The 115,343-nt window shown below is 70.6% G+C and carries 100 protein-coding genes and 4 pseudogenes (2 of these 104 cut by a window edge); 45 read left to right on the top strand and 59 right to left on the bottom strand.

What is annotated here, in order from left to right; genetic code table 11:
• The 4 genes in view from I6J71_RS39710 to I6J71_RS39725 are tightly spaced (at most 47 nt apart) and all read left to right on the top strand, a layout consistent with a single transcriptional unit that may run on beyond the window.
• Positions 1 to 730 carry the 3' portion of a cytochrome P450 gene (locus I6J71_RS39710; protein WP_204091557.1) on the top strand. 482 nt of this gene lie to the left of the window's left edge, so the window shows 730 of its 1,212 coding nt (coding positions 483–1,212); the start codon falls outside the window, past its left edge; its stop codon occupies positions 728 to 730.
• 10 nt (positions 731 to 740) lie between these two features.
• Positions 741 to 1,937 carry a cytochrome P450 gene (locus tag I6J71_RS39715; RefSeq protein ID WP_204091558.1) on the top strand — a complete coding sequence of 399 codons (1,197 nt, stop codon included), beginning with the start codon at positions 741 to 743 and terminating at the stop codon, positions 1,935 to 1,937.
• Positions 1,938 to 1,947: 10 nt separating this feature from the next.
• Positions 1,948 to 3,153: a cytochrome P450 gene (locus I6J71_RS39720; RefSeq protein ID WP_204091559.1), complete on the top strand. Its 1,206-nt coding sequence runs from the start codon at positions 1,948 to 1,950 to the stop codon at positions 3,151 to 3,153.
• 47 nt (positions 3,154 to 3,200) lie between these two features.
• On the top strand, positions 3,201 to 3,395 hold the full coding sequence (locus I6J71_RS39725; RefSeq protein WP_204091560.1) for a ferredoxin: 195 nt from the start codon (positions 3,201 to 3,203) through the stop codon (positions 3,393 to 3,395).
• 1 nt (position 3,396) lies between these two features.
• Here the strand turns inward: I6J71_RS39725 and I6J71_RS39730 are convergent, their stop codons facing one another.
• Positions 3,397 to 4,167 carry a bifunctional 2-polyprenyl-6-hydroxyphenol methylase/3-demethylubiquinol 3-O-methyltransferase UbiG gene (locus tag I6J71_RS39730; protein WP_204091561.1) on the bottom strand — a complete coding sequence of 257 codons (771 nt, stop codon included), beginning with the start codon at positions 4,165 to 4,167 and terminating at the stop codon, positions 3,397 to 3,399.
• Positions 4,168 to 4,213: 46 nt separating this feature from the next.
• Here I6J71_RS39730 and I6J71_RS39735 point away from each other — a divergent pair, with 46 nt between their 5' ends.
• Positions 4,214 to 4,795 carry a TetR/AcrR family transcriptional regulator gene (locus I6J71_RS39735; RefSeq protein WP_204091562.1) on the top strand — a complete coding sequence of 194 codons (582 nt, stop codon included), beginning with the start codon at positions 4,214 to 4,216 and terminating at the stop codon, positions 4,793 to 4,795.
• 34 nt (positions 4,796 to 4,829) lie between these two features.
• Here I6J71_RS39735 and I6J71_RS39740 read toward each other — a convergent pair whose 3' ends face one another.
• The 5 genes from I6J71_RS39740 to I6J71_RS39760 form a co-directional block, all read right to left on the bottom strand.
• Positions 4,830 to 5,909 (bottom strand): ABC transporter ATP-binding protein, encoded by a 1,080-nt coding sequence (locus tag I6J71_RS39740; protein WP_204091563.1) that lies wholly within the window; start codon positions 5,907 to 5,909, stop codon positions 4,830 to 4,832.
• Between the two features lie 3 nt (positions 5,910 to 5,912).
• Positions 5,913 to 6,680, bottom strand: coding sequence for a carbohydrate ABC transporter permease (locus I6J71_RS39745; RefSeq protein WP_239155554.1), 768 nt, complete (start codon positions 6,678 to 6,680; stop codon positions 5,913 to 5,915).
• A 104-nt stretch (positions 6,681 to 6,784) separates the two neighbouring features.
• A complete protein-coding gene (locus I6J71_RS39750; RefSeq protein ID WP_204091565.1) occupies positions 6,785 to 7,720 on the bottom strand; it encodes a carbohydrate ABC transporter permease in 936 nt (311 codons plus the stop codon).
• The gene (locus I6J71_RS39755; protein WP_370542038.1) at positions 7,717 to 9,057 is read right to left on the bottom strand and encodes a sugar ABC transporter substrate-binding protein; all 1,341 of its coding nucleotides are present in this window, start codon (positions 9,055 to 9,057) and stop codon (positions 7,717 to 7,719) included. The genes I6J71_RS39750 and I6J71_RS39755 overlap by 4 nt, the downstream gene beginning before the upstream one ends.
• On the bottom strand, positions 9,050 to 10,054 hold the full coding sequence (locus tag I6J71_RS39760) for a zinc-dependent alcohol dehydrogenase family protein (protein WP_204091567.1): 1,005 nt from the start codon (positions 10,052 to 10,054) through the stop codon (positions 9,050 to 9,052). Before I6J71_RS39760 ends, I6J71_RS39755 begins: the two co-directional genes overlap by 8 nt.
• Before the next feature lie 131 nt (positions 10,055 to 10,185).
• Between I6J71_RS39760 and I6J71_RS39765 the strand changes: the two genes are divergently transcribed.
• Complete coding sequence (locus tag I6J71_RS39765) at positions 10,186 to 11,169, top strand: sugar-binding transcriptional regulator (RefSeq protein ID WP_204091568.1); 984 nt, start codon at positions 10,186 to 10,188, stop codon at positions 11,167 to 11,169.
• Here I6J71_RS39765 and I6J71_RS39770 read toward each other — a convergent pair.
• A complete protein-coding gene (locus tag I6J71_RS39770) occupies positions 11,161 to 11,775 on the bottom strand; it encodes a LysE family translocator (protein ID WP_204091569.1) in 615 nt (204 codons plus the stop codon). The two genes, I6J71_RS39765 and I6J71_RS39770, sit on opposite strands and share 9 nt — an antisense overlap.
• Before the next feature lie 526 nt (positions 11,776 to 12,301).
• On the opposite strand from I6J71_RS39770, the gene I6J71_RS50055 reads away from it, so the two are divergent.
• The gene (locus tag I6J71_RS50055) at positions 12,302 to 12,424 is read left to right on the top strand and encodes a hypothetical protein (protein WP_255570637.1); all 123 of its coding nucleotides are present in this window, start codon (positions 12,302 to 12,304) and stop codon (positions 12,422 to 12,424) included.
• A gap of 18 nt (positions 12,425 to 12,442) precedes the next feature.
• Here I6J71_RS50055 and I6J71_RS50060 read toward each other — a convergent pair whose 3' ends face one another.
• Positions 12,443 to 12,574 (bottom strand): hypothetical protein, encoded by a 132-nt coding sequence (locus I6J71_RS50060; protein WP_255570638.1) that lies wholly within the window; start codon positions 12,572 to 12,574, stop codon positions 12,443 to 12,445.
• 361 nt (positions 12,575 to 12,935) lie between these two features.
• A complete protein-coding gene (locus tag I6J71_RS39775; RefSeq protein ID WP_204091570.1) occupies positions 12,936 to 15,440 on the bottom strand; it encodes an RNA helicase in 2,505 nt (834 codons plus the stop codon).
• Positions 15,441 to 15,595: 155 nt separating this feature from the next.
• Between I6J71_RS39775 and I6J71_RS39780 the strand changes: the two genes are divergently transcribed.
• Positions 15,596 to 16,840, top strand: a complete 1,245-nt coding sequence (locus I6J71_RS39780) for a primosomal protein (protein ID WP_204091571.1) — start codon at positions 15,596 to 15,598, stop codon at positions 16,838 to 16,840.
• 457 nt (positions 16,841 to 17,297) lie between these two features.
• On the opposite strand, the gene I6J71_RS39785 is transcribed toward I6J71_RS39780, so the two are convergent.
• Together I6J71_RS39785 and I6J71_RS39790 are read right to left on the bottom strand one after the other, a co-directional pair.
• Entirely contained in the window at positions 17,298 to 18,524 is a 1,227-nt protein-coding gene (locus I6J71_RS39785) for an MFS transporter (protein WP_370542039.1), read from the bottom strand.
• A 101-nt stretch (positions 18,525 to 18,625) separates the two neighbouring features.
• Complete coding sequence (locus I6J71_RS39790; protein ID WP_204091572.1) at positions 18,626 to 19,717, bottom strand: adenosine deaminase; 1,092 nt, start codon at positions 19,715 to 19,717, stop codon at positions 18,626 to 18,628.
• 211 nt (positions 19,718 to 19,928) lie between these two features.
• Here I6J71_RS39790 and I6J71_RS39795 point away from each other — a divergent pair, with 211 nt between their 5' ends.
• Positions 19,929 to 21,023, top strand: a complete 1,095-nt coding sequence (locus I6J71_RS39795) for a PA containing protein (protein WP_204091573.1) — start codon at positions 19,929 to 19,931, stop codon at positions 21,021 to 21,023.
• Positions 21,024 to 22,233: 1,210 nt separating this feature from the next.
• Here the strand turns inward: I6J71_RS39795 and I6J71_RS39800 are convergent.
• The 7 genes from I6J71_RS39800 to I6J71_RS39830 all read right to left on the bottom strand — a co-directional run bounded on the left by I6J71_RS39800 (position 22,234) and on the right by I6J71_RS39830 (position 29,508).
• Positions 22,234 to 23,511 (bottom strand): thymidine phosphorylase, encoded by a 1,278-nt coding sequence (locus I6J71_RS39800; RefSeq protein WP_204091574.1) that lies wholly within the window; start codon positions 23,509 to 23,511, stop codon positions 22,234 to 22,236.
• Positions 23,508 to 23,897, bottom strand: coding sequence for a cytidine deaminase (locus I6J71_RS39805; RefSeq protein ID WP_204091575.1), 390 nt, complete (start codon positions 23,895 to 23,897; stop codon positions 23,508 to 23,510). Before I6J71_RS39805 ends, I6J71_RS39800 begins: the two co-directional genes overlap by 4 nt.
• Positions 23,897 to 25,135, bottom strand: coding sequence for an ABC transporter permease (locus tag I6J71_RS39810; RefSeq protein WP_204097469.1), 1,239 nt, complete (start codon positions 25,133 to 25,135; stop codon positions 23,897 to 23,899). The genes I6J71_RS39805 and I6J71_RS39810 overlap by 1 nt, the downstream gene beginning before the upstream one ends.
• 41 nt (positions 25,136 to 25,176) lie before the next feature.
• Entirely contained in the window at positions 25,177 to 26,274 is a 1,098-nt protein-coding gene (locus I6J71_RS39815) for an ABC transporter permease (protein WP_204091576.1), read from the bottom strand.
• Positions 26,271 to 27,836, bottom strand: coding sequence for an ABC transporter ATP-binding protein (locus I6J71_RS39820; RefSeq protein WP_204091577.1), 1,566 nt, complete (start codon positions 27,834 to 27,836; stop codon positions 26,271 to 26,273). Before I6J71_RS39820 ends, I6J71_RS39815 begins: the two co-directional genes overlap by 4 nt.
• Positions 27,837 to 27,914: 78 nt before the next feature.
• A complete protein-coding gene (locus I6J71_RS39825; protein WP_204091578.1) occupies positions 27,915 to 29,057 on the bottom strand; it encodes a BMP family protein in 1,143 nt (380 codons plus the stop codon).
• Positions 29,058 to 29,280: 223 nt separating this feature from the next.
• A complete protein-coding gene (locus I6J71_RS39830; protein ID WP_204091579.1) occupies positions 29,281 to 29,508 on the bottom strand; it encodes a hypothetical protein in 228 nt (75 codons plus the stop codon).
• Positions 29,509 to 30,693: 1,185 nt separating this feature from the next.
• Here I6J71_RS39830 and sdhC point away from each other — a divergent pair.
• From sdhC to I6J71_RS39855, 5 genes are all read left to right on the top strand, one after another.
• Positions 30,694 to 31,137, top strand: coding sequence for a succinate dehydrogenase, cytochrome b556 subunit (sdhC, locus tag I6J71_RS39835; RefSeq protein WP_204091580.1), 444 nt, complete (start codon positions 30,694 to 30,696; stop codon positions 31,135 to 31,137).
• Between the two features lie 2 nt (positions 31,138 to 31,139).
• Entirely contained in the window at positions 31,140 to 31,556 is a 417-nt protein-coding gene (locus I6J71_RS39840; RefSeq protein ID WP_204091581.1) for a succinate dehydrogenase hydrophobic membrane anchor subunit, read from the top strand.
• Between the two features lie 36 nt (positions 31,557 to 31,592).
• A complete protein-coding gene (gene sdhA, locus I6J71_RS39845) occupies positions 31,593 to 33,347 on the top strand; it encodes a succinate dehydrogenase flavoprotein subunit (protein WP_204091582.1) in 1,755 nt (584 codons plus the stop codon).
• Positions 33,347 to 34,117: a succinate dehydrogenase iron-sulfur subunit gene (locus I6J71_RS39850; RefSeq protein WP_204091583.1), complete on the top strand. Its 771-nt coding sequence runs from the start codon at positions 33,347 to 33,349 to the stop codon at positions 34,115 to 34,117. The genes sdhA and I6J71_RS39850 overlap by 1 nt, the downstream gene beginning before the upstream one ends.
• A 174-nt stretch (positions 34,118 to 34,291) precedes the next feature.
• Positions 34,292 to 35,215, top strand: coding sequence for a hypothetical protein (locus I6J71_RS39855; RefSeq protein WP_204091584.1), 924 nt, complete (start codon positions 34,292 to 34,294; stop codon positions 35,213 to 35,215).
• Between the two features lie 511 nt (positions 35,216 to 35,726).
• Here the strand turns inward: I6J71_RS39855 and I6J71_RS39860 are convergent.
• The gene (locus I6J71_RS39860) at positions 35,727 to 35,990 is read right to left on the bottom strand and encodes an SCO4848 family membrane protein (protein WP_204091585.1); all 264 of its coding nucleotides are present in this window, start codon (positions 35,988 to 35,990) and stop codon (positions 35,727 to 35,729) included.
• A gap of 43 nt (positions 35,991 to 36,033) precedes the next feature.
• Here I6J71_RS39860 and I6J71_RS39865 point away from each other — a divergent pair, with 43 nt between their 5' ends.
• Together I6J71_RS39865 and I6J71_RS39870 are read left to right on the top strand one after the other, a co-directional pair.
• Positions 36,034 to 37,278 carry a D-alanyl-D-alanine carboxypeptidase family protein gene (locus I6J71_RS39865; RefSeq protein WP_239154177.1) on the top strand — a complete coding sequence of 415 codons (1,245 nt, stop codon included), beginning with the start codon at positions 36,034 to 36,036 and terminating at the stop codon, positions 37,276 to 37,278.
• A 60-nt stretch (positions 37,279 to 37,338) separates the two neighbouring features.
• A pseudogene (locus I6J71_RS39870) lies at positions 37,339 to 37,781 on the top strand (leucine zipper domain-containing protein); the annotation flags it as partial.
• Between the two features lie 80 nt (positions 37,782 to 37,861).
• On the opposite strand, the gene I6J71_RS39875 reads toward I6J71_RS39870, so the two are convergent.
• The 6 genes from I6J71_RS39875 to I6J71_RS39900 form a co-directional block, all read right to left on the bottom strand.
• On the bottom strand, positions 37,862 to 38,875 hold the full coding sequence (locus tag I6J71_RS39875; protein ID WP_204091586.1) for a YhjD/YihY/BrkB family envelope integrity protein: 1,014 nt from the start codon (positions 38,873 to 38,875) through the stop codon (positions 37,862 to 37,864).
• Positions 38,800 to 39,441 carry an AAA family ATPase gene (locus I6J71_RS39880; RefSeq protein WP_370542040.1) on the bottom strand — a complete coding sequence of 214 codons (642 nt, stop codon included), beginning with the start codon at positions 39,439 to 39,441 and terminating at the stop codon, positions 38,800 to 38,802. Before I6J71_RS39880 ends, I6J71_RS39875 begins: the two co-directional genes overlap by 76 nt.
• Positions 39,442 to 40,494 (bottom strand): hypothetical protein, encoded by a 1,053-nt coding sequence (locus I6J71_RS39885; protein WP_204091587.1) that lies wholly within the window; start codon positions 40,492 to 40,494, stop codon positions 39,442 to 39,444.
• Between the two features lie 15 nt (positions 40,495 to 40,509).
• On the bottom strand, positions 40,510 to 40,701 hold the full coding sequence (locus I6J71_RS39890; protein WP_204091588.1) for a hypothetical protein: 192 nt from the start codon (positions 40,699 to 40,701) through the stop codon (positions 40,510 to 40,512).
• Between the two features lie 24 nt (positions 40,702 to 40,725).
• Positions 40,726 to 41,748, bottom strand: a complete 1,023-nt coding sequence (gene trpS, locus I6J71_RS39895; RefSeq protein WP_204091589.1) for a tryptophan--tRNA ligase — start codon at positions 41,746 to 41,748, stop codon at positions 40,726 to 40,728.
• Positions 41,749 to 41,885: 137 nt separating this feature from the next.
• Positions 41,886 to 42,230, bottom strand: a complete 345-nt coding sequence (locus I6J71_RS39900; protein ID WP_370542041.1) for a hypothetical protein — start codon at positions 42,228 to 42,230, stop codon at positions 41,886 to 41,888.
• Between the two features lie 562 nt (positions 42,231 to 42,792).
• On the opposite strand from I6J71_RS39900, the pseudogene I6J71_RS39905 reads away from it, so the two are divergent.
• Positions 42,793 to 43,412 (top strand): annotated as a pseudogene (locus I6J71_RS39905) (chitinase); the annotation flags it as partial.
• Positions 43,413 to 43,472: 60 nt separating this feature from the next.
• On the opposite strand, the gene I6J71_RS39910 reads toward I6J71_RS39905, so the two are convergent.
• The gene (locus I6J71_RS39910; protein WP_204091590.1) at positions 43,473 to 44,288 is read right to left on the bottom strand and encodes an exodeoxyribonuclease III; all 816 of its coding nucleotides are present in this window, start codon (positions 44,286 to 44,288) and stop codon (positions 43,473 to 43,475) included.
• A 41-nt stretch (positions 44,289 to 44,329) separates the two neighbouring features.
• Between I6J71_RS39910 and I6J71_RS39915 the strand changes: the two are divergent.
• The 3 genes and pseudogenes from I6J71_RS39915 (at position 44,330) to I6J71_RS39925 (ending at position 46,363) form a co-directional block, all read left to right on the top strand.
• A pseudogene (locus I6J71_RS39915) lies at positions 44,330 to 45,062 on the top strand (MBL fold metallo-hydrolase).
• 70 nt (positions 45,063 to 45,132) lie between these two features.
• On the top strand, positions 45,133 to 45,708 hold the full coding sequence (locus I6J71_RS39920; protein WP_204091591.1) for a TetR/AcrR family transcriptional regulator: 576 nt from the start codon (positions 45,133 to 45,135) through the stop codon (positions 45,706 to 45,708).
• A gap of 97 nt (positions 45,709 to 45,805) precedes the next feature.
• Positions 45,806 to 46,363, top strand: a complete 558-nt coding sequence (locus tag I6J71_RS39925) for a permease (protein WP_204091592.1) — start codon at positions 45,806 to 45,808, stop codon at positions 46,361 to 46,363.
• A 4-nt stretch (positions 46,364 to 46,367) separates the two neighbouring features.
• Here the strand turns inward: I6J71_RS39925 and I6J71_RS39930 are convergent, their stop codons facing one another.
• Together I6J71_RS39930 and I6J71_RS39935 are read right to left on the bottom strand one after the other, a co-directional pair.
• Positions 46,368 to 46,682, bottom strand: coding sequence for an SH3 domain-containing protein (locus I6J71_RS39930; RefSeq protein WP_239154178.1), 315 nt, complete (start codon positions 46,680 to 46,682; stop codon positions 46,368 to 46,370).
• A gap of 210 nt (positions 46,683 to 46,892) precedes the next feature.
• Positions 46,893 to 48,116, bottom strand: a complete 1,224-nt coding sequence (locus tag I6J71_RS39935; RefSeq protein WP_204091593.1) for an NADP-dependent isocitrate dehydrogenase — start codon at positions 48,114 to 48,116, stop codon at positions 46,893 to 46,895.
• 738 nt (positions 48,117 to 48,854) lie between these two features.
• Between I6J71_RS39935 and I6J71_RS39940 the strand changes: the two genes are divergently transcribed.
• The gene (locus tag I6J71_RS39940; RefSeq protein WP_204091594.1) at positions 48,855 to 49,217 is read left to right on the top strand and encodes a DUF2203 domain-containing protein; all 363 of its coding nucleotides are present in this window, start codon (positions 48,855 to 48,857) and stop codon (positions 49,215 to 49,217) included.
• Positions 49,218 to 49,250: 33 nt separating this feature from the next.
• Positions 49,251 to 49,859, top strand: a complete 609-nt coding sequence (locus I6J71_RS39945) for a class I SAM-dependent methyltransferase (protein WP_204091595.1) — start codon at positions 49,251 to 49,253, stop codon at positions 49,857 to 49,859.
• A 420-nt stretch (positions 49,860 to 50,279) separates the two neighbouring features.
• Here I6J71_RS39945 and I6J71_RS39950 read toward each other — a convergent pair whose 3' ends face one another.
• Complete coding sequence (locus I6J71_RS39950; RefSeq protein ID WP_204091596.1) at positions 50,280 to 50,867, bottom strand: HhH-GPD-type base excision DNA repair protein; 588 nt, start codon at positions 50,865 to 50,867, stop codon at positions 50,280 to 50,282.
• 239 nt (positions 50,868 to 51,106) lie between these two features.
• Positions 51,107 to 51,751: a spermidine synthase gene (locus I6J71_RS39955; RefSeq protein ID WP_204091597.1), complete on the bottom strand. Its 645-nt coding sequence runs from the start codon at positions 51,749 to 51,751 to the stop codon at positions 51,107 to 51,109.
• A 75-nt stretch (positions 51,752 to 51,826) separates the two neighbouring features.
• Between I6J71_RS39955 and I6J71_RS39960 the strand changes: the two genes are divergently transcribed.
• Positions 51,827 to 52,009 carry a DUF1918 domain-containing protein gene (locus I6J71_RS39960; RefSeq protein WP_204091598.1) on the top strand — a complete coding sequence of 61 codons (183 nt, stop codon included), beginning with the start codon at positions 51,827 to 51,829 and terminating at the stop codon, positions 52,007 to 52,009.
• Here the strand turns inward: I6J71_RS39960 and I6J71_RS39965 are convergent.
• Positions 52,006 to 53,196, bottom strand: coding sequence for an MFS transporter (locus I6J71_RS39965; RefSeq protein WP_204091599.1), 1,191 nt, complete (start codon positions 53,194 to 53,196; stop codon positions 52,006 to 52,008). The two genes, I6J71_RS39960 and I6J71_RS39965, sit on opposite strands and share 4 nt — an antisense overlap.
• Positions 53,197 to 53,304: 108 nt before the next feature.
• Between I6J71_RS39965 and I6J71_RS39970 the strand changes: the two genes are divergently transcribed.
• Both I6J71_RS39970 and I6J71_RS39975 read left to right on the top strand, forming a co-directional pair.
• Positions 53,305 to 53,628, top strand: a complete 324-nt coding sequence (locus I6J71_RS39970; RefSeq protein WP_204091600.1) for a helix-turn-helix transcriptional regulator — start codon at positions 53,305 to 53,307, stop codon at positions 53,626 to 53,628.
• A gap of 183 nt (positions 53,629 to 53,811) precedes the next feature.
• A complete protein-coding gene (locus I6J71_RS39975; protein WP_204091601.1) occupies positions 53,812 to 54,996 on the top strand; it encodes an MFS transporter in 1,185 nt (394 codons plus the stop codon).
• A gap of 1,088 nt (positions 54,997 to 56,084) precedes the next feature.
• Here I6J71_RS39975 and I6J71_RS39980 read toward each other — a convergent pair.
• Together I6J71_RS39980 and I6J71_RS39985 are read right to left on the bottom strand one after the other, a co-directional pair.
• Positions 56,085 to 56,423 (bottom strand): DUF3017 domain-containing protein, encoded by a 339-nt coding sequence (locus I6J71_RS39980; RefSeq protein WP_370542042.1) that lies wholly within the window; start codon positions 56,421 to 56,423, stop codon positions 56,085 to 56,087.
• Complete coding sequence (locus I6J71_RS39985) at positions 56,423 to 57,277, bottom strand: bifunctional methylenetetrahydrofolate dehydrogenase/methenyltetrahydrofolate cyclohydrolase (RefSeq protein ID WP_239154179.1); 855 nt, start codon at positions 57,275 to 57,277, stop codon at positions 56,423 to 56,425. The genes I6J71_RS39980 and I6J71_RS39985 overlap by 1 nt, the downstream gene beginning before the upstream one ends.
• Before the next feature lie 266 nt (positions 57,278 to 57,543).
• On the opposite strand from I6J71_RS39985, the gene I6J71_RS39990 reads away from it, so the two are divergent.
• A complete protein-coding gene (locus tag I6J71_RS39990) occupies positions 57,544 to 60,597 on the top strand; it encodes a TNT domain-containing protein (RefSeq protein ID WP_239154180.1) in 3,054 nt (1,017 codons plus the stop codon).
• Between the two features lie 43 nt (positions 60,598 to 60,640).
• Here the strand turns inward: I6J71_RS39990 and I6J71_RS39995 are convergent, their stop codons facing one another.
• Complete coding sequence (locus I6J71_RS39995; protein ID WP_239154181.1) at positions 60,641 to 62,068, bottom strand: phenylacetate--CoA ligase family protein; 1,428 nt, start codon at positions 62,066 to 62,068, stop codon at positions 60,641 to 60,643.
• A gap of 259 nt (positions 62,069 to 62,327) precedes the next feature.
• On the opposite strand from I6J71_RS39995, the gene I6J71_RS40000 reads away from it, so the two are divergent.
• Entirely contained in the window at positions 62,328 to 62,660 is a 333-nt protein-coding gene (locus I6J71_RS40000) for a hypothetical protein (RefSeq protein WP_204091605.1), read from the top strand.
• A 60-nt stretch (positions 62,661 to 62,720) separates the two neighbouring features.
• Here I6J71_RS40000 and I6J71_RS40005 read toward each other — a convergent pair whose 3' ends face one another.
• The 5 genes from I6J71_RS40005 to I6J71_RS40025 all read right to left on the bottom strand — a co-directional run bounded on the left by I6J71_RS40005 (position 62,721) and on the right by I6J71_RS40025 (position 69,624).
• On the bottom strand, positions 62,721 to 62,990 hold the full coding sequence (locus tag I6J71_RS40005; protein WP_204091606.1) for a hypothetical protein: 270 nt from the start codon (positions 62,988 to 62,990) through the stop codon (positions 62,721 to 62,723).
• A complete protein-coding gene (locus tag I6J71_RS40010; protein ID WP_204091607.1) occupies positions 62,987 to 63,592 on the bottom strand; it encodes a pentapeptide repeat-containing protein in 606 nt (201 codons plus the stop codon). The genes I6J71_RS40005 and I6J71_RS40010 overlap by 4 nt, the downstream gene beginning before the upstream one ends.
• Before the next feature lie 47 nt (positions 63,593 to 63,639).
• Positions 63,640 to 66,972 carry an error-prone DNA polymerase gene (locus I6J71_RS40015; protein ID WP_204091608.1) on the bottom strand — a complete coding sequence of 1,111 codons (3,333 nt, stop codon included), beginning with the start codon at positions 66,970 to 66,972 and terminating at the stop codon, positions 63,640 to 63,642.
• A gap of 92 nt (positions 66,973 to 67,064) precedes the next feature.
• Positions 67,065 to 68,636, bottom strand: a complete 1,572-nt coding sequence (locus I6J71_RS40020) for a DNA polymerase Y family protein (protein ID WP_204097474.1) — start codon at positions 68,634 to 68,636, stop codon at positions 67,065 to 67,067.
• Positions 68,637 to 68,880: 244 nt separating this feature from the next.
• A complete protein-coding gene (locus I6J71_RS40025) occupies positions 68,881 to 69,624 on the bottom strand; it encodes a hypothetical protein (protein WP_239154182.1) in 744 nt (247 codons plus the stop codon).
• 249 nt (positions 69,625 to 69,873) lie between these two features.
• Here I6J71_RS40025 and I6J71_RS40030 point away from each other — a divergent pair, with 249 nt between their 5' ends.
• Both I6J71_RS40030 and I6J71_RS40035 read left to right on the top strand, forming a co-directional pair.
• Entirely contained in the window at positions 69,874 to 71,022 is a 1,149-nt protein-coding gene (locus I6J71_RS40030; protein ID WP_204091609.1) for an epoxide hydrolase family protein, read from the top strand.
• Between the two features lie 167 nt (positions 71,023 to 71,189).
• Positions 71,190 to 71,702, top strand: a complete 513-nt coding sequence (locus tag I6J71_RS40035; RefSeq protein ID WP_239154183.1) for a GNAT family N-acetyltransferase — start codon at positions 71,190 to 71,192, stop codon at positions 71,700 to 71,702.
• 40 nt (positions 71,703 to 71,742) lie between these two features.
• On the opposite strand, the gene purH is transcribed toward I6J71_RS40035, so the two are convergent.
• The 7 genes from purH to I6J71_RS40070 all read right to left on the bottom strand — a co-directional run bounded on the left by purH (position 71,743) and on the right by I6J71_RS40070 (position 80,998).
• Positions 71,743 to 73,314 carry a bifunctional phosphoribosylaminoimidazolecarboxamide formyltransferase/IMP cyclohydrolase gene (purH, locus tag I6J71_RS40040; RefSeq protein WP_204091610.1) on the bottom strand — a complete coding sequence of 524 codons (1,572 nt, stop codon included), beginning with the start codon at positions 73,312 to 73,314 and terminating at the stop codon, positions 71,743 to 71,745.
• On the bottom strand, positions 73,311 to 73,928 hold the full coding sequence (gene purN / locus I6J71_RS40045) for a phosphoribosylglycinamide formyltransferase (RefSeq protein ID WP_204091611.1): 618 nt from the start codon (positions 73,926 to 73,928) through the stop codon (positions 73,311 to 73,313). Before purN ends, purH begins: the two co-directional genes overlap by 4 nt.
• A 74-nt stretch (positions 73,929 to 74,002) precedes the next feature.
• Complete coding sequence (locus I6J71_RS40050; RefSeq protein ID WP_204091612.1) at positions 74,003 to 75,628, bottom strand: DUF6350 family protein; 1,626 nt, start codon at positions 75,626 to 75,628, stop codon at positions 74,003 to 74,005.
• 154 nt (positions 75,629 to 75,782) lie between these two features.
• Positions 75,783 to 76,532 carry a DUF5336 domain-containing protein gene (locus I6J71_RS40055; protein ID WP_204091613.1) on the bottom strand — a complete coding sequence of 250 codons (750 nt, stop codon included), beginning with the start codon at positions 76,530 to 76,532 and terminating at the stop codon, positions 75,783 to 75,785.
• 213 nt (positions 76,533 to 76,745) lie between these two features.
• Positions 76,746 to 77,633, bottom strand: coding sequence for a succinate--CoA ligase subunit alpha (gene sucD, locus I6J71_RS40060; RefSeq protein WP_204091614.1), 888 nt, complete (start codon positions 77,631 to 77,633; stop codon positions 76,746 to 76,748).
• Between the two features lies 1 nt (position 77,634).
• Complete coding sequence (gene sucC / locus I6J71_RS40065; protein ID WP_204091615.1) at positions 77,635 to 78,804, bottom strand: ADP-forming succinate--CoA ligase subunit beta; 1,170 nt, start codon at positions 78,802 to 78,804, stop codon at positions 77,635 to 77,637.
• 145 nt (positions 78,805 to 78,949) lie between these two features.
• A complete protein-coding gene (locus I6J71_RS40070; protein ID WP_204091616.1) occupies positions 78,950 to 80,998 on the bottom strand; it encodes a hypothetical protein in 2,049 nt (682 codons plus the stop codon).
• Positions 80,999 to 82,508: 1,510 nt separating this feature from the next.
• Between I6J71_RS40070 and I6J71_RS40075 the strand changes: the two genes are divergently transcribed.
• Positions 82,509 to 83,192, top strand: a complete 684-nt coding sequence (locus tag I6J71_RS40075) for a M23 family metallopeptidase (protein ID WP_204097476.1) — start codon at positions 82,509 to 82,511, stop codon at positions 83,190 to 83,192.
• Positions 83,193 to 83,998: 806 nt separating this feature from the next.
• On the opposite strand, the gene pcrA is transcribed toward I6J71_RS40075, so the two are convergent.
• Entirely contained in the window at positions 83,999 to 86,410 is a 2,412-nt protein-coding gene (gene pcrA / locus I6J71_RS40080; RefSeq protein WP_204091617.1) for a DNA helicase PcrA, read from the bottom strand.
• A gap of 160 nt (positions 86,411 to 86,570) precedes the next feature.
• On the opposite strand from pcrA, the gene I6J71_RS40085 reads away from it, so the two are divergent.
• The 7 genes from I6J71_RS40085 (at position 86,571) to I6J71_RS40115 (ending at position 94,222) form a co-directional block, all read left to right on the top strand.
• Positions 86,571 to 87,005 carry a DUF1707 domain-containing protein gene (locus I6J71_RS40085; RefSeq protein WP_204091618.1) on the top strand — a complete coding sequence of 145 codons (435 nt, stop codon included), beginning with the start codon at positions 86,571 to 86,573 and terminating at the stop codon, positions 87,003 to 87,005.
• 165 nt (positions 87,006 to 87,170) lie between these two features.
• Positions 87,171 to 87,467 (top strand): chorismate mutase, encoded by a 297-nt coding sequence (locus I6J71_RS40090; protein ID WP_204091619.1) that lies wholly within the window; start codon positions 87,171 to 87,173, stop codon positions 87,465 to 87,467.
• 63 nt (positions 87,468 to 87,530) lie between these two features.
• Positions 87,531 to 87,836, top strand: a complete 306-nt coding sequence (locus tag I6J71_RS40095; protein WP_204091620.1) for a hypothetical protein — start codon at positions 87,531 to 87,533, stop codon at positions 87,834 to 87,836.
• Positions 87,837 to 88,170: 334 nt separating this feature from the next.
• On the top strand, positions 88,171 to 90,039 hold the full coding sequence (locus I6J71_RS40100) for a hypothetical protein (RefSeq protein ID WP_239154184.1): 1,869 nt from the start codon (positions 88,171 to 88,173) through the stop codon (positions 90,037 to 90,039).
• A gap of 289 nt (positions 90,040 to 90,328) precedes the next feature.
• A complete protein-coding gene (locus I6J71_RS40105) occupies positions 90,329 to 91,222 on the top strand; it encodes a hypothetical protein (protein WP_204091621.1) in 894 nt (297 codons plus the stop codon).
• Positions 91,223 to 91,434: 212 nt separating this feature from the next.
• A complete protein-coding gene (locus I6J71_RS40110; RefSeq protein ID WP_204091622.1) occupies positions 91,435 to 93,051 on the top strand; it encodes a serine/threonine-protein kinase in 1,617 nt (538 codons plus the stop codon).
• A gap of 13 nt (positions 93,052 to 93,064) precedes the next feature.
• Positions 93,065 to 94,222, top strand: a complete 1,158-nt coding sequence (locus tag I6J71_RS40115; protein WP_204091623.1) for a serine/threonine-protein kinase — start codon at positions 93,065 to 93,067, stop codon at positions 94,220 to 94,222.
• A 10-nt stretch (positions 94,223 to 94,232) separates the two neighbouring features.
• Here the strand turns inward: I6J71_RS40115 and I6J71_RS40120 are convergent.
• Positions 94,233 to 95,124 (bottom strand): annotated as a pseudogene (locus tag I6J71_RS40120) (LysR family transcriptional regulator).
• Between the two features lie 104 nt (positions 95,125 to 95,228).
• Between I6J71_RS40120 and I6J71_RS40125 the strand changes: the two are divergent.
• Positions 95,229 to 96,149: a DMT family transporter gene (locus I6J71_RS40125; RefSeq protein ID WP_204091624.1), complete on the top strand. Its 921-nt coding sequence runs from the start codon at positions 95,229 to 95,231 to the stop codon at positions 96,147 to 96,149.
• On the opposite strand, the gene I6J71_RS40130 is transcribed toward I6J71_RS40125, so the two are convergent.
• Positions 96,146 to 96,814 carry a response regulator transcription factor gene (locus I6J71_RS40130; protein ID WP_204091625.1) on the bottom strand — a complete coding sequence of 223 codons (669 nt, stop codon included), beginning with the start codon at positions 96,812 to 96,814 and terminating at the stop codon, positions 96,146 to 96,148. The two genes, I6J71_RS40125 and I6J71_RS40130, sit on opposite strands and share 4 nt — an antisense overlap.
• Positions 96,815 to 96,867: 53 nt before the next feature.
• Complete coding sequence (locus I6J71_RS40135; RefSeq protein ID WP_204091626.1) at positions 96,868 to 98,220, bottom strand: PspC domain-containing protein; 1,353 nt, start codon at positions 98,218 to 98,220, stop codon at positions 96,868 to 96,870.
• A 131-nt stretch (positions 98,221 to 98,351) separates the two neighbouring features.
• Between I6J71_RS40135 and I6J71_RS40140 the strand changes: the two genes are divergently transcribed.
• The gene (locus I6J71_RS40140) at positions 98,352 to 99,659 is read left to right on the top strand and encodes a PspC domain-containing protein (RefSeq protein WP_204091627.1); all 1,308 of its coding nucleotides are present in this window, start codon (positions 98,352 to 98,354) and stop codon (positions 99,657 to 99,659) included.
• Positions 99,652 to 99,885, top strand: a complete 234-nt coding sequence (locus tag I6J71_RS40145; RefSeq protein WP_204091628.1) for a hypothetical protein — start codon at positions 99,652 to 99,654, stop codon at positions 99,883 to 99,885. Before I6J71_RS40140 ends, I6J71_RS40145 begins: the two co-directional genes overlap by 8 nt.
• A gap of 65 nt (positions 99,886 to 99,950) precedes the next feature.
• On the opposite strand, the gene guaA is transcribed toward I6J71_RS40145, so the two are convergent.
• The gene (guaA, locus tag I6J71_RS40150; protein WP_204091629.1) at positions 99,951 to 101,507 is read right to left on the bottom strand and encodes a glutamine-hydrolyzing GMP synthase; all 1,557 of its coding nucleotides are present in this window, start codon (positions 101,505 to 101,507) and stop codon (positions 99,951 to 99,953) included.
• 130 nt (positions 101,508 to 101,637) lie between these two features.
• Between guaA and I6J71_RS40155 the strand changes: the two genes are divergently transcribed.
• A complete protein-coding gene (locus I6J71_RS40155; RefSeq protein ID WP_204091630.1) occupies positions 101,638 to 102,186 on the top strand; it encodes a DinB family protein in 549 nt (182 codons plus the stop codon).
• A 64-nt stretch (positions 102,187 to 102,250) separates the two neighbouring features.
• On the opposite strand, the gene I6J71_RS40160 is transcribed toward I6J71_RS40155, so the two are convergent.
• Entirely contained in the window at positions 102,251 to 102,787 is a 537-nt protein-coding gene (locus tag I6J71_RS40160) for a rhomboid family intramembrane serine protease (protein WP_239154185.1), read from the bottom strand.
• A gap of 218 nt (positions 102,788 to 103,005) precedes the next feature.
• Here I6J71_RS40160 and I6J71_RS40165 point away from each other — a divergent pair, with 218 nt between their 5' ends.
• Together I6J71_RS40165 and I6J71_RS40170 are read left to right on the top strand one after the other, a co-directional pair.
• Complete coding sequence (locus tag I6J71_RS40165; RefSeq protein WP_204091632.1) at positions 103,006 to 104,040, top strand: zinc-dependent alcohol dehydrogenase family protein; 1,035 nt, start codon at positions 103,006 to 103,008, stop codon at positions 104,038 to 104,040.
• A 73-nt stretch (positions 104,041 to 104,113) separates the two neighbouring features.
• A complete protein-coding gene (locus I6J71_RS40170) occupies positions 104,114 to 105,559 on the top strand; it encodes an aldehyde dehydrogenase family protein (protein WP_204091633.1) in 1,446 nt (481 codons plus the stop codon).
• A 5-nt stretch (positions 105,560 to 105,564) separates the two neighbouring features.
• On the opposite strand, the gene I6J71_RS40175 is transcribed toward I6J71_RS40170, so the two are convergent.
• The 5 genes from I6J71_RS40175 to I6J71_RS40195 form a co-directional block, all read right to left on the bottom strand.
• The gene (locus I6J71_RS40175) at positions 105,565 to 107,019 is read right to left on the bottom strand and encodes an FAD-binding oxidoreductase (RefSeq protein WP_204091634.1); all 1,455 of its coding nucleotides are present in this window, start codon (positions 107,017 to 107,019) and stop codon (positions 105,565 to 105,567) included.
• Between the two features lie 154 nt (positions 107,020 to 107,173).
• Positions 107,174 to 107,722, bottom strand: a complete 549-nt coding sequence (locus I6J71_RS40180; RefSeq protein ID WP_204091635.1) for a hypothetical protein — start codon at positions 107,720 to 107,722, stop codon at positions 107,174 to 107,176.
• A 55-nt stretch (positions 107,723 to 107,777) separates the two neighbouring features.
• On the bottom strand, positions 107,778 to 108,473 hold the full coding sequence (locus I6J71_RS40185) for a maleylpyruvate isomerase family mycothiol-dependent enzyme (RefSeq protein WP_239154186.1): 696 nt from the start codon (positions 108,471 to 108,473) through the stop codon (positions 107,778 to 107,780).
• A gap of 33 nt (positions 108,474 to 108,506) precedes the next feature.
• Complete coding sequence (locus I6J71_RS40190; RefSeq protein ID WP_204091636.1) at positions 108,507 to 110,213, bottom strand: GMC family oxidoreductase; 1,707 nt, start codon at positions 110,211 to 110,213, stop codon at positions 108,507 to 108,509.
• A 126-nt stretch (positions 110,214 to 110,339) separates the two neighbouring features.
• Complete coding sequence (locus tag I6J71_RS40195) at positions 110,340 to 111,479, bottom strand: GuaB3 family IMP dehydrogenase-related protein (RefSeq protein WP_204091637.1); 1,140 nt, start codon at positions 111,477 to 111,479, stop codon at positions 110,340 to 110,342.
• A gap of 183 nt (positions 111,480 to 111,662) precedes the next feature.
• Here I6J71_RS40195 and I6J71_RS40200 point away from each other — a divergent pair, with 183 nt between their 5' ends.
• Entirely contained in the window at positions 111,663 to 112,940 is a 1,278-nt protein-coding gene (locus I6J71_RS40200) for an MFS transporter (protein ID WP_239154187.1), read from the top strand.
• Here the strand turns inward: I6J71_RS40200 and I6J71_RS40205 are convergent.
• On the bottom strand, positions 112,843 to 113,331 hold the full coding sequence (locus tag I6J71_RS40205; protein WP_204091638.1) for a hypothetical protein: 489 nt from the start codon (positions 113,329 to 113,331) through the stop codon (positions 112,843 to 112,845). The two genes, I6J71_RS40200 and I6J71_RS40205, sit on opposite strands and share 98 nt — an antisense overlap.
• Positions 113,332 to 113,457: 126 nt before the next feature.
• Positions 113,458 to 114,969, bottom strand: coding sequence for an IMP dehydrogenase (gene guaB / locus I6J71_RS40210; protein ID WP_204091639.1), 1,512 nt, complete (start codon positions 114,967 to 114,969; stop codon positions 113,458 to 113,460).
• A gap of 128 nt (positions 114,970 to 115,097) precedes the next feature.
• Between guaB and I6J71_RS40215 the strand changes: the two genes are divergently transcribed.
• Positions 115,098 to 115,343: the 5' portion of a DUF5319 domain-containing protein gene (locus I6J71_RS40215; RefSeq protein ID WP_204091640.1), read on the top strand. The gene runs 150 nt beyond the window's last position; 246 of the gene's 396 nt are visible here — the first part of the coding sequence; it begins with the start codon at positions 115,098 to 115,100; its stop codon lies beyond the right edge, outside the window.

Here is a 115,343-nt window from a genome sequence, read left to right on the forward strand (position 1 = left end):
GCCCTACGCCGACCACGAGTTCTTCCAGAAGCACAGCTCACGCATCCTCAGCCGCGAAATCAGCTCCGACGAGCGGCTCGAATCCGTGCTCGCGCTCGAGGACTACCTCGACGAGCTGGTCACGGCCAAGGAAGCGAACCCGACCGACGACCTGCTCGGCCGCCAGATCACCAAGAGGCGCGAAGAGGGCGAGTACGACCACAAGGACCTCGTGTCGCTCGCGTTCCTGCTGCTCATCGCCGGCCACGAGACCACGGCGAACATGATCTCGCTGGGCACGGTCGCGCTGCTGGAGAACCCGGACCAGCTCGCCGCGATCAAGGCCGACCCCGGCAAGACCCTTGACGCCGTCGAGGAACTGCTGCGCTACTTCACCATCGCCGAGTTCGCGACCACCCGCGTCGCGACCGAGGACGTGGAGATCGCGGGCGTCACGGTCCGCGCCGGCCAGGGCGTGCTCGGCCTCAGCTACGCCGCGAACTTCGACGCGGAAGCCTTCCCCGAGCCCGCAAAGCTCGACATCACGCGTGGCGGCCGCAAGCACGTGGCGTTCGGCTTCGGCGCCCACCAGTGCCTCGGCCAGAACCTCGCGCGCATGGAGCTGCAGATCGTGTTCGACACGCTGTTCCGCCGCATCCCCACGCTCAAGCTGGCCGTCCCGGTCGAGCAGCTGCCGTTCAAGCACGACTCCGCGATCTTCGGTCTCCACTGTCTGCCCGTCACCTGGTGAAGGAGGAGCGATGACCACGATGGAGGAGCTCCCGGTCGCCCGGAAGTGCCCCTTCGCGCCGCCCGAGGAGTACACGGCCACGCGCGAAGAGGCGCCGATCCACCGGGTGAAGATCCCGGACGGCAAACAAGCCTGGGTGGTCTCGCGGCACGAGGATGTGCGGGCCGTGCTCAACGACCCGCGCTTCTCCGCCGACCGGTTCAACCCGGACTTCCCGACGCTCGTGCCCGGGGGGAACGTCACCCGCCGCACCGAGGCCGAGCGCACGATGCTGGCGATGGACGCGCCGCAGCACGGTCCGGAGCGCAAGGCGGTGCTCGGGGAGTTCACCGTCAAGCGCGTCGGCGAGCTGAAGCCGCGGATCCAGGAGATCGTCGACGGGCTGATCGACGACATCCTCGCTTCCGACCAGCCGGTCGACCTCGTCGAGACGCTGTCGCTGCCGGTGCCGTCGCTCGTGATCTGCGAACTGCTCGGCGTGCCCTACGAGGACCACGAGTTCTTCCAGGAGAACACCAAGCAGCTGATCAAGCGCGCCACCACCGCCGAAGCACGGCGGGCCGCGTTCGAGCGCGTGCAGTCCTACCTCGCAGACCTGATCGCCACGAAGGAAACCGATCCCGGCGACGACCTCCTCGGACGGCAGATCGTCAAGCGGCGCGAGGAAGGCACGTACGATCGGGCGAAGCTGGTGAGCCTCGCGTTCCTGCTGCTCGCGGCGGGGCACGAGACCACGGCGAACATGATCTCGCTCGGCACCGTCGCGTTCCTGCACAACCCCGACCAGCTGGCGCTGATCAAGGCCGACCCGGCCAAGACGCTGCCCGCCGTCGAGGAACTGCTGCGCTACTTCTCGATCGTGGACAACACCGCGCGCCTGGCGAAGGAGGACGTCGAAGTCGGCGGCGTCACGATCAAGGCCGGCGAAGGCGTGGTGCTCATGGCGTACGCGGCGAACTGGGATCCGGACGTGTTCGCTGACTCGGCGGCGTTCGACATCGAGCGCGGCGCGCGCCACCACGTCGCGTTCGGGTTCGGGCCGCACCAGTGCTTGGGCCAGAACCTCGCGCGCACCGAACTGCAGATCGTGTTCGACACCCTGTTCCGCCGCATCCCGACGCTGAAGCTCGCCAAGGAAGTCGAGGACCTACCGTTCAAGGACGACGCCCTCATCTACGGCCTCTACGAGCTGCCCGTCACCTGGTGAAGGAGGAGCGATGACCACAGCCGGCGAGCTCGAGCTGCCGGTGGCGCGCAAGTGCCCGTTCGCACCGCCCGAGGAGTACACGCAGATCCGCGAGGAACAGCCGATCACGCGCGTGCGGATCCCCGACGGCAAACAGGCCTGGGTCGTTTCGCGGCACGAGGACGTGCGGACGGTGCTCAACGACCGCCGCTTCTCCTCTGACCGCTTCAACGAGAACTTCCCCGTGCTCGTCAAGGGCGGCAACGTGTTCCGGCGGTCCGACGCCGAGCGCACGATGATCACGATGGACGCGCCCGAACACGGTCCGGCGCGCAAGGCCGTGCTGGGCGAGTTCACCGTCAAGCGCGTCACGGCGATGCGGCCGCGGATCCAGGAGATCGTCGACGGGCTGATCGACGACATCCTGGCCGCCGAACAGCCGGTCGACCTCGTCGAGATGCTGTCGCTGCCGGTGCCCTCGCTCGTGATCTGCGAACTGCTGGGCGTGCCGTACGAGGACCACGGCTTCTTCCAGGAGAACACGGCGAAGCTGCTCAAGCGCACGGTCGGGTTCGAGGACCGGCAGGCGGCGTTCGAGCGCGTGCGCGGTTACCTCGACCGGCTCGTCACGGCCAAGGAAGCCGAACCGGGTGACGACCTGCTCGGCCGCCAGATCGTGAAGCTGCGCGAAGAGGGGACGTATGACCACCGCGCCGTGGTGGGGCTGGCGTTCCTGCTGCTCGTCGCCGGCCACGAGACCACGGCGAACATGATCTCGCTGGGCACGGTCGGCCTGCTGGAGAACCCCGACCAGCTCGCAGCGATCAAGGCCGACCCCGGCAAGACGCTCGACGCCGTCGAGGAACTGCTGCGCTACTTCACGATCGTCGACACGGCCACCGCGCGCGTCGCGGTGGCGGACGTCGAGATCGGCGGCGTCACCATCCGGGCAGGAGACGGCGTGCTCGCGCTCGGTTACACCGCCAACTGGGACCCCGCGGTGTTCGACGAACCGGAGAAGCTGGACCTCACGCGCAGGGCGCGCCACCACGTGGCGTTCGGGTTCGGGCCGCACCAGTGCTTGGGCCAGAACCTCGCGCGCACCGAACTGCAGATCGTGTTCGACACGCTGTTCCGCCGCATCCCCACGCTCAAGCTCGCCGTGGACGTCGACGACCTGCCCTTCAAGGAAGACGCGTCGATCTACGGCCTGTACCGGCTGCCGGTGAGCTGGTGAGCTGGTAGACAACAGACGCTCCCACCACGAGCCAGGAAGAGGAAACCATGAAGATCATCGCGGACACCGGCAAGTGCGTCGGCGCCGGCCAGTGCGTGCTCACCGAACCCGCCCTGTTCGACCAGAGCGAGGACGACGGCACGGTCATCGTCCTGAACGAGACGCCCGAAGGTGAACTGGTGGACAAGGCGCGCGAGGCCGTGAACGTCTGCCCCAGCCAGGCGCTTTCGCTGCAGGAGTGAGTCACCGCTTCCCGGCGGTGAACAGCACCGTCGTGTAGTCGCAGGTGAACTGACCGCCGCGGGCGTCGATCGCGGCGCCCACGGCGGTCAGGACCGCGGCTCGCTGTTCGTCCGAGACGCGGGTGAGGCCGCCCTGGGTGGGGAGCAGGTCGAGGTACTCGTCGCGGGTGTAGTGGTGCTGCCACTCGTAGAAATGCTCTTCGAGCCCATCGAAATCGCTTCCGGCCAGCGAGTTTTCGACCACCGGCCGGTAGGCGTCGCGAGTGGGCGCGCGGTCTGCCTTGATCGGCGAGTCCGGCACGGCCCTGCGGAACGCTTCGCCGAACACCGCCGCGATGTCCTCGGGCGGCACGAACAGGTGCCAGAAGAGCCCCAGCAAGCCCCCGGGCTTGAGCACTTCCGCCGCTTTCCGGGCGCCTTGAGCCGGATCGACCCAGTGCCACGCCTGACCGGCGACGACGGCGTCGAACGTGCGGCCCTTCGCGTCCCACTGTTCGAACGTGGCTACCTCGACGTCGATGCCCTGGATTCGCGCGAACTCGGCCATGCGCTCGTCGGGTTCGACACCGAGCACCGCGCAGCCCCGTTCCCGCAGCTGACGGGCGGCGATGCCCGTGCCGCAGCCGACGTCGACGATTTCCCGCCCGGCGTCCGCGAGGCGGTCGATCAACTCCGCCGGATACCCGGGTCGCGCGCGGTCGTAACGCTGCACGTCGACGCCGAACGACTGGGCGGTCTGCTTCAACTGACGCGGATCCGGTAAAGTGGGCATGTGCCCACTCTAGTGGGCGTGCGCCCACTCACGCCAGGAGTTTTACTTGCCGACCGGGGTCCACCTGCGCGACGTGCGCACTCAGCTGTTCGACGCCGCCGAGCGCGTGCTGCTGCGCGGCGGCCCGAGCGCCCTCACGAGCCGTGCCGTGACCGACGAGGCCGGCTGCGCGAAAGGCGTGCTGCACAAGCACTTCACCGACTTCGACGGATTCCTCGCCGAGCTCGTGCTCGACCGCATCGCCCAGGTCCAGGCACGCTCGGAGACCCTCGTCGCGCAGGCCGGTACCGGGTCGGTGGTCGACACCGTGGCCGACGTGCTCACGGAGGTCTTCTCGTCCGTGGCCGTCTCCGTCGTCGCGCTCATCACCTTCCGCGACGGGCTGCGCGCCCGCTTGCGCGCAGCCCGGCCCGGCCCCGGGGTGCCGCTGGCGACGGACGCCGCGCGGATGCTGGCCCGCTACCTGACCGCGGAACGCGACCTCGGCCGGTTGTCCGCGGACGCCGACGTCGACACCCTCGCCCCCACGCTGGTCGGCGCGGGTCACCTGCTCTTCGCGGACCGATCCGGCGACGAAGCAGCGCTGCGGCCCATGGTCGCGTCGGTGCTGTCACCCGTGCTCGAGTGAGGGTGGCCGCCGGAGAGGGCAGCCACCCCGCACCTCAGAGGCGTTCTGACGTCGACGGGTCGAACGAGTGCGTCTCGCCTTCCCCGCGCAAGCCGACCCGCACGTTGTCGCCGATCCGCGGCGGCGTGCGCCCGTCCACGCGGACCACGAACCGGTCGTCGCCCACCTTGCCGTGGAGGCAGGCATCCGCACCGAGTTCCTCGACCAGCTCCACCACGAGCTGGAAGCCGTCCTCGGCCTCCCCGACCAGCCGCAACGACTCGGGCCGGATCCCGAAGATCACCTCGGACAACCCGCGGGAGCGCGCCGACGACACCACGTCCGCCGGCACCGGCACCACGACGTCCGCGAGCTGGACCCCACCCGGCACCAGCGGCAGCGTCGCGAGGTTCATCGCCGGTGAGCCGATGAAGCCGGCCACGAACGCGTTGGCCGGTGTGTCGTAGAGGGCCCGCGGCGTGTCGCACTGCTGCAGCACGCCGTCCTTGAGCACGGCCACCCGGTCGCCCATCGTCATGGCCTCGACCTGGTCGTGGGTGACGTAGATGGTCGTCGTGCCGAGCCGGCGCTGCAGGGCCGCGATGTTGGCGCGCGTCTCCACGCGCAGTTTCGCGTCCAAATTGGACAGAGGTTCGTCCATCAGGAACACGCTCGGCTCGCGCACGATGGCCCGGCCCATCGCCACGCGCTGGCGCTGACCGCCGGACAACGCGCGCGGTTTGCGTTCCAGGTACTTCGTGAGGTCCAGCAGGCGAGCGGCCTCCGCCACGCGCGACGTGATCTCCGCCGACGACATCCCGCGCAGCTTCAACGCGAAGCCCATGTTGCCGGCCACCGTCATGTGCGGGTAGAGCGCGTAGGACTGGAACACCATCGCGATGTCGCGGTCCTTCGGCGGCAGCTCGGTGACGTCGCGGTCGCCGATGCGGATCGCGCCCTCGTCGATGTCCTCCTGCCCGGCGAGCATGCGCAGCGCCGTGGACTTGCCGGACCCCGACGGGCCGACGAGCACCAGGAACTCACCGTCGGGCACCTCCAGGTCGAGCTTGTCGACGGCGCGCACCCCACCCGGGTAGATACGCGAAGCCTGTTCGTAGCGAACTCCAGCGGACATGGCTTACTTCACCGCTCCCATGGACAGGCCGCGCACCAGGTGGTTCTGCGCGAACCACCCGACGATCATCACCGGCAGCGAAGCCAGCAGCGCGGCGGCGGAAAGCTGGGCCCAGTAGAGGCCTTCACTCGTGATGAAGCCGACCAGGAACACCGGCACGGTGCCGGCGCGGGCGGCCGTGAGGTTGACCGCGTAGAAGAACTCCGTCCAGGAGAAGATCACGCAGATCAGCGCGGTCGCGGCGATGCCGGGCGCGACCACCGGCATGATGATCTTGCGCAGCAGCGTCGGCAGGGTGGCGCCGTCGATGTGCGCGGCCTCGATCATCTCGCCGGGCACCTCGAGGAAGAACGAGCGCATCATCCAGATCGCGAGCGGCAGATTCATCGACGTGTACAGGATGATCAGCGCCCACACCGTGTCGAGCAGGTCGGTGTTCTGCGAGATCACGTACAGCGGGATGATCGCCGCGACGATCGGCAGCATCTTCGTGGACAGGAAGAAGCTGAGCGCGTTCTTCGTCTTCTTCACCGGCGCCAGCGACAGCGCGTACGCGGCCGGGATGCCGAGCAGCAGCACCAGCAGCGTCGAGATGATCGTGACGAACGCCGAATTCGCCAGGTACGGCACGAAGCCGCCCTTGAGCACACCGGAGATCTGGTCGAACGTCGGGCTGAAGAAGAGCTTCGGCGGGTCGGTGTAGGCATCGGACTCCTGCTTGAACGCCGTGAGAATCATCCACAGCAGCGGGACGACGAACAGGATCGCCAGGACCCACGTGACGACGGTGAGCGTGCCCGGCCCGTAGCGGCGCTTGCGCGGACGCCGCGGCGCGCCGGCCGAAGCGGTGCTGGGTGCGGTGGCGGTTGCGGTGGTCACTTCGTGCCTCCGTCCACGGAGAACGCGCGGAACATCAGGCGCAGGGCGAAGGTCGCGACGATCATCGTGATGATCACGACGACCACGCCCATCGCCGACGACTGGCCGATGTCGAAGCCCTCGAACGCGCGCTGGTAGATGTAGAACGGCAGGTTGGTGCTGGCCGTGCCCGGTCCGCCCTGTGTCATCAGGAAGATCGCGTCGAAGCTGTTCACGATGTAGATCGCGCCCAGCAGCGTTGCCAACTGCAGGAACCGCGACAGGTGCGGCAGCGTGATGGAGTAGAACGTGCGCCAGCGGCTCGCGCCGTCGACGGAAGCCGCCTCCAGCACCTCCTTCGACTGGCTCTGCAGCCCGGCCAGCGTCAGCAGCATCATGAACGGCGTCCACTGCCAGATGATCTGCGCCATCACCGCGGCGAGCGGGAACTGCGAGAGCCAGTCGACGTCGGTGCCGAACACGAAGTGCAGCAGGCCGTACGTCGGGTCGAACATCGTGGTCTTCCACAGCAGCGCGCCCGCCGCGGGGAGGATCAGGAACGGCGTGATCAGCAGCGTGCGCACGAAACCGCGGCCGGCGAACTTGCGGTCCAGCAGGATCGCGAGCCCGAGCCCGAGCAGCAGCGACACGAACACGCACACCACGGTGAGCACCACGGTGTTGAGCAGCGCGCCGAGGAACGTCGAATCGGTGAAGACGTCGGCGTAGTTGCGGAGCCCGACGAAGTGCCGGGAGACAGGGCGCACCAGGTTCCACGACTGGAACGAGTAGTAGATGGTGAGCAGGAACGGGATCTGCGTCACCGCGATCACGAAGATCAGCGCGGGCAGCAGCGGCAGCCGCCGCTTCCCGGCAGTGCCGGTGGCCTTCTTGGCGGTGCTCGTGCGGGTGGTGACCGGCGCGGCGCCGGCGGGGACCGAGATCGTACTCATCCCTGCACCTCCTGGTAGGACTTGCCAACCGTTGCGGCGTACTTCTGGGATTGCGCCAAGGCGTCCGCCACGGAGGTCTGGCCCGCGATCGCCGCGGACAACTGCTGGCTGACGCGGGTGCCGAGGTCCTGGAACTCAGGGATCCCCACGAACTGGATGCCCGGGTAGGGCACCGGGTTCACCATCGCCTTCTGCTGGTTGGCGTCGGCGATCCCGTCGAGCGTCGGCTGGGCGTACGCCTTCGCCGCGTCGCGGTACTGCGGGATCTCGTACGTCGACTGGCGGGTGCCCGGCGGCACGCGGTTCCAGCCGTAGGCCTCGCCGACCTTCTTCCCGTACGCCTTGTCGGTCATCCAGGCCATGAACTTCCAGGCGGCGCCGGAGTCCTTGGCGACCTTCGGGATCCCCAGCGCCCACGTGTAGAGCCAGCCGCTGGCCTGCGTCTTCTCGACGGGAGCCGGCGCGTAGCCGTTCTTGCCGACGACCTTGCTGCTGGAGGGGTCCTCGGTGGTGCCGGTCATCGACGTGGCGTCGTACCACATCGCGGCCTGGCCCTGGGCGTAGCGCGTGCCGCACTCGGAGAACCCGGCGCTGGAGGCGCCGACCTCGCCGTGCTCGCGCACGAGGTTCACGTAGAAGTTCGCCGCCTGCGTGAACTCGGGGCTGGTGAGCTTCGCGTTCCAGTCCTTGTCGAACCACTGCGCGCCGAAGGTGTTGGCGACCGTGGTGAACGGCGCGAGGCTCTCGCCCCAGCCGGGCTTGCCGCGCAGGCAGATGCCGGACACGCCGGCCGCCTTGTCGTCGAGTTTCGCCGCGTAGTCGGCGATCTGCTGCCACGTGGGGTGCGCCGGCATGGTGATCCCGGCCTTCTGGAACAGGTCCTTGCGGTAGACGACGAAGGACGACTCGCCGTAGAAGGGCACCGCGTACATCTGGTTCTGGTACGACAGCGACTGGCGGATGCTGGGGATGAAGTCGTTCTCGTCGTAGCCCGGGGTGGCCTTCATGTGCGGTTCGAGGTTGTCGAGCCAGCCGTTGGCCGCCCACTGCGGGGCTTCGTAGTTGCTGATCATCACCACGTCGAACTCGCCGCCCTGGGTGGCGGTGGACGCGGTGATCTTCGCGCGCGCCTCGTTCTCCGGGAGGGAGACGAACTTGAGGTGCACGCCCGGGTTCGCCTTCTCGAACTCACCGGAGAGCGAGATGGCGTCCTTCATCTGGGGGTTCGAGACGATCGCGATGACGAGCGTCCGCCCACCGTTGCCGAACGATCCGGCTCCGGCGCATCCCGTGACGAACAACGCTGTTGCGGCAAGGAGGCACAGGAGCTTACGCACGGCCACCTCCGGGGAGCACCTGGATCTTGAGGCCCGAGCCGCTGCGCATCTTGGCCAGCGCCTCGGGGTACTGCTCGAGCGGCAGCGTGTCGGTGATCAGCGCGCCGGTGTCGATGAACCCGTTCGCCACGAGGTCGAGGGCCTTGCCGTAGCTGTTGAGCACGGCCATCGAGCCGACGATGGTGATCTCGTCGTTGTAGATGCGGAAGGGCGAGAGCGCCACGCGGGCCTCGGCGGGGGCGACGCCGAACACGAGCAGGCGGCCGCCGCGGCGCAGGGCGTCGAAGGCCGACTCGATGGCGGGCGCGGCGCCCGTGCAGTCGACGGCGGCGTCGTAGAGCTCACCGTCCAAAGCGGACACGTCCTCGGCGACGGCGGCGGCGCCGAGCTCGGTGGCGCGCGGCAGGCGGCTCGCGTTGCGGTCGACGACCGTCACGTGGGCGCCCGCGCGCTGCAGCAGCTGCTGCATGATCAGGCCCATGGTGCCGGCGCCGACCACGAGGAAGCGTTCGCCGGCCTCGACGCCGATGCGGCGCACGCCGTGCACGGCGCACGAGACGGGTTCCACGAGCGCGCCCTGCTCCCACGTGAGCGAGTCGGGCATCTTGTGGCAGGTGTCCGCGGGTACGGCGACGTACTCGGCGAAAGCGCCGTTGACGGTGTCGCCGGTCGCGTTCCAGTTGGCGCAGAGGTTGCCGTGGCCCGAGCGGCACGGCGTGCAGTACCCGCAGTAGATCGACGGGTCGACGGCCACGCGGTCGCCGACCTTCCACTCGGCCGGCACGTCGGCGCCGAGCTCGACGATCTCGCCGGCGAACTCGTGGCCGGGGACGATCGGGTACGGGGTTGGCGGGAAGTGCCCGTCGGCGATGTGCAGGTCAGTCCCGCAGATGCCGCAGGCGCCGACCTTCACGACCACCTGGCGCTCTCCTGGCTTCGGATCGGGCACGTCGCCGACCCGGATCTCACCGGGCCGGTCCACGATCGCGGCACGCATGCCTCATCCCCTTCCTAGGCGCTCATCTGAGCAGACTTCACCAGTGGTGCGGCTAATAGGTGGAAGCATTACAGGTGTTTTCTCGGCATTTCGTCAACCTTTCGAGGCACATTGCGCGCTATAGTGCTCATATGAGCAGAACGAAGAGGCGTCCCCGGCTCACGGAGAGCCTGGAGCTGGCCACCATGGCGCGCCGCTTCTACGTGCAGGGACGCTCGAAGCTCGAGATCGCCGGCGAGTTCGGGATCAGCCGGTTCAAAGTCGCGCGCTTGCTCGACACCGCGCTGGAAACGGGCCTCGTGCGGGTCGAGTTCGACCTGCCCGCGCCCATCGACGTCGAGCTGTCCGACGAGGTCCGGCGCGCCTATCGGCTGGATCGCGCGCTCGTGCTCGAACGAGCGGCTGTGAAGGAGCCGAGGGAGGTCGTGCGGAAGAAGGTGGGGGCGCTCGCCGCTCACCTCCTCGAGGAGATCGCGGGCCCGGCGGACGTGATCGGGCTGTCGTGGGCCCGGTCGGTCAATGCCATGACCGAGGCCATCAGGTCACTGCCGCGCTGCCCGATCGTCCAGCTCTGCGGGGTGCAGGCCGGCATGGACATGCGCGGGCGCTCCGTCGAAACCGTGAGCCGCGTGACCTCGGTGTCCGGCGGCGACGCCTATCCGATCTTCGGCCCGCTGGTGCTGCCGGACCGGCGGACGACGGAGATCCTGCGCCACCAGCCCGGCATCGCGGAGACTTTCGGGCAGTTCGGCAAGCTGACCAAGGCCGTCGTGAGCATCGGCGCGTGGCAGCCGGGCGAGTCGACGGTGTACGACGCGCTGGACGAAGCGGAGCGCGCCGCCATCGCCGCTCGTGGGGCGACGGCGGAGGTCGCGGCGCGGCTGTTCGACGCTTCCGGCAACGCGCTGTCGACGGGGCTGGCGCACCACGTGCTGGCGATCAGCACCGACGAGTTGCTCGCCGTGCCGGAAGTGATCGCGATCGGCTACAGCCGGCCCAAGGCGGAGGCCGTGGACGCGGTGCTGCGCTCGGGCATGGTGTCGACGCTGGTCACCGACACGGCCGCCGCGGAGCCGCTGCTGGAACTGGCGGCCGCGCGGCCGTTGTCAGAGTGACGCGTCCGCTGCGAGGATGCCGGCGAGCAGCAGGAAGCAGACCCCGGAGCCGGCGTCGACCTTGCGCTGGGTCTTCGCGCGGATGCCCGTGGCCCCGATGGCCCGGCCGACCAGCAGGTACCCGAGCCCGACGACGAGCTCGACCGCCAGGTACGCCGCACCCAGCTCGGCCAGCGCGGCGGGACTGCCGACGGTCGTGAACTGCGGTAGCAGAGCCGCGAACAGCAGCAGCGCCTTGGGGTTGGTGATCGCCACGACGAACTCATTGACGGCCAGCGCCGCCACGCTCTTGCGCGGCGCTTCTCGCGTGGTTTGCGCGATCTCCCTACGGGCGCGCAGGATGCTGCTGAGCCCCAGCCACACCAGGTAGCAGACGCCGATCCACTTCAGGATCGTCAGCGCTTCCGCCGACGCGGCCAGCAGGGTGCCGAGCCCGGCCGCCACCAGCCCCACCAGCACCACGAACGCAACCAGCCGCCCCACGACGCCCGTCAGCGCCGCGCCGACGCCGTACCGTGCGGCGTTGCGCAGCCCGAGCACCTGGTTGGCCCCGGGGATCAGCGACACCACCACCGCCGCGGGGAAGAATCCGGCCCAATCGACCACCTGCCGCCTCCTTCACGTCCGGCGGAAGGTAACCCGCGCTCGTCCGGCAGCGGGGGGTTTGTGATGGACTCTTCAGGTTTTCTCTGGGATCTGTCCGTGATCTCCGCGTGTGGTGGCCCGTTGGCCGGATGCTTCGATCGGGCCGAGGAGGGTTTCGCCTGACTTCCGTCTCGGGCCCGGCCGCTCTGCGCCCGCCACAACCACCCGAAGCGCGTCCTTCGTCGCCCCGACGACCCCGCCGGCGAGCGCCTCGCGGCAATCACTGGTTGCTGAGGCACCCCTGCCCCGGGCGGACAAACCCTCGCCCTCCCAAGGGGCGCGTGGTGCGCGGGGATCTTCGTGCTCTCCCCCGCGCTGGAATCCGCCGCCTCGACGGGCACCACCTCGTGGCGCCTGGCCGCCGGCGCTGGCCTCATGGCGGGCGGTTTGGCGTTCCAGGCCCGGGTTTCGGTCGCGAAACCGTGGTCCCGCACGCCATGGTCCGCCGCCGGGAAACCCCGCCCCGACGTGGGTTTTCGTGGCGGCCGTGGCAGCGCCGGTACTCGACACCGCGGTGGGATCGGTGCTGGGTTGTCCCCTGCCCGCGCTGTCGCTCGTCATGCTGGTCGTCCTGCTCGGCTCCCGCCGGCGGCGCCTGGCCGTCACGTGACCCCGCCGGCGGTTCGCGCTACTCGACGTCGCCGCCGCTGTCCGGCTTCGCCTCGCCGTCGCCGCCACTCGCCGGCTTGGCCTCCACGTCGCCGCCACTGGCCGGCTTCGCCTCGACGTCCCCGCCGCTGTTCGCCTTGTCCTCCGCCACGGTCCCCTCCTCTCGCTCGGGCCAGCCGACGATAGGCGGCCGACGAGGTCGCCCGCGGAGAGTCCCGACGAACGTCACTCCAACGGACCCGCCATCCCCGGCGGATCGGCAACCGAAACGCCGAACGCACACCGCCGAAGCGCGTAAAGGCAGGTGCTCGTGCGCGCGAGCCGAGGGAGCTGACTACGACGGCGGCCCGGAGGCCGGCGTGCGCTTCATCAACGTGCGCGCTGGCGGCAACCGCATCCCGATCGTCGTCTACAACGCCAGCGCTAAGGGCCAAGCCTCGGCCGAAGCGCGCCGGGCCACAACGGTCTTCGACCTACCCCACGAGACTCTGCAAACCCTCTCGACAACGCCGTCAGAGCTGATTCACGTCCACGACCCGCACCACTGCCGACCCCGCCTCGTCGGACGCGCGCAGGTCGACCTCCGCGGTGATGCCCCAGTCGTGGTCGCCGGCGGGGTCGTCGAAGATCTGGCGGACGCGCCAGACGTCGGGTTCCTGCGTGATGAGCAGCAGGGCCGGGCCGCGGGCGTCCGGGCCGGTGCCCAGTGACGGGTACTCGTCGAAGTACTCCGCCAGCGCGTCTTCCCACGCGTCGGCGTCCCAGCCGGCGCCACCGTCCAGTTCGCCCAGGGAGTAGTAGTCCCGGCGGGCGGCCAGTTCGACGCGCCGGAACAGCTCGTTGCGCACGAGCACGCGGAAAGCGCGCTCGTTGCGCGTCACGGCGGGCGGCTCGGCCGGCGGGCGCGTCGAGACCGGACCCTCCTCCTCGGGGTGGCGTAGCGCTTCCCACTCGTCCAGCAGGCTGGAGTCGACCTGGCGGACGAGCTCGCCGAGCCACTCGATGAGGTCGTGCAGCGCCTCGGTCTTCGCCTCGTCCGGGACGGTGTGGCGCAGCGCGTCGTAGGTGTCCGCCAGGTACCGCAGCACCAAGCCCTCCGAGCGCGCGAGCTGGTAGAAGCCCACGTACTCCACGAAGTTCATCGCCCGCTCGTACATGTCGCGCACGACGGACTTGGGCGAGAGCTCGTAGTCCGCCACCCACGGGTGGCCCTGGCGGTAGCTGGCGTACGCGGCCGACAGCAGCTCTTCCAACGGCTTCGGGTACGTGACGTCTTCGAGCAGCGTCATGCGCTCCTCGTACTCGATGCCTTCGGCCTTCATCGCCTGAACGGCCTCGCCCCTGGCCTTGAACTGCTGCTGCGACAGCACGGGCCGCGGGTCGTCCACAGTGGATTCCACGATGGACACCACGTCCAGCGCGTAGGAAGGCGACTCCAGGTCCAGCAGTTCCACCGCCGCCAGGGCGAACGGCGACAGCGGCTGGTTCAGCGCGAAGTCGAACTGCAGGTCGACCGTCAACCGCACGATCCGGCCGTCAGCGTCCGGTGTGGACAGTCGTTCGACGACGCCCGCGGCGAGCAGCGCGCGGTAGATCGCGATGGCGCGCAGGATGAGCTTGCGCTGCGCCGGCCGGTCGGAGTGGTTGTCCTCCAGCAGGTGGCGCATGTGGTCGAACGCGTTGCCCGGCCGGGAGATCACGTTCAGCAGCATCGAGTGGCTGACCTGGAAGCTGGAGGTCAACGGCTCGGGCTCGGCCGCGATCAGCCGGTCGAACGTGCTCTCCGTCCAGTTGACGAACCCCTCGGGTGCCTTCTTCCGGACGATCTTCTTCTTTTTCTTCGGATCGTCCCCGGCCTTCTCGAGCGCCTTCGCGTTCTCGACGACGTGGTCAGGAGCCTGCACGACCACGTACCCGTCGGTGTCGTACCCGGCCCGGCCCGCGCGGCCGGCGATCTGGTGGAACTCGCGGGCCTTGAGGTGGCGCTGGCGCACCCCGTCGTACTTGGTCAGCGCGGAGAACACGACCGTCCGGATCGGCACGTTGATGCCGACGCCGAGCGTGTCCGTCCCGCAGATCACCTTGAGCAGGCCCGACTGCGCGAGCGTCTCGACGAGCCGCCGGTACTTGGGCAGCATACCGGCGTGGTGCACGCCGATGCCGTGGCGCACGAGCCGCGACAGCGTCTTGCCGAAGCCCGCGGAGAAGCGGAAGTCGCCGATCAGGTCGGCGATGGCCTCCTTCTCGGCCTTGGTCGTGACGTTGATGCTCATCAGCGTCTGCGCCCGGTCGATGGCCGCGGCCTGCGAGAAGTGCACGACGTACACGGGCGCCTGGCCGCCGTTGAGCAGCTCGGACATCGTCTCGTGCACTGGCGTGAGCGCGTAGCGGAAGGTCAGCGGCACCGGGCGCTGCGCCGACGTGACGACGGCCGTCGACCGGCCGGTACGGCGGGTGAGGTCCTTCTCGAAGAACGAGACGTCGCCGAGCGTTGCCGACATGAGCACGAACTGGGCGTTCGGCAGCTCGATGAGCGGGACCTGCCACGCCCAGCCGCGGTCGGGCTCGGAGTAGAAGTGGAACTCGTCGGCCACGACCTGACCGACGGGCGCGTCGGCACCGAACCGCAACGCGATGTTCGCCAAGATTTCCGCGGTGCAGCAGATGATCGGCGCGTCCGCGTTGACGCTGGAGTCGCCGGTCATCATGCCGACCTTGTCGGCGCCGAAGATGTCGATGAGCTGGAAGAACTTCTCCGAGACGAGCGCCTTGATGGGTGCTGTGTAGTAGCTGCGGCGGCCGTGTGCGAGCGCGGTGAAGTGCGCGCCGACGGCCACGAGGCTCTTCCCGGACCCGGTCGGGGTCGACAGGATGACGTTCGCCCCCGAGACGACCTCGATCAGCGCCTCCTCCTGCGCCGGGTACAGCTGGATGCCCCGTTCGGCCGTCCACGTGGAGAAGGCTTCGAACAGGGCGTCGGGGTCGGGATTCGCTGGCAGGAGGTCTGTGAGTGTCATCGCGCTGCCCATCGTGCCATCCCGCGGCGGCCAGTTCTCCAGGGGCGATCGCGGCTGCTTGCCCGAACCCGTAGGCTTCGCGGTACCGCGCACCGACCGGGGGATGCTTCCGGGCAGGCGCGCGTCCACGGGCGGTACTCCGGAGGGTTCGAAGAATGGCACAGGACATCATCCCGATCGAGCTCGGGCTGCCGCAGGGCGACGTGGTCACCCTGTGGGCTCCGCGGTGGCGGGAAGACGGCGAGGAGTGGGAAGCGTTCCTCGGCGACGAGGACGACCTGTACGCCTTCCCGGACGCCGCTCACCTGGCTGCCTTCGTGCGCACGTCCGACCAGCACGACCTGCTGGACCACCCCGCGTGGGACGCGGTGCCGGCCCTGAACGTGCCCGAGCTGATCCCGGACGACGACCACTCCTACGACCTCGTCGGCGTGCCCGAGCTGGTGGCCGAGGAGCCCGATTCGTGGACGATCGGGGAGCTCGCGGAGATCGTCGGCATCGTCCGGTCGCTCGCCGACGTGTGCGAGCTGGACGAGGTGCACGAGGTCCTGGACGCGTATGAGGGCTTCTCGCTGCTCGAGCAGGGCCGGCTGCCCTTCACGGGCCGCGACGGCGAGGCGCTGTGGAACGACCTGTCCAAGGCGGTGTCCGAGAAGTGGGACATCGTGCTCGACGCGATCGACGGCATCGTGACCGTGCCCGACGTCGACGCCGCGGTGCTGGAGCAGACGGCCGAGGAACTGGCCGCGTTCCACGAAGAGTCCGCCGAGGCCGAGGCCGCCGAGCCGGAGGACCTGGAGGCCGTGGACTCCGCTTCCGACGACGAGGCCGACGACGAGCCCGTCGGCTTCTGGGGTGAGGTCGGCATCGACCCGATCAAGATCGTCACGGCGGGCGCCGAGTACTACACGCTGCGCTGCTACCTCGACGACAAGCCGATCTTCCTCGGCAGCGACGGTGAGATCGACGTGTTCCCGTCGGAGAAGAAGCTGCTCGCGGCCATCAAGGACGGCAAGGACCTCTCCGACACCGACATCGCCGACGTGTCCACTTGGGACGAGGTCGTGGCCAAGGCGACCGCGGGCGAGCTCGAGGTCGAGGTCGACGCGGAGAACACCTACGTCCTCACCGGCATCGACGACGACATCGCCGAGGGCCCGGAGTCCATGGACCCCAACCAGCTCGAGCTGGCCGTCGAGCTCATCACCGACGCGGCCGACTGGGCGGGCGACGACACCGTCGAGGTCGCCCTCTCGCAGAACGAAAGCCTCGGCTGGCTGGTCTCCTTCGTCCTGCGCCCCGACCCGACGCGACTCGAGCCGAGCGCGCCGTTCGACACCGAGCAGAGCGCCTGGCGCAAGTTGGTGGAGGACTTCGAAAACCGCCTTACGGTGGTCTGAACCACTGCCATTCGCTGAGGGCCACCCGTGGGGTTTCCCCGTGGGTGGCCTTCTTCGTCCGCGCGGGCACACCCCCGCCCTCCCAGGGGGGCGTCCCCGAGTCCATCGTATCCGCCACCACCGACAAAAACCGTGATCAAAGCCGCGGAGGGGCCGAGCTGTCCACAACTCGGTCGCAGTGTGGGCAACTGAAGGAAGCGTCCGCACCGCCGGCCCTTCTGGTCGGTGATGTTCGATATCCTGATCGCCGCGGAGGAACCGGAGTTGCCGCCGGCCCTTCCCGCTCAGCAGTGCTCGACAGCCTGCTCACCGAAGGAAGCAAGCTCACCACCAACCCGTCCCGATCGGCAGTGCTCGACAGCCTGCTCACCGAAGGGAAGCAGCCCCACCGCCAACCCCGCCCCGATCGGCAGCACTCACCCCCGCTCACCAAAGGAAACAGCCCCACCTGTTCCGTTCAGTGGTGCTCGAGTTCCCGCTCCGCCCGCACCGGCACCGCCGCGATGGCCAGCGCCGGGAAGACCGCGACGACGCAGAACGCCAGCGCGTACCGCGTGTCCCCGATGAGCAGGCCGAGCAGCGGGGGCGTCAGCGCTCCCGCGATGTTCTGCGCGGTGTTCTGGGTGCCCATCGCGCGCCCCGACCACGCGACGCCCGCCAGTTCGGCCGACGCCGTGAAGCCGAGGCCGTTGTCGGCGACCGTGATGACCGCGGCGAGGACCAGGGCGGCCAGCACGAGCCACAGCCAGGTCGCGTCGCCGACCGCGACGAGGAGCATGACCACGCAGCTGGCGACCGCGAGGTGCCGCATGGGGCGCAGGCGGCTGCCGACGCGGTCGGACCACCAGCCCGACCCCAGGCGGCCCAGCGCGCCGAGCACCTGGGCGACCGCGAGGAACACGCCGGCCTGCGACGGGCTCCACTGCTGCTGGGACACGAGGTACACGGGCGCGAACGCCGACACGGTGAACTGCGGCACCACCAGCAGCGCGCTCGCTCCGTGCACCCGCCACAGCCACGGCTTGCGGTACGGCGACGGCGGCTTCTCCGCGCCGGCCGCCGGGCGCGGCGGCCGCGGCGGGTCCTGCACGAACACCGCCACCAGCAGCGCCACGACGATCGCCAGCGCGGCCGGCAGCAGCATCGCCGCCTGGAAACCCCAGCGCGCGGCCAGTGGCGGCAGGCCCACGGCGGCCACGCCGACACCCAGTGGCTGCGCCGTCTGCCGGATGCCCATGGCGATGCCGCGTTCGGACTTCGAGAACCAGCCCATCACCACGCGGCCGCTCGCCGCGTTGACGGAGGCCGTGCACGCTCCGGCTACGAAAAACACGCCAAAGAGCAATCCGATCGGGTGGTTCCACAGTGCGGCGTACACCAGGAGTAACCCCGACGCACCCAGGCCGAGCGCCATGATCAACCGCTCTCCGTAACGGTCCGCAGCCGCGCCCCACGCGATGAGGGTGAGCAGCAGCCCGATGCTCGGAGCAGCGACGACGGTGCCCGCTTCGGCCAGCGTCAGGCCGTCGGCGGCCCGCATCGCGGGGACGAGGAACGGCAGGCCGTAGAGGAAGGCGCAACTTGCCGTCTGCGCGGCGAGGCCGAGGGCGAGGATGAGCCACCGTCGGGAACTCGCCTTCTCCTGCACTCTCGACCCGGTCTCGACCTGCGCCAACCCGCTCACCGTCTCACAGTTTGAGAATTGTCTCCTACATTGTGGACTTTAGTTGAGGCGCGCTAAGGAACGCAACCGCCTTCCGGGCGGTCGCGTTCGGCGGCGCGGGGTCAGGCCAGGGCGGCGTACCCGGGCTTGATGACCTTGTCGATCAACGCGAGCCGGGAGTCGAAATCGAGGAACGCGGATTTCATGGCATTGATCGTGAACCAGCGAAGATCATCGAGACCGAACCCGAACGTGGTCGCCAGGGCGGTGAATTCACTGGTCATCGTGCACCCGCTCATCAGCCGGTTGTCGGTGTTGACCGTGACCCGGAAGTGCAGCCGGGCGAGCTGCGCGATCGGGTGCTCGGCGAACGAGACGACCGTGCCCGTCTGGACGTTGGACGTCGGGCAGATCTCCAACGGTATGCGGCGGTCCCGGACGTAGCTCGCCAGCCGTCCAAGGTGGACGGTTCCGTCCGAATCGGTCTTGATGTCCTCGACGATCCGCACACCGTGGCCGAGCCGTTCGGCGCCGCAATACTGGATGGCCTCCCAAATCGACGGCAACCCGAATGCCTCGCCCGCGTGAATGGTGAAATGCGCGTTGTTCTGCCGCAAATAGTCGAATGCGTCGAGATTCCGGGTGGGCGGAAAACCGTCCTCGGGGCCGGCGATGTCGAAGCCCGCGACGCCCGAGTCGCGGTACCGCACCGCCAGTTCGGCGATCTCGAGCGCCCGGGCGTGCTGGCGCATCGCGCACAGCAACGTGCGGACCTGGATCGCGCCACCCGCAGCGGCCACGCGGCGTGTTCCCTCGACGAAACCGGTCTGGACCGCTTCGACCACCGCATCGAGTGACAGTCCGCGTTCGACGAACAGCTCCGGTGCGTAGCGCACCTCGGCGTAGACGACGCCGTCGGCCGCGAGGTCCTCCACGGCTTCGGCCGCGACCCTGACCAGCGCTTCCTCGGTCTGCATGACTCCGCAGGTGTGGGCGAAGGTTTCGAGGTAGGACACGAGGGAGCCGGAGTCGGCGGCGTCGCGGAACCAGCGGCCGAGCGCCTCGACGTCGGTGGTGGGCAGGGCGGCGTAGCCGGTCGCGTCGGCGAGCTCGACGACGGTGGCCGGGCGGAGGCCGCCGTCCAGGTGGTCGTGCAGCAGCACCTTGGGGGCGCGGCGCAGGGTCTCTGCGCTCAGCGGGGTTACGTCTGACATGCACCAACGGTAGTCTCGTTGTCATTCCCCTACATGGCGGTAACGCTCGGCGTCGAGGCAACCCTCAGCTTTGACGATCAAGGAAGGAATCGGCCATCCGGGTAACGGGCTTGTTATCCCGTCTTGGCGGGGGCCACACGCACAGCAATTTTTCAGTCGATAAGCTTCGGGCCACGTCCCTTCCATTTCCCCGCCGACGAAGGACACAGCAGTGACCACTGACAACCACATTGCCGCTCCGTCCTTCGACCGGATGCGCAACATGCTGGTGCGCGCGGCCGAGGTGCGCGAGAGCGAACAGCAGCAGATCTTCGACGCGCTGGACGACATCTACGCCCGGCTCGCGCCGGTCGACTCGCTGGGCGCGGTGCGCAAGCGGCTGTCCGAGATGCCCGACCGCACCGAGGTCGGCGTGATCGCGGAGCGCCTCGACGAGGCCATGACGCGCCTGGAGGCCCAGGACAACGCGATCGCGGCCCTCACGCACGCCGTCGAGAGCATCGTGGACAAGCTGGCCAAGCCCTTCGCGCAGCTCGACGGCCGGCTCGACGGCGTCGCGGCGCGCTTCGAGGGTGTCGCGGGCCGGATGGACGGGCTCGAGGACAAGCTGCAGAACATCCACCGCCGACTCGACGAGCTGGGTGGGCACTTGGACAAGCAGGACGGCAAGCTCGACACCATCCCGCAGACCACGCAGGGCCCGGTGCGCGAGCGCATCGAGCTGGCGGAGGCGAACCTGCGCGAGCGCATCGAGACGGTGGACCACGAGCTGCGCTCGCGCGTCGACGAGCTCGACCGCGCGACCAAGGAGCGCATCGGCAGCACCACCGACGCCCTGCGCACCGCGATCACCGAGACCGGCGAGATGGTGGACGCCTCCGAGCGCCTCGAGAACCTCGTCACCCGTCTCGACACGGTCACCCAGCGCCTCGACGACCTGGGCAACCGCCTCGACAAGGTCGAAGACGGCTTCGCCTCCCAGCTCGGCGACCTCGACGGCTCGATCAAGACCGGCCTCTCCAAGGTCGAGGGCACCCTCTCCAAGCAGCCCGACACCGACTCGGTCGACTCCCTGGTCCGCCGCTCGAACGACGAGTCGGTCCGCCGCATCGGCGGCCAGCTCGACGAAGCCATGGCGACGTTCGCAGAGCTCATGCTCGGTGGCGGGCCCGCGGTGCAGCAGATCGCCCCGCCGCCGCCGGCCCCGCGCCAGCCGCGCCGCAGCTCGCGCAACGGCCGCTCCCCGAAGGCCGCGGACCCGAAGGCGAAGAACGGCTCCGAAGCCGACGACACGGCTGGTGAGTGACGTCTGAGCGCTTGAACAGGTGCCCCCCGCCGGCCGGCGGGGGGCACTTTTGTGTCTGGGATTGGTTCGGTGGGTGTGGGCTACCGAGACCGCCGGCTGCTGGCTACCCGTTTCGGTCGGCGAACGTCTGGACAACGACGACCCCACGACCTGGCCTGAACCACCGCACGGACGCCTCGGCCCGCCTCTGCTACGGACCACACCGAGCCCATCCCGCATCGGTCCGACACTCGCCATAGACCCCACACCTACCTGCCGCGAGGGAGAACCCAAGGCCGCCACCACATCGGTTCAAACCACCCCGACCCGCCACGGCGGGGCTCTCGAGACTTCAGTACATCGGTTCAAACCAGACCGACCCGCCACGACACGCCCCCCAGACCACACCACACCGGGTTCAAACCACACCAACCCGCCACGACACACCCCCAGACCGCACCACACCGGGTTCAAACCATGCCGACCGGCCGCGACGCGGAACGTCAAGGCCACACCACATCCGCTCGAACCACGCCGAGCACATCGACGGAAGACCAGAGGCCGCGACATCGGCGGCAACCGGGCGCGTGAGAGCTGCCGGCTGCCAATCCCCCGAGTCGGAGACAAGCCCCCGCCCTCCCGAGGGGGCGTCCCCGAGTCCATTCTACCGGCCACCACCGACAAAACCCCTGGCCAAGCACGGAACGGGCCAAGCTGTCCACAACTCGGCGGTGGTGTGGACGAGTCGCCAAGACAGTCCAGCCGGCGTCACACACGCGGGTATAAGACCCGACCATGGAGGCCACAGCACCAGTGGAGCCCGGCGGTTGCGCACGAAGCCCAGGCGGCGGTTCTGGCACAACACACCACACCCCAGGCGAGGCCCAGCAAACAGCCGAACCTGGCCAGACCAAGAACATCGCCGAACGGGCCCATCGGAGGACTTCAGCCGAACCCGAACATCACCCAGACAGGCGGAACTGGCCGAACCAGGTGCATCGCCGAACCGCCGCCGAAGGACGTTGGCCGAACCCCGAACATCACCGAGACAGCCGGACCTGGCCGAACCAGCTGCATCACCGAACGGACCCACCCCAGAACCTCAGCCGAACCCCGACCATCACCCAGACAGCCGAACCCCACCGAACCAAGAACACCACCCAACGTCCCCACCGCTGAACCCCAGCCAACCCCGAACATCGCCAAGCAGGCCGGTCCTCACCGAACCACCTCAGGCCCGGATCGTCTCCAGGACGATCGGCCCGGGGGCCGGCGCGGTGTCCGCGACGGTGAACGCCCCGGTGAGCGCCTCCAGGGCCCCCGGCACCGCGGCGGGAGTGTCCGTGTGCAGCTCCAGCAACGGCTCCCCCGCCACTACCCGGTCGCCCGGTTTGGCGAGGCACAGGACGCCCGCGGCGGCCTGCACCGGGTCCTCCTTGCGCGCCCGCCCGGCGCCCAGGCGCCAGGCAGCGACACCGACGGCGTAAGCGTCGAGCGAAGCCACCACCCCCGAAGCCGGCGCCGGGACCACGTGGACGTGACCGGGCGCCGGCAGCGGGGCCGAAGGGTCACCGCCCTGGGCGGTGATCATCCGGCACCACACCTCGTACGCCTCACCCGAAGCGAGCACCGCGGCCGGATCCACTGAGGACAGCCCCGCGAGCGCAAGCATCTCCCGGGCCAGCGCCACCGTCAGCGCGACCACGTCGGCCGGACCGCCGCCCTGCAGAACGGACACCGACTCGGCGACCTCGACGGCGTTGCCGACGGCCCGGCCCAGAGGCACGTTCATGTCCGTGATCAACGCCGTCGTCGCGACACCGTGGGCCGAACCGATCGAGACCAAAGTGGAGGCCAGAACACGAGCGTCCTCGACGGTTTTCATGAAGGCACCCGAACCCGCCTTCACGTCCAGCACCAAGCCGGAAGCGCCCTCCGCGATCTTCTTCGACATGATCGACGACGCGATCAACGGCACCGACTCCACCGTCGACGTCACGTCCCGGAGGGCGTAGAGCTTCTTGTCCGCCGGAGCCAGGCCGTCGGTGGGCGCGCAGACGACCGCGCCCACCGAGGACAGCTGCGCGGAAATCTCCGACAACGACAACGCCGCGCGCCAGCCCGGGATCGACTCCAGTTTGTCGAGAGTCCCACCGGTGTGGCCGAGGCCGCGCCCCGACAGCTGGGGCACGGCGGCGCCGCAAGCAGCGACCAGCGGCGCCAGGGGCAACGTGATCTTGTCCCCGACGCCACCTGTCGAATGCTTGTCGACCGTCGGGCGCGACGCGGGCAAGGACAGCCGTGAGCCCGACTCGATCATCGCCAGCGTCCAGCGGGCGATCTCCTCGGCCGACATCCCTCGCAGGAAGATCGCCATGGCCAGCGCGGCCATCTGCTCTTCGGCCACCACGCCGCGTGTGTAGGCGTCCACGACCCAGTCGATCTGCGCGTCGGACAGCCGGCCGCCGTCGCGTTTGGTGCGGATGACGTCCACGGCCGTGAGGGTCACGGCAAGTCCTCCGGACCGAACGCGTCCGGCAGCACGTCCGACATCGGCAGCACGCCGCGCGGGGTGTCCACCAGGCACGCGGACCCGCCGAGTTCGAACAGGATCTGCCGGCAGCGCCCGCACGGCATGAGCAGTTCACCCTCGCCGCTGCGGCACGCGACGGCGACCAGTCGGCCGCCGCCGGAGAGCCGCAGCTGGCCGGCCATCGTGCATTCCGCACAGAGCCCCAGGCCGTACGAGGCGTTCTCGACGTTGCAGCCCGTCACGACGCGGCCGTCGTCCACGATGCCGGCAACGCCGACGTGCAGGCCCGAGTACGGCGCGTACGCCAGCGCAGCAGCCGAAACCGCCGAAGCGCGCAGCGCTTCCCAATCCACGTCAGCCATCAGTCGCCTTCACCTCGCCGGTACGGTGCGCCGTCGGCCTTCGGGGGCCGTAGCCGTTGCGACGCGACGGCCAGCACGATCAGCGTCACGAAGTGCGCCGTGTACGGGATCAGGTCGCTCGGCAGGGTGTCGTTCGTCCAGTAGATCGCGTACAGCACGCCCGCGCCGACCACGCCCAGGGCCGCCGCCAGCCACTGACGCCGGATCAGCTGCACCACCACGATGATGGCCAGCAGGATGACCGCGCCGTACAGCAGCGCGAGCACCGCCTCACCACCGCCGGCGAGCTGGAGACCGTCGGCGTACCCGAACAGCGCGGCGCCGCCGAGGAGGCCGCCCGGCCGCCAGTTGCCGAAGATCATCGCGGCGAGACCGATGTACCCGCGGCCGTTGGTCTGGTTCTCGAGGTAGTCCGCGCCGCCCTTGAGCAGCACCAGCGAAGCGCCACCCATGCCGGCGAAGCCGCCCGAGATCAGCACGCCCACGTACTTGTACCGGTAGACGTTGACGCCCAGCGATTCCGCGGCCACCGGGTTCTCGCCACAGGAGCGCAGCCGCAGGCCGAACCGCGTGCGCCACAGGATCCAGTAGCTCACCGGGACGAGGATGATCGCGAGCATCGTCAGCGGTGCGACCCCGGTGACGAGCCCGCGCAGGATGCCGGCGACGTCCGAGATGCCCACGCGCTGCTCGTTCTCGAGCGTGCCCAGCCAGTCGGACAGGCCCGACGCCGAGTACGTGTCGAACTTCGGCAACGGCGGCGACTGTCGCGGGTTGCCCGAGATCGGCTCGAAGATCAGGTTCGCGAGGTACTTCGCGACGCCGAGCCCCAGCAGGTTGATCGCCACACCGGAAACAATGTGGTTGACGTTGAACGTCACTGTCGCCACCGCGTGCAGCAGTCCGCCGAGCGCGCCGAACGCGATGGCCGCCAGCAAGCCGATCCACACACCGCCGTAGTACGCGCCCCAGGCCGCGCCCCACGTGCCGAGGATCATCATGCCCTCGAGGCCGATGTTGACCACACCCGCGCGCTCGGCCCACAGACCGCCCAGCGCGCACAGCAGGATCGGCAGGGCGAGCCGCACCGCGGTCGACGCCGTGTTGCTCGACGTCAGCGCCGAAACGCCGGTGGCGTAGGACGCCGTGGACATCACCGCGATCGAGACCACGGCCCAGATCACGCCGCGCAGCCAGCCCGGAACGCGGCGGCGCCGGCGCTCGACCGGCATCGGCATCCCGGCGTCGGGCTCCGGGCGGGAGAACTCCGTCACCTGGCTCACACCGCACCTCCTTCCGCGACCGACGCGGTCTTGCGCCCGTTGCGGCCGAGTGCCCGGCCCACCCTGCGTTGCTCGGCCGCCAGGTCGGCGCGGCGCACGATCTCGTACGCGACCACGACCGACAGCACGATGACACCCTGCATGATCGTCGCGATCTCCTTGGACACGTTGATCTGCTCCAGCGATACCGCGGAGGTGTCGAGGAACGCCCACAGCAGCGCGCCGAACGCGATGCCGCCGGGGTGGTTGCGGCCCAGCAGCGCGACGGCGATGCCGGTGAAGCCGTACATCTGTGTTGCCGTGATGCCGTAGCTGTAGTCGCGGCCGAGCAGCTCGGGCATGGCGACCAGGCCGGCCACCGCGCCCGAGAGGATCATCGCGATCAGCGTCATGCGCGTGGCGCTGACGCCGCCGGCCGTCGCGGCGGTCGACGACTCACCGCTGGCCTTGAGCTCGAAGCCGAACCGTGTGCGGTTGAGCATGAACCAGTACGCGATGCCGAGCGCGATCGCGATGAACACGAACCCGAACAGCACACCCGAGCCGATCGGGATGCCCGGGATCCGGCCCGACGGCGCGATCGTGCGCGTGCCGATGTTGTTGCCGGTCTGCACGCCGAACTGGTCGGCGTTGACGAGGAACGCGATGATGCCGGCGACGATCGAGTTCAGCATGATCGTCGAGATGACCTCGCTGACGCCGCGGGTCACCTTCAGCACCGCGGGGATCGTCGCGTACAGCGCGCCGGCGAGGACCGCGACGATCAAGATCACGATCGTGTGGATGACCGGCGGCAGCTGCAGCGCGCCGCCGATGATGGCCGCGACCACCGCCGCGAACCGGTACTGGCCCTCGACACCGATGTTGAACAGGTTCATCTGGAAGCCGATGGCCACCGCGAGCCCGGACAGGTAGTACACCGTCGCGAGGTTCACCGTGTCGACGGCGGTGGAGCCCTTGAACAGCTGCCCCACCATGGTCCCGTACGCCTGCAACGGGTCGGCGCCGGAGATGACGAGCGCGATCGCCGAGAGCACCACGGCGAACACGATCGCGAGCAGAGGCGGCAGCAGCCGCGTGCGCCACGAACTCATTGGTCCTCTTCACCTTCTTCGGCACCGGTCATGGCGGAACCGAGTTCCTGCGGGGTCACCGTCGCGGGGTTCGCCTCGCTCACGAGCCGCCCGCGCAGCATCACGCGGATCGTGTCGGACAGGCCGATCAGCTCGTCGAGGTCGGCGGAGATCAGCAGCACCGCCAGGCCCGCGGCGCGCGCCAGCCGGATCTGCTCCCAGATCAGGGCCTGCGCGCCGACGTCGACGCCGCGCGTCGGGTGCGACGCGATGAGCAGCACCGGGTTCCCGGACAGCTCGCGCCCGACGATCAGCTTCTGCTGGTTGCCGCCGGAGAGCGCGGCGGCCGGCACGTCGATGCCCGGCGTGCGCACGTCGTACTCGCGCACGATGCGCTCGGTGTCCCGGCGCGCACCGCCGATGTCGAGCAACCGTCCACTGGAGACCGGTTTCCGGGTCTGGTAGCCGAGGATCCGGTTGGCCCACAACGGCTGCGTGAGCAGGAGGCCGTGGCGCGTGCGGTCTTCGGCGATGTAGCCGATGCCCGCCTCGCGCCGGGCGAGCGTGCCCAGCTTCACCAGGTCGTGGGTGCCGCCGGCCTCGACGAGCTCGATGTGCCCGCCGCTGGTCTTGCGCATGCCCATGATCGCTTCGACGAGCTCGGTCTGGCCGTTGCCCTCGACGCCCGCGATGCCGAGCACCTCACCCGCGTGCACGGTGAAGTCGATGTCGTCGAGGATGCGCCGCTCGGAGTTCGGCGCCGTCATCTGCAGGCCGGTCACGCGCAGCACGGCCCGGTCGGTCACGGTCGACTCGCGGGTCTCCGGGCTCGGCAGCTCCGAGCCGACCATCATCTCCGCCAGCTCGCGGCTCGTGATGGTCTTCGGGTCGGTCGTGCCGACGGTGGTGCCGCGCCGGATCACCGTGACGGTGTCGGCGATCGCGCGCACCTCGTCGAGCTTGTGGGAGATGAAGAGGAACGTGTAACCGTCGGCCTGCATCTCGCGGACCGTGGCGAACAGCCCGTCCACTTCCTGCGGCACGAGCACGGCGGTCGGCTCGTCGAGGATGATGATCTTTGCGCCGCGGTAGAGCACCTTCACGATCTCGACGCGCTGGCGCTCGGCCACGCCGAGTTCCTCCAGCAGCTGATCAGGCTTGGCGTGCAACCCGGTCTGCTGCGAGAGCTTCGCGAGCCGGGCACGCGCGGCGCGCCCGATGCCGTGCAGCGCTTCGGCGCCGAGGAACACGTTCTCGGCCACGGTGAGGTTGTCGGCGAGCATGAAGTGCTGGTGCACCATGCCGATCCCGGCCCGGATGGCGTCCTGCGGGTTGCGCAGCTTCACCTCGGTGCCGTTGATCGCGATCGTGCCTTCGTCGGGCTGCTGCATCCCGTAGAGGATCTTCATCAGGGTCGACTTGCCAGCGCCGTTCTCGCCGCACAGGGCGTGGACCTCGCCCGCGGCCACGGTGAGGTTGACGTCGGAGTTGGCGACCACACCCGGGAAGCGTTTGGTGATCCCGGTCAGCTGGACGGCCGGGGTGCCCCGATCGGGGACGGCTTCGGCCTCGGCAGTGCTCATCGGTTGGGCATCCAGTTCTGGTCGAAACGCGTGAGGGCCCGGAAGGAAGATCCTTCCGAGCCCCGGCGCGTGCATGTACTACTTGGTCGGCTTGTCCGAAACCTGGATGGCGCCCGAGATGATCTGGGCCTTGTAACCTTCCAGCACGTCCTTGATGTCGTCGACCTTGCCACCCGAGGTGGCGTAGCCGACGCCGTCGACCTTCAGGTCGAAGCGCTTCGGCAGCACGCTGAGGTCGCCCTTCGCGTCGGCCTGCAGGAAGTCGAACACGGCGACGTCCACGCGCTTCATCATCGAGGTGAGGATGATGTCCTTGTCGGCGGCGACGGTGGCCTGGTTGTACTGGTCGGAGTCGACCCCGATGGCCAGCGCCTTGCCCGACGTCTTGGCGGCGTCGAACACGCCCTTACCGGAGGCACCCGCGGCGTGGTAGATCACGTCCGCGCCCTTGGCGATCTCGGCCGCGGCCTTGGCGTTGCCCTTCGGCGGGTCCTGGAAGCCGGAGAAGTCACCGGCCGGGGTCAGGTACTCGTCCTCGATCTTGACCTTGTTCGACACGGCCTTCGCGCCCTGCAGGTAGCCGGCCTCGAACTTCTGGATCAGCGGCGTGTTCACGCCACCGACGAAACCGATGTGGCAGGTCTTGCTCTTGTAGACGGCGGCGACGCCGGCCAGGAACGAGCCCTGCTCCTCCGCGAACACCAGCGGCGTCACGTTGGGGAGCTTGATGGTGTCGTCGTCGACGATCGCGAACTTGGTGTTCGGATGCTTCGGCGCGACGGCGGCGACCGAAGGCGCGTACGCGAAGCCGACGGCGATGATCGGGTTCATGCCCTGGTTCGCCATCTGCTCGAGCCGCTGCTGCTTGGCGGCTTCGCTCTCGCTCGGGCTCGCGGTGCTCTCACTCACGGTCGTGACGCCGAGCTCCGACTTCGCCTTGTCGACGCCGGCCGCGGCCGCGTCGTTGAACGAGGCGTCACCCCGGCCACCGATGTCGAAGGCCAGGCCGACCTTGAGCTTGCTGCCGTCGACCTTCTCGCCGGACGAGCTGCTCGTGGTGGCGGCGGCCGGAGCTGCCGGCGGCTTCGGAGCGGTGACGCAGCTCGTGTCCGAGCCGCCGCCCGAAGCGGTGTTGTTGCTGCTCCCACCGGTGTCCTTCGCGCACCCCGCCAAGGTCAGGACCCCAGCCATGGTCGCGGCGGCCAGCGCGGTTCCACGCATGCGACGCAACGTGTGTCTCCCTCCCCGCTGATCCAGCGGACGAATCGAGATCGACCCGGCCACAGTGCCGAGTTCAACCGCCAGACCGTACCCAACCGCCAGACGGGCGCCATAGGAAAGGCACGCTACGTAACACAAACGTTTACTCAGGGGTCCGATTCGCGACCGATCGTGTACTTACCGTGATCAACTGAATCCGGCATGCGGTCACCCGGAGTCACAGTCAGCCGCCGAGGTAACCGAGGTCGTGGGGTATCACCCGCTGGTGGAGCCGGCGTCGAAGGTGAAGAAGTGGCCGCACGCGGGCCGTCCGGCTCCGGCGCACCGGATCGCGCTGACCTCGAAGGGGTGACCGGGCGGTGCGACGGTCGCGCTTCCGGTCGCCGGCCTGGTAGTCGACGTCGAGCGAAAAAGCGACGTCGTCGCGCGTGGACAGGGACCGGAAGGTCATCACGACGTCCTCCTTGTCCTCGAGGTCGATCGACTTCGACGAGAAGTACGTGCCTTCGTACTTCGCGGCCCCGTGGTCGATCTCGAGCTGCCGGACGAGCAGTTGCGGGTCGTCGAAGTCGACCCCCCATCGGCTGGTGGTCGCTCGCGCCCTGCGGCGGGAACCGGAAAACGGTGCCGCCAGGCGGTGGTGCGCGGTGGACGCCGTCAGGCGTGATCCCGAGCAGCCGCACGTGCCGGGTCCGGTTTCCGCGCAGCACGATCTGCCAGGTCGCCTCCTGCAGCGGGACCGATCCGGCCGCCATCCTCCGCTGAGCGGCCGGAGAACCCGGGTTGCCGTAATCGCGCAGCACCGCCTGGTCGGCCGCGGAGGGGACGGAGGAGTCCGGCCGGACGAAGTCCTCGCCCTCGTCGCCAACGCGGGTTGGTGCGACGCGGACTCCCGGATGTCGGACTCGCCGGCGAGCTGGCACGCCTGGTCGGTGATCTCGTGCTGGTCGAAGACCTCGTGGAGCAGGGCTCCTGCGGAAGACGACGAGGATCGCGACCACGAGAGCCCCCGCGCCACCCGCGACCGGTTTCCAGAAGCGCCGCCAGAAGCTCCGCCGCGGCGCGGGCCTCGCTCACGTCGACGGCGGCCCGCCACGATCCGGTGATGTCGCGTGCCACCCATCGCCCGACCCGTTCGCACACCGAACCCGGCCATTCTCCGCAGCCGGGGAGGAAGGGGTCCGGAACGGCGGCTCCGGAACCCCGCCCGGACGATCTTCGCCCCGCCTGCGGCCGGCCCTCTCGCGAGCCCGCTCGGACCGGGCGTTGCGGACATCACGGAAGTGCGTTCACAACTGCCCTTTTTTCACTCACCGAAAGCCTCGGAACCGCCGTGCTGAATCGAACCGACCGGGCCGGAAACCCGCAGGTCGGATTGTCTGCCCACGGAGTCCGGTACGTGGTCGGCGCCACACGTCCGAGTGGTCCGCGACGCTCCCGGTGTCTGGTCCATCACAGAGACGAACCCGGAGGTGAGCCGGGTCGGGAAGGCGGGTCTAGCATCCACTCATCCACGCTCGATGGCCCTAGATCTCGGCACCGCTGCCGGAGTTGTCCCCAGTGGACCGACCCGGAAGCGAGTGCGGACCTCACCGGTCACCCGGGCACAACAGATGACGTTGGAGGCCGTTCACCGATGTCCACCACGGCGAGCACTGCCACCGAGGCAGGAGCGAGCGATCGGGCGGGTGCCTCACGCCGGCAGGGAACCTTTTACCGGGGCGACCCGGGCATGTGGTCCTGGGTGCTGCACCGCATCACCGGCGTGCTGACATTCTTCTTCCTGTTCGTGCACGTGCTCGACACCGCGCTCGTCCGCGTGTCGCCGAACACCTACGACCAGGTGATCGAGACGTACAAGACCCCGATCGTGAACCTGCTCGAGGTCGGTCTCGTCGGCGCGGTCCTCTTCCACGCTCTCAACGGCATCCGCGTCATGCTGGTCGACTTCTGGGCCAAGGGCCCGAAGTACCAGAAGACGATGCTGTGGGTGATCGGCGTCGTGTGGGTCGTCGTGATGATTCCGGGTGCGTTCTTCATGCTGAAGCGCACCGTCGAGACGCTCTTCGGGGGTGCCTGATCATGGCCGACCAACTCGTCATCGAATCGCCGCGCCAGCCGCGGCGACCGGCGGCCCGCCGCAGCAACAAAGAGCTGTACAGCTGGCTGTTCATGCGCATCTCGGGCCTCGCGCTGATCATCCTGGTGCTCGGCCACCTGCTGATCATGAACATCCTCGACGGCGGCGTGCACCGCATCAACTGGGGCTTCGTCGCCGGCCGCTGGGCCTCGCCGTTCTGGCAGTTCTGGGACCTCGCGATGTTGTGGCTCGCCGAAATCCACGGCGGCAACGGCCTGCGCACGATCATCGACGACTACGCGCGCAAGGACAACACGCGGTTCTGGCTGAAGATCCTGCTGTACGTCTCGATGGTCCTGATCCTGGCCGTCGGCACGCTGGTGATCTTCACGTTCGACCCCGAGATGCCCGCCAGCTAAGCGCACCCACCACCACACGTAGCGGAGTTCTTCCCCATGCAGGTCCACAAGTACGACGTGGTGATCGTCGGCGCCGGCGGCGCCGGCATGCGCGCGGCCATCGAAGCCGGCCAGCGCGCCCGCACCGCGGTCCTCACGAAGCTGTACCCGACGCGGTCCCACACCGGCGCGGCCCAGGGCGGCATGTGCGCCGCGCTGGCGAACGTCGAAGAGGACAACTGGGAGTGGCACACCTTCGACACCGTCAAGGGCGGTGACTACCTGGTCGACCAGGACGCGGCGGAGATCATGGCCAAGGAGGCCATCGACGCGGTCCTCGACCTGGAGAAGATGGGCCTGCCCTTCAACCGCACGCCCGAGGGCAAGATCGACCAGCGCCGGTTCGGCGGGCACACCCGTGACCACGGCAAGGCGGCCGTCCGCCGCGCCTGCTACGCCGCGGACCGCACCGGCCACATGATCCTCCAGACGCTGTACCAGAACTGCGTCAAGTACGGCACCGAGTTCTACAACGAGTTCTACGTGCTGGACCTCGTGCTGTCCGAGGACGACAACGGCAACCCGGTCGCCTCCGGCGTGGTCGCCTACGAGCTGGCCACCGGCGAGCTGCACGTCTTCCAGGCCAAGTCGATCGTGTTCGCCACCGGCGGTGCGGGCAAGATCTTCAAGACGACGTCGAACGCCCACACCCTCACCGGTGACGGCCTCGGCATCATCTTCCGCAAGGGCCTTCCGCTGGAGGACATGGAATTCTTCCAGTTCCACCCGACCGGTCTCGCGGGCCTGGGCATCCTGATCTCCGAAGCCGTCCGCGGCGAGGGCGGGATCCTGCGCAACGCCGACGGCGAGCGATTCATGGAGCGCTACGCCCCCACCATCAAGGACCTCGCGCCGCGCGACATCGTCGCCCGCTCGATGGTCCAGGAGGTGCTGCAGGGCCGCGGCATGGGCCCGAACAAGGACTACGTGGTCCTCGACGTCACGCACCTGCCGGTGGAGGTCCTCGAGACCAAGCTGCCGGACATCACCGAGTTCTCGCGCACCTACCTGGGTGTCGACCCGGTGAAGGAGCCGGTGCCGGTGTTCCCGACGTGCCACTACGTGATGGGCGGGATCCCGACCAACGTGCACGGCGAAGCCCTGCGCGACAACGAAAACGTGATCCCGGGCCTGTACGCGGCCGGCGAGGTCGCGTGCGTGTCGGTGCACGGTTCCAACCGCCTCGGCACCAACTCGCTGCTGGACATCAACGTGTTCGGCCGCCGCGCCGGCATCGCCGCCGCGGAGTACGCGCTCGCGCACGAGCACGTGGAACTGCCCGAGCTGCCGACCAAGCTGGTCGAGGACCAGCTGGCGGGGCTGCTTTCCGAGCACGGTGACGAGCGCGTCGCCGACATCCGCAAGGAAATGCAGCAGACGATGGACTCGCACGCTTCGGTGTACCGCACCGAAGACACGCTCAAGCAGGCGCTGACCGACATCCAGGCGCTCAAGGAGCGCTACGGCCGGATCACCGTGGCGGACAAGGGCAAGCGGTACAACACCGACCTGCTCGAGGCCGTCGAGCTGGGCTTCCTGCTCGAGCTGGCGGAGGTCCTCATCGTGGGTGCGCTGGCGCGCAAGGAGTCGCGCGGCGGCCACGCCCGCGAGGACTACCCGAACCGCGACGACACGAACTTCATGCGGCACACGATGGCGTACAAGCAGGGCGAGGGGCTGTCGGCCGACATCCGCCTCGACTACAAGCCGGTGACCTTCACGCGTTACGAACCGATGGAGCGGAAGTACTGATGACTGCGGCAACCACCGAAGAAGCTCCGGCGGCGGCGCAGGAGCACCAGCCGATCACGGTCACGCTGAAGATCCTCCGCTTCAACCCGGAGGTCGACAACGAGCCGCACTGGGAGTCCTACGACGTCCCGGCGCAGCCGACCGACCGTGTGCTGAACCTGCTGTTCTACGTCAAGGACTACATCGACGGGACGTTCTCGTTCCGCCGTTCGTGCGCCCACGGCGTGTGCGGTTCGGACGCCATGCAGATCAACGGGATCAACCGTTTGGCCTGCAAGGTGCTCATGAAGGACCTGCTCGAGTCCGGCGGCAAGAAGACCGTCATCTCCATCGCGCCGATCAAGGGTCTGACGACGCTGAAGGACCTGTACGTCGACATGGACCCGTTCTTCGAGGCGTACCGGGCCGTGAAGCCGTACCTGATCAACTACGGTCACGAGCCGTCCCGCGAGCGCATCCAGTCCCAGGCCGACCGCGACCGCTTCGACGACACCACCAAGTGCATCCTCTGCGCCTGCTGCACGTCGTCCTGCCCGGTCTACTGGAACGACGGCTCGTACTTCGGCCCGGCCGCCATCGTCAACGCGCACCGCTTCATCTTCGACTCGCGCGATGACGCGGCCGAGGAGCGCCTCGACATCCTCAACGACTCAGAGGGTGTCTGGCGGTGCCGAACGACGTTCAACTGCACGGACGCCTGCCCACGGGGGATTCAGGTGACGAAGGCCATTCAGGAAGTGAAGCGCGCACTGCTGTTCAAGCGCGTCTGAGAAATTCGTGGTCCAGAGGCCCTCACCCGGCTCCCGGGTGGGGGCCTTTCGGCGTATTGGGCGCCGTAAATTCAGACATAACTCGCCTGTTCGGCGCTTACACGACCGTGCGTTACTGGGCTATTCTTACGCGTTACCGATGTCTCGGACGGTCGTGCGACGGGGAACGAACAGATGAGCGCAGGTGCAGAACTGCGGAAGGTGCTTTCACAGCACTTGGCGCCGTTTATCGCCGATCTCGAAGAACTGGTGTTCCGGTATGGCTACTTGCGGGTGTTCGCCGCGACGGTGGCGGCGCTCGGCAGCGTGGGCCTGCTCGGCGAAGTGCTCGGCATGGAGTGGTTGCGCACGACGTTCGCCAGCATCGCGGGCGGGTTGTTCGTCATCGCCAGCGCGATTTCCTTCGCCGGAACCCACAAACTCCGTACGCGAGTGCAACACAGCGAGGAACTTCTTCACAACTACGCCGACGCGCTCGCCGTGCGGACGCGCAAGCCCATCGCCGTCCAGGAGTGGAAGCAGGAGGTGACCATCGAAGACAACGGCGACGCGTTCTGCCGGCGAGTGCTCGTACTCCACGAGGCGAACGACAACGTTCCGCGGTACCTCTCGGTGAACCTTGTTTACTACGGCTCCACGCCGTTGTCGGAACGCAGCCGGAGACTGGTCGAGTGCAAGGCTTTCCACGCCGGCCCTGAAGATCTCGATCAGCGCACCCGCGCCAATGCGACGTCCATCTGGTCCTCTTCCTCGAACGGGAAACCGAAACTCGACCTGTACATCCACCTCGGCACCGCGGTGCAGGAGGGCGATGTGGTCACCGTCGAATGGACGTGGCCGAAGTACTCGGTGGATTTGATGACGGGAGCGGAACCCGAGGCGTTCGACGTGCTGTTCACCAAGGAGGTCAGCAAGTTCGAACACCGCGTGATCTTCCGCAACGTCAAACACGACAGCATGTTCGTGGTCCGGAACCAAGGGGCGCAGGGACTGCGGCGGATCCGCCAGGGCAAGGACGTGATCGTGGAGTTCTCCGCCGCGAACCCGAAGATGGCTCACCGGATGGGGTTCATCGCAGATTACTCACGGCAAGGCTGAGCACAGAAAAGGGCCCGGAGCCGAGGCTCCGGGCCCTTTTCGGGTGTGCGATCGGGTGGACCGATCAGTTCCCACCCGTTTCGGAGCCGCCGCCGTGCATACGAAGTCCATTCACATTACCGAGCCGCCTCTTCACGGCCCTCCGGGAGCGCTGACACTACCCGGTCGCCGGTCGGTCGGCATGACGGGCCACCCGTCGGGAAATCCGGTTACCGAGGGGCGTCGGGTGCATTCACCAAGCCATGACCGGAGAACGTGTTGTGCTTCGCCGAAGCGCACCGGACGAGCCCGGCTCCGGCGTGGACACGGCAGGTGCCCGGCGCTGCGCGGATCGGCTCGAGCGAACGCGCGAAGCGGGTGCGCTGCCCGCCCGAGTACGCCCGTCACGGCCGCAGCCTACGTCAGGCACGACAGAAGCCGGGCGCGCCACGCCGAAAGTGGCGACGAGAGCGGCAGGCGGCAACCCGACGCGACGTACCGCCGAACAGCACGTACCGCGAACGCAATGAGCTCAGGCGCCGGGAGAAGTCTGTTCCTTCGATCGGGCGGCGCGCGAAGCCCGCAGCGCCCGCCAGCCGATGACGCCGATGATCGTGCCGAGCACGAAGGAAACGACCGTCAGCACGGCGTGCACGATGAAGTACCCGGTGGCCGAGCCGTCCGCCGCCCAGGACTGGTCGCTCGCCCAGAGGTTCTTGGCGAAGGTGATCCAGATGATCCAGGACCACACCCCGAAGGCGAGAAAGAAGATCGCTGTACCTCGCGAAATACGCATGTCCTTGAGTATGCAACCGGCACCGCGACGCTAGATTGCGTGGGTGCACAGCGCATTCCCCACGTCACTTCGGGTTCTCGCCGCGACGCTCACCGCCGGCCTCCTGGCCGTCGCCGCGCCCGCCGCCGCGACGGCGGCCACGCCCGCGCCCGCGCAGGCCCAGCCGTGCGCGGACCAGTCCGCGCCGCCGCCCCCGGTGGACACGTCGGAGAGGCCTGCACCGGGCAAGCCGGCACCGGCGCCGCTGCCCGTGCCGAACGAACCCGTCGGCGGGATCCTGATGGGCGGCTGCGGGCTGGTCCTGCCCGGGGGCGCACCGAACCCGCCGGACGGTGACACGGCCGCTTCCTGGCTCGTGCAAGACCTCGACACCGGCGACGTCATCGCGGCGAAGGACCCGCACGCGCGCGAGCGGCCGGCGTCGCTCATCAAAACGCTGCTCGCGCTCGTGGTCACCACGGAGCTCAAGCCCGACCGGATCGTGGTGCCGACGAAGGAGGACGCCGAGCAGGAGTGCACCTGCGTCGGCATCGTCGCGGGCGGGCGCTACACCGTCGACCAGCTGCTGCACGGTTTGCTGATGCACTCGGGCAACGACGTCGCCCACGCGTTCGCCACGGCGCTCGGCGGCGTCGACGCGACCACCACGAAGATGAACCTGCTGGCCAAGCGCATCGGCGCGACCGACACGCGCGCGGCCACGCCATCAGGCCTCGACGGGCCGGGCATGTCGACGTCGGCCTACGACCTGAGCCTGATCTTCCACTACGCGATGAAGCAGCAGGAGTTCGCGCAGGCCGTCGCCACGAAGGCGTACACGATTCCGGCGATCGGCGGGAAACCCGCCATTCCGGTCTACAACGACAACAAGCTCCTCGGCGTCTACCCCGGCTTCCTCGGCGGCAAGACGGGCTTCACCGACGACGCCCGCCACACCTACGTCGGCGCCGCGCAGCGCGACGGCCACCGGCTCGCCGTCGTGATGATGCGCGCCGAGCAGCGGCCCACGCGGGTCGTCGACCAGGCGGCGAAGCTGCTCGACTATGGCTTCGCGCTGCACGAGAACCACGCGGCGCCGGTCGGGCGCATCGCGTACGAAGCACTTGTCGCGACGGCACCGCCCGCTCCCCCGGCCAACGTCGCCGCCGCGGGCGCGGGGTCGACCGCCGCACCGGCGAAGAACGACTCGTTCGGCACCACGGGCTGGATCCTCACGCTGGTGGTGTTCGTCGTCATCGTCGCCGGGTTCGTGATCGGGTACCAGCGCAAGAAGCAGGCGCGGGGCTAACCAGTGGTGTCCGGGGACGTTGTCCTTGGGTGAGGTCGGCCTGTCGTCGCGTCCGGGCAGATCGTCGAGCACGGCTGGCGCGCCACCACCGCGGCGCGGATCTTCCTGGTCGCCCCACGCACGGCCCGCAAGTGGGTGATCCGCTATCGCGACGAAGGAGCGGCCGGCATGGTCGGCCGCAGCTCCCGACGACAGCACAGCCCCACCCGACACCTGGAGTACTCGTGCGCCGGATCGCGGCCCTGCGGGAGCACCAGCGGCTCGGACCGGCACAGATCGGTGGCCGGCTCGCCTCCACCGCGCGCGGTACTGACCCGCTGCCGGATCAACCCCCGCATCGACCGGGTCACCGGCGAACCGTTGCGTCGCTGCGAACACGACCACCCCGGCTCACTCATCCACGTCGACGTCACCAAGTTCGGCAACATCCCGACGGCGGCGGCTGGCGCTACGTCGGCAAATCGCGGGCAAACGCCGCACACAGACCGCGCACCGCACCGGGCAACGCGACCGACGCCGTAGCGCCATCGGCGGCCACCCACCCATCACCCGACCAACTACCCTGCCTGGACATACATCACAGCTAACCCCGCCTGCGCCCGAACCAGCCGAGCAGGGCGCCCACGCCGAACACGCCCGCGGCGGCGCCCATGCCGAACCCGCGCTGGACGGTCACGCGCGGCTCCAGCAGCACCGGCGCCGGCGGGCGCACGACCTTGCGCTGGTTCTCGCGCGCCGTCGCCGTCCACGCGGTCACGAGGAGCAGGAAGCGCGACACGAGGTTCGCGAACACCAGCAGACCGATGATCGGGCCGAAGATGGCGGCGGCCGGCGACTGCGTCACGCTCTTGAGGTAGATCGTGGCGACCTGCTGCAGGATCACGAACCCGATCGCGGCGACGATCGCGCCCGTCACCGCGCTGCGCATCGCCACGTGCTCACGCGGCAGGCGCGCGATGACCCACAGGAACACGAGCGCGTTGGCGGCCAGGCCGAGGATGATCGTGGCCACCCGCAGCACCCAGACCGCCCACGTCTGGTCCTGAAGGCCGACCAGCTCCAGCAGGTACTGACCGACGCCGCTGCCCGCGGCCGTCACGGCGAACGACACGATGAGCGCGATGCCCAAGCCGACGAGGGACAGCAGGTCCTTGATCGTCGTCTTCACGAACGGCTGCTGCTTCTTCTCCTGGCCCCACTGCGCTGTGAGGGCATCGCGGAGGTTCGACATCCAGCCTATTCCCGAGTAGAGGGCCAGCAGGAGACCGAAGATCCCGATGCCGCTGCCCGAAGAGATGGCCGCGTTCACGATGGTCATGACGAGGTCCTGCAGGCCTTCCGGCACCGAGTTCTTGATTCCGTCGGTGATCTTGCCGATCACGGCCTGGTTGCCGCCCACGACCTTGCCGATGACGGTGAACGCCACCATGAAGATGGGGAACACCGAGAGCACGCTGAAGTACGTGATGGCGGCGGCGTAGTGGTTGCCGTAGTGCTCGCCGAAGGATTCGTTGGCTCGGATCAGGTGATCCAGCCACGGGTACTTCCGCCGCAGCCGAGGCAGCAGCTTCTCCTGGTCACCGTTTTTGTTCGCCACCGTAAAACGCTAACCACGGTGGGTGAGGGCCGCAACGCGAGCGGGCCCGCGCGGGTCAGGCGATGCTGGTCAGAAAGGCGCGGTACGCGTCGTCCACCCGGCCGGAGGACGTTCCGACGACCCGCGCCCGCGGCCGCTTCGAGGAACGCTTCGAGCCGGTCATACAGCGCGGCGACCTCGGCGGTACCGGTTTCGTGGTGCTCGGGCCGAAGTGGGCGCTCGGCGAAGCGGCGCAGCACGTTGTCGCGGGTGTCCCAGAGGACGACCTCGAAGAACTCCGCTCCGACGTCGTGCGCGAGTTCTTCAAGCCGCACCAGGAACTCCGAGCGGGCCAGCAGTTGCGGGACGACCACGTCGTGGCCTGCCGTCAGGTGCGCGCGGGCGGCAGCGAGTGCCAGTTCACGCGCGGCGAGGCCCGACTCGCGCGGCTGCTCGCGCCAGCCGCCGACGAGGGAGCGCACGCGGTCGACGTCGAGGTTCAGCGTCGGCGGGCACGACTCGGCGAACCGCTCCGCGACGGTCGACTTGCCGATCGCGGGCGGTCCGTTGAGGACGATCAGGCGCACCTAGACCCCGCGGAAGCTCTGCGCGATCTGCTGCCCGGCGGGCAGCAGCGCGCTGGTGGCCTCCCCGAGCGCGAGCCCGTTGGGATGTCCGTCGTGATCGGCCAGCTGCAGCTCGAACGCGAAGCGGCCCTTGCGGAAGATCAGCACGCCACGGGTCTTCACCGACAGGGTGTCGGTCATGATCTTCGACTCGTCGCCGACCTGGGCCGCCGGAGCCTGCCCGCCGTGCGCGCCCGCGATGTTCTCGACGTACTTCTTCGCCCCGTCCTCGGAGAGGAAGCTCGTGACCCGCAGTGCGAGCGCCTTGCGGGAGAGCTCGTCGTCCTGACCGGTGCCGCGTTCGCACTCGAGAGCCACGTAGTTGTACGGCTGCGTCTCGTGCGGGAAGACGACATCGCCGACCGAGGTGCCCGGCAGCTCGGAGACGAGCGGCGAGGCGTCCGCGCCGATCGGAGGGGTGACGACGTCGGGCGTGAGCAGCGGGCACGGCTGCGCGACCGGCTGCGGGAACACCGGGCTCGAGTAGTCGATCGTGCTCGGGCCGGCGGGGTGGCGGGTCTGCGCCTGGAGGTTCTGCATGACCCGCTTGGCGATGGCCTGCAGCTGGCCCGCGTTGCCGGGACCCTTGAGGTCGAAGTCGAAACTGGCCACGGTGTCACCGAGGACCACGGCCGCCTCGCCCGACGCGTCCGGCTCCGGGACGTCGCGGCGCTTCGAGAACAGCCTGACCGAGCCGAGCGTGATGCTCGGGTGCACGCCGTCGTAGGCAGCGGCCGCCCCGGCGGCCGACGGCACGTACGCCGGCTGCGAGACGGCGACGGCCAGGGTTTCCTGCAGCGTGCCGTCCGCGGAGCGGAGGCTGTAGTTGAACTTGTCGAGCGCCAGGCCGCCGGCCTGCGAGTACGTGATGGCCGAGGTCTTGAGCGGACCCGGACCGTCACCGACGAGGTAGCTGCGCTGGAAGGTGACGACGTTCGGGTCCGGCCGCGGGTCGACCTTCACCCCGAGCGAAGTGAGGTCGGTCCACGACAGCAGGTTGCACGCCTCGATCACCGGCTTGCCGCCGAGCTACCCGGGCTGCGCGTTCGCCTTTTCCTTCACGAGCGCGGGATCCGGGTCGGTGGCGCCCTCGTACCCTGGCCGTGTCGTCGTCTGGCCGTCGCCCACCGGCGACGCCGATTGCTTGTCCGCAGTGGACGTTCCGCAGCCGGCAGCCAGCACGGAGGCAGCGAGGAGCCACGCGCCTGTTTTCAGTTTCACCTTTGTCCCCCGACAAACGGCTGATCAGCGCGCGGCGGGAAGGAACCCGATGCGCTCGTAGACGGTGGCCAGCGTCTCCGCCGCGACCTCGCGGGCGCGCTGGGCGCCGCGGGCGAGCACCTTGTCGAGTTCGGTGACGTCGTCCACATAGGTCTGGACGCGCTCCTGCAGCGGCGTGACCCACTCGACGAGCACCTCGGCCAGGTCCTTCTTCAGGTCGCCGTAGCCCTTGCCCTCGTAGGCCGCCTCGAGGTCGGCGATCGAGCGTTCGGTGAGCGCCGAGTAGATGGTCAGCAGGTTGGAGACGCCGGCCTTGTTCTCCGCGTCGAACTTGATCTCGCGGCCGGTGTCGGTCACAGCGGAGCGGATCTTCTTCGCCGAGCGCTTCGGGTCTTCGAGCAGCTCGACGAGACCGTTGGCGGCCGACGCCGACTTGCTCATCTTCGCCGTCGGGTCCTGCAGGTCGTAGATCTTCGCCGTGTCCTTGACGATGTAGGGCTCGGGGACCACGAACGTCTTGCCCAGCCGGTTGTTGAAGCGCTGCGCGAGGTTGCGCGTGAGCTCAAGGTGCTGGCGCTGGTCCTCGCCGACGGGCACCGCGTTCGCCTGGTACAGCAGGATGTCCGCGGCCTGCAGGATCGGGTACGTGAAGAGCCCGACACTGGCGCGGTCGGCGCCCTGTTTGGCCGACTTGTCCTTGAACTGCGTCATCCGGCTGGCCTCGCCGAAGCCGGTTTGGCACTCGAGCACCCAGCTCAGCTGTGCGTGCTCGGGCACGTGGCTCTGGACGAACAGGGCGCTGCGGTCGGGGTCGACGCCGATGGCGAGCAGCTGCGCGGCCGAGCGGCGCGTGCGCTCCAGCAGCACCTTCGGGTCCTGCTCGACCGTGATGGCGTGCAGGTCGACGACGCAGTAGAAAGTCTCGTGCGTGTCCTGCAGCTGCACCCACTGGCGCAGGGCGCCGAGGTAGTTGCCGAGGTGGAACGAGTCGGCCGTCGGCTGGATCCCGGAAAGCACCCGCAGGCGCCCGTTCTGTTCGTCGGACACGAGGCGATTCTTCCAGGCTCGGCCGGGGCGGGTCACAGGGAGGTCTCCCCGGAGACGGGTCGGGGGGTGGCGGCCTCGAGCCGGGGCGAGCGGCCGGGTCCGGCAGCGGCGGGCTCAGCGGCCCTGAGCGCGACCGATCAGGGGTGCCGCACCGGCGCGAGCGGCCGGGTGGGGTCCTCGGCGTCGGCGACGGCGGCCTCCGGCGCCACGACAGCGGCGGCGGTGGCGACGGCGGCACGGGCCTTGCGGCGCTGCCGCAGCACGCCGAGGGCCATACCGACGATGCCCAGCGCCACGGCCACCAGGCCGACCGGCCCGAGCATGCCGAAACCAGCCCAGCTGGTCTCTTCGCGGGCAACGTTGTCGTCGGCCAGAGCCGTGCCGCTGCCGGCGAGCAGCAGAACAGCCGGCAGGGCGACGAGGGTCGCCGACCGAGCCGAGCGCAGAGTGGACCGCAACAGGAGATGACCTGGGTTGCGCACCGGAGTGCCTCCCGCGAAATGACGTTCCTGGCGAGATCTCTCACCCGTAAGGATGAGCGTTGTCGTGAAAAAACTACCGAGTGTGTCAAGACCTGTCGGTTCTGATCAACTCGGGCGCCGAGACTAGCGCCCGTCCGGGGAGCCCTGGCGCCCGCCCCTGCGCTACCGGCATCACCGGTGGTCAGCGCTCTGCAGCGAGTTGATCAGTCCCCGCCGTGACCGGAATCGGTCGCTCCGACGGCGGTCGCGGAACCGGCGACGCCCGCTCCCGGTCGCTCGGCGCGCGCGAAACATGAGACACATTCACTCATCCGGCGGCACCGGGCTGCGAACAGAAAGTTATTCACCAACGTTCTTGCTCTGTTCGCGGCTTCTCGATCTTCAAGCGGTTCCGACCGCTTGAACGGTGGTCTATATCTCATTGGCGTCGACCATTTCCCATTTTCAGGACGTACAAAGGAGTGAGCCCATGTCTCTCCGCAGGATCCTCACCGCCGTCGGGATGGTCACCACCGTGGTCGTCGCCATGCTCGTCCCCACCACTGCGACCGCGGCTCCGGCCGCTGGCTTCGTGGTGAGCGAGGCGCAGTTAAACCAGATGTTCCCGAGCCGGAACTCCTTCTACACCTACAGTGGACTGACCGGCGCGCTCGGCGCGTACCCCGGCTTCGCGAACTCCGGCAGCGACACCGTGAAGAAGCAGGAAGCCGCGGCGTTCCTCGCGAACGTGAGCCACGAAACCGGCGGCCTGGTGTACACAGTGGAGCAGAACACCGCGAACTACCCGCACCACTGCGACACCAGCCAGTCCCACGGCTGCCCAGCCGGCACCGCCGCGTACTACGGCCGCGGACCGATCCAGCTCAGCTGGAACTTCGACTACAAGGCCGCGGGTGACGCGCTCGGCATCGATCTGCTGAACCACCCGAACCTCGTGCAGAACGACGCGGCCGTGTCGTGGAAAACCGGCCTCTGGTACTGGAACACCCAGTCCGGCCCCGGCACCGTCACCCCGCACGACGCCATGGTCGACGGCAGCGGCTTCGGCGAGACGATCCGCAGCATCAACGGCTCCATCGAGTGCAACGGCGGCAACCCCGCCCAGGTCCAGAGCCGCGTCGACGCGTACCGGAGTTCACCGGCATCCTGGGAGCCGACCCGGGTGGCAACCTCAGCTGCTGAGGTCCCCAGAGGGCCCCTCGGTGGCGGCCGAGTGGCCCTTCTCCTTGCCCCGTCGAGGAATCAGCGCGGGAACGGCACGTCGTACGTCGCGGTCACCGGAGCGTGGTCCGACCAGCGCTCGGCGTACGTGTCGGCGCGTTCGACGACCACGGACCGCACCGCGGCGGCCAGCCCGGGCGTCGCGAGCTGGCAGTCGATGCGCCAGCCGGAGTCGTTGTCGAAGGCCTTGCCGCGGTAGGACCACCACGTGTAGGGGCCGGGGCCGTCGTGGAGGCGGCGCTGGACGTCGACGTAGCCGGCCTCTTCGTAGACCCGGCCGAGCCACTCGCGCTCCTCGGGCAGGAACCCGGAGTTCTTCTGGTTGCCCTTCCAGTTCTTCAGGTCGACGGTGTCGTAGGCGATGTTCCAGTCGCCCACCACCACGACCTCGCGGCCGGCCGCGGCGGCCTTCGCGCGCAGCTCCACCAGGTGCGGCAGAAACGCCGCCATGAAGCGCTCCTTTTCGTCCTGCCGCTCGGTGCCGACGTCGCCGCTCGGCAGGTACAGGCTCGCGACGACGACGCCCGGCAGGTGCATCTCGAGGTAACGCCCGCTGTCCTCGAACTCGGGCTCACCGAAGCCGACGCGCACTTCCTCCGGCTCGACGCGGCTGTAGAGCGAGACGCCGTTGCGCCCCTTGACCGCCGACGCGGCGTGCGCGGCATACCAGCCTTCCGGCTCGACGACGTGGCCGGGCAGCTGCGCGGACTCCGCCCGCACCTCCTGGCAGGCGACGACATCGGCGTTCGTGGTGGTGAGCCACTCGACGAAGCCCTTCTTCACGGCGGCCCGGAGGCCGTTGACGTTCACGGTGGAGACGGTCAGCACCCCGCGCACGCTACCCGTCGACCCCGACAACTCCGTGCCAGACTGCGGTCATGGCCCGACTCACCGTGCTCGGCAGCTGCGGCGGCTTCCCCGAGCCCGGCCACGCGTGCGCCGCGTTCCTGCTGTCGCACAGCGTCCGGAACAACGACCACCACACCGTCCTCGACCTCGGTTACGGCGCGGCCGCCCGCCTGTTCACGCACGTGGAAGCGAAAGACCTCGGTGCCGTCGTCGTGACGCACGAGCACCCCGACCACATCGCGGACCTCACCGCGCTCAGCCGCGCGTGGCGCTACACGGTCGAGACCACTCGTCTGCCGCTGCACTGCACCCCCGGCGCGCTGCGCCGGCTCGAAGCGGCCGAACCGCGCCCGCACCCGACGACGATCTTCGACGTCCGCACCTTCGCCGGGCCCGAAACCGTCGGCCCGTGGCAGCTGACCTCGGCGCCGCACGCCGCACTTCGTGCCGAACCACGGCGTGCGGCTGAGTTCCGCGACCGCCACCGTCGCGTACTCCGGTGACACCGGCCCGTCGCCACTGCTCGTGGAGCTGGCGCGCGACGCGGACGTGCTGATCTGCGAGGCGACCGTCCAGGAACCCGAAGAGCACCTCATGACGGCCGCCGAAGCCGGCCGCACGGCGGCGACAGCCGGTGCGAAAACCTTGCTGCTCACGCACTTCTGGCCCGGCACCGACCGTGCCGAATCGGTCGCGCAGGCGAGCGCGGAGTTCAGCGGTGAGGTGCTGGCCGCAGAAGAGGGAATGAGGCTCGAGCTGTAGCCCGGCGGCACCTCTTGACGGCAGATGGCTAATTCCATTAGCTTTTTAGCTATGCCCATTAGCCACCGTGATGTCCCCTAGAGCCGGCCTCACGCCGGACGCCGTCGTCACCCTCGCGCTCGAGGTGGTGGACGCCGACGGCGCCGGCGCACTCACCCTCGCCAAGGTCGCGGAGCGCGCCGGCGTCGCCACGCCCTCGCTGTACAAGCACGTCGGCGGTCTCGCCGCCCTCCGGCGGCTCATCGACCTCGAGGTGGTCACCGAGATGACCGAGGCGTTGCGAGGCGCCGCGACCGGCCGGTCCGGCGAAGAGGCCATCGAGGCCCTCGCGGATGCGTATCGCGCATACCTGCGAAGACATCCACATCGGGTCGCCGCGCTGGAAACGGCGCCCGACGAGGCCGATGAGGAGCTCGCCAAGGCCACCCACGGTGTCGCCGAAGTCGCCTTCGCGGTGCTTCGCCCGTACGGCTTCGACCACGCCCGCAGCGTGCACGCGACGCGTTGCCTGCGCGCCGCCGTACACGGCTTCGCCAGCCTCGAAGCTTCCGGCGGATTCGGCCGCCCCGAAGACGTCGACGCCAGCTTCACGCTCCTGAAAACGATGCTCGTGCGAGGCATCGCCGGCTACGCCGAAACAAGCTGAGGAGAACCATGTCCTTCGTCATCGCCGTGCTGCTCTTCACCGTCGCGCTCGGGATCGCCGACGCGCGCTTTCCCTGGCAGGCCAACGGGATTCGCCGATGATCGCCGGACACTTCGGCCTCGCGGCCGGTGTCAATGCCGGCCGGCCTTCGATTCCGGTGTGGACGCTGATGCTCGCCACCGCGTGGCTCGACATCGTGTTCACCCCGCTGTACCTCACCGGCGTCGAAACCATCGACCAGCCGGGCGGAACCGGCTACGGCGAGGGCGTGATCCACGCCGACTACACGCATTCACTGGTGGGCGCGGTCGTCCTCTCGGCCTTGTTCGGCCTGGTCGCAGCGCGCTGGGTCGGTCGCGGCGCGGGTGTCACGCTCGGCGCGGTCGCGTTCTCCCACTGGCTGCTCGACCTCGTGGTGCACCGCGCCGACCTGCCGATCCTGCCCGGCAACGCGGGCGGCCTGCCGACGTTCGGCTTCGGCCTGTGGCGGCTCCCGGCGGTCTCGATGACCGTCGAAATCCTCCTGCTGGTGGCCGGTATCGGCCTCTACTGGCGGGCCGCCGCCAAACGCGACCCGCGCAAGGCGCGCGGCCTGGGCGTCATCGCCGCGGTGTCGGGTGCGGCCACCGTGGCGCTGGAGCTGATCGGCGGCTAGACCGTCAGCATTTCGCCCCTTCGACTGGCTTCACGAAGCTGCTCGCCACCCACTTGCCCTGGGCGACCTCGCGGAACCCGTTCTGCTGCACCGGCATGGCGTCGAACTCCGCGCCGTTGAGGTACTTCCCGACGATCTTGCCGTTGCCGTCGGGTGTCTCGCGGGCGTTGAGGACGTCGGCGGTCACGGTGACCTTGCACCCGGTCGGGGAGCCCTGCGCGTCGGCCTGGCCCTTCTGGTTGATCACGTAGAGGATCACCACTGCGGCGATGACGCCGATGATGATCAGCGTCTTCTTCGGCAACAACCCCAGGATCACGGCTGGCTCCTCCGACGAATCCCGAAAACCCGGCCCGACCAGGGTAGACACGGAGTGGGTCGGCCCGACAGGGCCGCCGGCCCAGACCACCCGGAGGCGCCAACAGCGTCACCTCCCGGTGACAATGGGTGATCGCGACGAAGGGGCACCTCGGAAGACTCCTCCGAGGTGCCCCTTCGCGGTGGTGGGAAAGGCAGTTCTGCCGGTGGCTCAGCCCTGGGCGATCTTCTTGGCCAGGTTCTCGTCGAGGGTCGCGAGGAACTCCTCGGTGGTCTGCCACTGCTGGTCGCCGCCGACGAGCAGCGCCAGGTCCTTCGTCATCTTGCCGCTCTCGACGGTGTCGATGACCACGCGCTCCAGCGTGTTCGCGAAGCCGATGAGCTCCGGGTTGGCGTCGAGCTTGCCGCGGTGCTCGAGGCCCCGGGTCCACGCGTAGATCGAGGCGATCGGGTTCGTGGAGGTCGGCTTGCCCTGCTGGTGCTGGCGGTAGTGGCGCGTCACGGTGCCGTGTGCGGCCTCGGCCTCGACGGTCTTGCCGTCCGGCGTGCGCAGCACCGACGTCATCAGGCCGAGCGAGCCGAAGCCCTGGGCCACGGTGTCGGACTGGACGTCACCGTCGTAGTTCTTGGTGGCCCAGACGTAGCCGCCCTCCCACTTGAGCGCCGCGGCGACCATGTCGTCGATGAGCCGGTGCTCGTAGGTGAGGCCCTTGGCGTCGAAGTCGGCCTTGTACTCGGCCTCGAAGATCTCCTGGAACACGTCCTTGAACATGCCGTCGTAGGACTTGAGGATCGTGTTCTTGGTCGACAGGTAGACCGGCATGGCGCGGTCGAGACCGTACTGCAGCGATGCGCGCGCGAAGTCCTCGATCGACTTGCGGTAGTTGTACATACCCAGGGCGACGCCGCCGCCCTCCGGGTACTTCGCGACCTCGAACTCCATCGGCGCGGAGCCGTCTTCGGGGGTGTAGGTCAGCGTCAGGGTGCCCGGGCCGGGCACCTTGAAGTCGGTGGCCTTGTACTGGTCACCGTGGGCGTGACGGCCGATGATGATGGGCTTGGTCCAGCCCGGTACCAGGCGCGGCACGTTCTGCATGATGATCGGCTCGCGGAAGACCACGCCGCCGAGAATGTTGCGGATGGTGCCGTTGGGGCTCCGCCACATCTTCTTGAGGCCGAACTCCTCCACGCGCGCCTCGTCGGGCGTGATCGTGGCGCACTTGACACCGACGCCGTGCTTCTTGATGGCGTTGGCGGCGTCGACCGTGATCTGGTCGTCGGTGCGGTCCCGCTCCTCGATGCCCAGGTCGTAGTAGTCCAGGTTGACGTCCAGGTACGGGTGGATCAGCTTGTCCTTGATGAACTGCCAGATGATGCGGGTCATCTCATCGCCGTCGAGCTCGACGACGGTGCCCTGGACCTTGATCTTGGCCATGAGCAGCGGTGCTCCTTCCGCGGATCTTCGCGATGCTTCTTCGACTCGTCGGTAGCGGTACAAGCGTACTGCTTACCGGGCCGGGGTGGTTCCAGAAGTGGTCGGCGTCAAGTCTCCACCCGGCGCTCGCGGCCCCGACGAGCGGGCACAGCACGCCTTCGTCGACCGCGGAACCGGGTGAGCTCGGCCACCATCCCGTCGGGGAACCAGCCACCCGGGAGGTCACGCTATGTCGTATTCCGGCTCGTACACCACTTTTCAGCCGCCGGAATTCGATAAGCCGGGCCGTCACGCGCGTGTTCAGCGGGCTGCTCGGGCTCGTGCTCACCCCGTCGCGCTGGGCCTGCTCGCGGCCGGTGGCTACCGCCGGCAGGCGCTCGTCGTGGAGGCGTTCGGCGCCCGCCGCGACGCGCTCGGCATCGCGAGGGGCGATGGCGGGCGCGATCCTGTTGCTGCTGGTCACGGCGCTGGGCGCGTGGTCTTCATCGGGTCCGTTTGCTCGGCGGGTTCGTGTGGGGGTGCTGCCGGGCGTCGTCGCACTGGCGATGCCGGAGTGGGGGGCCACCTGCTCGACGTGCTGCCGCGCGGCGGGCTGTCGTCCGGTGTGCCGTCGTCGCTGTTCTCGGGCGCGCTGCTCGCTGGCGGGTCCGGCTGGTCGGCGCGGGTCTGGCGGCCTGATCGCGCGGTGGCGGCCCGCTCGGTGACCAGTGCCTTCGCGCGCGGTGAGAACATCGTCACATGGGTCTGTTCACCGTGCCGGAGGCGCGCGCCGAGCTCGCCAGGTTGCTCCCGGTCCTCGCCGAGCTCGTCCGGGTGCGCGCCGACGCCGCCGAGCTCGCCGCTTCGCTGCGACCGGGCGGGCGTGACACCGACCTCGGCGGGTTGCCGGAGTGGAAGGCCGCGCAGGCCCGGCTCGACGAGTTGATGACGACTGTCCAGCGCACGGGCGCGGAACTCAAGGGCTTCGCTCCGCTGCTGGTGGACTTCCCGGCGTCGCTCGACGGCGACGACGTGCTGCTGTGCTGGCTCGAAGGCGACCGCGAACTGGCCTGGTACCACCGGGTCGACCTCGGCTTCGCGGGGCGCCGGCCGTTGAAGTGAAAATTCGCTGGTCAGCGCCGCTAGGTTGAGCCGGTGAGCACAGCTTCCGACGTCTTCGACGCGCTGGCCGACGGATACGACGACGACGAGTTCCACCCCCTGGTGGCCGACACCCTGGTGGCGTCGCTGCCGAGCGGGGCCTCCCTGCTGGTCGACGTGGCCACCGGCACGGGCGCGGCGGCCTTCGCGGCGCTGCGGCTGAACCCCGCCTCGATCGTCGCGGTGGACTTCTCGCCGGCGATGCTCGCGCTGGCGCGGACGAAGGCGGCCACGCTGGATCCCGCGGGCGTGATCTCATGGCACGAGGGCCGCGCCGTACCCCTCCCGATCGCCGACGGCGGCGCCGACGCGGTCGTGTGCGCCTCCGCCCTGCACTTCCTCGGCGCGACGGCGCTCGCGGAGTGGCTGCGCGTCCTGCGGCCCGGCGGCGTGGCCGCGTTCAGCATCTCCTCGGCCAAGCGCTTCTCGCGGACCGGCTCGCTGTCCGACCAGATGCCCCGTGACTTCCGCATCCCCGCCACTGAAGCCGACGCCGCCGCCTTGGCCACCGACGCCGGCTTCGGCTCCGCGTCGGCCACCACGGTGACCGCCCACCTCGGCGGCCGGGAGCGGCTGGTGTTCGCGGTGCGTGCGGTGCGCTAGCGGTGCAAGTGGACTTCGCCGGTCGTCGCGAGACCGGCGGGGCCCGAGCAGTGCCGGCACGAACGAGGCGTCGAAGCCGGTGGTGGTGCCATCGTCGGCCCGGACGAGCTGCGTGAGCGTGAAGTCGGCGGTGGGGTCTTCGGCGATGTCGGTGCAGGCCCGAGCGCCGCGGAAGACGGCGAAGCCCGGCCCGTCGAGCTGCGGCGCGTGCCCGCCGCGGAAGCGGGTGCCGGGTAGGTGACTTCGTGCAGCTGCTCGCCGGCGGGCGCCCTCAGCCCGAGACGAGCCCGTTGCAGGTGCCGTTGTCGGCTTTCGCCACGCCCCCGTACTCCGACACGGTCACCTGGCCGGCGCCCGTCGCCGGGCACGGCGCGCGCTGCGGGGGCTGCCGGCTGGAGGCAGACGGCCTGCCCGGCTCGGTTACTTCTTCGCCGCCGCCCTCTCCGCCTTTTCCGCCTTCTTGAACGCCCGCACTTCGGCGAGGGTCTTGGCGTTCACGACGTCCGCGATCGAGCGGCGGGAGCCACGGTCGCCGTACGCGCCGGCGGCGGTGCGCCAGCCCTTGGGTTGCACGCCGTACTGCTTGCCGAGCAGGGCGAGGAAGATCTTGGCCTTCTGTTCGCCGTAGCCGGGGAGGGCTTTGAGGCGCTGGAGGACCTCGGGACCGTCGGGCTTGGGGCGGCCTTGCGTCCAGATCGCTTCCGCGTCGCCGTCGTAGTTTTCGACGATGAACCGGCAGAGGGCCTGCACGCGGCGCGCCATGGAGCCGCCGTAGCGGTGGATGGCGGGCGGCGTGACGCACTTCTGCACGAACTCCTCGGTGTCGGCCTCGGCGATGCGCCGCACGTCGAACCCGCCCATGCGATCGGCGATCTTGCGCGGCCCGAGGAACGCGACCTCCATGGAGATCTGCTGGTCCAGCAGCATGCCGACCAGCAGCGCCACCGGGTCCTCACTCAGCAGCTTGTCGGCTTCGGCGTCGCCGCTCAGGTGCACTTCACGCGTCATGCGTGCCATTTTGGCAGGTCGCGACCCTCACGCGCAGCTCACCGAGCCGAGTGGCGCCGTACGAGAGGTCTGCGCCGTGCTCGCAGCCGACGACCGGCAGGCTCGAGAACGCGGCGCCGTCACATTCGGCAGGCCCACCATCCGCGGTGCCGGTCCACGCGCGCGGACCGAAGGAGCCGGAAACCCCGCGGATGCGGCAGGACACGTCGCGCCACGACGCGTTTCCCGGACGGCCGCAGTCAGGAGCGGGCGAACCACAGCACGTCCGGCTCGCCGCGCGGCACCGGGACCTCCACCACGCGCACGTCGGAGAACCGCTCCCGCAGCCGGTCCGTGAACGCGGGCGCCGCGCCGGCGCTCCACACCGCCAGCACACCGCCAGGGCGCAGGAGCCGCGCGAGACCGTCCACTCCGGACTCTCCGTACAGCGACGCGTTGCCGGGCGTGACCGTCCACTCCGGACCGTTGTCGATGTCGAGGCACAGCGCGTCGAACTTCTCCGCACAGCCGGCCAGCCACGGCACCAGGTCCGCCTCGACGACCCGCACGCGCGGGTCCGCCAGGGCCGAACCGTGCACCTCACGTAGCGGACCCGTACAATTCCACGCGATGACGGCCGGTTCGCGCTCCACCACCACAACCGCGCCCACCCGGGGATGATCCAGCGCCGCCCGCAGCGAAAACCCGACCCCGAGGCCGCCGATGAGCACCCGGGCACCCGCAGCCAGCAGGTCCGCGGCACCGGTCACGAGCAGGCGTTCGGACTCGCCGTTGCGGGTGTCCATGAGGAACACGCCGTTCTCGATCACCTCGAACGCGTCGCCTTCGCGGCGGAGCACAAGTTCACCGCCCATGCCGTGGGCCACCTCCAGCACCTCAGCCACGCGGCCAGCCTTTCACAACGGCCTGTACGCGACCGCGAGCCGCCCTTAGGCTGTGTAGCCAGGAGGTGAAACCTCATGCGCGCGACAGTAGGAGACGAGATCCAGGTCCACGGCCGCACGGTGGGAGCGGCCGAGCAGCGCGCCGAGATCCTCGAGGTGCGCGGCCCGGACGGCTCACCGCCGTACGTGGTCCGGTTCACCGACGGGCACGAAGCTCTGCTGTACCCCGGACCGGACTGCGAGATCAACCCGGATTAACCGACGGCCACTTCTTCGCGGACCGGCGCCCTGCGCGGCTCCCAGAAGAACGCCATCACCGCGACGGCCACCCCGGCGAGGACCGCCGCGACTTCCGGCAGCACCGTCGGGCCCGCCGACGTGAGCACGGCCCCGCCGACGACGCCGGAGAGACCGACACCGAGGTAGATCGCCGACGCGTTCAGCGAGAGCGCCAGCCCGGCGTGCCCGGGCGACAGCTCGATGAGCCGGTGCTGCATGGGCGGGTTGATCGCCCACGTGATCGTGCCCCACACGAAGAACGTGACGCCCGCGCCCGCGACGGTCACCGACGTGAACGGCAGCAGCGCCATCACGACGGTCATCCCGGCCAGCACCACGAGCACCGGCACGCGCGCGCCCCACCGGTCGGCCGCGCGGCCGCCGAGGTAGTTGCCCAGCGCGCCGCCGACGCCGTAGCAGAACAGCAGCACGGTGACGGTGCCGCCGGTGACACCGGCCGTCGCGGCGAGCAGCGACGAAGACAGCGTGTAGACCATGAACGCGCCGAGGCACGCGAGCACGGTCGTGATGAGCAGCGCGACCACGCGCTTGTCCCGCGCCAACGCGAAGCGCTCGGCCAGCCGCACGGCCGGCGGCGGCGCGACGCGCGGCAGCACGAGGCGCACGGCGATCGCGCCCGCCAGCGACAGCACGCCGACGAGCAGGAACGCGGCCTGGTAGTCCCACTGTTGCGAGACCAGACTGCCGAGCGGCACCCCGAAGATCAGCGCGACCGTGAGGCCGCCGAACACCAGCGCGACGGCGCGGCCGCGGCGTTCCGGCGTGGTCAGCTCTGCGGCGACGGCGCTGGCCGCCGGCGTGAACACCGCGGCGCCGACGGCCGTGACGACCCGCGCGACCAGCAGCGTGCCGTAGCCCGGCGCGACGGCGGCGAACAGGTTGCCGACGCCGGTCACGGCGAGCGCGGCCACCAGCAGCGTCCGGCGCTCCCAGCGGCCGGTCAGCGCCGCGAACAGCGGCGAGCCGAGTGCGTACGCGATGGCGAAGGACGTGACGAGCTGCGCGGCCGCGGTGGCGGAGACGTGCAGCTCGGAGACGAGCGACGGCAGGAGCCCGGCCACGATGTAGCCGCTGGTGCCGACCCCGAAGGCCCCGAACGCCAGCACGGCGTTTCGCGAGTTCCCGGTGGAAGTGGCGCTGGACATGAACGTGCCCCCAAGGGATGAAGCGGATTGGTTCGACGAACGTCGTAGTTCGATGACGACCGTACACGCCTCCCCTGACAATTTCGAGGATCGTCGTACTATGGACGCATGCCGGCCACCACGCACCTGAGCCCGCTCGTCCACCCCGAGCGCGACGAGATCACCGTCGAGGGCGTGCTGCGCGCGCTCGCGGACCCCGTGCGTCTGGCGATCGTGCGCCAGCTGGCCGCCGCGGGCACCGAGGTCTCGTGCGGCGGGCTCGACGTGCCGGTGACGAAATCCACACTCACCCACCACCTCGGGATCCTGCGCCAGGCCGGGGTGACCAGCGGCCGGCAGGAGGGCACGACCCGGTTCAACTCGTTGCGGCGCAACGATCTCGACGACCTGTTCCCCGGACTGCTCGACGGTGTGCTCGCCGCGCGCCGCTGACGGTCGCGCTACGTGAACAGCCTCACGCCGATACCGGGATGACAAACCCCGTCCGGTCGGTTGGAGTGGTGTGGGACAGCACGACGACGTCGGGGCTGTCTTGTTTTTTGGCCGCTTTCTAAAGCGCTTCAGATCGGGTTTGACCCGGACTGAGAGTAATCGATTTCTCACGGAAGGAGAGCCGTGCCCGTCGCGTTGCTCGCGCTCGCCATCGGTGCCTTCGGCATCGGGACCACCGAGTTCGTGATGATGGGTGTGCTGCCCCAGGCCGCCGCGGACTTCCACATCGCCATCCCCACCGCCGGCTACTTCATCTCCGCCTACGCGCTCGGCGTCGTCATCGGCGCCCCGCTGCTGACCGCGGTGGCCGTGCGGCTGCCGCGCAAGACGATGCTGCTCGCGATGATGGGCCTGTTCACGCTGGGCAACGGCCTGTTCGCGCTCTCGCCGAACCAAGCGTTCGGCGTGCTGTTCCGCTTCCTGGCCGGCCTGCCCCACGGCGCGTTCTTCGGCGCCGGGGCGGTGGTCGCGTCGAGCCTGGTCAAGCCGGGCGATCGCGCGAAGGCCGTGTCGATGATGTTCATGGGTCTCACGCTGGCGAACGTCGTCGGCGTGCCGCTCGGGACGCTGCTGGGCCAGCAGGTCGGCTGGCGGGCGACGTTCGGAGTGGTGGCCCTGATCGGACTGCTGGCAGCCGGGGCCATTGCCAAGCTGGTGCCGCACCAAGGCCGTCCGGCCGAGGCTTCGCTGCGCGGTGAGCTGAGTGCGTTCCGGCGGCCGCAGGTGTGGCTGGCGCTGGCGATCGTGACCTTCGGGCTGGGCGGCGTGTTCGCGTGCCTGTCCTACATCGCGCCGATGCTGACGGACGTCACCGGCTTCTCGCCCGCGGACGTGACGCTGCTGCTGTCCCTGGCAGGCGTCGGCATGACCGTCGGCAACTACCTGGGCGGGCGGCTCGCCGACCGCGCGCTGATGCCTTCGTTGTACGCCGCGATGCTTTCGCTGGCCGTGGTGCTGGGGATCTTCACGCTGACGGCGCAGTCCAAGGTCGGCGCCGCGATCACGATCTTCTTCGTCGGCGTCGCCGGCTTCATGATCGGCCCGATGATGCAGACCCGCATCATGCAGAAGGCCGGTGGGACTCCGTCGCTGGTTTCCGCGGCCGTGCAATCGGCCTTCAACATCGCCAACTCGATCGGCGCGTACCTCGGCGGGCTGGTGATCGCCGGTGGTCTGGGCCTCGTGGCGCCCAACTGGGTGGGCGCCACGCTGGCCGTGCTCGGCCTGTCCATCGCGGCGGTGTCGGGGACGTTGGACCGGCGGGATGCCCGGGCCGAGGAGCAGCGGGAGCTGGCGTTGGCTTCGTAGGGGTTCGGTTTCTCGGCTGTCTTGCGGTGGCCCCGCACCTGGGTCTCGGGTGCGGGGCCACTTCGCGCCCGGGGACCGCTCGTGCGGGATGCGGTGGCACGAGTGGACCGGTCGCGCTCGAGCTGCGTGCGCGAACGGCCCACTCGCGCTGGCCGCGATGTGCGAACGGTCCGCTCGCTCCACCCGGAATTCACGAACGGAGCGATCGCACGGGCCTCACAGCGCGGCGCGAATGGACCGGTCGCGCTGCTCAACTGCGCGAAGGGACCACTCGCACGCCTGCCGACGCTCGATGGAACCGCTTGTCGCGCACCAGCAGAAGCACGATCGGACCGCTCGCGCACCAGCAGACGCGAGGGGACCGGTCGCCCCTGGCTGAGCCGCGAGCGGGCCGGTCACACCCGGATCGAGTCACGACGGGACCGCTCGCCCCCCAGTCAAGTCACGACAGGACCACCCGCCCCAGTTGAGCCGCGACGGGACCACTCGGACTGGGCAGGGGCGCGAAGGGACCACTCGCGCACCGGCAGACACGCGAAGGGACCGGTCGCCGCCTGGCTGAGCCGCGAGCGGGCCGGTCACACCCGGATCGAGTCACGACGGGACCGCTCGCCCCCAGTCAAGTCACGACGGGACCGCTCGCCCCCAGTTGAGCCGCGACGGGATCGGGCAGGGGCGCGAAGGGACCACTCGCGCACCGGCAGCGTCGCGAAAGGTCAAGTCGTGCTGGAGGAGGGCACGAGAGGGCCACTCGAACCAAGCCGGGCACACGACGGGACCATTCGCGCCCCGGGCCAGCCACACGACCGGTCCAGTCGTGCCGAGCGATAGCGCGCGAACGGACCCGCCCGGACCAGAACCAGGAACTCGACGGGACCGTTAGCCTCCGAACCAGACAGCGCGACCAGTCCAGTCGTGCCGAGCGATAGCGCGCGAACGGACCCGCCCGGACCAATGCGGCACGAAGGGACCGTTCGCCCAGCGAACCAGCCGGCGCGAGTGGCCCAGTCACGCCGGCCAGCCCCCAGAAACGACAGTGGCCCCGCACCCAACCACCCGGGTGCGGGGCCACTCCGACGTCCGAACCCTCACGAAGACAGGTCGAAAGGTCCACCCGTGATCGTCAGCGCGATGTAGAACACCGCCGCACACAGGGCGGCGTACGTGACCACGTCGACGACCTTCCCGCGGATCGCCAGCAGGCCCACGCGGTCCTCGGGCAGCACCGCCCGCAGCAGGCCGCCCACGAGCAGCGCCACGCCGACCAGCACGGCCCCCTCACGCCAGTGGTACTGGAGGATGCGCAGCGCGGCGGCGAGCACCAGCAGGACCACCACCCCGAACGGCACGTGCACGGTCCACGGCCGGGAGGGGCGGGGCCGGTCGCTGCCGGAGGGGCCGCGGTGGCGGGAGGCGGTCATGGCCATCAGGCGGCGGCCGCGCGTTCCGCGGCTTCGACCACATTGGACACGAGCATCGCGCGGGTCATGGGGCCCACGCCGCCCGGGTTCGGGGACAGCCAGCCCGCGACGGAGGCCACGCCGGGGTCCACGTCGCCGGTGAGCTTGCCGTCGACGTGGGACACGCCGACGTCCAGGACGGCCGCGCCGGGGGCCACCATGTCGGGCTTGATGATGCCGGGCACGCCGGCGGCGGCGATCACGATGTCGGCGCGGCGGACCTCGGCGGCGAGGTCGCGGGTGCCGGTGTGGCAGAGCGTCACGGTCGAGTTCTCGCTGCGCCGCGTGAGCAGCAGGCCCATCGTGCGGCCGACGGTGATGCCGCGGCCGACGACCGTCACGCGCGCGCCGTTGAGCTCGACGCCGTGGCGCTTGAGCAGCTCGACGATCCCGTACGGCGTGGCCGGCAGCGGCCCCCGCTGGCCGAGCACGAGCCGGCCGAGGCTGGTGGGCGCGAGGCCGTCCGCGTCCTTGTCCGGGTCGATTCGCTCGAGCACACGGTTCGCGTCGAGGTGCTTCGGCAGGGGCAGCTGCACGATGTAGCCGTGGCACGCCGGGTCGGCGTTGAGGTCGTCGATGACGGCCTCGAGCTTCTCCTGCGAGATGTCCGCGGGCAGGTCACGGCGGATCGAGTTGACGCCGATCTTCGCGCTGTCCGCGTGCTTCATCCGCACATACGAGTGCGAGCCCGGGTCGTCGCCGACCAGCACCGTGCCCAACCCAGGGACGATGCCCCGCTCTGCGAGCACAGCCACCCGCGGGCGCAGCTCCGCGAAAATGGCGTCCTTCGTGGCCTTGCCGTCCAGAATCTTCGCCGTCACGGTCACCATTCTCGCAAAGAGCCGGTCGTCACCGGATCGCGCCCGGGGCGCACACGCAGCGTGCTCGGCGGACCACCCGATCGGCCCGCGCGTCGCAGCCGGACGCGCGGGATCACCCGACGTAGACTCCTCGTCACCCCCGGCGCCGGGACCCGCACGAGCTTGATGATCTTGAACATCCCGCGTCGCCCGAGGTCAGACCGCACGCGAGTGGCAAAAGACCCATGCGGGGTGCGTTCGCGCGCGCGAACAGTCAAAATGTTCACGTGGCACAACCGACGACGCAGCTGAACGCGACCGAGCAAGACACACTGGTCAAGCAGATCGGGCTCGCTCTGCTGCGCGCAGCCCCGCGCGACTGGCGCAAGGTCACGGTGGAGTACCGGGCCGTCGGCCGGTACCACGAGCTGACGGGCGACATCCGCACCGAAGACGGCACCGCCCAGGACTGGGTCGCCACCCACGACATCGCGACGCTGTTCGGCCGGCTGCGCGCCGGCATGTACCGCGACGGGCGCGGCACCTGGTTCAACGCGCGCTACCAGCTCGACCACCCGTCCAGCTACAACCTGGAGTACAACCGCGAGGAACCCGTCTGGCGCCTCGCGCCGCCGCCGCAGGCCTACCAGGACGAGCTGCGCATGTTCCCCCGCACCGAGGAGAACGTGCCGGAGTGGCTGATCCGCCGGCTGTCGGGCCTCGGCCCCGAGCAGCCCGGCCCGCACTTCCGCATCGCACGCATCTTCGACACGATCGGACCCGCGGGCCGGCCCGTGATCAACCGGCCCGACCTCGACGTCGCGGAGCAGAACCGCCTGCTCGAGTACCTCGACCACGCGCCGGTGGTCGTGCAGGACCGCGGCTACGACATCGACCGGCTCGCGCAGGCACCCGAGGCGACCGTGCCCGTGGCGTTCCACAGCGACGGCCAGTGGATCTGGCCCGCGGCCGTGAACTTCTACCTGCGTCAGTACGGCGTCTCGCCCGAGCCGGACCTGGTGGAGCACATCCGCGCCAACGGCTTCCAGCTCCCGCAGGTGGACGACCTGGCGTTGCAGGGTGCCGCCGCCTACCTCACGCGCGGTAGCCAGCAGCCGCCGCAGCAGCGGCCGGGTCCGCCGCCGCAGCAGCCGCCGGTGCAGCAGCAGCCCGCTCCCCCGGCGCCGCCCGCCGCAGCACCGCCGGCCCCGGCCCCCGAGCCGCCGGCGCCGGTCGACGTGCCGCTCGCCGTGCACACGCCGCCGGCCGAGGCCGACGAGCCGACGAAGCCGCCGTTCGACCAGGGCTTCGACGGCGCCGCCCCGCACGGCGAGCAGCCGGGTGAGGGCGGCCGGCCGTTCGAGGACGAGCAGTACCACGACGACGAGTTCGACGACCGCTTCGCGGACGAGGACGGCTACGACGACGAGCAGCACGCGGAGTTCGAACCGGCCCACGACCAGACGTCCAACGGCCAGGGCGCGACGCCGCCGGCCGAGCGCACCGCCCTGTACGCGCCGGTCGACCCGAGCGCCGCGCCGCCACAGCAGCACGAAGAGCAGCGAACGGCCCTGTACGAGCCGGTGGACCCGACCGTGGCCCCGCCGGAGGAGGACGCCGAGCAGACCGCGCTGTACGCGCCCGTCGACGCGGCGGGTCCGGCGCCCACCGGGCAACAGCCGCTCGAAGAAGAGCCGGTGCTGTTCACCCACGGCGACGAGCAAGCGGCCCGCGACGAACCGGCCCCGCCGCGCGGCGAGCAGCACGCCGCGCTCTACGCGCCGGCCGACCGCGACGAAGACACGCAGACGCACTTCGACAGCCGGCGTTTCGACGACGGTGGTCAGTACGAAGAATCCGGGCAGTACGACGAGGGTGGCCACTTCGAGGGCGAACAGCACTTCGAGGACGGCCAGTACGAGGAAGCCGGCCAGTACGAAGGCCGGCAGTTCGAAGACAACGAGCACTACGCCGCCGAGGACCACCGCGAGACCGGTGCGCCCGCCGACCGGGAGCCGGACTTCGACCCGGGCCCGCCGACCACGATGATCACGCCGGACGAGGGCGTGCCGGGTCTGATGCCCCTACCGACCGAGTCCGCGATCCCCGCTCGGCCGCCCGCTCGCCCGGAACCGCCGCAGACTCCGCCGCCGGCGCCCGAACCGCAGCAGGCCCCGCCCGCGAGGGCCACGCAGCAGCCACCGCAGCCGCCGCGCCGGGAGTTGCCCGCCGACCCGGTGCTCGCCAAGTTGCAGACGCGGCTCGACGAGCTGGAGGTGCCGGAGGCCGCATACCGGCTGGGCACGTCGACCGAACGCGGCTGGACGGTCGAAGAGGTGGACGAGGGCTGGCGCGTCGGCTGGTACGACGGCGAGCTGATCAACCCGGCGGTGTTCGGCGACGCCGACGACGCCGCCGCGTTCATGCTCGGCAAGGTCCTGCTGCACCCCGACGGCCACGAGCCCGCCGAGGAGCAGCCGGAGCCGCCGGCCGCGCCGGCTCCGGACCCCGTGGCCGACGCCCCGAAGCCGCCGGTGGTGGCGACGCTCTCGCCGGAGATCGCGACGGGTTCGTTCCCGGTCCGGCCGCGCGAGAACGTGCCGCCGCAGGAGCAGACGTCGTTCACCCCGGCCGAGGAGCTCTTCGCCGACGACGACGAGCCGCCCGCGCGGCAGGCGCCGCCGGCCCCGCCCGTCCCGCCGACTCAGGTCGCCCCGCCCGTGCAGCCGCCGCGCCGCGAGCCGCCAGTCGCGCCGCCCACCCAGGTCACACCGCCCGTTCCGCCGCTCGGTGGGCCCGGCCTGCCGGGTGGGCCCGGTGCGCTGGGCGGGCCTGGCGGTCCGGGTGCGCCCGGCGGGCCTGGCCTCGGCGGGCCGGGTGGTCCCGGCGGTCCGGGTGCGCCGGTTGCGCCGCCGCGTCGCGAGGAGCCGGTGCGCGCCAACGGAGCGCCGCGCACGGCCGCGGCCGCCAACGGCTCCGGCAACAACCAGTGGCCGATCTCGCCGCTGTCGGGTGAGCCGCCACTGACGCTGTTCCGCGGCAAGGAGATGCGTGAACTGCCGGCCGGCAGCGAGCTCGACCGCTTCGGCGGCCCGAGCGGCAACCTGACCTACGCCGCGGGCACGCCGTTCGAGGAGCGGTCGCTGGTGCCGGAGTGGATCAACCGGCCGTACCACGTGTACCGCGTGCAGCGTCCGCTGGAGACGCTCGCCGGGGTCGCGATCCCGTGGTTCAACCAGCCCGGTGGCGGGTCGGCGTACCTGCTGCCGGCGTCGATCGAGGAGCTGCTGGCCGAGGGCGACTTGATCGAGCTCGAGCCCGGCGAACCGCCGATCGACTGATCTTCGGAAGAGATGGGGGCGGGGCCCGCGGGTCCCGCCCCCTTCACGTGCCGCGCGTGTAGCGGTGTTTGACGCCGACCGGGAAGTACTCGGGGTCGCCCGCCGGGCGCAGCACGACTTCGGGTAGCTGCCGTTCCGCGGGGACGTAGTGGGCGAATTCGCTGTTGAGGCGCAGCAGCTGGTCGCGGATCGAGGCGGCCAGCGCGCCGGCATCGCCTTCACGGCCGGGCGCGAGCTCGACCGTGATGCGCAGCCGGCGGTCGCGGTCGGCGTCTTCGTAGGTCTCCAGCACGAACTTGCCCGTGACCCAGTCGCTGACGCCGGGCTGTTCGAGGCCGACGGTGACGTTCTCCGGGTAGACGTTGGCACCGAAGTAGGACACGGTGAACAGCGACCGTCCGAAGAGGAACACGAACGGCAGGTCCGGACCGGCCGCGGGGGTGAACGCGTTGGCAGCGCAGAACTCCAGCATCTCCGCGTGCGACACGACACCGCCTTCGTCGGCGATGTGGTATCGGATCAGCGGCGCGCCGTTGTCGCCGGAGAACAGCAGGGTGCCGCCGTCCGTCTCGAAGAAGCGGCTGGCCGGGTCGTATTGGACGAGCGTCGGCAGGCGGGAGTCGCCGAACAGCTCGCGCGCCAGCTCCGGCCGCGCGGCGAGGAAGCGGCGGATCGACACGGACGCCGGTGTTTCCGTGCCGAGCACGCCCGCATCGGCCGTGCCGTAGAGGGAAACCATGTCGCTGACGGGGTCCGCGACGCCCGCGCGCGCCGCGACGAGGTCGCGCCACTCCTCGCTGAACACCTCGCCTGCGAACACCATCTTGACGGCGTGGCCGGCCCAGCCGTCGCCGCTGTCGACCACGTCCTTCACGAACGGCGGGTAACCGAGCAGCACGACCTGGTCGAAGTGCGGCGCCAGCTCCGGCAGCACCCGCAGGATCTCGGCCTTGTTGTTACCGGGCGCGACGGTGGTGATCGGGAAACCCTTGGCGGCCAGGTGCCGCACGCACGCCGTCGTGAACAGCCCGCCGACCCACGTGCCCAGCGGGAAGCAGACCACGGCGAGCGTGCTGCGCTCGTGCGCGGCGAACGTGCGGAACACCTGCTCGAAGCGTTCGGCGATGTGCAGCTCGTCGGCCAGCGACCGCGGCCAGATCGTGGGGCTGCCCGACGAGCCGGACGACACGGCGACCAGGTCGCACGCGTCCAGCCGGCCGCCGCGGCAGAGTTCCGGCAGCGCGTACTGGCCCTGGTAGGTGGCCTTCGACGTCAGCGGCAGCCGTCGGAAGTCGTCCTCGCTGCGGATGCTCGCGGGGTCGATTCCGTGGGCCGCGAGGAACTTCCGGTACGCGGGCACGGTGGCGGCGACGTCGCGGAAGAAGCCCACGAGGTCGAGCTCACGCCGCTCGCCTGCGAAGAACGCCCGGTAGGCGCGGATCACGTCGTCGGGTTGCACACCGCCCATCATGCCCCGGTTCCCTCGGGGAAAGCGGATCCTTGGCCGGGGCCGCCCGATCGTCCCCCGTGCGGGTTCACCGGGTGTTCAAAGCCGCCGGGCGCGGGTGCTGCCTGGTACTGCTGTCAAGCTGATCACCAGCGTCGAGTAGCCGGCGCAACGGCTTGGTGGCCGTCCTCGGTGTAGCACCCCACTCGTCGAGGACGAAATGTCAGGCATGGGTGCGACCGTCTGAATCCGGTGAGCAGGCGATTGCGAAGGTGAAGCAGGGATGAGCTCGCTCGAAAAAGCGGTGTGGCAACTGGTCCGAGGCGACGAACTCCTCGGCCAGATCGTGATCGAGAACGCCGACCTCGCTTGGCACTTTGGCAGGTTCCTGCCGGAGCCCGCGTTCGCGGAGGTTCAGCCGCTCTTCGATGAGGAGCTCGCCTTAGTGGATTCCGGGCTCGATGACAACTACGACCCCTGGGAGCGGGTCCATGAGCGCATCACGGCATCGATGAGCCTCGTATCGCCGCGCGGCCCGGTGCCCGAATTCCTGCTCCACATCCAAGGCGGCGAAGCGTGGTTCCGGTGCAGCGATCAGCCCTTCGACGAAGACTGACTCGACGGCAACCCGCTCAGTGGAGCCTCGGCTTCCCAGCCCGCCGGCGCCGGCTCGCCCTCAGGAAGCCGGGCCGGTGCAGTACTGGAACACCGACGTCGCCGCGCGGCGTTCGGCGTACTCCTCGTTAAGAGGTTCGCCGTCTTCGCCGAGTTGCAGGACGTTCGCGAAGATCGCGAACAGGTGCTCCATCGCGGTGGGTTCATCAGTCAACGTCTGCCAGTACTCGATGTCGTCCACAAGCGGGTGCCCGACCCAGCCGCGCGCGACCCATGCCGCGATCCGCCGGATCGTGCCGGAAGCGGCGGTCGGCAGCCGCACGGTGGTCACTTGACGATCAGGCCGTGTGCGGCGGCGAAGCCGATGGCCGTCTCGATGTCGACGTAGGCGCCGCGCAGGTCGGCCTGCACGAGGGCGTTCGCGTCGAGGTGGGCGCCCCGGAGGTCGGCGCCGGGGAGTTTGGCGCCGAGGAGACGAGCGCCGGTGAGGTCGGAGTCGCGCAGGTCGGTGTCGGAGAGGTCGGCCTCGGTGAGGTTGACCTCGCGCATGCGCAGGCCCGACAGGTGCAGTTTGCGCAGCTGGCCGCGGGCCAGGGACGCCAGCGACAGGTCGCAGTCCGTGAGGGCGATGCCCTGGAAGCGGCAGTCCACAAAGGACGATCCTAGCAACGAGCACGCCGACCAGCGGCTGTCGGCGAGGACGGCGCGGTCGAAGGTGCACGAGCGGAACGCCGAGGCGTCGTGGCGCGAGCCCGCGAGGTCGACTTTGGTGAAGTCGCAGTTGTCGAACGTGCAGCCCCGGGTGCGCAGGTCACGCAGGTCGGCTTCGGTGAAGTCGCAGCCGGAGAAGCTCCGTTTTTCCCACCATTGCCCGGAAAGCACGGCGTCGCGGTAGTCCTCGCCGGTCTCGATCTCCTCGACGGGCCTGCTCATCGGCCCATCATAGCGACGGCGCCGCGGGTGTCGATCACCCGCGGCGGTCAGCGGAAGTCGCGGGACTTTGCCTTGATGCGCAAGGACATCGTCTCCAGTTTCTCCGCGCGGACGCTCACCACGCCGTCCGCCTTCTCCACCACACCCCGCACGAGCAGGGCGGAGCTGGTGCGCGCCACGCGGTGGAAGCGTTGCCACAGGCCGCGCGTGCAGATCACGTTGACCATGCCCGTTTCATCCTCGAGATTGATGAACGTGACGCCACCGGCGGTCGCGGGGCGCTGGCGGTGCGTCACGGCTCCCCCGACGAGCACGCGGGAGCCGTTGGCGAGGTCGAGCAGGCCGGCCGCCGGGACGACGCCCAGGGAATCGAGGTGGTCGCGCACGAACTCCGTCGGGTAGCTGTCGGGCGAGAGGCCGGTGGCCCACACGTCGGCTGCGGCGACGTCGAGGGCGTCCATGCCCGGCAGCGTCGGGGCGTCGACGCCGGGCGCGGTGCCCGGCAGCTTCTCCGGCCGGTCCTGCGCGACGGCACCCGCGGACCACAGCGCCTGGCGCCGGTCGCCGCCGAACGCGCTGAAGGCGCCCGCCGTGGCGAGGGCTTCCAGCTGAGGTGCGGTGAGCCGCACGCGGCGCGCGAGGTCGGACATGCTCGCGTACGGCCCGTGCGCGTCGCGTTCGGCCACGATCTTCGCCGCCGGCTCGTCGCCGATCAGCCGCACGGTGCCGAGCCCGGTGCGCACGGCGTGCAGCTTTCCCCCGCCCGGCAACGGTTCCAGCGTCGCGTGGGGCAGGCTGCGGTTGACGTCGGGCCCGAGCACCGTGACGCCGTGCCGGCGCGCGTCGGCGACCAGCGACTGCGGCGAGTAGAAGCCCATCGGCTGCGCGCGCAGCAGCCCCGCGCAGAACGCGTCCGGGTGGTAGTACTTGAAATACGCGCTGGCGAACACCAGGTGCGCGAAGCTCAGTGCATGGCTCTCGGGGAAGCCGAAGTTGGCGAACGCCTTGAGCTTCACGAAGATCTTCTCCGCCAGCTCCGCGTCGACGCCCTTGGCCGTGGCGCCCTCGACGAACCGCCGCCGGAGCAGCTCCATCTTGCGTTCCGAGCGCTTCGACCCCATCGCGTGCCGCAGCTGGTCGGCCTCCGCGGCGGTGAAATCGGCGACGTCGAGGGCGATCTGCATCATCTGTTCCTGGAACAGGGGCACGCCCTTGGTCTTGTACAGCGCGTTCTCCAGCAGCGGGTGGTCGTAGTCCCACTCCTCGCGCTCCTGCTTGCGCCGGATGTAGGGGTGCACGGACCCGCCCTGGATCGGGCCGGGCCGGATGAGCGCGACCTCCACCGCGAGGTCGTAGAACTCGCGCGGCTGCAACCGCGGCAGCGTGGCCAGCTGCGCCCGGCTCTCGACCTGGAACACGCCGATCGCGTCGGCGCGGCAGAGCATCTCGTAGATGTTCCTGTCTTCCAGGTCCAGGTCGGCGAGGTCGACGCGCTCCCCCTTGTACTCCTTGACGAGGTCGAGCATGTAGTGCAGGGCCGAGAGCATGCCGAGACCCAGCAGGTCGAACTTCACCAGCCCGGCCGCGGCGCAGTCCTCCTTCTCCCACTGCACCACGCTTCGGTTGTCCATCCGCGCCCACTCCACGGGACAGACCTGGCTCACGGGTTCCTGGCAGATCACCATGCCGCCGGAGTGGATGCCCAGGTGGCGCGGGAAGTCTTCGAGCGCGAACGCGAGCTGCACGACGTCGTCGGGGATGTCGTGGTCGTGGTCCTTCTCGGTGCTGCGCAACGCGCCCCAGCGGTCGATCTGCTTGCTCCACGCGTCCTGCTGGCCGGGTGAGTAGCCGAGCGCGCGGGCGGCGTCGCGGATCGCGGAGCGGGCGCGGTAGGTGATCACGTTGGCGACCTGCGCGGTGTTGAGGCGGCCGTGCTTGGCGAAGACGTACTGGATCGCCTCCTCCCGCCGGTCCGACTCGATGTCGAGGTCGATGTCGGGGTAGCCGTCGCGGTCGGGGGCCAGGAAGCGTTCGAAGAGCAGCTTGTACTTCACCGGGTCGACCTTGGTGATGCCGAGCGCGTAGCAGACGGCGGAGTTGGCGGCGGATCCGCGGCCCTGGCAGAGGATGTCGTGGTCGCGGCAGAAGCGCACGATGTCCCACACGATGAGGAAATAGCCGGGGAAACCGAGGTCTTCGATGATCTTCAGCTCGTGTTCGATCTGCCCGTACGCGGCTGCTTCGTCCTTCTTCCCGGCGTAGCGCTCCTCGGCGCCCTTCTTCGTGAGCTCCCGCAGGTAGGACGCTTCGGTGTGGCCCGCGGGCACGTCGAACGGCGGCAGTTCGGGCGCGAGCAGCTCCAGCTTGAACGCGCACTCCACGCCCAGCACGGCCGACCTCTGCACCGCGCCCGGGTAGCGCCGGAAGCGGTCCGCCATTTCGGCGCCTGAGCGCAGGAACGTGGCGCCATCGCCGGGAAGCCAGCCTTCGAGTTCGTCGATGCTGCGGCGCGCGCGGATGGCGGCGACGGCATCGGCGAGGCGGCCGCGTTCGGGCCGTGCGTAGTGCGCGGCGGTGGTGGCGACGGTGGGCAGGCCGAAGTCCCCGGCGAGCTCGGCGAGCAGGTCGTTGTGGGTGGCGTCGAGGGGCTGGCCGTGGTCGAAGAGCTCGACGTAAACGTTGTCGCGGCCGAAAAGTTCCACGAGTTTCCTCAGCTGCGTGGCCGCGGCGGCCGGGCCGTCGCGCAGCAGCGCCGAACGGACGGGGCCCTTGCGGCAGCCGGTGAGCACGGCGCACTGGCCGGTGACCTCCTCGGCGACGGCGCGCAGGTCGTAGACGGGCCGGCCCTTTTCGGCGTGCTCACCGGTGGCCCCGTCGTGGCCGCGCAGCTGGCCGGCGGTGATGGCGCGGCACAGCGCGCGGTAGCCGTGGTCGCCGCGCGCGAGCAGCAGCAGGTGCTCGCCTTCGGGGTCGGCGACGCCGTTCTGCGGACCGGACAGGCCGAAGCTCAGCTCGGTGCCGAACACCGTGGCGACACCGAGCTCCTTGGCGGCTTCGGCGAAGCGGACGACGCCGTACATGCCGTCGTGGTCGGTGAGCGCGATGGCGTCGAGGCCGAGCCGCGCGGCCTCTTCGACGAGCTCCTCGGGGTGGCTGGCGCCGTCGAGGAAGCTGAAGTTGGAGTGGCAGTGCAGCTCCGCGTACGGCACGCGCGGCCCGGACTCGACGTCGGCGCGCGGCGGCGGCACGTCGGCGGGCCGGCGGTAGACGTCGCGTTTGCGGCCCCACGCCGGACTGTCGCCGTGGTCGCCGGGCGGCACTTCGCCGGACAGGGCCCGCGCGAGGTCGTGCCACGGGACGGGCGGGTTGTTCCAGCCCATCTATTCGTTCTCGGGTGAGCTGCGGGGCGCCGGGATGAGCGGGGTCTCGCGGCGCACGCAGGCGTCCCAGGCGAGTTCGGTGTCGTCGTCCATCAGTCGTAGATCCCTTCCACTGTCCACACGGGAGTTTCGGTGCCGGAGCACAGGACGAGCACGGCTTCGTCGGTGTCGTCGCGTCCGGTGGCGGCGAGCAGCAGCTGCAGCCGGGCCTGCTGGGGCGCGGCCGAACGGCGGCTCGCCGCGACGGGCCACGGGCCGGCCCAGTCGAGCACCGTCCGCGGCGGGCCGCCCGCGACGCTCAGCCGGCACGGCGGCGCGGTGAGCTGCTTGCGGCTGGTGATGCCGACGGGCACGCCCTGCTCGTCGACGACCTGCACCGGCACGGGTTGTTCGAGCACCGTCGCCGGGGACGGCGCGGGCAGCCGGCCGGGCCAGGTGGCATCCGGCGGCGAGACGGTTTCACGCGGGTCGCCCCAGGGGATCAGGCGCACGCGGCCGGCGGGGTCGCGGCCGCCGTCGAGGAGCGGGGTGAGAACCCCCTCCGGCCCGAGCAGGCCTTGCACGCGGACGAAGGCGCGGGCGGCGCGTTCGGTGGTGAGCTCGTCGTCCTCGCTGCGGTTGCCCCCGTGCCAGAGGCCCAGCTGCAGGGACTTGCCCTCGACGGTTTCTTCGGGCTCCAGCCGCAGCCGCGCGACACCCGAGCTGAGACGCCGGTCTCCGCGCAGCCAGCCTTCGAACTGCCATCGCACTCGGTCGGCGACACCTTGGGGCGTCAGGGGTTCCGCGCAGCGCCAGACGCGGCCGAGCTGTTCGCCGTTTTCGGTCGTGGCGTAGATGCCGAGGCGGGTGCAGGCGAGGCCGCGGGCGGCGAGTCCCGCGTGGAAGCGCGCGCCGAGGTTCTTGGCGAGGAACGCCGCGACGTCGACGCGCTCTAGCACCGGGTCGAACGTCTCCGTGAGCGTGAGGTCCGCCGGCGGTTTGCGCCGCAGCGGCGGGCGTTCGGACAGGCCGCGCGCCAGGCGGTGGGCGAGCACACCGTCGAGTGCGAAGCGGGACATCACATCGCGCTCCGACAGCGCGGCGAACGCCCCGAGCGTCCGCAGGCCCAGGCGCGTGAGCAGGTCGACGAGTTCCTTGCGCTCGACGTCCGGCTGATCCAGCTCCGTGATGGGCAGCGGCGCGAGGAACTCCGCAGTCTCCCCCGCGGGCACGAACTCGCCCTGGCGCGCCGCGACGGTCGCGCCGAACAGCCCTTCCGCCACCCCGATCTGACACTCGACACCCGCGACTGCGGCCACCTGGTCCAGCAGCTTCTCCGCGAGGGGGTGCTCGCCGCCGAAGTAGCCCGCCGCGCCCGCCACGGGCACCGCGATGAGCCCCGGCCGCACCACTTCCAGGCCGACGACCAGCTCTTCCACCGCGCGCGCCACGTTCTCGAACAGCCGCGCGTCGCGCCCTTCATCGACGCCGAACACAGCCAGTTCGGGGCAGCGGGATTCGGCTTCGCGGCGCCGCATCCCGCGCCGCACTCCGCGGCTGCGCGCCACCGCCGTGCACGCGACCACGCGGTTGGCGAGGAACACTGCGCCCGGCCGGGTCAAGGGGACACCCGCCGCCGCCGTCGCCGCGACGGCGGGCCAGTCGGGGCACCACAGGACGAGCATCCTGGTGGGGAGTGTGGTGGCTCGTTCCGGGGCGATGGTCATGAAAGCGCTCCGGAGTGTCTGGTGTGGACGGTGAGGGTCGAGACGGGGCCCTTCCGGGCAAGGCCCGTCGTCGCGAGGTTTCCGCGGCTTCGCCCTGGCGCCGCGGGCCGGACCCGGTGGTGGAGGGCGCCGGTGGCGAGTAGCCGGCGCCGTGTGGAGAACCCCGCCGTCACGCGGGTGCAGCGAGGTGCGTGCGGTGGGGTCATCCCGCCACCTCCTGATCGAGTTCGTCGAGTGGGTCGAGTCCGTCGAGGCGCTGGACGGGGAGGAGAACCGGGGCCGGGTCGGCCGGGAGCGCTCGGCCGCCGGGGCCGGGGAGGGCGAGGGTGGCCGACCGGGGGCGGGCGGCGGAACCGCGGCCACGGGCGTGGACCTCGGCGTCGCGGGTGCGGAGGAAGCCCGCGCCTGCGCCGAGGAAGCCCGACCAGGGGCCAGGGGTGCAGTGGAGTTCGAGGTCGGCGGCGGGCCACGGGCCGAGGGAGAGCAGAACGGCCCCGCGGTGGCGCGCGCGCGCCGACAACCGCCGGGCGACGGGTGGGCGGACGGAGCGGGGTTCGGTGACCACGAGGTCGACGCCGTCGAGCAGGGCGGCGACCACGGCCGGGTACTCGGCGCCCGGCCGCGGCACCAGTGCGAGCCGCGACACGTCGACGCCGTGTTCCGCCGCCGCGGCGATGCCCAGGGAGGGCACGCCGACCACCGCCGCCCACGACCCGGCGGCGGTGGCCTCGGCGAGCAGGGCGAGCAGCAGCGACGTCGAGTGGTGGACCGCCACGGTGCTCCCGCGCCGGAGCCCCGGATCAGGCAGCAGGCCGGCCAGCGCCGCGGACACCGGGAGCACCCTTCCCGTCGTCTTGGCGTGCGCGGCCTGCTCCGCCACCCGGCTCGCCGTGCTCACGCCGGGCAACGCGGCGAGCCGAGCCACCGGCTCCACCACTGCCGTCACCGCATGCACCTCCCTCCGCGCACACGCCGGCCCCACCCCGCTGCAGGCCCAGGCCAGAGCCCCACGGGACGAGCACCGGCACACCGCGGGGAAGGCGGCTCCGATACCCAAGCGTCGAACACCTGTTCGACACCGTCAAGTACACCCGGATCCGGCGAGCCTGTCAAGCCGAGACTGATGCCGTTTTCCTGCCAGCCATCCGGGTCCGGCCGTCGCATGCTCGAGACAAGATCGAGAAAGGAGGCGGACGTGGTAAGTCCGTTCCGCAGCACCACCAGCGACGAGCAGCTCACCGACCTGAAGGACCGCCTGGCCCGAACCCGCTTCGCGCCCGCGTTGTCCGGGAGCGAGTGGACCCACGGCACCCCGCCGGGGTACCTCGCGGAGCTCGTGGACTACTGGCGCGACGAGTTCGACTGGCGCACCGCCGGAGCGCGGCTCAACGCGATGCCGCAGTTCCTCGCCGACGTCGGTGGCGCGACCGTCCACTTCGTGCACGCCGAGGGGGTGGGGCCGCGCCCGTTCCCGCTGCTGTTCTCCCACGGCTGGCCGGGTTCGTTCTGGGAAGTGCACAAGATCCTCGGCCCGCTGACGGACCCCGCGGCGCACGGCGGCGACCCGGCCGACGCGTTCGAGGTGGTCGCACCCAGCCTGCCCGGCTTCGGGTTCACGCCGCACCCCGGCACGCCCGGGATGAACCCGACGGCGATCGCAGGGCTGTTCGACCGGCTCATGACCGAGGTGCTCAGTCACCGCCGCTACGGCGCGCAGGGCGGCGACTTCGGCGCGCAGATCACCAGCCGCCTCGGGCGGGACCACGGGGGCCACGTCGCCGGCATCCACCTCAACCTGATGGGCGCCACGCCCGTGCTCGACTCGACGCCGCTCACGCCAGCCGAAGAGGAGTTCCGCGCGCAGGCCGCGGACTTCTTCTCCGAACAGGGCGCGTACGCGCGGCTCCAGGCCACCCGCCCGGCCACACTCGCCGCCGCGCTGTCCGACTCCCCCGCCGGACTGGCCGCCTGGTTCGTGGAGAAGTTCCGCGCGTGGAGCGACTGCGGTGGTGACGTCGAATCCGTCTTCAGCAAGGACGAGCTGCTCACCGACATCACGCTCCACTGGCTGACCAACACCAGCGCCACCGCCGCCCGCCTCTACTACGAGACCAAGCACACCGAAGGCATGCTGGGCGCGAACACCCCGGGCTACGTCGCCACCCCGACCGGCTTCGCTTCCTTCGCCCACGACAACTTCACACCGCCCGAGGAGTGGGTGCGCCGCGCCTACAACCTGACCCGCTTCACCGCTTTCGACCACGGTGGGCACTTCGCGGCGCTGGAGCGTCCGGACGAACTGGTCACCGAGATCCGCGAGTTCTTCCGCCCCCTGCGCGGCTGAGGGAACCCGGCGCGCCCCCACCGCCCCGGCTGGAGCGCGGGACCACGGGACCGCCATGGCCGGGCAGGACGAAATCGGGGTTGCCGCCGGTGGCAGCCGCGGAATAACCGTCCACACGAGACCGGCGCCGGATAGACTGGGCGGAAACCCGTCCAACGGAGCTGACCGTGAAGCGCATCGCCCTGCGGCCGTTCGCCGAAGAGGACCTGCCGGCGCTCGACCGGTTCGCGACGGACCCCGACGTGCTCGGCGCGTTCCAGTGGTCCGGGTTCGCGGACCCGAAGGCGCGCCGCCGCCGGTTCGCCGAGGACGGGTTCGTCGGCGACGAGTCGACGGCGCTCGCCGTGACTGTCGGCGGCGTCGTGGCCGGGATGGCGAGCTGGGAGGCCGCCGACCGGGGCGGGCCGGCGGGTGGGTGCTTCGAGGTCGGCGTGACGCTGCTGCCCGATTTCCGCGGCCACGGCGTCGGGACGAAGGCCCACCGGCTGCTGGCCGACCACCTGTTCCGCTTCACGCGCGCCCACCGGCTCGAAGCGTTCACCGACAGCGAGAACGCGGCCGAGCAGCGCGTGCTCGAGAAGGTCGGCTTCCACCGCGAAGGCCTGATGTGCCAGGTCACCTGGCGCGACGGCGCGTACCGCGACGAAATCGTGTACGCGCTCCTTCGCAGCGAGGCGTGACGAAGGGGCCGGCCCAGAAACCGGGCCGGCCCCGCCAACCTCAGTGCGCGAAGTGGCGCGTCCCCGTCAGGTACAGCGTGATGCCCGCCTTCTCCGCGGCCGCGATCACCTCGGCGTCGCGGATGGACCCGCCGGGCTGCACGACGGCGCGGACGCCGGCCTCGAGCAGCACCTCGAGCCCGTCCGGGAACGGGAAGAACGCGTCGGACGCGCCTACGGAACCGTTCGCGCGGTCACCGGCGCGCGCGACCGCCAGCCGCGACGAGTCGACGCGGTTGACCTGGCCCATGCCGACGCCGACGGTCGCGCCGTCGTGCGCAAGCAGGATCGCGTTGGACTTCACCGCGCGCAGCGCGCGCCACGCGAATTCGAGGTCCGCCAGCGTCTGCTCGTCGGCGGGTGCGCCCGTGGCGAGCTGCCAGTTGGCCGGGTCGTCGCCGGGCGCGTCGATCGCATCGACGGACTGCACCAGCACCCCGCCGGAGATCGGCCGGAACTCGACGGGCGCCGGGTTCTCGATCGCGGGCAGCTTCAGCAGCCGCACATTCTTCTTGCGCTGCAGGATTTCCAGCGCCTCCGGCTCGAAGTCGGGAGCCAGGACGACCTCGGTGAACACCTCGGCGATCTGCTCCGCCGCCTCGACGCTCACCGGCCGGTTCGTGGCGATCACGCCGCCGTACGCGGAAACCGGGTCGCACGCGTGGGCCTTGCGGTGCGCTTCGGCCACGTCGGTGCCCACCGCGATGCCGCACGGGTTGGCGTGCTTGATGATCGCGACGGCCGGCTCGCCGAAGTCGTACGCGGCGCGGCGGGCGGCGTCGGTGTCGACGTAGTTGTTGTACGACATGGCCTTGCCGTGCAGTTGCTCCGCGTGCGCCAGGCCCGGCTGGGCGCTCCGGTACAGCGCCGCCTTCTGGTGCGGGTTCTCGCCGTAGCGCAGCACGTCGGCGCGGTCCCAGGTGGCGCCGAGGAAATCGGGGAAGCCGGAGTCGTCCGCGGGCGCGTACACGTTGGCGAACCACGAAGCGACCGCCGAGTCGTAGGCTGCCGTGTGCGCGTACGCCTGCGCCGCGAGCCGCTTGCGGTCGGCGAGCTCGAAGCCGCCCGCCGCGACCTGCTCCAGCACCCACGCGTAGCGCACGGGATCCACGACGACCGCGACGCTGCCGTGGTTCTTCGCGGCCGCGCGCACCATCGCCGGGCCGCCGATGTCGATGTTCTCCACGCAGTCCTCGGCGCTCGCGCCCGACGCGACGGTCTGCGTGAACGGGTACAGGTTCACCACGAGCAGGTCGAACGGCGCGATCTCCAGCTGCTTGAGCTGCGCGACGTGGTCGGGGTTGTCGCGGTCGGCCAGCAGCCCGGCGTGCACGCGCGGGTGCAGCGTCTTCACCCGGCCGTCGAGCGACTCCGGGAACCCGGTCACCTGCTCGACCGGCGTGACGGGGACCCCGGCGTTCGCGATCACCTTCGCGGTGCCGCCGGTCGACACGATCTCCACGCCCGCGGCGTGCAGACCGGTCGCGAGCTCGAGCAGGCCGGCCTTGTCCGAGACGCCGATCAGCGCACGCCGGACCGGGCGTCGTCCCTCTGCAGTGTTCTCGAAGCTCACGAAAACCTCACCTTTCGTCCGTCCACGGTGCAGCCACCACGGCCGAGTCGCTCGATCGTTCCAACCAGCAGCCTGCGTTCCACGGCCTTGATCCGCTCGTGCAGGACGTCTTCGGTGTCGTCGGCCTCCACGGCCACCGCCTCCTGGGCGATGACGGGGCCGGTGTCCACGCCCGCGTCGACGAAGTGCACGGTCGACCCGGTCACCTTCACGCCCGCCGCCAGCGCGTCGGCGACCGCGTGCATCCCGGGGAACGACGGCAGCAGCGCCGGGTGCGTGTTGATCACCCGGCCGCCGAAGCGGGCCAGGAACCGCGCGCCGAGGATCTTCATGAACCCCGCCGACACGACCAGGTCGGGCTCGTAAGCAGCGACCGCCTTGGTGAGCGCCTCGTCCCACGCGTCGCGGTCGGCGTGGTCGGCGATGCGCACGGTGAACGAAGGCACTCCGGCGCGCTCGGCGCGGGCCAGCGCTTCGATGCCGGTGCGGTCGGCACCCACGGCGACGACCTGCGCCGGGAACGCGGGCTTCGCCACCGCGTCGAGCACAGCCTGCAGGAGCGTGCCCGACCCGGACGCGAGCACGACAATCTTCACCGGGGTGGGCAAGTCCAAGCGGCTGGCCAGAACGGGCTCCTCGCACAGCGGCACGCCTCGGGCGCGCCGCGCTTCACCAGGTCACCCCAACCCTAACGGTCGTCGTCGCGGCGCTCGCCCGCACCGGAGCCGTCGGTGGACTCGGTCACAGCCCCGGCGTCGCCGCCGCCGGGCTCCGGCTCGTCGAGCGGGACGTCTTCCGGCAGCTCGAGGCCCAGTTCGGCCTCCGCTTCGGCGTCGAAGTCGCCGTACTCGGGCTCGGCCGGCGCCCCGCCGGCCTCGGCCGCGGTGTCGTCGGCGGCTCCGCCGGTTTCTCCGGGATCGGTGAACTCGGCTTCGAATTCGTCGGTGTCGATCTCCTCCGGGTCGACGTCTTCGAGGACCTCGTCGGGATCGACCTCCGCGGCCTCGTCGACGCCCTCGTCACCGGCTTCGGCCTCGTCCCCCTCCGGGGCGGCATCCTCGACGTCCTCGACGTCCTCGGCATCCTCGACAGCCGCGGCTTCCTCGGCTCCGAACGCCTCGGGCGCCTCCGGCGGCGCGGCCGGCTCGTGGGCACCCGCGAAGAACGCCACGAACCCGCCCGGGATCACGATCCAGCAGAACGCCACGATCGACGCCACTCCGACCGGCACGCTGACCGGGTCGAACGGACCGTCGGCGAGCCGCCCGCCGGCCAGCGTCCCCAGCACCACGCAGCCGAAGCCGACCACAGCGCCCGCGACGGCCACGATCCGGATCCGGGCGGCCGGGTCGTCGTCGGCGTACCGCACCGACCAGCCGACGAGCGCGCCCACGGCCGCGGGCAGCACCAGCAGCGCGGGCCACCACGCGGCGGGGTGCTCGGGGATACCGCCGAGCAGCGGCACGGCAGGTACGGCACCGCCGCGGTAGCCGACGAGGCTGACGTCGAGCGACCCGATCGTGAACCCCGGCCCCGCGACGAACGACAGCGCCGCGACGACCGCGTTGGGCAGGTACAGCACCGAAAGCAGGAACAGCCCGAGGCTGTTGCCCAGCGACGGCTCGAACAGGTCGTCCACAGTGGACACCGAAAGCGCCGTGGCGGCCGCGAACACGATGGCGCCCACCGCCAGCAGCGCCGCGAGGCCGAGCGCCCCCGCGCGCAGGCCGCGGACCGCCACCGGGTCGAGCCGGTCGGCGAGCGCGGCGGGTACCCCGCAGCGGCGCATCACCCCCGATGTGGCCGCCACTGCGGCGAAAGCTCCGGGCACCACGAACGCGAGGATCGGGTTGGCCCGCACCGGCTGGCCGAGCGACAGCAGCCCGATGAGCAGGCCGAACAGCGCGTGCGACGCCGCGAGCACGGAGATCAGCGGCACGGCCTGGCGCAGCGTCGCGTACCCGAGGCGCAGCGTCGCGCCCGACGCTGTGCGCGCGACGAGCAGCACGCCCCCGATCGTCGGCAGCAGCGGCAGCACTCCCAGCGGGTGGCCGCCGATGCCGAGCTGCACCTGGTACGCCGCGAGCCAGCCCGGCCCGGCCGAGAGCAGCACGCTCCCGGCGGAGAACACGGTGCGTTCGGCGCTCAGCGCGACGAGGGCGAGCAGGGTCGCGACCACGGCGTACTGCGTGATCAGCGAACCCAGGGCGGCCGTGAGCAACACCCGCACCCGGGTGGCCGGAGCCACGTACGCGTCGGGCTCGACGGTGTCCTCGCCACCCGGCGGGCGTGAAGAACTGGTGAGCACCTGCATGCCTCGCACCATGACATCCCCGCTGGTCCGCCCGGGTGAGGCACGCCGCCCCCGCGGTGCGCGGCGAAGCCAACCCACCCGGACGGGGCCCTGCTGAAACGGAAAACACCCGCTGTGACACGGAGAGTCACAGCGGGTGTTTTCCCGAGGTAGGTCAGCCCTGCTGGCCGAAGCCGCCGGGCGGCGTGCCCGGGTTCTTGCCCTGCTCGGACGACGGCTGCTGGAAGAACTGGCCCTGCTGCGGCGCGTACGTCGTGGCCTGTTGCCCCGGCGGCTGCTGCCCCGGCGGCGTGGAGCCGGGCTGCTGGTACTGGCCGGGCTGCGGCGCGAACGGTGAGGACTGCTCACCCTGCTGCTGCGACGGGAACTGGCCGGGCTGGCTGTACTGCGTCGGCTGGTAGTGCGGCACGGCGGCCTTCGGCGCCGGCGGCTTGAGGATGCCGTACTCCATCAGCAGCGCACCGACCGAGACCAGCGCCTGCACGATGCCGAGGATCAGCACCACCGTGACGATGCCCGGCGTGGTCTGCTCGGCCACCACCGTGTCGAGCGCGCCGAGGGCACCGACCACGCTGAACAGCGCGGCGAACGGCAGCACCTTCGGCGCTCTCGGCAAGGCGTGCAGCGCCGAGAGCAGACCACCGGCGAGGAGGAAGATCGTGTCCTGGCCGACGTCACCGGCTTCGTCGGAGAAGCCGAGGAAGTACTGGACGACGCCCAGCACGGTCACCACGAGCGCAAGGACGAGCGGGAGGTTCTGGGGCAACGCGGGGCCTGCCCCGGGAGGCGGTCCCTGCTGCGGCTGCTGGTGCGGGAACCCGCCCGAGGGAGGCGGTCCCTGAGGGGGCTGCTGCTGGCCGCCGCCCTGCTGGGGGTAGCCAGGCCCACCGCTGGGGAAGGTCATCGGAAGCTCTCCTGTCGTTCGCCGGCAACTCAGGGGGATGTGCGGCGCCCGGACGACACACGCGACGCCCCGCGTTGGCGAAACGCTAGCGCATCCGGCGCTCCCCCGTCCGCGCCGTTGGACGTGCGGGGTACGCGATCGGTTGCCGAAGGATACGCCGCGGGCCGGGCACCAAGGTGAGTGCCCGGCCCGCGTGAACCGCGTTACCGCAGCTCAGAGGTTGTTGTACAGCTCGCGCGCGAGGACAGCGGTCTCGCTCGGGGTCTTGCCGACCTTGACGCCGGCAGCCTCGAGGGCCTCCTTCTTCGCGGCCGCCGTGCCGGACGAACCGGACACGATCGCGCCCGCGTGACCCATCGTCTTGCCCTCGGGGGCGGTGAAGCCCGCGACGTAGCCGACGACCGGCTTGGTCACGTTCTCCTTGATGTAGGCCGCGGCCCGCTCCTCGGCGTCGCCGCCGATTTCGCCGATCATCACGATGACCTTGGTGTCGGCGTCCTTCTCGAACGCCTCGAGGGCGTCGATGTGGGTGGTGCCGATGACCGGGTCACCGCCGATGCCGACAGCGGTGGAGAAACCGATGTCGCGCAGCTCGTACATCATCTGGTAGGTCAGCGTGCCCGACTTCGACACGAGGCCGATGGCGCCCGGGCCGGTGATGTCGGCCGGGATGATGCCGGCGTTGGACTTGCCGGGGCTGATCACACCGGGGCAGTTCGGGCCGATGATGCGGGTCTTGTTGCCCTTGGCGACGGCGTGCGCCCAGAAGTAGGCCGAGTCGTGCACCGGGATGCCCTCGGTGATCACGACGGCCAGCGGGATCTCGGCGTCGATGGCCTCGAGCACCGCGTCCTTGGCGAACTTCGGCGGCACGAAGATGACCGACACGTCGGCGCCGGTTTCCTTGATGGCCTCCTCGACCGTGCCGAACACGGTGAGGTCCTTGCCCTCGATGGTCACCGTCTGGCCGGCCTTGCGGGCGTTGACGCCACCCACGATGTTGGTGCCGGACTTCAGCATCTTGGTCGCGTGCTTCATGCCTTCGGAGCCGGTGAGGCCCTGCACGATGACCTTGCTGTTCTCGTTGAGGAAGATCGACATCTCAGTTCACCGCCGCGGCGAGCTCGGCAGCCTTGTCGGCCGCGTTGTCCATAGTGTCCACCACGGTCACGAGCGGGTGGTTCGCGTCGGCGAGGATCTGGCGACCCTCCACGACGTTGTTGCCGTCCAGGCGAACGACCAGCGGCTTGGTGGCCTCGTCGCCCAGGATCTTCAGCGCCTCGACGATGCCGCGGGCGACCTCGTCGCAAGCGGTGATGCCGCCGAAGACGTTCACGAAGACGCTCTTCACGTCGGTGTCGTTGAGGATCACGTCGAGGCCCGCGGCCATGACCGCGGCCGACGCGCCACCACCGATGTCGAGGAAGTTGGCGGGCTTCACGCCGCCGTGCTTCTCACCGGCGTACGCGACGACGTCCAAAGTGGACATCACGAGCCCGGCGCCGTTGCCGATGATGCCGACCTGGCCCTCGAGCTTGACGTAGTTGAGGTTCTTGGCCTTGGCCTTCGCCTCGAGCGGGTTCTCGGCTTCCTTGTCCACCAGGGCTTCGTGGCCCGGCTGACGGAAGTCTGCGTTCTCGTCCAGGGTGACCTTGCCGTCGAGGGCGATGATCTTGTCCTGGGGGTCGCGGACCAGCGGGTTGACCTCGACGAGGGTGGCGTCCTCGGAGACGAAGGTCTCCCAGAGCTTCACGACCACGTCGGCGGCCTCGTCGACGACCTTCTCCGGGAACTTGCCCGCGGTGAGGATCTCGACGGCCTTCGCCTTGTCGACGCCGGCGATCGCGTCGACCGGGATCTTCGCCAGTGCGTCGGGGCGCTCGACGGCGAGCTGCTCGATCTCCATGCCGCCCTCGGCCGACGCCATCGCCAGGAAGGTGCGGTTGGACCGGTCGAGCAGGAAGGAGAAGTAGTACTCCTCGGCGATGTCCGAGGCTTCGGCCACGAGCACGCGGCGCGTGGTGTGGCCCTTGATGTCGAGGCCGAGGATGGCTTCCGCCTTCTCCTTCGCCTCGTCCGGCGTCTGGGCCAGCTTGACGCCGCCCGCCTTGCCGCGACCGCCGACCTTCACCTGCGCCTTGACGACGACCTGGGTGCCGATCTGCTCCGCGGCGGCCTTGGCTTCTTCGGGGGTGTTTGCCACCGAGCCCGGCAGAACCGGTACTCCGTGGGCGGCGAAGAGATCCCTCGCCTGGTACTCGTAGAGGTCCACTACTCCAGTCTCCTGACGACACGCCACTGTGGTGGTTCGAACCCGGGTGGTCTGGATTCGAACCGCGCTGTCGGACCAGTCGAGGTTAGCGACCAGCGTGAACGCGCGGGCCGCCGCACCTGGTGAAGTCGGTCACCGTATGCGGTCAAGCGGTGTGAGAACGCACACCGGCGGGCGTTTTCGCGCCCGCTGCGGCGGTCGCGCCCGCTGTTGCCGTTGCGACAACAGCGGCGAGACCGAGCCAGGAGCCGAGCGCCGGGCTCCGGCCCGGGAGGTCCACGAAGAACAGTTGCGAGACGTGGAGCGCGAGCAGGAGCGCGGCCCCGGCGAGCGCGGCCGCCGCCGCACCCGGGCGGGAGCGGACGCTCAAGGCCAGCGCACCCAGCACCACGAGCACGGCGGTGAGCAGGCCCCACGACGGAGTGTCGAAATCGGACCAGAGCCCGGGCGTCGCGTAGTCCGGTGCGGAGAACACGGGCGTGCCGAAGGCCGCGATGGCGAGGACCGCCGCGGCGGCGACGGGAAGCAGCACGCGGGCGCGCGGGCCTTCGGTGCCTTCGTCGTCACGCTCGACGACGCCCGTGACGACCGCCGCGAGCCCCGTCAGCCCCGCGAGCCCGAGCGCGATCGCGGTGAACACAGCGCCGGCGCCGAGGCGGTAGGTGATCGCGCCGCCGAGTCCGCCGCCCAGGCCCGTCGCCGCCGAGGCGGTGAGGGCGGTGCTGAGCACAGCCGTGCCCGCGAGCACGACACCGGCCCACAGCACGGCGACGAGGCCACGCGCGGCCTTGTACTTGAACAGGAACGGCGCGGGCAGCACGACGAGGATCGCCGCGGCCAGGAGCCACCACCGGGCGGGGCTCTGCGTGGCGAGCCGGGCGTCCAGCTGGGGTGCGAGCGCCCCGACGGCGGCGGCCACGGCGGTGAGGAGTGCGGCCAGCGCCGTGACGCCCCGCCACAACGTGAGACTGGGGACACGCGCTTCGCCCGCGAGGTCCGTGCGTTCCGCGCGCGCCTGTTGCGGCGTCGTCCGCGGCGCGAGGAAGAGCACTATGAGCATCGCCACGACGGCCATCACCGGGCCGAACGCGAGGTGCAGCCCGCTGATGGCCAGCCCGCCGACCAACGGCGGCAGGGCGAGCGCGAACGTCGCCGCGGCCACGCCGCCGAGCGTCCCGCGCACGACGCCGTCGGCCGCCGCAGCACACCCGAGAACCACGGCGAGCAGCAACGCCCCCGTCGCGATGACGTACCCCGCGAGCGCCACACCCGGTCCTTCGAACGCCGAGTAGGCCGGCAGATAGGGATTGTCCGAGACGACGGGCGCCATCAGCAGGCCGACCGCGCTCACCACCGCGAGCAACGGCACGACCAACCGCCACCGCCGGTGGCCGCCGTCGTCACCGGCCACCTCGTTGACCTCACGCACCACCCGCGCGGCGACCACCCCGGCGACGATCGTGACGACGTGCCCGACCACCAGCAACCAGAACCCGGCGCCGACGGCGCTGCGGTCCAGCAGCCGGTCCGGCAGGAAGAGCTCGGGCCGGATGGTCTTGGAGGCCTGCGCGAAGAACTGGAAGTCGAGCAGCAGCCGCCCCGGCGCCAGCGCCGCCAGGCCGACGGTCAGGCCGGCGGCCAGCCCGTGGCGCCCGCTGTACGCCGCCGCGTTCGCGACGCCGGCGGGCACCAGCGCGAGCAGCGCGAGCAGTGGCCAGGACAGATAACCGGGCCCCGCGTCGGGCGACACGGGCAGGATCGCGCCGCCGGTGAGCGCGACCGCCCCGACGGCGAGGAGGCCCGCGGCGGCCTTGAGCCGAGGAGACGGAGCGCGGTCGATGAGATCGGCGAAGCCACCCCCGAAACCGACCCCCTCCTCCCGCCCACCGCGCCCAGACCGCGGCCTGACCCGAGTCGGCGCCGGGCGGGAATCGATCCGAGCCGGCGCGGCAGCGTTCCCAGGTTCGGCGTTGCGGCCGTTTCGCACACCGGCGCCGAGATGGCCACCCGGGCCGCCGCCGGCTGCGCCCTGTTGCTCGTCCCCGCCGGCGGCGCCACGGCGCCGCGCGCCAGTGGCCGCCTCGCCGCCGCGCGTGTCGAGACCGGAGTCGACGGCGTCAGCACCCGCACGTCCACGGCCACCGGCGAAGTCGGCCGCGGCACTGCCGGCGTCCGCCGCACTCGCGTTCGCCACATTCGGCTGCCCACCGCGGCCGCCAGTGCCGCGTTCACCGGCGCTCGGTGCACCCGGCGGCGATTCGACACCAACTGCCTCCAGGCCGGAATCAGCATCGTCAGCACCCGCACGTCCGCGGCCACTGGTGAGGTCGCCCGCGGCACTGCCGACACCGGGCCTACCAGCGGTTGCCGCATTCGGCAGGCCACTACCCGCAGCGCCGCGACCGCCGGCACCCAACGCACCGGACCTCGATGCACCCAGAGACGATTCGCCACCACCGGCGCCCAGACCGGAGCCGGCGGCATCAGCACCCGCGCGTCCACGGCCACCAGCGATGTCGCCGGCACTGCCGGTATCCAGCTCACCCGCGTTTGCCGCATCCAGCTGGCCACTACCCGCAGCGCCGCGGTCGTCGGCGCCCCGTGCGCCGGCGCTTGCGGCGCCGGGGCGCCGCTCGGCGCTGTTAGCGAGGCCGGAGTCGGGGGTGTCGGTGCGGGGGCCATCGGTCGTTGCGCCGTGGTTGGTGGGGTGGTCGCGGTGGGGAGCGTGGGCGGGTTCGGCGTCGCGCGGGGGTTGCGTGCCGCGGCGGGAGGTGGGTGCAGAGGGCTCTGCGGTGGCGTCGCTGGGGCGGGAGGAGACGCCGCCGGGTGAGGGGTCGCGCGCCGTGCGGCGGGTGGCGGCGCGGCGGGCGCGGTCGCGGGCGGCCGCCTTGCGTTCGGCGAGGCTGGGGCGACGGGGGGTGGACCGGGGTGCGCCGTCATCCGGATCGGAACCGGAACGGGCCGGGGACGAGTCCCCGTCGCGGGGTCCTTCGGACGAAGTCATCGGGGCGACGCTAGCAAGCCGGGCGCGAGTGGGGGGCGCAGTGGGGCGAGGGGCGCCAGTGAAGGGCCACCAAGGCGCTATACCCGCGGAGAGGACTGCGGTGGTGGCGCCGGGTGAACGCGGCTGACCTGGGAATCAGCCGATGGGGTCGTAATCGGACAGGCACCGGAGACAACGAGTGACCCGGGCCACACGGTAGAGGGCTGAATGCCCTTCAACAGCGAGCCGCAAACGTTTATTTCACCGGTTGCGTCGTTCGACCGCCTCCAGGAGGGCCGTTCGGAGGCCCGATCGGCCGAAAGTCGTGTAACAGAGATCACACTGATCGGAGTAGTTCCAGCTTAACTTTGGGTAATCCACACAGCTAGCCGCGTGACGGCAAGCCCACGTTCGGCCGAAACGGCGGGGACGCCTTGCCGAGAACAGTGCCCCTTCGTTACTGTCCCCCGGTCCCCATTACAGTCAGGTCACAAAGCAGGACGCCGAGCGAACCGCCCCCGAGGTCGCTCACGGGATCCCCCGCCCGAGTCCGCGAAGACCCGGCTCCCCGACGATGGAAGGCCCTGTCTTGGCTTCACACCGCTCCCCCGGCGGCCAAGCCCCTTCCCCGGCGCTGAAGGACGCACTGGACGGTGCGGTCATCCGCGTGCGGGGACAGCACCGCATCGCCCCGCCCTCCTCCGCCCTGCGTGGGCGGGTCGTGGTCGCGGCCGTCGCGGCCGGCGCGTTCGCCGCTGCCGCCGCGGGCCAGACCCTGAAGACCGTGACGGCCGACTCGGACGCCGCCGTAACCCCGCTCGCCAACGCGCAGGACGCGAGCGCCTCGTTCACCCTCGGCAGCGCGGGATCAGGGGGAGCCCCCGAGCTGCTGCCCGCCGGCCACACGTCGGATGCCTCCGCCGAAGCGGCCCGCATGGCCGACAGCCAGAAGGTCACCGAAGCCCGCGAGAAGGCCGAAGCCGACGCCGCCCGCAAGGCCGCCGAAGAAGCCGCCCGCCCGAAGACGTGCCTGCCGGCCCACGGCACGTTCACCTCCGGCTTCGGCGCCCGCTGGGGCAGCAGCCACCTCGGCATCGACATCGCGAACTCGATCGGCACCCCGATCTACGCAGCCTCCGACGGCACCGTCATCCAGGCCGGCCCCGCCAGCGGTTTCGGCCTCTGGGTCCGCATCCAGCTCGACGACGGCACCATCCAGGTCTACGGCCACATGAACAGCTTCTCCGTCCACGAAGGCCAGAAGGTCAAGTGCGGCGAGCAGATCGCCGAGATCGGCAACCGCGGCGAGAGCACCGGCCCGCACCTGCACTTCGAGGTCTGGCAGAACGGCACGAAGAAGATCGACCCGCGCCCGTGGCTCGCCGCCCGCGGCATCGTCGTCTGATCCTCCTTACGCACCAAGCCTTGGGGCCAGCCGGGCCTCCTGGTCAGCCGGCAGCCCCTGACACCTTCATCGCTCAGCCCCTCCTCCGCCACGGCAGCGCCCCCGTGCCCCGTGGCGGTTCCCATTTCAGGCACTGCCCACATCAAGACAATCTGTCCATTCCAGACGGTGCCCACTCCAGACGGTGCCCAATACCGACCATGGCCCGGGACAAACAGTGTCCTTTTCGGACCGCCGTACCCGCCAACGCATTCCCCGACGATGCGCAAAACGGATTCCGGCGACGAACGTCCACCGCTCACGAGATGACCCGAGTCAGCTTCTGCTCGACCCCCTCACCTCTCCCCGTTCGGCAACCGCCGGATGAAGTAGGCGACGGCGACCTGCCACACCGTGCACAGCCCCGTCTGATGGCGCCGCACAGGCCACCACCCCAACCGGATCAGCCAGGAGACCCGCGCCCCGAACCCCGGTCCAGCGGCCACGCCGGCCCCCCACGGTGACCGCGCCACCCACCGGCCCCCACCGCAGGACTGACAACGGCCGTCGTTGCCGAGCGAGTGCTGGTGCAGCAAGGCACGCCACGCCGCAGCCAATCGCCGGGCTTCCCCTGAGCCCGCGCCCGAACCCGGCTCGCTGAGAATCCTTCGCAGGTACTCCTGGACCCCACCGGCCAGGACTCCGAACAACACCGCGTCCACACCCTCGTCCTCCCCTTCCGGGGTGCCGGCGCGAGCACCAGCTTACCCCACTTCTTCGAACTTGTGTTCGACAGGAGTGACCTTAGGTGAGGGGTACGACAAAAATCAGAGCTTCACCATCGGGACGCTCCCGATCAGCATCAGGCGGATCGTCCCGGACGCGCCGAAGTCGATGGTCGCCGTGGCGCGGGGCCCGACGCCGTCGCAGGTGATAACGGTGCCGAGGCCGTATTTGTCGTGGCTGACGCGGTCGCCGACGTCGAGCTTGAGGGCCACCGTGTCCTTCCAGCCCTTGCCGAAGGGCGACGTCGAGGAAGTAGAGGACGACGAAGACCGCCGGCCCCACGTCGTCGCCGCGCGCGGGCCCGACGAAGAAGAGCCCGAGGACCCGAAGTTCCCGAACCCCGGCGACGACGGCTCCAGCCGCCGCCAGTCGACGAGGTCGCCCGGCAGCTCGTCGAGGAACCGTGACGCCGGGTTCATCTGCGGCTGGCCCCACGCCGAGCGCACCAGCGCGCGCGAGACGTACAGCCGCTGCCGCGCCCGCGTGATCGCCACATACGCGAGCCGCCGCTCTTCCGCGAGCTCCGTGGGGTCACCCAGCGCGCGCATGTGCGGGAAGACGCCGTCCTCCCAGCCCGTGCAGAACACGACCGGGTATTCGAGGCCCTTGGCCGTGTGCACCGTCATCAGCGTGACCACGCCGGCACCGCCGTCGCCCTCCTCGCCGCCGTCGGGCGAAGGGATCGAGTCGGCGTCGGCGACCAGCGACACGCGCTCCAGGAACGCGGCCAGCGAGCCCGGCGGGGGCACGCCGTCGTCGAGCACCAGCTCCGCGTTTTCGTCCTGCGCGACCTCGGTGGTGAACTCGGTGAACTCACGCGCGACCGTGACGAGTTCCGTCAGGTTCTCGACCCGCGACGCGTCCTGCGGGTCGTCGGACTCCTCCAGCTCCGCTCGGTACCCGGTGCGCTCGAGCACGGCCTCCAGCAGGTCGTGGACCTCGGCGCCGGACGTCACGAGCTCACCCAGCCCGTCGAGCAGCGCCACGAAGCCCGTGATCGCCTTTACCGAGCGCGGGTTCAGCAGCGCCACCTTGCCGTCGACGGCGTCGCGCAACGCGGCCGCGAACGAGATCCGCTCGCGCTCCGCGTGGGTCGCCACCACGGCCTCGGCGCGGTCGCCGATGCCGCGCTTGGGCACGTTGAGGATGCGGCGCAGCGACACCGTGTCCTCGGGGTTCGACAGCACGCGCAGGTACGCGAGCATGTCGCGGACCTCGCGCCGCTCGTAGAACCGCACACCGCCCACGACCTTGTACGGCAGGCCGAGGCGGATGAAGATCTCTTCGAACACGCGCGACTGGTTGTTGGTGCGGTAGAAGACGGCGACGTCGGAGTACTCCGCCTCGCCCTTCTCCGCCAGCGCGTCGATCTCGCCCGCGACGAACGCGGCTTCGTCGTGGTCGTTGTCCGAGACGTAGCCGACGATCTTCTCCCCGTCGCCCGAGTCGGTCCACAGCCGTTTGGCGCGCCGGTTGGGGTTGCGCTCGATCACGGCGTTGGCGGCCGACAGGATCGTCTGCGTGGAGCGGTAGTTCTGCTCCAGCAGGATCGTGTGCGCGTTGGGGAAGTCGCGCTCGAACTCCTCGATGTTGCGGATCGTCGCGCCGCGGAACGCGTAGATCGACTGGTCCGCGTCACCCACCACGCACAGCTCGGCCGGCTCGATCCCGGTGTCCGTGGTCTCCGTGCCCGCGAGCACGCGCACCAGCGTGTACTGCGCGTGGTTCGTGTCCTGGTACTCGTCGACCAGGACGTGGCGGAACCGGCGGCGGTAGTACTCCGCGACGTCCGGGAACGCCTGCAGCAACGACACCGTGCGCATAATCAGGTCGTCGAAGTCGAACGCGTTGGCCGCTTCGAGCCGCCGCTGGTACTCGGCGTAGACCTCGGCGACGCGGCGCTCCAGGTCGTTCGCCGCGTTCGCCTTGGCGGCGTCCGGGTCGACGAGCTCGTTCTTGAGGTTCGAGATGTGCACCGCGAGCGTGCGCGCGGCGTACTTCTTCGGGTCGATGTCGAGGTCGCGCGCGACGAGCGTGATGAGCCGCTTCGTGTCGTCGGAGTCGTAGATGGAGAAGCTCGACGACATGTCGAGCGTCTTGGCTTCGCGGCGCAGGATCCGCACGCACATCGAGTGGAACGTGGACACCCACATCGCGTTGGCACGCCGGCCGACGAGCGACGAGACGCGCTCGCGCATCTCCGCCGCGGCCTTGTTGGTGAACGTGATCGCCATGATCTCGCCGGGGTGCACGCGCCGCTCCGCGAGCAGGTACGCGATGCGACGCGTGAGCACGCGGGTCTTGCCCGACCCGGCACCGGCGACGACGAGCAGCGGCCCACCGGCGTGCGTGACCGCTTCACGCTGCGCCGGGTTGAGGTCCTCGAGCAGCTCGGCGGCCGCCTTCCGGGCAGGCGCGGGCTTTTCTGCGGGGAGATCGAAGAGGGTGTCCATCGCCTGTCCACGCTACCCCTGGGGTACGACAGGGACCGAACAGGCAGAGCGTGTCCGACGGTGAACTCGACAGCGCGTACGCATGCGCTCCCGGACGTACGCCGCGTTGTCGCTTCGCACCCGACGCGCACGGGCTTTCCGGCGCGGAGCATCGAACGGTATGGACGACAAGATCCCCGCCCGGTTGAGGGCATCCGACAGCGATCGCGAACGCGTGGCCGCGATCATCCAGTCCGCCGGCTCCGAAGGCCGGCTCACGCTCGAGGAGGTCGAAGACCGGCTGAGCACGGTCTACGCGACCCGCTACGTCGACGAGCTCGGCGAGCTCACCACCGACCTGCCGCGGCCCGGGCCCGAACGCCGTCCCGGCGCCGGCTGGCCGCTCACCCGCGCCGCGCTGCGTGAGCACCCCGCGCTGCGGGTGCACCTCGCCGCGGTGGTCGCGGTGGCCGTGCTGCTGATCGTGCGGTGGGCGGTGCTGGGCGCCGGATTCTTCTGGCCGGTGATGCCGGTGTTCTGGCTGTTCGTGACGCTCGTTGTCCACGCGCGCGTGCGGAGTTTCCGACGGGGCCCGCAAACTCCTGTGCCATACTGACCTCGTGCGGCACAGCAGCGAGCGATTTTTCTACGGGACCCGGACTCCGGCTCCCGTGATCGCGTAGTGCCCCACCCGCCATCACCAGCAGCCCCGGAGTCCAGCGGACCCGGGGCTTTCGCCGTCCCAGGGGCCGCTGGGGGTCCGGATTCCAGAGAGGTCCCGATGAACGCGCAGACGCAGAACGCAGACGGACAGCCCGCGGAGGACACCCCGACCGGCGAGGACATCTCCTCGCTGCGCCAGGAGATCGACTGGCTCGACGCCGAGATCCTGCGGCTCGTCAAGCGCCGCGTGGAGGTGTCGAAGACGATCGGCGCCGCGCGCATGGCCGCCGGCGGCACGAAGATCGTCTACAACCGCGAGATGGACGTGCTGGCGCGCTACCGCGAACTCGGGCCGGAGGGCCGGCAGCTCGCCATGGCGCTGCTGAACCTCGGCCGCGGCCGCCTCGGCCGATGAACTTCCGGCCACATCGGGGACTTCCCCGATCCGCGGGTCCGCGGAAACGGGCAGACTGGACCCATGATTAACGTCATCGCCGTCATCATCGCGATCGCGAGCGTGCTGGCGGCACTGGGCCATGTCGGGTACCTGGCGCTGCTCAACAACGCCGCGGGCAAGCGGGCCGGCGGTGCGCCTGTCGCGCAGTACGTGCGCAGCCGCTGGGCGGTCGCCGGTGGTACCACCGCGGCATCACTGTTCGCCTGGTTGCTCACTTTGGGGGGAACCGGGGCGGACATCGTCGCCATTGTGATTGCTGTGGGTAGTGGTGCTGTGGCGACGAAGGCATTGCAGTCGACCCGGGAGAAGTACCGCAGCGGAGGGTGACCGGTCCGGCGTCAGGCATAGCACTGCGTAGCGTGACCTCACGCTCGATCGGTAACGCTCGACAGGGTGAAACCTGTGCAAGGTGCAAGTAGCCCCGAGACTTTCGACTGGCGGTTTCCTAGTCTGGGCTCGTGAGGACCCCTGCGTCTGGGCCGGGCGACGCCCGGAGGATGCGCGGGAGCTGCGGCTCCATGCGCCCGCTGCCGCGTGCGCGTGCAGATGCGCGGGAGTCCGCAAGTGTGGACGCAAGTGACTCCGCTCGCGCTAGTGCTCCGATCGGGTTGATCGGGGTGCCGGCGCCGTCACGCCCACACCGGGGAGGGGTCGGACGGGCATGACGGGAAACGCGATGGGTGGTTCGAGGTACTCGAGCCACCCGGACACGGTGACGGCCGCCGAAGTCACGATGCCGGGCAGGCACCGCGCGCGCGGCGGCCCCGGCGCGCAGGCGTGGACGCCGGTGGTCCCGGCCGATTCCGCCGGGCACCACCGCCACCGGCCCGGAGCCGCCCCGGCGAGCCGGGCCGCTGATCCGCGAGCCGGGTTCGCGCCCGCGCAGGGCACGCTGCCGGTTCCCTCGGCGGCCGAGTCCTGGCTGCCGCAGCCGACGTGGATGCACGAAGAGCGCGGCGCGTTCACCCCGGCCGTACGAGGTCGGACGGAGCTGCCGCAGCCGGGCCGCAACGACCGTGGCTTCACGGCGGGGCGGCTGGACGAAGCCGAGGTGGCCGCCGGGGGCTGGGCCGGTGACCTGCCGCAGCCGAGCCGGGGACACAGCACGCCGGCGGCCGACCCGGCGGACTTCGCCGATGCCGTGGCCGAGGTCGCGGCGAGCGGCTGGGGTACCGCGCAACCGGGCGCCTCGGCTTTCACGCCCGCTCCCCCCGACTTCGACGAAGCCGCGAGCGGCTGGAGTACCGGATCGCAGCCGAGCACGAGTGCGTTCGCGGGCGATCCCGGCGCCGGGCCTCGGCCGGGTCCGAGCGGCCAGGCGGCCGGCGCTGAAGCGGCCACCAGCAGGTGGACGCAGTCCGGAGATCTCGGGGACCTTGCCCGCGTTTCGCTCGGGCGGCGCGTGCCGAACGGACGAGCCGTGGTGCCGGATCCGCAGCCTGTCAGCGAGATCGATCGCGCGTGGGCCGCGCCTGGCACGACGCGGTCACTGGCCGACGTGCAGCGTGACCGGCTCGCGCAGCCGCAGGCGCGGCGCACCCGCCGGGAACGCGTCGAGGCGACGGCGGCGACGCTGGCGCACGAGGCCGCGGCCCGGGAGAGTGTGGAGCCGAGCACGCAGCCCGAGCCGCCGCGGCGGCAGCGGGTGACGCTGCGCGCGCCCGCCGTCCGGGTGCCCGAGCCGGACGACGAGGAAGTGCGCGTGTACGCCGCGCCGCTGCTCGACGGGCTCGGGAAGTTCGACCTGGGGTCGGTGCCGGCGTCGGTGACGCCGCCCAAGACGTGGCGGAAGGCGGCGTGGTTCGCGACCGGCGCGTCCGGCGCGGTGGTCGTCGGGCTGCTGTTCGCGGGGACTTTCCTGGTCGGCGGGCCCACGACCACGACCGACGCGCTCGGCGGCGGCTGGCCGGGCCGGCAGAACGGCGGCAATCCGCTGATGCTGCCCGACCCGTCGGTGGGCGGGTACGTCGGCACGAGCGGCGACAGCCGCGGCAGCCGCTCGATCGACCGGGACAGCGGCACGAGCTCGTCGGACGACCCGGACACTCGCCCCCAGAACGCTGCGGGCACGAGCAGCTCCAGCGACGAAGGGACGCCGGCGAACCCGTCGAGCGAGGACTCGTCGAGCCCCGGCGCGACCGCGCCGACGTCGACGCCGCCGAGCGCGCCGGAGAAGCCGCCGGTCACACCCGCGCAGCGCGAGACCGCCCCGGCCACTCCCTGGTACAGCTCGCCCAAGGACACGAAGAAGATGGGCGACTACACCGAGCAGTTCTTCAACACGGTGACCACCGACCCGGCGGAGGCCTCCGCCGTGACCACCGGGGACCTGAAGTCGGAGGGCCCGCAGGGGCTGCGCCAGCGCTACGCGAAGGTCGCCTACTTCGAGGTGAAGAAGGTGGAGATCGACCCCGACGACAACACGACGGTGAACACCCTCGAAGTGACCCACACCGACGGCACCAAGACCGTCGAGCAGCGCACGCTGACCTTCGGCGACGACGAAAAGATCGCCGACGACGGCGTCTGACCAGGCACGATCGTCCGCCGAACGCGAAACGTTTCGTGCAAGTGCAGAGTGCCCGTTCCGATGCACGTGCGGTGCGGTAAGCGGTTGTTCCTGCTCCAGGTGGGTGACATAAGCTGCCGCTCATCGTGTGGCGACGGCATTCCGGCGACTGAGCCTGGCGGGTGGCCGTCGCAACAGGGTTACCTGGCGACAACCGGCAAGGACGCCGACCACGAATCGGCCGTCCGGACCAACGGCGTACGGCCGAACGGCCGTACCGCCGTCCCCGAACCCCAGAGCGAGGACATTCGTGCTTGATCGGCAGCGCACACGGCGAGAGGTCCGCGAGGCCACTGCCGTCCGCGTCGAGGACGTGATCCCGCCCGAGCTGCTCGACGGCGTCGGCGACGCGGACCGCGACTACCTCGAGCAGGTCTTCCGCGAGCCGCAGAAGTACCTGCCGCCGCGGCCGCACCGCGCGGAGGCCGTGAGACCAGCCGAGCCGGTCGAGGAGCCCGAGAGCCGGCTCGCCCGCCGGGCGAAGCAGGTCGGGCTCGTCGGTGCCGGCGCGCTCGTCGCGGGCGCCGTGGTCACCGCGGCCCTGCTCAGCGGAGGCCCGCGGCCGACGACCCCGGTCGCCGAGGACACCATTCCCCCCGGCTTCAGCGGCGCCGCCGCGCTCGGTGGCGCCGCCGTGCCCGACCTGCCGGAGCACGGCGTGGGCGGCACCACGTCCGGCCACCACGACGGCACGCCGTCGTCCTCGGGCGCCGGCACCACGCAGCCGACCCAGGACACCGGCGGGAACCAGCCGCAGACCGGCACCCCCACCTCGGCGCCGCCGAGCACCACGCCCGCGCCCCAGCACGGCAAGGCGAAGGGCCAGGGGGCCACGTCCGCCGCCGAGAAGCTGCAGGCCGTCAAGAAGTTCTACGCGTCGATCGACAAGAACCCCGACAACGCGCTCTCGCTGCTCGCTCCCGGCCTCGCGCAGGGCGAGGTGGGCAGCCTGGTCCGCGCGTGGAGCACGGCCGACCAGATCGACGTCCAGAGCACCGAGGTGCGCGACGACGGCTCCGTGCTCGCCGTCGCGGTGCTGCGCCAGACCGACGGCACACTGGTCCGCATCACGCAGCTGTTCGACGTCGTCGAGCGTGACGTCATCTCCGAAGCGCGACTGCTCTCAGCCGTCTCCTTCACGTGACCTGCGGCGATCCACTGCCGGGTAGAAGATCAGACCGTGCCGAGTGCGTGTGCGCAGAGTGAACGCCTAGCCTTGTCGCGGGCCGGTGTCGGGAAAACCGGCACACAGCCCACGACAGGTGCCTACGCTCCGGTGCTGCGGCCGGTTGGTAGTCGCATCTTCGGGGTGGGCACGTCCCGCTCCGGGAAGTCGGAGCCCCAAAGGGAGGTCGCGTGAGCGACGAGGGTCGTCTGGTCGCCGGCCGGTACCGGATCATCGGCCGGATCGGCACAGGCGCGATGGGTGCCGTCTGGAAGGCCCACGACGAGGTGCTCGGCCGAACCGTGGCCATCAAGCAGCTGCTGCTGCAGCCCCACCTCGAGGAGCACGACGCCGAAGACGCCCGGCAGCGCACGATGCGCGAGGGCCGCATCGCCGCGCGCCTGCACCACCCCAACGCGATCTCGGTGTTCGACGTCGTCACCGACGACAACGGCCAGCCGTGCCTGATCATGGAGTACCTCAACTCCACGAGCCTGGCCCAGGTCCTGCAGGAACGCGGCACGCTGCCGCCGCTGGAGGTCGCGCGCATCGGCGCGCAGGTGGCCGCCGCGCTGCGCGAGGCCCACGCGGTCGGCATCGTCCACCGCGACATCAAGCCGGGCAACATCCTGCTCGCCGGCAACGGCACCGTGAAGATCACCGACTTCGGCATCTCGCGGGCCAAGGACGACGTCACGGTCACCAAGACCGGGATGATCGCCGGCACCCCCGCCTACCTCGCGCCCGAAGTCGCCATCGGCGGTGACCCCGGCCCCGAGTCCGACGTCTTCTCCCTCGGCTCCACGCTGTACGCCGCGTGCGAGGGCCAGCCGCCGTTCGGCCTGTCCGAGAACACGCTGAGCCTGCTCCACGCCGTCGCCGCGGGCCAGATCAACCCGCCACGCCAGTCGGGCCCGCTGGCCAGCGTGCTCGCCGTGCTGCTGCACTTCGAGGTACAGCACCGGCCGACCGCCGACGAGTGCGAGGAGCTGCTGGCGGCCGTCGCGCGCGGCGAGACGCCGCTCGGCGGCTCGTCCGACGAGACGATGATGGCGCCGTCGGCCGGCACGCTCGGCGCGGCCGCCGTGGCCGGCGCGGCCGCGACGCACCTGTTCCCCGAAGAGGACCTGGACGCCGCGCACTCGGGCACCCTGCTCGACCAGCCCGGCCCGGCGCAGCAGTACTACGACGACGAGGACGAGTACCCCGCCGCCAGCGGCTACCCGGAGAACGACTACGACCAGTACCAGGCCGAACCGCCGCTCTACGGCGACCCGGGCCGAAACGGGCTGGCCGCCACCCGCGCCGTCCCGGTGCCCGACGGCTACCAGGACGACTCGTACGGCGACTACAACGACGGCTACGACGAACCGAAGCCCCCGCGAGGCCAGACCAGCCCGACCGACGACGAGGACGGCGAGAAGCCCGGCGCGTGGAAGAAGCCGGCGATCATCGGCGGCATCGTGGTCATCGGGCTGGTGGTGCTCGGCGTGTGGCTGCTGAGCTCGAACAACCCGCCGGACGCGTCGCAGCAGCCCACTCCCCCGAGCACTTCGGCAGCCGTGGTCCCGACCTCGGTGTCGGTACCGACGACCGAGGAAGCAACCACGAGCTCGGAAGAGACGTCTTCTTCAGAGGAGACCTCTTCACGCGAGAGGACGTCGTCTCGCCGGACGTCCGAGCGGAACACCGCGACGCGGGAGACGTCCTCCGAACAGGAGACGCCGACTACTTCGTCGAGCTCGAAGTCCGTTTCGCCTCCGAGCTCGCCGGACACGTCCACAGGCAGTCCGCCGTCGTCGAACTGATGCAGGAAAAGATTTGAGTTCAGAAGGCACCATCGTCGGCGGCCGGTACCGGCTCGACCAGCCGATCGGCCGGGGACGCGCGGGCATCGTGTGGCTCGCGTTCGACACGCGGCTGTTCCGCACGGTCGCGATGAAGCGCATGTACCTGCCCGTCGGCCTGCCGCCCGACCGCGCCGAGCAGGCGCGGGCGACGGTGATGCAGGAGGGCAAGGACGCGGCACGCATCGAGCACCCGAGCGCGATCACCGTCTTCGACGTGCTGCCCGACGGACCCGACGTCTGGTTGGTCATGGAGTACATCCCGTCCCGCGGGATGTCGACGTTCCTGGCCGAGCACGGACGGCTCACGCCCGAGCAGGCGGCGTCGCTCGGGATCATGCTGGGCGACGCGATGGCCGCGATCCACGCGGCCGACATCGTGCACCGCACGCTCGAGCCCGGCACCGTCCTGCTGGCCGATGACGGCAGTGTGAAGCTCACCGACATCGGCATCACCGGTGGCGGCCCGCACCCGGCCTACCGGGCTCCCGAGGTCACTCGGGGTGCCCCGCCTTCGCCGGCGTCCGACGTGTTCTCGCTGGGCGCGACGCTGTACACGGCGGTGGAGGGCACGCCGCCGTTCGGCGAGGACGGCGGCTCGTCCGAGCGACCGCCACAGAACGCGGGGGTGCTCGCCGGCGCGTTGCGCAAGATGCTGCGGCTGGACCCGGCGACCCGCCCGACCATGGCCGACACGGTCGCCGCGCTGAGCGCGATCACCGAGGGCCGTGAGCAGACGGCGTTCATCCCGCCGACGGCGCCCGCGATGCCAACCGTGCCCGTGTCCCGGCCGAGCCCCTCTCAGCAACCCGGGCAGCAGCAACCCGGACAGCAGAGTCCGCTCATGCAGCTGCCGGTCCGGAACGTGCCCTACGCGCCGGCCGCGCCGCAGCCCATGCACCAGCCGATGGCGCCGATGGCGGCCCAGCCGACCCAGCACCTCCAGCCCCAGCAGATCCAGGCGCCGGCGGCGCCGACCGCGAGGTTCACACCGACGCCCGCTCAGCAGGCGGTGTCGGCCGAGGCCGTGCGGCAGAAGGCGGCCGCGCGCCGGAAACTGATCCTCACGGTCGCCGCGATCCTGTGCGCGGTGCTGATCGGGATCGGCGTGTCGGAGCTGTTGTTCGTCTGACGCCCGAGTGTCAGGCCACCTTGGCCGTCGCCTCGCGCATGGCGTCGATCAGCGTCCGCACGGCCGGGTTCCCGGCGGCCCGCGCTGCGATGGCGGCGTGGATCATCCGGCACGGCTCGGGGTTGCGGATCCGCCGCACGGCCACGCCGGGGTGCGCCGTGCCGACGCCCAGCTCCGGCACCGAGCCCGGCGGCGATGAACCCCTGCGCGGTGAGGTAGTCCTCGGACTCGACCACGATGTTCGGTGAGAACCCGGCCGACGCGCACGCCCCGTCGAGGATCGCGCGGCACATCCCGGGCATCGGGTCGACGCCGACCCACGGTTCGTCGGCGAGGTCGGCCAGGTCGAGCGTGCGTTTGCGCGCGAGCGGGTGGGCGCGCGGCAGCACCGCGCGGTACGGGTCGTCCAGCAGGTGCACGAGCTCGACCCCCTTCGCCGGTGGCGCGGGCCGCGGGAAGACGACGATGGCGACGTCGGCGCGGCCTTCCTCGACCTCAGGCATCGGGTCGTCGGGGTCCACGAGCTTGAGGTCGAGCCACACGCCGGGGTGCTCGCGGCGCACGGCCGCGACGGCGTGCGGGATCACCGAAGCGCCGGCCGTGGCGAAGTAGCGGACGGCGAGCTTGCCGGTGCGGCCCTCCTTCAGCTCGGTGAGCGCGGCCTCGGCCTTGGCGAGCTCGGCGCTGAGCGCTTCGGCGTGCTCGCACAGCAGCAGGCCCGCCGGCGTGGGCCGGATCCCGCGGCCGACGCGTTCCAGCAGATCGGTGCCGGCCTCGCGTTCGAGCACCGTCAGCTGCTGGCTGATCGCCGACGGGGTGTACCCGAGGTTCCGGGCCGCGGCGGTGATCGACCCGCTGGTGATCACCGCGCGCAGCACCTGCATGCGCCGCACGTCGAGCATGCCCGAATCCTACAGCTGTGCTTAAGCGTTCCTGCAGTTATTTTCGCTTGTCCTTACGTCTGGGTGGGGCCACGCTGGCTGGTGGCCGAGAAGGAGGAACTGGGGTGGGCGAGACGAAGACCCTGCTCAGAATCGCCGCGCTGGCGCTGATGTGGGGTTCGAGCTTCTTCTGGATCAAGCTGGGCCTCGCGGCGTTCTCGCCGGTGCAGCTCGTGCTCGCGCGCCTGGTGCTCGGCGCCGTGGTGCTCGTGGCGCTGTGCCGGCTCGCCCGTCGCCGGCTGCCGTCGGACAAACGCACGTGGGGCCACCTCGTCGTGGCCGCGTTCTTCCACAACGCGGTGCCGTTCCTGCTCTTCGCGATCGGTGAGACCACTGTGGACTCCGGCATCACCGGCGTGCTGAACTCGACGACGCCCCTGTGGGTGCTCGTGGTGGCCCCGTTCCTCGGGGTGCGCCACCGCATGACGCTGACGCGCGCGGCCGGGCTCGTGATCGGGCTCGTCGGGATCCTGCTGATCTTCGCGCCGTGGGAGGCCTCGGGCCTGCTCAGCTGGGGCGCCCTCGCCTGCCTCGCCGCGGCCGCCAGCTACGGCTTCGCGTTCGTCTACGAGGGCCGCTACCTGTCGGACACCGGCGAATCGCCGTACGCGCTGTCGGGCGGGCAGATGGTGCTGGCCGCAGGATTCCTCGTGCTGGTGCTGCCCTTCGGCGGCCTGTCACCGGTGCACCTCACGCCGCTGGCGGCCGTGGCCGTGGTGATCCTCGGCGTCGGGTCCACGGGTATCGCGTTCGCGCTGAACTACCAGCTGCTGGCGAGTGAAGGCGCGGTGGCGGCGTCCGTGGTCGGCTACCTGCTGCCGATCGTCTCGGTGGCGCTGGGTGCGATTTTCCTGCACGAGCAGCTCAGCGTGCGCGTGATCGCGGGCATGGTCGTGGTGCTGGGCGGGGTCGCGCTCACGCGGGTACAGCGCAAGAACGCCGAAGCGCCGCAGCCGGTCGAGGCCGTGGCGGCCGAACACGTCTAGACGAGCCGGCGGTCCGACGCCCAGCGGGACAGCTCGTAGCGGTTGGACAGCTGGGTCTTGCGCAGGACGCTCGACACGTGCGTCTCCACCGTCTTCACCGAGATGAACAGCTCCGACGCGATCTCCTTGTATGCGTAGCCGCGCGCGAGCAGGCGCAGGACGTCGCGCTCGCGCGGGGTCAGCAGGTCCAGCTCGGGGTCGTTGATGGGCGCCGAGCCGGGGCGGTCGGCGAACGCGTCGAGCACGAAGCCGGCCAGGCGCGGGGAGAACACCGCGTCGCCGTCGGCCACGCGCACGATGGCGCGCACGAGTTCCTTCGACGAGATGGTCTTCGTGACGTAGCCGCGCGCGCCGCCGCGGATGACGGCGATGACGTCTTCGGCGGCGTCGGACACCGACAGCGCCAGGAAGACGACGTCGGGCAGCTCCGGGCGGACGCGGCGCAGCACCTCGGCACCGCCGCCGTCGGGCATGTGCACGTCCAGGAGCACGACCTGCGGTTTCGTGCGAGCGATGCCCTCGACGGCCTCGGTGACCGAACCCGCTTCGCCGACCACCCGCACCTCGTCGGTGATCGAATCGAGCTCAGTGCGCACCCCGGCGCGGAAGAGCGCGTGGTCGTCCACGAGGAAGACCTTCACCGGCTCCCGCTGGCTCTCCGTCACGACACCGCTCCCTCGCTCGCCTGCTGCTTCCCCCAAGCCAGAGCATAGCGAGGTCACGCCGCACCCTTGGCCGCTTTGAGCGGCATGGCCAGCTGGACTTCCGTGCCCTCACCCGGAGCGGTGCGCAGCTTGCACGTGCCGCCGTGACGTTCCATGCGACCGCGGATCGAGTCGGCCAGGCCGTGGCGGTCGGCCGGGACGACGTCGGGGTCGAAGCCCTTGCCGCGGTCGCGCACGAACACCGTGACCTCGGCCGGCTCCACCTCCGCGTACACGCTGACCTCCTCGACCCCCGCGTGCTTGGCCGCGTTGACGATCGCCTCGCGAGCGGCCTGCACGAGCGCGGTCAGCGGCTCGTTCAGCTCGACGTCGCCGACCACGACCTGGTTGACGGAGATCGCGAACTGGTCTTCGACCTCACCGCACGCGGTTGCCAGCGCCTCGGACAGCGGAACGGCGCCCTCTTCCTCTTCCTTCGACTTCTTGTCGCTCGGCTTGCCGTAGCCGCCGGCGCCGTAGAGCCAGCCGCGCAGCTCGCGCTCCTGGCCGCGCGCCAGACGCGCGACCTCGTGCGGCTGGTCGGCCTGCCGCTGGATCAGGGCGAGGGTCTGCAGCACGGAGTCGTGCAGGTGCGCGGCGATCTCGGCACGTTCGTCCGTGCGGATGCGCGCGCGGCGCTCGTCGCCGAGGTCGCGGACCAGCCGCAGCCAGAACGGCACGGTCAGCACGGCGACGCCGAACAGCGTCGCGAGCACGGCGAGGAGCGCGAACTTGACCTGGTCGAAGGTGCCGCTCTGGAACACGACGACCCCGATGCCCGTGGCCACGAGGGCGACACCCGCGAGGATCCGGATGATCGCCGCGCTGCGGCCACCCTGGCCGACCAGCGCGCCGGTGACCCCGCCTCGCGCGCCCGTGCGCCAGCGCCGGCGCTGCGACTCGTCGGCCTCACGCCAGACGACGGCCGCACCGAGCATCGCGATGACCAGTGGCAGGGCGACCCAGCCGCGGATGGTGCCGCTGAGCGTGCCGCTGGCGATGGCGAGGCCGATGCCGAGCGCGATGAGGCCGTACGCCTGCTGGCGCTCCTTGTTCGAGGACTCCGTCTCCTGCGCGTCTTCGGCTCGCTGCGGCACGAAGACCCACAGCAGCCCGTAGGCGAGCAAACCGGCGCCGTTGAGCGCTGCGAGCAGCGCGAACGCCAGCCGTACCCACACGACGGGCACGCCGAGGTGGTCCGCGAGCCCGCCGGCGACCCCGGCCACCGCGCGCCCGCTGCGCCGCCGGTGCATCTTCGGCCGCTCCGGCTGCTCGGCGACGGGCGCCGCCACGGGCGGCACCGGCGCACGCGCCGGCGTCGGCGCCGGGGTGGCGTCGAGGTCGAGGAAGTCCTGCACATCGTCCATCGTCACACGCCGGGGGCCGCATCGGCATCGGGGAAGCCCCTGATCACGACCCGGATGGATGCGGCTCTCAGGGGAAACCTCAGGGAACGTCCCCGATGTGAGCGCCTCGGGATTCCCGCATCCTTTGCCGTATGAGTGGTGCGAACGAAGCGCCGGGCCCGAAGTCGAATCCCTTCAACGGCTTCGAGGAGACGGTCAAGGACTTCTGGGTGAGCAGGCCGCGGCGCCCGCACACCGGGCGGAAGGTCGCGGGGGTCGCGGCCGGGCTGGGGAACCGCTACGGCATCGACCCGGTCGTGATCCGGGTGGCGCTCGTCGCGGCGATGGTGTTCGGCGGGTTCGGGCTGGTGTTCTACCTGCTCGGCTGGCTGTTCTTCCCGAGCGAGGGCGACGAGGTGTCGGGCTTCGAGGCGATGATCGGGCGCGGGCAGTCGACGATGTCGAAGGCCTTCGCGGTCGTGCTGTGCATCGCGCTGATCCCGGTGATCGGGTGGACGTTCGGCAACGGCTGGTTCGACGGCGGTGGCCTCATCGGGTTCGCGCTGCTCACGGCAAGCCTCTACCTCCTGCACCGCAACCGCGGGCAGGACAACCGCCCGGCACCGGTCGTCGCGTACCGCGCGTACCAGACGGCCCAGGCCGCGCCCGGAACCGGAGCCTTCACGATGACGGACACCTCCACCTCGGCGCCGACGGGCTCGGCCGCGCCCGGCTTCGATCCGCTCGCCGCCGACCCGGCGGGCTGGGACCTGCCGGACCCGGCCGGGCCGCCGCCCCAGGACCCGTACCGCTACGACTACGACGAGCCCGCCACCGCGCCGCGGCACCCGCGCTCCAAGATCGGCTCGGTGACGTTCGCGGCGGCCGTGCTGGTGGCCGGCCTCGGCGTGGTGCTGAACCTGAACGGCGTGGACTGGTTCTCGGTGAAGCACATCATCGGCCTGGTGCTGGGCGTGCTCGGCATCGGCATGGTCGCCGGCGCGTTCGTCCGCGGCTCGCGGGGGCTGATCGGCCTTGCGGTCCCGCTCGCGATCGTCGGCATGGTGCTGACCACGACCACGTTCACCGACATCGACCTGCGCGGCGGCGTCGGCGACCTGCGCTCGACGCCGCACTCGGTGGCCGAGGTGCAGCCGGTGTACCACCACGCGGCGGGCGACCTCGACCTCGACCTGACGCAGATTCCGCTGTCGGGTCCGATCACCACGTCGGTCAGCAACGGCGCCGGCGACACCAAGGTCACGGTGCCCGCGACCGCTGACGTGACCTACACCTGCAAGAACTCCGCCGGCGACGTCGACTGCCTCGACCGCTCGACCAACGGCGTCGGCCAGCCCGCCATCACCGGTACCGACTACGGCACGGACGGCGTGGGCGGACAGAAGATCACGCTCGACGTCACCAACGGCGCGGGCAGCGTGGAGGTGCTCCGTGGCTGACAACCCGTACTCCTACGACGAGCCGGCCCAGGCTCCGGTCCGCCGCCGCGGGGTGGACGTGTTCACCCTGATCGTCGGCCTGGCGACCCTGCTGGTCTCGGGCTACGTCCTCTCCGACGGCGCGAGCTGGCTGCCCGCCTTCGACTTCCGCTGGGTCGTCGCGGGCGGCGCGGTGTTCGTCGGCGTGCTCCTGCTGGCGGCTTCGCTGCGGCGCCGCCGGCCCTGACCCGGGAAACGTGAACGGGCCCCCTCGAACACCGAGGGGGCCCGTTCACGTTCGCGACGGGGAGGTCACTCCCATTCGATGGTGCCCGGCGGCTTGCTCGTCACGTCGAGCACCACGCGGTTGACGTCGGACACCTCGTTGGTGATGCGGGTCGAGATGCGCTCGAGCACCTCATACGGCAGGCGCGTCCAGTCGGCGGTCATGGCGTCCTCCGAGGACACCGGCCGCAGGACGATCGGGTGGCCGTAGGTGCGGCCGTCACCCTGCACGCCGACGCTGCGGACGTCGGCCAGCAGCACCACGGGGCACTGCCAGATCTCGCGGTCGAGACCCGCGGCGGTCAGCTCCTCGCGTGCGATCGCGTCGGCCGCGCGCAGGGTCTCCAGCCGGTCGGCCGTCACCTCGCCGATGATGCGGATGCCCAGGCCCGGGCCGGGGAACGGCTGGCGCTGCACGATCGTCTCCGGCAGCCCCAGCTCGAGGCCGACGCGGCGCACCTCGTCCTTGAACAGCAGCCGCAGCGGCTCGACGAGCTCGAACTGCAGGTCGTCGGGCAGGCCACCGACGTTGTGGTGGCTCTTGATGTTGGCCGTGCCCTCACCGCCGCCGGACTCGACGACGTCGGGGTACAGCGTGCCCTGGACCAGGAACTTGTAGTCGCCCTGCGCCTTGAGGTCGCGCTCGGCCTGCTCGAACACGCGGATGAACTCGCGGCCGATGATCTTGCGCTTCTCCTCGGGGTCCGTGACGCCGGCGAGCGCGTCGAGGAACCGCTCGCGCGCGTCGATCGTCACGAGCTTCACTCCCGTGGCGGCGACGAAGTCGCGGTCCACCTGGGTGCGCTCGCCCGCGCGCAGCAGGCCGTGGTCCACGAACACGCAGGTGAGCCGGTCGCCGATCGCACGCTGCACCAGCGCCGCCGCGACGGCCGAGTCGACGCCGCCGGACAGGCCGCAGATCGCGCGGCCCTCGCCGATCTGCTCGGCGATGCGCGCGACCTGCTCGTCGACGATGGACGACGTGGTCCACTGCGGCTTCACGCCCGCGACGTCGTAGAGGAAGCGCCGCAGCACCTCCTGGCCGTGCGGCGAGTGCGCGACCTCCGGGTGGTACTGCACCCCCGCGAACTGGCGGTCGACGTCCTCGAACCCGGCCACGGCCGCGCCGTCGGAGCTGGCGGTGACGACAGAGCCCTCGGGCGCCTTCGTGACGCTGTCGTTGTGGCTCATCCACGCCGTCTGGTGGCCGGGCAGGCCCGCGTGCAGCACGCCGCCCTCGCCGACCACCCGCACGTCGGTGCGGCCGAATTCACGCACGCCCGTCGGCTCGACGACCCCGCCGAGCGCCCGCGCGAGCAGCTGGTGCCCGTAGCAGATGCCGAAGATCGGCACGCCGGCCTCGACCAGCTTCGCGTCCATCGCCGGAGCACCCTCGGCGTAGACGCTCGACGGGCCGCCGGACAGGATGATCGCCGCCGGGTTCTTGGCCAGCAGGTCCTCGGCGGTCGAGCTCGACGGCACGACCTCGGAGTAGACCTGGGCCTCGCGCACGCGGCGGGCGATCAGCTGCGCGTACTGCGCCCCGAAGTCCATGACGAGTACCGGACCGGTGGGATTGGCCACCTACGACCTCCAGGCGAATGAGCGCTTTTGCCTCCATCGTCCCAGGTGGGCTGGGTCACCAGGACCTCGCCCCGCAAGTGGCGCCGGAACGAGGACCACAGCTGTCCGCGAAGCGTCTTACGGTTCTCCCATGACTGTCGCATGGACCACCGAACTCCACGATCAGCTCGACTGGCACTGGCAGCACCACGTGCGCCCGCGCCTCGACGGGATCACCGACGAGGAGTACTTCTGGCAGCCGGTGCCGGACTGCTGGACAGTGCGCCCGCGCGCCGAGAAGCCCGAGGGCCCCGGCAGCGGTGACTTCACCGTCGACTTCGCCTTCCCGGAGCCCGTGCCGCCGCCGGTGACGACCATCGCGTGGCGGCTCGCGCACGTCATCGTCGGTGTGCTCGGCATGCGGGCCGCCTCGCACTTCGGCGGGCCCGCGATGAGCTATGAAACCTTCCCTTACGCCGGCACCGCGGCCGAGGCGCTCGACCAGCTCGACTCCGCATACGCGAGCTGGATCGGCGGCGTGAAGGCGCTCGACGCGGACGCGCTGGCCCGCGCCGTCGGACCGGCGGAGGGGCCGTTCGCGGAGTACCCGATGGCCGCGCTGGTGCTGCACATCAACCGCGAAACCATCCACCACTGCGCCGAAGTGCTGCTGCTGCGCGACCTCTACCGCAGCCGGTGAACCGACGACGGTCCGGCCCGATCCCCCGACCGGACCGGACCGTCGTACCCCCAGCACCCTCGAGTCATGCGGCCGGCCGGACCCTCGGCAGCAGCAGGAAGCCGAGCACCATGCCCAACAGCGCCGGCAGGCCGTGGTTGTCGTGCAGCACCGTGTCGAACACCGCGAGCGGCGCGACGAGCACCGGCACGAGGAACACCTGCTTCGACAGCTGCACGCCGTGGCGTGCCGGCGCCCGCAGCAGCGCCACCGCGAGCGCGCCGAGGAGCCCCGCGACGCACATCGAGTTGCCCGCGCCGACCGGCCGCAGCCAGAGGTAGCTGAGAAACTGGCCGAACAGGCCGCAGCCGAAGTACAAGGCGATCCACCGAACGCGCCCGAAGGAGCTTTCGGCGAGCGCGCCGAAGACGGCCAGGACCGCCAGGTTGAAGATCCCGCCGAAGAGCCCGCCGTCCTGGAAGAACATGCCGGTGAGAAGGCGCCACCACTGGCCGGCGTCGATGGCCGCGCCGTCGCGGCGGACGTGATCGAGCAGCCCCGGCACCGCCGGCTGCGCGACGAGCGCCGCCGCCGTGACGAGGAACACCGCCCCCGTGAGCACGGGCGCTCGCCGCGGGCCGATGCGGTCGAAGACGGGCCGCGAACGGGTTGCCGTGCCAGCGTGCCAAGCCCGGATCGGCCATGATCCGAACGTAGGCGGGCAGCCCCGTGAGTACCCCCGACCTTTGTCACGTGAGCATCGGGGCATGCGTCACGAGGAATGAATCCAGCCCCGGATGACTCGGAACTGGTGACCGCGAAAACCTGGAAAGGATCTTCATGCGAGCGACACTCATCTACGGCGCCGGCGACGTCCGCGTGGAGACGCGCCCGGATCCGAAGGTGGCGGCGCCCACGGACGCCGTGGTCCGGGTCGTGCGCTCCTGCATCTGCGGCAGCGACCTGTGGCCGTACGGCGGGATGCCCGCGCAGGAGTACGGCCGCCCGATCGGCCACGAATTCCTCGGCATCGTCGAGGAAACCGGCTCCGACGTGGTGCACGTGCGCAAGGGCGACCTCGTGATCGCGCCGTTCGTGTACTCCGACAACACGTGCGAGTTCTGCCAGGAAGGCCTGCAGACCTCGTGCCTGCACGGCGGCAACTGGGGTGCGGACGGCGTCGACGGCGGCCAGGGTGAGGCCGTGCGGGTACCGCTCGCCGACGGGACGCTGGTGCCCGTACCGCACACCGAGGACCGCGACCTGCTGGCGTCTCTGCTGACGCTGTCGGACGTGTTTTCCACCGGACACCACGCGGCCGTGACCGCGGGCGTCGCGCCGGGCAAGACGGTGACCGTGATCGGCGACGGCGCGGTGGGCCTGTCCGCCGTGCTGGCCGCGAAGCGCCTCGGCGCCGAGCACGTCGTGCTGATGGGCCGCCACCAGGACCGCACGGACCTGGGCCGCGAATTCGGCGCGGACGACGTCGTCGCCGAACGCGGCGAGGAGGGCATCACGCGCGTCCGCGAGCTGACGGGCGGGCGCGGCACGCACACCGTGCTCGAGTGCGTGGGCACGCTGCCCGCGTTCGAGATGGGCCTCGGCGTGGTGCGTCCCGGCGGTGCGCTCAGCCGCGTCGGCGTGCCGCAGTACCCGCAGGGCCCGATCGGGCGGCCGGTGTTCACGCAGAACATCACCATCACCGGCGGCGTCGCGCCGGCGCGGAAGTACATCCCGGAGCTTTTGCCGGACGTGCTCGAGGGCCGCTACCGGCCGGGCCGCGTGTTCGACCGCACCATCGGCCTGTCCGACGTGCCGGCCGGGTACCGGTCGATGGCCGACCGCGAGGCGCTGAAGGTGCTCATCGAGCCGTGAGCGACGCGCCGCGTGAACCCCGTAAGGGTGGGGGTTCACGCGGCGGACACCACGGCCCCATACCTTGGTACGCATGGACATGATCACCCCGGAACCGCGGCCCGCGTGGATCGCCGGCCGGGCGGAGCAGGGCGCCGAGACGATCGTCGTGCGGCACCCGTTCGACGGCAGCGAAGTGGCGACGGTGGCGGTGCCCGGCGCCGATCAGGTGGAGCGCGCGGTGGCGGCCGCCGCGGGCGTCGCGCGGGAGTTCCGCCGCACGCCCGCCCACCAGCGGGCGCAGGCGCTGGTGCACGTCTCTCGCGGGTTGTCGGCACGCGCCGAAGAGATCGCCGAGGTGATCACCGCGGAGAACGGCAAGCCGCTCAAGTGGGCGGAGGCCGAGGTGAGCCGCGCGGTGTCGGTGTTCCGCATCGCCGCCGAGGAAGCCCGCCGGTTCAGCGGCGACGTGCAGCGCCTCGACGCCGACCCGTCCGGCGACGCGCGGCTGGCATTGACGCGGCGCGTGCCGCGCGGGCCCGTGCTCGGGATCGCGCCGTTCAACTTCCCGCTGAACCTGGTGGCGCACAAGGTCGCGCCGGCGTTGGCGGTCGGGGCGCCGATCATTGTGAAGCCGGCACCGCGCACGCCGTTGTCGGCGCTGATCCTCGGTGAGCTCCTGGCCTCGGCGGATCTGCCCGAAGGCGCGTTTTCCGTGCTGCCGCTGGGGAATGAGGCGACGCAGGCGCTGGTGGCCGACCCGCGGCTGCCCGTCGTGTCGTTCACCGGCTCGGGCCCGGTCGGCTGGTCGATCGCCGACGCGGCGCCGCGCAAGCACGTGGTGCTGGAGCTCGGTGGCAACGCGGCGGCCGTGGTGCTGCGCGACTGGCCGGACCCCGAGGGCGCGGCGCAGCGTATCGCGACGTTCGGCAACTACCAGGCCGGACAGTCGTGCATCTCGGTGCAGCGGGTGATCGTCGACGCCGCCGTGGCCGAGGAGTTCGTCCCCGCGCTGGTGGAGGCCGTCGAGGCACAGCACACCGGTGACCCGTACGACCGCAACACCGACGTCGGCCCGGTCGTCGACGAGGCGGCGGCCGAACGGATCATCGCGTGGGTCGAGGAGGCCGTGGCCGCGGGCGCGAAGGTGCTGGTCGGCGGCACGCGCGAGGGCACGAACGTCGCGCCGACGCTGCTCACCGATGTGCCGCCGGCCACCAAGGCCTGGTCGGAGGAGATCTTCGGCCCCGTGCTCGCGGTGTCCGTTGTGGACGGTGTCGACGAGGCGTTCGCGGCGGTCAACGACTCGGCCTACGGGCTGCAGGCCGGGGTGTTCACCAGCGACGTGCAGCTGGCCTTCCACGCCTCCGCCGAGCTCGAGGTGGGTGGCGTGATCATCGGCGACGTGCCCTCCTACCGCGCCGACCAGATGCCCTACGGCGGGGTGAAGGGCTCCGGGGCCGGGCGCGAAGGCGTGCTCTCGGCGATGAACGACCTCACGGAGGAACGCGTGACGGTGTTCACCGGCGTGGACCTCTGAGCCGTCTACGCTGACTGGGCGAACTTGAGGACGCCGTCCGGGTCGTAGGTCTTCGCGACCTGCTCGAGCCGAGCGGCGTTTTCGCCGTAGTAGGCGGTTTTCCAGTCGGGCATCGCCGGGTCGACGTAGTTGACGTAGCCGCCGCCGGCGCCCGCGTCGGCCAGCCCACTGACCACAGTGGACACGTTCTTCGCGACGCTGCTGTGGTTGCCCGTGGTGGCGGGCGCGTAGACCTGGATGCTCGCGAGTGCTTTGCGGTGCGGGAACGCGGTGTCCGTGGGCGAGAGGTCGGCGACGGCACCGCCGAGGCCGTCGATCAGCAGGTCCATGCCCTTGTGCCCCGCCGCGAGGTCGCTGACCTTCGCACCCTGTACGGGGTCGGTGATGATCCGCGACGAGGCCACGAACGTCTGGCGGGCGGAGCTGCCGGAAAAGTAGTTCATGGCGCCGCCGTAGCTCAGCGACTTCATCGTCCGGCTCGACGGGCTCGCGCCCAGCTTGCCGAGCAGCGCGGTCAGGTCGTTCGAGCTGCCGACGAACGCGCCACCGACGCGGCACGCGACCGGCGAACCGCCGGAGACGACCAGGTTCGACCACAACTCAGGCGGAGTCGTCGGGAGCCACTGCTGCCACGCGTCGAGGACATCGCCGGCCGAGCCGCCGGGGAAGTGCAGGGAGAACACCGTGATGTCCGGCGCCGGGTCGGTGCGGAAGGTGAACGACGTGACGATGCCGAAGTTGCCGCCCCCACCGCCGCGCAGGGCCCAGAACAGGTCCGGCTCAGAGTCGGCACTCGCGGTGCGGAGCTTGCCGTCGGGGGTCACGACCTGCGCGGAGACGAGGCGGTCGCACGTCAGGCCGTATTTGCGCGCCACGACACCGATGCCGCCGCCGAGTGTGAGGCCCGCGATGCCCACGGTCGGGCACGACCCCGCGGGCAGGCAGCGGCCGGCCTTGGCGAGCGCCGCGTAGACGTCGCCGAGCCGCGCACCCGCACCGATCACGACCTGCTCGCCCTGCACCTGGACCTGCGCCATCCCGCCGACGTCGACGATCAAGCCACCGTCCGGAGTGGAGTACCCGGCGTAGCTGTGCCCGCCACTGCGCGCGGCGATCGGCAGCCTCTGCGCGGCGGCCTCGAAGCAGGCCTGCACGTCCTCGGCCTTCGCGACCTTCGCGACGGCGGCCGGGGTGTGGCCGTCGAACAGTGGGTTGAAGCCGTGCCTGGCAGTGGCGAACCCGCCGTCGCCGGGCAGCAGCAGGTCACCGCTGAGCTTGCTCTTGAGGGCGTTCCAGTCCGGCGGCCCACTCGGCTTCGCACTGGTCGACGGCGGGGGCGTCGGTGTCGCCGTGGCACTCGGCTGCTGGGCGGGCTTCGCGTCCGGCGAGCACGCCGCCGCCACGACCCCGAGCGTGCCGAGCCCGGCGGCCCGCAGGAACGTCCTTCTCCCGACAGTCATGTTTGATCAGACGTTCCGGACAGCGGGATGGTTCATTTCGTCGCCCGAGTGAGTGTCAGTCACCGCACCAATCGCGAGGGCGGAAACGTGGTGACGTATGTGCACTAGTGAAACCACCGCATGATTCGGGTCCTTCTACGAGCAGACGGGATGGTCACGCATGAACCTGGCAGTGCCCGGTTCGGCGGCGAGGACCTGCCTCGCGGCTTCGAAAGCGGTGTGGACCTGGCGCGCGTCCGGTCTCCAGCTGGTGACCGAAGGTCACGGCGGCCTCGGGTGAGAGGGCGCTGACGCGCTGCTGGATGCGGGTGAGGCCGGCCTGCAGCTGGGTGTAGACGGTCCTCAGGCGGTCGCGCGTGGGGCTCGGCGCGGCGCTGGTGACGTGGGCCGCGTTGGTTTTCACGACCGTGAGCAGGGTCGCGAGGTTCCGTTCGGCGTCCCGCTGGGGCTGCCGGCGCTCGGCGAGGGTGGCGTCGGCCATGGCCGCGTAGGGGATGGCGCCGTAGCCGGTGTTCTTGAGCGCCAGCAGTGCGGCCGAGGGGCCGCAGCAGAACTCGCCGGCCCAGTGGTAGGCCTCGCTTTCCGCCGGGGACAGCGCGGGCGGCGACGAGGCCGGCGAAGGCGCGGGAGCCGGTGGCGGCGCGGCCGTGCACCCGGCAACCCCAGCCAAGACCAGCACGGCCACGATCGACAACCTGCGCATGTGTCGTCCTTCCCCCACCACTCGGGCAAAGCCAAGCACAACGGGAAAACCCGCTTCACACCAGCGACTTCAACTCCGGCACCGGACCGTCGAGCGCGTCGCCCGAGGCGCGGCCGGAGACCCACGCCAGGACCGCGCCGGGGGTGCCCGACACGAGTCCGGCCGAGCCGTCGGCCATGGTCCACGTGTGGGTGCCGTCGGTGAGGCGGATCGGGGGTAGTTCGCCCGGGTACATGCGGATCATGTTGCCCACCACTGCTCCGATGTGGTCGCCCAGCAGGGAGCACGCGCTGGTGAAGTCGTGGCCGGCGTCGAGGTCGGTGAGGTGGATGGTGGTCTCGGCCAGGCGCAGCGTCAGGGCGTCGGCGCCGGTGATGGGCTGGCCGGCGCGGCCGCGGACGGGCGCGGTCCAGGCGTGGTCCGGCAGAGAAGCCGCGAGGTCAACGAGCCGCTCCCCCGAGGCGACGACGTCGGCGAGGATCTCGGCGGTGTCGCGGGCGGCGCCTGCGTTGATGGCGTCGTCGCGGGCGCTGCCGGGGCCGTACATGGGTGTTTCGACGCCCGTCGAAGCCCAGTTCAGGAGGTTGCCGACGGCGTCGGCGTTGCAAGCGAGGTGCGTGAGCAGGTGCCCGCGCGACCAGCCGGGCAACGCGCTCGGCGCGCGCACCGCGGCCTCGTCGAGAGAGCCGATGACCAGGGCCCACTCGTCCTGCAGTTCCCGGATGCGGACCAGCGCCGCGTCGGTGCTCACGCGGCCGATCCTAGGAGCAGTGACACCCGAAGACTAGCGGCGCAGCGCGGCAGGGGCGCCGGAAGGAACGGCCGGGTTCTTCGGCGCCACCGGCTCCAGCCGCGCGTACGCCGAGTCCTGGTTCGGACGCTGATCGGCCTCCCCCTTGTTGGGCCACAACGCGAACGCCCGCTCGGCCTGCGCCGTGATCGTGAGCGACGGGTTCACGCCGAGGTTCGCCGTGATCGCCGAACCGTCCACAACGGACAAACCCGGATAGCCGTAGACGCGGTGGTACGGGTCGATCACGCCGGTGTCCACGCTGTCGCCGATGGGCACGCCGCCGATGAAGTGCGCGGTCAGGGGGATGTCGAAGATCTCGCCCCACGTGCCGCCGGGCAGACCGCCGATGCGTTCGGCCGTGCGTTCGTTCGCCTCGTGCCCGGCGGGGATGAAGCTCGGGTTCGGTTCGCCGTGGCCCTGCTTCGACGTGTACTTGCGGCGCCCGAACCGGCCCGGGCGCGTGTAGGTGGTGATGGAGTTGTCGAGGCTCTGCATCACCAGCAGGATCACGGTCCGCTCGCTCCAGCGGTAGCCGTTGAGCAGCTTCGCCGCCTGCACCGGGTGCTTGAGCAGGAACGTCACCGCCTGCCGCCACCGCGGCACCGGCGACGCGCCGTCGGTCGCGACGGTCTGCAGCAGGCTCATCGCGTTGCTGCCCTTGCCGTAGCGCACCGGTTCGATGTGCGTGTTCTCGTCCGGGTGGATCGACGACGTGATCGCCACCCCACGGCTGAAGTCCCGCGACGGGTCGACCGAAGTGCGCGCCGCGCCGATGATCGCTTCGGAGTTCGTGCGCGTCAGCTCACCCAGGCGCCGCGACAGCTTCGGCAGCGCACCCGTGTCCTTCATGCGGTGCAACAGGTTCTGCGTTCCCCACGTCCCGGCTGCGAACACGACCTGGCCCGTGGTCACGGTGGTGCGGAAGCGCTTCGAGCACGTGCCCGTCTTCTGCAGCGTGACGCGGTAGCCCCCGCGCGCCGGCTCCACGGACGTGACAGTGGTGAGCGGGATGACCTTCGCGCCGTCCTGCTCGGCGAGGTACAGGTAGTTCTTGACCAGCGTGTTCTTCGCGCCGACGCGGCAGCCCGTCATGCACGAGCCGCACTCGGTGCAGCCGACGCGATCGGGCCCGGCGCCCCCGAAGTATGGATCACGCACGGTCTCGGCCGGATTGCCGAAGTACACGCCGACCGGCGTCGCGTGGAAGGAGGCACCCACGCCCATGTCTTTCGCGACGTCGCGCATCACGACGTCGGACGGTGTCAGCGTCGGGTTCGTGACCACCCCGAGCATCCGGCTCGCCTGGTCGTAGTGCGGCGCGAGTTCCGCCTCCCAGTCGGTGATGTGCGCCCACTGCCGGTCGGTGTAGAACGGCTTCAACGGCCGGTACAGCGTGTTGGCGTAGACCAGCGACCCGCCGCCGACGCCCGCACCGGCCAGCACCATCACGTCGTTGAGCAGGTGGATGCGCTGGATGCCGTAGCAGCCGAGCTGCGGGGCCCACAGGTAGCGCTTGAAGTCCCACGACGTCTTCGCGAACTCGTCGTCCGCGAACCGCCGCCCCGCCTCCACCACCGCGACGCGGTAGCCCTTCTCGGTGAGCCGCAGCGCCGCCACGCTGCCCCCGAACCCGGACCCCACGACCACGACGTCGTAGTCGGGACCCGCCTGCGCTGTGGTGGTGTTACTGGCAGTCACAGGCCGAGCGTAACCCGGGGGTTTCGTTCTGACCAGAGGTAAGTTACTCGTCGGTTACCCCGGCCGGAGAGCGGCGGCGAAAAGCGCCCGTGTCCGGGCGGACGCGGGAGCTTCGGCGGCAGGACGTCAGCGGCGAACCGTCAGCCCCACCCGCTGGAACTCCTTCAGGTCCGAGTAGCCCGTCTTCGCCATTGCGCGGCGCAGCGCGCCGAAGAGGTTCACCACGCCCTCGGCATCCGAGGACGGGCCGAAGAGGAGCGTCTTCAGGTCCACGGCGTAGTCCGAGTCCGGGCCGGCGACCACGCGCGAGCGCGGCAGCGACGGGTGCGCCGCGGCGGCGGTCCAGTACAGGCCCTGGCCGGGGGCGTCCGAGGCGGTCGCCAGCGGCGCGCCGAGCACCACGGCGTCGGCGCCGCAGGCGATGGCCTTGGCGATGTCGCCCGAGGTGGTCATGCCGCCGTCGGCGAGGACGTGGACGTAGCGCCCGCCCGTTTCGTCCAGGTAGTCGCGGCGGGCGGCGGCCGCGTCGACGATCGCGGTGGCCATGGGGACGCCGATGCCGAGCACACGGTCGGTGCTGGTCACGCCCGCGGTGTAGCCGTGGCCGACGATCACGCCCGCGGCGCCGGTGCGCATGAGGTGCATGGCCGTGCGGTAGTCGCTCACGCCGCCGGCGATCACGGGCACGTCGAGGCGCCCGATGAACTCCTTGAGGTTGAGCGGTTCCGCGTCGCGCCGCACGTGTTCGGCCGAGATGATGGTGCCCTGAACCACGAGGATCTCGACGCCCGCGGCCAGCAGGTCGGGCGTGAGCTCGGCGGCGTGCTGCGGGCTCACGCGCGCGGCGACCGTGACGCCCGACTCGCGGACGGTCTTGATCGCCTCGGTGAGCAGGTCGAGCCGGATCGGCGCGGCGTGCAGCTCCTGCAGCTCGCGGACGACGGCCGTCGGGTCGTCGGCGTCCTCCGCAGCGCGGACGAGCTTGAAGATGGCGTCCTCGACGTTCGCGTGGCGCGCCCACAGGCCCTCGGCGTTGAGCACGCCCAGCCCGCCGAGCTCGCCGATCGCGACGGCCGTGCCCGGCGACACGATCGCGTCGGTCGGGTGCGTGACCAGCGGCAGGTCGAAGCGATAGGCGTCGATCTGCCACGCGGTCGACACCACCGACGACGACCGCGTGCGCCGCGACGGGACGATCTCCACGTCATCGAGGTCGTACGCCCGCCGCGCGGTGCGACCCATCCCGATCTCGACCAGATCCCGCACGTGATGTCCCTTCTCGCACCGACGACAACACCGTCCATTGTCGCTAGTCCGCGCGGGTGACGAACGCACGGGGCCCCTTTCGTGCACTGACAACCGGAGGTTGTGAAACGCCCCACGCGGTTGTTTGCCACCCGCTCGCCGGCCGCTGTTGGATTCCTCCGATCGACGACAGGGGGAGCACGAGTGGCACTGGGGCAGGACTTCCGAAGGCTTTGGGTCGCGTACGCGACGAGCGCCGCGGGCACATGGCTCGCGCTCGACGCGTTCCCGTTCATCGCCGTGACGGTGCTCCACAGCACCACCACGCAGGTCTCGGTGCTCGCGGCGGCAGGGCTGGCGGTGGGCTCGCTGATCGCGGTACCGCTCGGGCCGTGGCTCGAGTTCCGGCGCAAGCGCCCGGTGCTGGTCGCGATGGACGCCGTGCGGTTCCTCGTACTGCTCACGCTGCCGCTCGGGTACTGGCTGGACGGGCTCACCTTCGGGCACCTGCTGGCGGTGTCGGTGGCCGTGGCCGCCGCGGACATCGTGTTCACAGCGGGCAGCGGCGCCTACCTCAAGGGGATCGCGACCGGCGAGGACCTGCTGGCCGCCAACGCCCGCTTCGAGACGACGCAATGGACGGCCACCGCGGTCGGCCCGCCGTCCGGCGGCGCGCTGATCGGCGTGTTCGGTCCCGTCACGACGGTGCTGATCGACGGCGTGAGCTACCTGCTCTCCGCTCTCGCCATCGGCTCGATCCGCACGCCCGAAGCGCAGCCGGCCGCGCGCCCGGAGAAGGTCCGGACCATCGATATCCTCGACGGCTGGCGCTACATCCTCGGCCACCGGCGCCTGGCCGCGCTGTTCTTCAACACCGCGCTCGTGAACGGCCTGATCATGGCGACGGCGCCGCTGCTCGCCGTGCTCCTGCTGCGGGAGCTGGGGTTCTCGCCACTCGAGTACGGCCTCGCGTTCGGCGTCCCGTGCCTCGGCGGGCTGCTCGGTTCACGGCTCTCGCGCCGCGTCACGGCGCGGCTCAGCGCCGAGCGCGTGCTGCTGTGGTTCGGGACGGGCCGCGCGTGCTGGCCCGTGCTGCTGGCGTTCACGCCGCACGGGGCGTTCGGGCTGGGGTTCGTGATGCTCGTCGAGTTCGGGCTGATCCTGACCATCGGCATCTTCAACCCGGTGTCGGCGACATACCGGCTGCAGGAGACGGAGACCTCGCGCGCCGCCCGCGTGCTCACCGCGTGGGGCATCACGACGGGCGGGACCCGGGCCGCGCTGATCCTCGGGTGGGGCGTGCTCGGCGCGTGGCTGGGCACACGGGAAGCGATCGGGCTCGCGGGGGTGTTGCTGCTGCTCACGCCCGTGCTGCTGTGGCAGGTCAGAACAACGTCGCGCCCGCCACGGCCCCCGCGATCGCGGACAGCACGCCGACCGCGATCGACAGCGGCAGCACCCGCTTCCCGCCCCGGGCCATGAGCCAGCCCGCGTACCCGAGCACGACGACGCCGATCAGGCCGCCCCAGACGGGTCCGATCAGCGACGACGTGCGCAGCCGATGACCTCGGCACCCGCGGCGGACCTCGCGCACGGTGCCGGCCCGCGTGAGCTCCACGGCCGTCCCGACGCCGGAGTCGAGCTCGGGGTCCGAACTGGACACCTCGACGTCTTCCCCAGCGGTGGTCAGGAAGCTCACGACGTAGCGGGTCACCGGGTCGGCGGCGTCGCTCACCTCACGGCAGCTCACGACCTGGGCCGCTTCCACGTGGGCCGGCCCGGTCAGCTCCACCGCCACTCCCGCGCCGACGGCCGCCGGGACGGCGAACCCGACGACGACCACGAACAGCTCGGCGAGGCGATCCGTTTTCACCGCACCACTCAGCCGCATCCGCGCCGCCGCCGCGACGGAACAAATGCCCGGCTGACCGAAGACGCAGCCGCCGCGGAAGACGTGTGCAGCACGGATTCAGCGGCGGCCGCGTGCGGAAGGGCGGGACTACCGCGTGGTGTAGTTCGGCGCCTCGACGGTCATCGTGATGTCGTGCGGGTGGCTCTCCTTGAGACCGGCCGCCGTGATGCGGACGAGCTGCGCTTCCTGCATCTGCGCGATCGTCTCGGCCCCCGCGTAGCCCATGCCCGCGCGCAGGCCGCCGACGAGCTGGTGCACGACGTTGGCGAGCGGGCCGCGGAACGGGATGCGGCCTTCGATGCCCTCGGGGACGAGCTTGTCCTCGTTGAGCACGTCGTCCTGCGCGTAGCGGTCCTTGGAGTACGACTTGCCCTGGCCGCGCGACTGCATGGCGCCCAGCGAGCCCATGCCGCGGTACACCTTGAACTGTTTGCCGTTCACGAGGATCAGGTCTCCGGGCGACTCGGCGGTACCGGCGAGCAGGCTGCCGAGCATCACCGTGGAGGCGCCGGCCGCGATGGCCTTCGCGATGTCACCGGAGTACTGGATGCCGCCGTCGCCGATCACCGGGACACCGGCCGGGCGGCAGGCCTGGTCGGCCTCGTAGATCGCGGAGATCTGCGGCACGCCGACGCCCGCGACGATGCGCGTGGTGCAGATCGAGCCCGGCCCGACGCCGACCTTCACGCCGTCGACCCCGGCGTCGACCAGCGCCTGCGCGCCCGCGCGCGTGGCGACGTTGCCGCCCACGATGTCGACGGCGTCGCCGAGCTCCTTCTTCAGCAGCTTCACCGTCTCGACGACGGCGCGCGAGTGGCCGTGCGCGGTGTCGACCATGAGCACGTCGACGCCCGCCTCGGCCAGCGCCATGGCCCGCTTGTACCCGTCGGCGCCGACGCCCACGGCCGCGCCGACGATGAGGCGGCCGTCGGTGTCCTTGGTCGACTTGGGGTACTGCTCGGTCTTCACGAAGTCCTTGACCGTGATCAGGCCGCGCAGCTTGCCCGCGCCGTCGACGATCGGCAGCTTCTCGATCTTGTGCCGGCGCAACAGGCCCAGCGCGGCGTCGGCCGTGACGCCGACCTGCGCGGTGATCAGCGGCGCCTTCGTCATGACCTCGCTGACCAGGCGGGTGTGGTCCACCTCGAACCGCATGTCGCGGTTGGTGATGATGCCCACGAGCGCGCCGGACGCGTCGGTGACCGGGACGCCGGAGATGCGGAAGCGGGCGCACAGCGCGTCGACCTCGGCGAGGGTGTCGTCGGGCGCGCAGGTGACGGGGTCGGTGACCATGCCGGCTTCGGACCGCTTCACCACCTCGACGGCGGCGGCCTGCTCGTCGATCGGCAGGTTGCGCTGCAGCACGCCGATGCCGCCCTGGCGGGCCATGGCGATTGCCATGCGCGCCTCGGTGACGGTGTCCATCGCGGCGGAGACCAGCGGCACGTTGAGCGTGATGTTGCGCGTGAGCTTCGTGCTGGTGTCGACCCCGCTCGGCACCACGTCGGATTCGGCAGGCAGCAGCAGCACGTCGTCGAAGGTCAGGCCGAGCATCGCGAACTTGCTGGGCACGGGGGCGGTGATGCTTTCGCTGGTCATAGCGGGCGAAGGGCCTTCCTGGCTGGGGTGAGCGGTGTGGCCGGGGGCTGGCTGAGCCTTCCCCTCATGATATCCGGGGTCCGCCCCTGACCCGGGTGGGTGGGGACGGGCGCCACAGTGCGGGTACCGTGCAGGCCGTGCCGCACGACGTGTTGCCTCCCGACCCCTTCGCGGACGACCCGGACGATCCGGCCCGGGCCTTCCTCGACCCCGAAGACCAGCTGGACGAGCCCATCAGCTCGGACGAACGCACAGAACTGCTGGCCGACCTCTCCGACCTGGCGGTCTACCAGGCCCTTCTCGAACCCCGTGGGGTGCGCGGCATCGTCGTCGACTGCGGCGAATGCGACGAACCCCACTACCACGATTGGCAC

The organism is Amycolatopsis sp. FDAARGOS 1241, from assembly GCF_016889705.1.
Lineage (GTDB): Bacteria > Actinomycetota > Actinomycetes > Mycobacteriales > Pseudonocardiaceae > Amycolatopsis.

Coding starts and splice junctions, on each gene's coding strand:
- I6J71_RS39715 (WP_204091558.1), top strand. CDS start 741: ATGACCACGATGGAGGAGCTCCCGGTCGCCCGGAAGTGCCCCTTCGCG.
- I6J71_RS39720 (WP_204091559.1), top strand. CDS start 1,948: ATGACCACAGCCGGCGAGCTCGAGCTGCCGGTGGCGCGCAAGTGCCCG.
- I6J71_RS39725 (WP_204091560.1), top strand. CDS start 3,201: ATGAAGATCATCGCGGACACCGGCAAGTGCGTCGGCGCCGGCCAGTGC.
- I6J71_RS39730 (WP_204091561.1), bottom strand. CDS start 4,167: ATGCCCACTTTACCGGATCCGCGTCAGTTGAAGCAGACCGCCCAGTCG.
- I6J71_RS39740 (WP_204091563.1), bottom strand. CDS start 5,909: ATGTCCGCTGGAGTTCGCTACGAACAGGCTTCGCGTATCTACCCGGGT.
- I6J71_RS39750 (WP_204091565.1), bottom strand. CDS start 7,720: ATGAGTACGATCTCGGTCCCCGCCGGCGCCGCGCCGGTCACCACCCGC.
- I6J71_RS39760 (WP_204091567.1), bottom strand. CDS start 10,054: ATGCGTGCCGCGATCGTGGACCGGCCCGGTGAGATCCGGGTCGGCGAC.
- I6J71_RS39765 (WP_204091568.1), top strand. CDS start 10,186: ATGAGCAGAACGAAGAGGCGTCCCCGGCTCACGGAGAGCCTGGAGCTG.
- I6J71_RS39775 (WP_204091570.1), bottom strand. CDS start 15,440: ATGACACTCACAGACCTCCTGCCAGCGAATCCCGACCCCGACGCCCTG.
- I6J71_RS39780 (WP_204091571.1), top strand. CDS start 15,596: ATGGCACAGGACATCATCCCGATCGAGCTCGGGCTGCCGCAGGGCGAC.
- I6J71_RS39790 (WP_204091572.1), bottom strand. CDS start 19,717: ATGTCAGACGTAACCCCGCTGAGCGCAGAGACCCTGCGCCGCGCCCCC.
- I6J71_RS39805 (WP_204091575.1), bottom strand. CDS start 23,897: ATGGCTGACGTGGATTGGGAAGCGCTGCGCGCTTCGGCGGTTTCGGCT.
- I6J71_RS39810 (WP_204097469.1), bottom strand. CDS start 25,135: ATGCCGATGCCGGTCGAGCGCCGGCGCCGCCGCGTTCCGGGCTGGCTG.
- I6J71_RS39815 (WP_204091576.1), bottom strand. CDS start 26,274: ATGAGTTCGTGGCGCACGCGGCTGCTGCCGCCTCTGCTCGCGATCGTG.
- I6J71_RS39820 (WP_204091577.1), bottom strand. CDS start 27,836: ATGAGCACTGCCGAGGCCGAAGCCGTCCCCGATCGGGGCACCCCGGCC.
- I6J71_RS39825 (WP_204091578.1), bottom strand. CDS start 29,057: ATGCGTGGAACCGCGCTGGCCGCCGCGACCATGGCTGGGGTCCTGACC.
- I6J71_RS39830 (WP_204091579.1), bottom strand. CDS start 29,508: ATGACCTTCCGGTCCCTGTCCACGCGCGACGACGTCGCTTTTTCGCTC.
- sdhC (WP_204091580.1), top strand. CDS start 30,694: ATGTCCACCACGGCGAGCACTGCCACCGAGGCAGGAGCGAGCGATCGG.
- I6J71_RS39840 (WP_204091581.1), top strand. CDS start 31,140: ATGGCCGACCAACTCGTCATCGAATCGCCGCGCCAGCCGCGGCGACCG.
- sdhA (WP_204091582.1), top strand. CDS start 31,593: ATGCAGGTCCACAAGTACGACGTGGTGATCGTCGGCGCCGGCGGCGCC.
- I6J71_RS39850 (WP_204091583.1), top strand. CDS start 33,347: ATGACTGCGGCAACCACCGAAGAAGCTCCGGCGGCGGCGCAGGAGCAC.
- I6J71_RS39855 (WP_204091584.1), top strand. CDS start 34,292: ATGAGCGCAGGTGCAGAACTGCGGAAGGTGCTTTCACAGCACTTGGCG.
- I6J71_RS39860 (WP_204091585.1), bottom strand. CDS start 35,990: ATGCGTATTTCGCGAGGTACAGCGATCTTCTTTCTCGCCTTCGGGGTG.
- I6J71_RS39920 (WP_204091591.1), top strand. CDS start 45,133: ATGTCCCCTAGAGCCGGCCTCACGCCGGACGCCGTCGTCACCCTCGCG.
- I6J71_RS39925 (WP_204091592.1), top strand. CDS start 45,806: ATGATCGCCGGACACTTCGGCCTCGCGGCCGGTGTCAATGCCGGCCGG.
- I6J71_RS39935 (WP_204091593.1), bottom strand. CDS start 48,116: ATGGCCAAGATCAAGGTCCAGGGCACCGTCGTCGAGCTCGACGGCGAT.
- I6J71_RS39940 (WP_204091594.1), top strand. CDS start 48,855: ATGGGTCTGTTCACCGTGCCGGAGGCGCGCGCCGAGCTCGCCAGGTTG.
- I6J71_RS39950 (WP_204091596.1), bottom strand. CDS start 50,867: ATGACGCGTGAAGTGCACCTGAGCGGCGACGCCGAAGCCGACAAGCTG.
- I6J71_RS39960 (WP_204091598.1), top strand. CDS start 51,827: ATGCGCGCGACAGTAGGAGACGAGATCCAGGTCCACGGCCGCACGGTG.
- I6J71_RS39965 (WP_204091599.1), bottom strand. CDS start 53,196: ATGTCCAGCGCCACTTCCACCGGGAACTCGCGAAACGCCGTGCTGGCG.
- I6J71_RS39970 (WP_204091600.1), top strand. CDS start 53,305: ATGCCGGCCACCACGCACCTGAGCCCGCTCGTCCACCCCGAGCGCGAC.
- I6J71_RS39980 (WP_370542042.1), bottom strand. CDS start 56,423: ATGGCCATGACCGCCTCCCGCCACCGCGGCCCCTCCGGCAGCGACCGG.
- I6J71_RS39995 (WP_239154181.1), bottom strand. CDS start 62,068: ATGATGGGCGGTGTGCAACCCGACGACGTGATCCGCGCCTACCGGGCG.
- I6J71_RS40000 (WP_204091605.1), top strand. CDS start 62,328: ATGAGCTCGCTCGAAAAAGCGGTGTGGCAACTGGTCCGAGGCGACGAA.
- I6J71_RS40010 (WP_204091607.1), bottom strand. CDS start 63,592: ATGAGCAGGCCCGTCGAGGAGATCGAGACCGGCGAGGACTACCGCGAC.
- I6J71_RS40015 (WP_204091608.1), bottom strand. CDS start 66,972: ATGGGCTGGAACAACCCGCCCGTCCCGTGGCACGACCTCGCGCGGGCC.
- I6J71_RS40020 (WP_204097474.1), bottom strand. CDS start 68,636: ATGCTCGTCCTGTGGTGCCCCGACTGGCCCGCCGTCGCGGCGACGGCG.
- I6J71_RS40050 (WP_204091612.1), bottom strand. CDS start 75,628: ATGCAGGTGCTCACCAGTTCTTCACGCCCGCCGGGTGGCGAGGACACC.
- I6J71_RS40055 (WP_204091613.1), bottom strand. CDS start 76,532: ATGACCTTCCCCAGCGGTGGGCCTGGCTACCCCCAGCAGGGCGGCGGC.
- sucD (WP_204091614.1), bottom strand. CDS start 77,633: ATGTCGATCTTCCTCAACGAGAACAGCAAGGTCATCGTGCAGGGCCTC.
- pcrA (WP_204091617.1), bottom strand. CDS start 86,410: ATGGACACCCTCTTCGATCTCCCCGCAGAAAAGCCCGCGCCTGCCCGG.
- I6J71_RS40085 (WP_204091618.1), top strand. CDS start 86,571: ATGGACGACAAGATCCCCGCCCGGTTGAGGGCATCCGACAGCGATCGC.
- I6J71_RS40090 (WP_204091619.1), top strand. CDS start 87,171: ATGAACGCGCAGACGCAGAACGCAGACGGACAGCCCGCGGAGGACACC.
- I6J71_RS40095 (WP_204091620.1), top strand. CDS start 87,531: ATGATTAACGTCATCGCCGTCATCATCGCGATCGCGAGCGTGCTGGCG.
- I6J71_RS40100 (WP_239154184.1), top strand. CDS start 88,171: ATGACGGGAAACGCGATGGGTGGTTCGAGGTACTCGAGCCACCCGGAC.
- I6J71_RS40135 (WP_204091626.1), bottom strand. CDS start 98,220: ATGGACGATGTGCAGGACTTCCTCGACCTCGACGCCACCCCGGCGCCG.
- I6J71_RS40140 (WP_204091627.1), top strand. CDS start 98,352: ATGAGTGGTGCGAACGAAGCGCCGGGCCCGAAGTCGAATCCCTTCAAC.
- I6J71_RS40155 (WP_204091630.1), top strand. CDS start 101,638: ATGACTGTCGCATGGACCACCGAACTCCACGATCAGCTCGACTGGCAC.
- I6J71_RS40165 (WP_204091632.1), top strand. CDS start 103,006: ATGCGAGCGACACTCATCTACGGCGCCGGCGACGTCCGCGTGGAGACG.
- I6J71_RS40170 (WP_204091633.1), top strand. CDS start 104,114: ATGGACATGATCACCCCGGAACCGCGGCCCGCGTGGATCGCCGGCCGG.
- I6J71_RS40175 (WP_204091634.1), bottom strand. CDS start 107,019: ATGACTGTCGGGAGAAGGACGTTCCTGCGGGCCGCCGGGCTCGGCACG.
- I6J71_RS40180 (WP_204091635.1), bottom strand. CDS start 107,722: ATGCGCAGGTTGTCGATCGTGGCCGTGCTGGTCTTGGCTGGGGTTGCC.
- guaB (WP_204091639.1), bottom strand. CDS start 114,969: ATGACCAGCGAAAGCATCACCGCCCCCGTGCCCAGCAAGTTCGCGATG.